The sequence below is a fragment of the Pseudomonas sp. GW821-FHT07F05 genome (assembly GCF_059418765.1).
Window position 1 is genome coordinate 1 of the sequence record NZ_JBWKQL010000018.1, and the last position, 96456, is coordinate 96456.

A 96456-nucleotide genomic window follows, 5' to 3' on the forward strand; every position below is an offset into this window, starting at 1 on the left:
CTCCCTGATGAAAAACCAAAGCGAATATCAACCGAAAGGGGGGATTTTGGCTTGATGACAACCATAGAATCTCCCACGGGTTCTTCGTCGGCGGGGAGATCGGTGTCGCCATGTGCTCTAAGCGCGGGTCTGTGTTCTGACACCGCGCTGTCGAGCAGCAAACACAGGACTTGTGGGAGTGAGCTTGCTCACGAAGACTGCATTTCAAACGCCGGATATTTAGCGGATGTATCGGCCACTTCGCGAGCAAGCTCGCTCCCCACAGGTTTTGCGTCTGCGGGGAAATCGGCGTCACGATGTTCGGTGAGCGTTGGTCTGCGTTCTGAAACCGCGCTGTCGAGCAGCAAACACAGGACTTGTGGGAGTGAGCTTGCTCACGAAGACTGCATTTCAAGCGCCGGATATTTAGCGGATGTATCGGCCCCTTCGCGAGCAAGCTCGCTCCCCACAGGTTTTGCGTCTGCGGGGATACGGGTGTCCCCATGTTCGATGTGCGCGGGCCCTAGAACAATCGGGCGAGCAGTGCGGTGACGGCGGTTTCTACGCGCAGGATCCGCGCGCCCAGCTGGACTGGAGTCAGGCCCGAGGCCTGCAGCAAATCAACTTCGTAGGGAATCCAGCCACCTTCAGGCCCGATAGCCAGGGTGACAGGCTGCTCAACCGCACGCGGGCAGTCGGGGAAGTCACCCGGATGACCGACCAACCCCAACGTCCCGTCCGCAATGGCGGGCAGTCGGTCTTCAACGAAAGGTTTGAAACGCTTCTCGATGACGATTTCCGGCAGCACGCTGTCCCGGGCCTGTTCCAGCCCGAGAATCAACTGTTCGCGGATGGCCGCAGGCTCCAGAAAAGGCGTCTGCCAGAAGCTTTTTTCGACGCGGTAGCTGTTGACCAGGATGACTCGGGGCACACCCATCGTCGCTACGGTCTGAAACACCCGGCGCAGCATCTTCGGGCGGGGCAGTGCCAGGATCAGCGTCAGGGGGAGTTTGGCCGGCGGGGCGTGCTCGAAGCTCACCGACAGCTCGGCTTCCCGCGCTTCCAGCCGCAGCAGTTGCGCACTGCCCAGCAGTCCGCCCACACGGCCGACCCGCAGGCTGTCGCCCACTTCGCTGCGATGCACTTCCTGCATGTGCTTGAGGCGCCGATCACGCAGCACAACCCGGTCCGCCGCGATAAAGTCGGCGTCCTCCAGCAACAGCAGGTTCACGGCTGGGTCGCTGGCGGTTGGCTCTGCTCGTCTTCGGCTTTTTCGTCGTCTTCATGATCGCCGCGCTTGGTGATCATCGAACTGCACAACACGCCGATTTCAAACAGCAGCCACATCGGCACAGCCAGCAGGGTCTGCGAAAAGATGTCCGGCGGGGTGAGGATCATGCCCACCACGAAGCAGCCGATCACCACGTACGGGCGAATCTTCTTCAGGTATTTGACGTCGACGATGCCGATCCACACCAGCAGCACAACCGCCACCGGGATCTCGAACGCCACACCAAACGCCAGGAACAGCGTCATGACGAAGTCCAGGTAGCTGGCAATGTCCGTCATCATCGACACGCCTTCCGGGGTAACGCTGGCGAAAAAGTGGAAAATCAGCGGGAAGACCAGAAAGTAGGCAAATGCCATCCCGGCATAGAACAGGATGATGCTGGAGATCAACAGCGGCACTGCCACGCGTTTTTCATGTTTGTACAGCCCCGGCGCGATGAAGCCCCAGATCTGATACAGAATCACCGGCATCGCCAGGAACAGCGCCACCATCATCGTCAGCTTGAACGGCGTAATGAACGGCGAGGCCACATCGGTCGCGATCATCGTGGCGCCATCAGGCAGAAACTTGCGCAGCGGGGCAGAGACGAAGGTGTAGATCTTCTGGGTGAAGTAGAACAGCGCGCCGAAGATCACGAAGATCGCCAGCACGCAGCGCAGCAGTCGCGAGCGCAGTTCTGTCAGGTGCGAGACCAGCGGCATTTGCTGGTCATTTTCCGGAATTTCGCTCATGGGGCTCGTGGTGGCAGTGACGAATCGTTGGCAGAAGGCGCACTTTGCACCCCGGTCGCAGGGGTGATGACCGGCGCAGGTGCGGGTGCAGATTCTGGTGCAGCAGGCGCGGCAGGCCCAACGTGAGCAGGCGGCGGTGTGACCGACGCACTTTCAGCCGGAGCGGCCGGGCCAATGTCCGCGCTCTGTACCGGAGATGCGGCACCTATAACCGGCGCTGTAGAGGCCGGAGCCGGTGAAACCGGCGTCTCGGCAGCAGGCTCGGCCGGCGCTGGCGCAACAGTCGCCGCCGGGGCGACCGGCGCAGCAGGCGGTTGCTGCGGCTGCATGATTTTGCGGGCTTCTTCTTCCAGCGAAAGAATGTGCTCGTTGTGCAGCTGACGCCGAATTTCGTCAGCGCCGATTTCGCGCTCAACTTCCTGTTTGATCGCATTGAAGCTGCGTTTCAGGCGGCCGATCCAGAGCCCGGCCGTCCGTGCTGCGCCCGGCAGACGCTCGGGGCCCAGCACCAGCAGGGCAACGAGGCCGACCAATAGCAGTTCAGAAAAGCTGATACCAAACATGCGTCACGACCTAGTCTTTGCGGAGGGGGTCTTCGACTCGTTGCGCTTGCGCGTCGATGGTGTGCGGCTGGTGCAGCGGCTGAGTCGGAGGCACAGGCTGCGCGGTCGGCTGTGGTTGAACCGGCGGCTGCACCGTTGGCTCTTCCGGATGCTTGTCATCGTCATTCATGGCCTTGCGAAAGCCCTTGATCGACTCACCCACGTCAGTCCCCAGGTTCTTGAGTTTCTTGGTGCCGAACACCAGCACCACAACCACAAGAATGACGATCCAGTGTTTCCAGTCAAAAATGCCCATGACGCGTTCCTCACAAGAAATTTCGGGCCGCAGCCCAAGCGTTTATTCCGCCGAGCGAGACGCTTTCTCGGCGTGTCCGGACAGGCCGAAGCGGCGGTCCAGCTCATCGAGCACGGCTTGCGGGTGCTGGCCCAGTTGGGCAAGCATCACCATGCTGTGGAACCACAAGTCGGCGGTTTCGTAGACGACATCACTGCAGTCACCGCTGATGGCAGCGTCCTTGGCAGCGATTATGGTTTCGACCGACTCCTCGCCGACCTTCTCCAGAATCTTGTTCAGTCCCTTGTGATAAAGGCTGGCGACGTAAGAAGAGTCGGCAGCCGCGCCCTTGCGTGCTTCAAGCACCTCGGCAAGGCGTGACAAGGTATCAGTCATGTTCAGTGTCCTGCTTGGTAAATGGCATCCGGGTCTTTGAGCACCGGGTCCACGGTCTTCCAGCCGGCGTCGTCGTAGACGCGGTAGAAGCAGCTCTCGCGGCCAGTATGGCAAGCGATGCCGCCGATTTGCTCGACCATCAGGATAATGACGTCGGCATCACAGTCCAGGCGCAGTTCATGAAGCTTCTGCACGTGGCCCGATTCTTCGCCCTTTCGCCACAACTTGCCACGTGAACGTGACCAATAGATAGCGCGCTGTTCGCTGGCAGTCAGGCTCAAGGCTTCGCGGTTCATCCAGGCCATCATCAGCACGCGACCGGTCATGTGGTCCTGCGCGATTGCTGGAACCAGACCGTCCTTGTCCCACTTAATCTCGTCCAGCCAGTCTTTCATCATCGGCTCCGGCCGTTCCAGGGGAGGGTTAGTGTGCCAGCGGCTCGCGCCGATGGCTATCGGCGAACGACCAGATAGACGCCTGCCGCCAGCATCAGCAAGGCAGGCCAGGCGCTCAGGGTGTTCAGCGCTTCGCCGGTCTGGGTATGGGTGATCGCCAACAGAACGCCACCGGCCAGCAGGCCAGCGCCGAGCAAGCGAAGGGCCCAATGATCGCCGTCGCGCCGATAGGGCGGGGGCGGATCGTGGCGATGGGGCTGCGACAAACGCTCGAGCAAATCTCGGGTCATGTTGGCCAGATGCGGAATCTGTTCGACCTGGGACTGTAGATTGCCGAGCAGGGTTTTCGGGCTGACCCGTTCGCGCATCCAGCGTTCGAGGAACGGCTGCGCAGTCGCCCAGAGATCCAGCTCCGGATACAGCTGACGGCCCAGGCCTTCGATGTTGAGCAGCGTCTTTTGCAGCAGCACCAGTTGCGGCTGCACTTCCATGTTGAACCGCCGAGCGGTCTGGAACAGGCGCATCAGCACCTGGCCAAAGGAAATGTCCTTCAGCGGTTTTTCGAAGATCGGCTCGCACACCGTCCGGATGGCCGCTTCGAATTCATTCAGCTTGGTCTCGGCCGGCACCCAGCCCGAGTCAATGTGCAGCTGAGCCACACGGCGATAATCACGCTTGAAGAACGCAAACAGGTTGCGCGCCAGATAGTCCTGATCCTCAGGGGTCAGGCTGCCGACAATGCCGCAGTCGATGGCAATGTACTGCGGATCCCACGGCGTGACCGTGCTGACGAAAATGTTGCCGGGATGCATGTCGGCGTGGAAAAAGCTGTCACGGAAGACTTGGGTGAAGAACAGCTCGACGCCGCGCTCGGCCAGCTTTTTCATGTCGGTGCGCTGATCGGCGAGGGTTGCCAGATCGGTCACTTGCACGCCGTAGATGCGCTCCATGACCAACACCTTCGGCCGGCACCAGTCCCAATAGACCTGCGGCACGTAAAGCATGGTCGAGCCTTCGAAGTTACGGCGCAGCTGGCTGGAGTTGGCCGCCTCGCGCAACAGGTCGAGTTCGTCGTAGATGGTTTTTTCGTAATCGGCGACCACGTCCACCGGGTGCAGCAGACGCGCATCAGCCGAAACCCGCTCGGCAATCTTCGCCAGGATGAATAGCCACGCCAGGTCAGAGCCGATGATCGGCTTCAGGCCTGGCCGCACGACCTTCACCACCACTTCTTCGCCTGTTTTCAGGCGCGCGGCGTGGACTTGAGCGACAGACGCCGAAGCCAGCGGGGCCACGTCGAAACGACTGAAGACCTCGCTGATCTTCGCGCCCAGCTGTGATTCGATCAGCGCAACGGCTTTGGCGGAGTCGAACGGCGGCACGCGGTCCTGCAGCATCATCAGCTCGTCGGCGACGTCTTCAGGCAGCAGGTCACGGCGGGTGGACAGCAGCTGCCCGAACTTGATGAAAATCGGCCCCAGGTCCTGCAACGCCAGCCGCAGACGCGCGCCACGGCTCAGTTCGTTCTTGCGCCGCGGCAGCCAGCGCCATGGCAGTACAAAGCGCACGGCCAGCAGCCACCACGGCAGGGGCAGGGCGAACAACAGATCATCAAGGCGGTAACGGATTACGACACGCTGGATGCGAAACAGGCGGCGGACGGCAAGCAGGCTCATGCGTTATCGCTGGATTTGAGGGAGTGGGCCAGACGCTCGAAGCGGGCTTCGAGGCGTTCCAGGTCTTGTTTGGTCTGATCCAGTTCGGCGAAGCGGGCTTCCGCCTCGCGTTTGCCGACCAGCGTGCGGGATTCTTCGGCCAGGTATTCGGCCAGGTTGTGGCTGAGGCTGGCTGCGCTGTCGCGGGTCCAGCGCGCGCTGTTGCGCAGGTGCCCGCCGATCAGGGGCGCCGCGACGGGACCGAGCCAGCGTTGCAGCTCGTATTCCCAGTCGAGGTCCAGGTCCTGCAGCACGCCCACCAGCTCAAGCAGCACGGCGCTTTCGCCATCCAGCTCGACTTCCGGGCTGTGCAGCACGGCATTTTTGTCATTGCTCATCGCCAGGCGCATCAGGCTCGCAGCGGGGGCGCGCAGGGTTACGTCGGCACCGCCTTCCCAGTTCGCCGCCAGCATCAGGCCGTCGTCGCTGGGCAGTACGTGAAGATGAAACGCCGGGCTGGTGCACTCGATCGCGATGACCTTGCCGCTCAGCCGGTCAAGGCGTGGCAAGGCAGTGCTGTCCATGCGCAGCACGCGGTTGATGCCGTGCTCGGCACTGGCGAGCAAGCCGTTGATCAGCATCAGGGCTTGATGCCCCGGTGCAGCGCGACGATGCCGGACGTCATGTTGTGGTAGGTCACGCGGTCGAAACCGGCCTGGACCATCATCGACTTCAGTGTTTCCTGATCAGGGTGCATGCGGATCGACTCCGCCAGATAGCGATAGCTTTCCGAATCGTTGGTGATCAGCTTGCCGGCCAGCGGCATGAAGGCGAACGAGTAGGCGTCGTAGATCTTGGACATGACTTTGCTGGTGGGCTTGGAGAATTCCAGCACCAGCAAACGACCGCCCGGCTTGAGCACGCGCAGCATGGAGCGGATGGCGTCCTCCTTGTGCGTCACGTTGCGCAGGCCGAAGGCGATGGTCACGCAGTCGAAGTAGTTGTCAGGGAACGGCAGCTTTTCAGCGTCGGCCTGGACGAACTTGATGTTGCCGGCCACGCCGCGATCCAGCAGGCGGTCACGACCGACCTTGAGCATCGAAGCGTTAATGTCGGCCAGTACGACTTCGCCGGTCGGGCCCACGAGATGGGAAAACTTCTTCGCCAGGTCGCCAGTGCCGCCCGCGATGTCGAGCACGCGGTTGCCGCTGCGAACGCCTGACAGTTCGATGGTGAAGCGCTTCCAGAGGCGATGCATGCCGCCTGACAGGACGTCGTTCATCAGGTCATATTTGGCCGCGACGGAGTGAAATACCTCGGCGACTTTCTCGGCCTTCTGGCTTTCCGGTACGTTTTTGTAACCGAAGTGGGTGATGGGTTCGGCATCGCTGCCTTTGCGCGGATCATTCATATCGCTGTCACCGGAATAAAGTGGCGCCATTCTAATCGTCGGGGCTGGCTTTGTCTTGACAAGGCTCACGGCCAACAGTTTCTTCGGTCCGGGCCGCTGGTATAGTGCGCCGACGATTTAAGCCGAAGCAGGAGCCCGTCAGTGGCCAGAATTACCGTGGAACGCCAGCACACGCTGGGAAAGGAAAAGGCCCGCGAGAAGGCTGAGATCATGCTGCAGAAACTGTCCGACAAGTACGGCATCGAGCACGAGTGGACAGGCGATACCGTCGCCCTGGAAGGCAAGGGCGCCAAGGGCACTGTCGCGGTCGAGGATGAGTGGGTACGGGTGAATATCGACCTCAACTTCTTCCTTTCGGCCATGAGCGGTTCGATTCAGACCGAAGTTGAACGGCAGCTGGATAAAGTCTTGATGGCCTGAAGTCCCGAGAGAGGGGCTAGAGCATCAGCTTGATGACTTGCTCGGAAGGGTCGCGGGATTTGCCGGCGGCCTTGAGCTCAGCCAGATACTCATCCCACAGTTGCGTCTGGCGTTGCGCCAGTTGCTCCAGGTATTCCCAAGTAAACAGCCCGCTGTCATGACCGTCGTCGAAGGTCAGCTTCAGCGCGTACTGGCCGGCGGGCTCGACCTTGGTGAGCCCGACGCCCAGCTTGCCGAACTGCAGAATCGGATTGCCATGGCCCTGCACCTCCGCCGACGGCGAGTGCACCCGCAGGAACTCCGCCGGCAAGCGGTACTCCTCATCCGGCCCGTATTTCAGGCTGAGGACTTTCGAGGCTTTGTGCAGCTGGATAGCGGTGGGGATGCGGGTCATAGAGGTAATCTCAGCTACAAGCTACAAGCTACAAGCTACAAGCTCCAAGCGAAGCAGATTCGTGCAGCCAGTGAAATCTGCTTGCCGCTTGAAGCTAACCGCTTGCAGCTGCTTTAAAGGATATAGCGCGACAGATCTTCGTCTTCCGCCAGCTCACCCAGGTGACTGTTCACGTATTCAGCGTCGATCTGGATCGTCCCGCCATCCTGCGCGCCTGCCAGGTCGCCGGCACTGAAAGAAACCTCTTCCAGCAACCGCTCAAGCAGCGTGTGCAAGCGACGCGCACCGATGTTCTCGGTTTTCTCGTTGACCTGCCAGGCAATCTCGGCCAGGCGCTTGATGCCATCCGGCAGGAACGCAATGTTCAGGCCTTCGGTCTTCAGCAGCTCCCGGTATTGCTCGGTCAGCGACGCATGGGGTTCGGTCAGGATGCGTTCGAAATCCTGCGGGCTCAGCGCTTTCAGCTCGACACGAATCGGCAGACGACCCTGCAGCTCAGGCACCAGATCGCTTGGCTTGCTCAGGTGGAATGCACCAGATGCAATGAACAGAATGTGGTCGGTCTTGACCATGCCCAGCTTGGTGTTAACGGTGCAGCCTTCGATCAGTGGCAGCAAGTCGCGCTGCACGCCTTCGCGGGACACATCGGCGCCGCCAACATTGCCGCGCTTGGCCACTTTGTCGATCTCGTCGATGAACACGATGCCATGCTGCTCAACCGCTTCCAGCGCCTTGGCTTTCAGTTCTTCATCGTTGACCAGACGGCCCGCTTCTTCATCGCGAACCATCTTCAGCGCGTCTTTGACTTTCAGCTTGCGGCTCTTCTTCTTGCCCTTGCCCATATTGGCAAACAGGCTCTGCAGCTGGTTGGTCATCTCTTCCATGCCCGGCGGCGCGGAAATATCAACGCCGCCCATTTCAGCGACCTCGATCTCGATTTCCTTGTCGTCCAGTTGGCCTTCGCGCAGGCGCTTGCGGAACAGCTGACGGGTATTGGAATCGCTGCCTGACGACGCGTCCTCGTTGAAGCCCGCGCGTGCCGGTGGCAGCAGGGCATCGAGAATGCGGTCTTCGGCGGCGTCTTCGGCGCGGTGGCGAACCTTGGTGATTTCCTGTTCACGCAGCAGCTTCATTGCAGCGTCGGCGAGATCACGGATGATCGACTCGACGTCGCGGCCTACGTAGCCAACTTCAGTGAACTTGGTCGCTTCGACCTTGATGAACGGCGCGTTCGCGAGTTTCGCCAAACGACGGGCGATTTCGGTTTTACCGACGCCGGTCGGGCCGATCATCAGGATGTTCTTCGGGGTGACTTCGACGCGCAGCTCTTCGGGTAACTGCATCCGGCGCCAGCGATTACGCAGCGCGATGGCGACGGCGCGTTTGGCATCGTCCTGGCCGATGATATGGCGATTGAGTTCGTGGACGATTTCACGGGGAGTCATGGACATGGTTTTCAACGGTCCTCGGCAGAGCGGGAGTCGGGCAGGCCGCGATGAATGGCGGCCAGCGCGCGCGACTTACTCGGCGAGGTCCTGCTCCTCAATGGTGATGTTGTGGTTGGTGAAGACGCAGATGTCGCCGGCAATGTGCAGGGCGGTTTCGGCGATTTCACGGGCAGAGAGTTCGGTCTTCAGCAGCAATGCGCGGGCAGCGGCCTGGGCGAAGGCGCCGCCGGAACCCATGGCGATCAGGCCGTCTTCGGGCTCAACGACGTCACCGTTACCGGTAATGATCAGCGAAGCGTCCTTGTTGGCAACGGCCAGCATGGCTTCAAGGCGACTCAGGGAGCGGTCGGTGCGCCATTCTTTCGCCAGCTCTACGGCGGCGCGAATGAGGTGACCCTGGTGTTTTTCCAGTTGGGCTTCGAAACGCTCGAACAGGGTGAAGGCGTCAGCGGTGGCGCCTGCGAAACCGGCGATGACCTGGCCGTGGTAAAGGCGCCGGACTTTCTTGGCGTTGCCTTTCATGACGGTATTGCCCAGGGAAACCTGGCCGTCACCGGCCATGACGACTTTGCCTTGGCGGCGCACTGAAACGATGGTGGTCAAGGGGAGAGTCTCCACGCTGCGGGGCGAAAATGCCCTGATGGAAACTCATATGGGGGTGGGGGCGGGTATTTCAACCGTTGAGTGGGTTGAGGGATGAATGGCGGTGCCGATCACTGCGTGATCGTCCGCTAAATCTTCAGCGGCTGAAATACCGTCTTCGCGAGCAAGCTCGCTCCCACAGGTGCGGTGTTTGATGCGCTATGGCGTTGCATCAGGACCAAGAGCAGCTACCACATTCTATGAAGTGCCCTAGCGAGCCTGGCGCTGTTGCAGCAGCAGGTTGCTGAAACCGCCACCTGCCAACTGCTTCTGCGCTGTGGTCAGCTGTTCGCGGTTGCTGAACGGGCCGACCAGCACGCGGTACCAGGTTTCATCCTTCACCGTGCCTGACTCCACGGTCGACGTTTGCCCCAGCAGAATGATCTGCGCGCGCACCTTCTCGGCGTCGGCCTGTTTGCGGAACGAGCCCGCTTGCAGGAAGAACGTCGTCACCGCCGCCGGCTTGGTCACCGGAGGCGCTGGCGGTGGCGTCAGACCGCTGAGCGCCGCCTGGGCGCGAGCGGTGTCGATCTTCGCGGCCACTTCAGGCGTAACCGGCGTGCTTGGCGCAACGACCGGTGGCGTCTTCTCCGGCACCGCTTCGTTCGGCACGATGACTTCCGACTCAGGCAACAGCGTGTAGAAGTCGTATTTCGGCTTCACAGGCGCGGTCGGGCTGGGCGGCGTCTTGTTTGCTTCGGCAATCTTCGCGGCCTTGGCTTCAGCCTTGACGCGCTTGATGTCGTCGCCGCTGCCGGGTTCGAGCTTCATCAGGAAAACAACGAACGCGCCGACGGTCAGGCCGATCGCCATCCACACCCAGCCCGGAATCGGCTTCTTGGCGGGTGCCTGATACCGGCTGGCGCCGCGCTTGGGAGCAGGTTTCTTTTTAACGGCCAACTTACATACGCTCCAGAGTGTCCAGACCCAGCAACTGCAGGCCTTGCTTGAGGGTGCGACCGGTCAGGGCGGCGAGGCGCAGACGGCTTTGCTGTTGTTCAGGGTTTTCCGCCGCCAGGATCGGGCAGTTCTCGTAGAAACTGGAGAACAGGCCGGCGAGGTCATACAGATACGCGCAGAGCACGTGAGGTGTGCCCTTGTCAGCAACGGTGTTCACGGTCTCGCCGAACTGCGCCAGGCGCGCGGCCAGGTCTTGCTCCTGGGCGGCGTCCAGGATGATTCGGCCCTCGCTCGCGTTGAAGCTTTCGCCCTTTTCTTCGAGCTTGCGGAATACGCCGGCCACACGGGTGTAGGCGTACAGCAGATAAGGCGCGGTGTTGCCTTCGAAGCTGAGCATCTGGTCGAAGTTGAAGCTGTAGTCGCTGGCGCGATGCTTGGACAGGTCCGCGTATTTCACCGCGCTGATGCCCACGGCCTTGGCGATCGAGCGCAACTCGTCTTCGGCGACGTCCGGGTTTTTCTCTTTGACCAGCGTATAGGCGCGCTCTTCGGCTTCATCGAGCAGGTCGACCAGCTTGACCGTGCCGCCATCGCGGGTCTTGAACGGACGGCCATCGGCGCCGTTCATGGTGCCGAAGCCCATGTGCTCCATCTGCATGCCGTTGGTGACGAAGCCTGCGCGGCGCGCCACTTCGAAGACCTGCTGGAAGTGCAGCGCCTGACGCTGATCGACGAAATACAGCGCGCGATCGGCTTTCAGCACGTTGCTGCGGTAGCGAATGGCGGCGAGGTCGGTTGTGGCATAGAGATAACCGCCACCGGCCTTTTGTACGATCACCGGCAGCGGCGTGCCTTCAGCGGTTTTGAATTCTTCAAGAAACACACACTGCGCGCCGTTGCTCTCGACCAGCAGTCCGGCCTTCTTCAGGTCGGCGACGACATTGGCGAGGTCGTCGTTGTAGGCGCTTTCGCCCATGACGTCCTTCGGCGTGAGTTTGACGTTCAGGCGTTCGTACACTTCCTGGCAGTGGGACAGCGAGATGTCCTTGAATCGCGTCCACAGGCTCAGGCACTCGGCGTCCCCGGCTTGCAGCTTGACCACCAGCCCACGTGCGCGCTCGGCGAACTCTTCGGACTCGTCGAAACGGCCCTTGGCGGCGCGATAGAAGTTTTCGAGGTCAGCCAGCTCATCGCTGGTCGCCGGGGTTTCCTGCAGATAGGCCAGCAGCATGCCGAACTGAGTGCCCCAATCGCCGACGTGGTTCTGACGGATCACGGTGTCGCCAAGAAACTCAAGGACGCTGGCCACGCCGTCGCCAATGATGGTCGAGCGCAAGTGGCCGACGTGCATCTCTTTGGCCAGATTCGGCGCAGACAGGTCGACCACAACGCGTTGAGCAGGGCCGTTCTTGCGCACGGACAGGGTCGCGTCGGCCAGAGCTTCGTCGAGTCGCGAAGCCAGGGCCTGGGTGTTCTGGAAGAAATTGAGGAAACCGGGGCCGGCGATGTCGACCTGGGTGATCTGCTCGTCCGCGGGCAACGCGGCGACGATTTTCTCGGCCAGGTCACGCGGCTTCATGCCCGCAGGCTTGGCCAGCATCATGGCGATATTGCTGGCGAAGTCGCCGTTTTTCTTGTCCTTGGCGTTCTCCACCTGAATCGCCGGCGTCAGCCCTTCCGGCAAGACGCCATCGGTGACGAGTTGGCTCAGAGCTTGTTGAATCAGCTGGCGAATGGTGTCTTTCATGGTGCTCTCTTTCGACCGCAAGCGCGGCCGCGCCTGGATGCGCGGGTGGAAAAACTGGGCATTATCCGTGGCCGGGGCCACCTTGCCAACCGCGCTGGATGCGCGGTCAACCGATGCGAATCAATAAAGGTCCACCGGATCCACGTCCAGCGACCATCTGACCTGGCGCCCGCTGGGCATGTTTTCCAGTGTCAGCAGCCAGGTCGCGAGCAGCTTGTGCAGCGGCGCGCGGGCGTTGGCCTGAACCAGCAACTGAGCGCGATAGCGTCCGGCGCGTCGTTCCATCGGTGCCGGAACCGGGCCCAGCAGCTCAATGCCGCCCAGCGCCATGTCTTTCAGCAAGCGCTCGGCTTCGGTGCAGGCTTCGTCGAGAAACCCCTCGGCCTGACCCGGCTTGTGCGCTTCGGCGCGCAGCAGCGCCAGGTGCGAAAACGGCGGCAGCCCGGCGGCGCGACGTTCGCTCAAGGCCTGCTCGGCAAACGCGAAATAGCCCTGTTCGGTCAGTTGAATCAATAAAGGATGGTCGGCCAGGTGAGTCTGGATGATCACCTTGCCCGGCTCTTCGGCGCGCCCGGCTCTGCCTGCGACCTGCACAATCAATTGCGCCATGCGCTCGCTGGCGCGGAAGTCGCCGGAGAACAGCCCGCCATCGGCATCGAGAATCGACACCAGCGTCACGCGCGGGAAGTGATGCCCTTTGGCGAGCATTTGCGTGCCCACCAGAATGCACGGCTGGCCTTTCTGGATGGTCGCGAACAGCTGATTCATCGCGTCCTTGCGCGAGGTGCTGTCCCGATCAACGCGCAGCACCGGGTAGTCGGGGAACAGAATTGCCAGCCGCTCCTCGGCACGCTCGGTCCCCGCACCCACCGGGCGCAGATCGACCTTGCCGCACGCCGGGCAATTGCGTGGCACCCGTTCGACATGGCCGCAATGGTGACAACGCAGCTCACCCGAGCGCTGGTGCACGGTCATGCGCGCGTCACAGCGAGGGCATTCCGACAGCCAGCCACAGTCGTGACACAGCAGCGTCGGGGCAAAGCCGCGTCGGTTGAGGAACACCAGCACTTGCTGGCCCGCCGCCAGGGTCTGACCGATGGCTTGCTGCATAGGGCCCGAGATGCCGCTGTCGAGGGGGCGGCTTTTGACATCCAGGCGCAGGAAGCGGGGTTGCTGGGCCCCGCCCGCGCGCTGATTCAGACGCAGGAGCGCGTATCGACCGGTGTGGGCGTTGTGCAGACTTTCCAGCGAAGGCGTCGCCGAGCCGAGGACGATCGGGATGTCTTCCTGATGCGCCCTCACCAGCGCCAGATCCCGGGCGTGATAGCGCAGGCCTTCCTGCTGTTTATAGGAGCCGTCGTGCTCCTCGTCGATGATGATCAACCCGGGGTTTTTCATCGGGGTGAACAGCGCCGAGCGGGTGCCGATGATGATGTCGGCTTCGCCATCGCGCGCCGCCAGCCAGGCGTCCAGCCGGTCGCGATCATTGACTGCCGAATGCAGCAGCGCGATGCGCGCGTTGAAACGCTGCTCGAAGCGCGCCAGGGTCTGCGGACCCAGGTTGATTTCCGGAATCAGCACCAGCGCCTGCTTGCCCGCTTCCAGCGTTTCGCGGATGAGCTGCAGGTACACCTCGGTCTTGCCGCTGCCGGTGACGCCCGCCAGCAGTGAGGCATGAAAGCTGCCGAAACCCGAGCGGATGGCTTCATAGGCGGCCCGCTGCTCAGTGTTGAGCGGCAGTTCCGGCTGCGCCAGCCAGTGCTCGTGCCGCTCGACCGGCCCATGACCGCGCACCTCGACGGTCACCAGTCCCTTGGCGAGCAGCAGATTCAGGCTGTCCCGGTTGAGCATCAGCTTGCTCAGCAACTGATGAGCCACGCCATGGGGGTGCTGGGCCAGGGTGCGCAGCGCCTCCTTTTGTTTCGGCGCCCGGGCGATGCGCGGGTCATCGACGCTGGCATCTGGTGCGGCGTGCCAGAAACGCTCCTGCCGCGCTTCCGCCGGCTCGCCCTGACGCAGCAACACTGGCAACGCCCAACTGAGCGTGTCGCCCAGGCTGTGCTGGTAATACTGGGCCGTCCACAGGCACAACTTGAACAGTGCGGGCGGCAACGGCGGTTCGGCATCCAGCACAGCAATGGCCGGCTTGAGCTTGTCGGCCGGCACGTCGCTGTGATCGACGACTTCCACCAGCACGCCGATCATTTCCCGACGGCCAAATGGCACGCGCAGGCGCATCCCCGGCTGCAACGTACTGCGCGCCACACCTGCGGGGGCAAGGTAGTCGAACAGGCGACGCAGCGGCGAGGGCAGGGCGAGGCGCAAGATGGCGTCGGGCACGCGGGGGATATCCTGTTACGGAGTATGACGAAGGGCGCGATCTTAGCAGACGACCGGCGTGAACGTTCCCTTGCGTGATTGGCGTTGTCTGTTAATATGCGCGGCCTAATTCCGTGCGGTATTCAACAATAGTGTTGGGTGGCGGCACGATAGCCTGAGGAAATACCCATGAAAGCTGATATCCATCCAGTTTACGAAGCCATTGACGCAACCTGCAGCTGCGGCAATGTCATCAAAACCCGTTCCACACTGGCCAAGCCTCTGAGCCTGGACGTGTGCAACGAGTGCCACCCGTTCTACACCGGCAAGCAAAAAACTCTGGACGTCGGCGGTCGTGTCGACAAGTTCAAGTCGCGTTTCGGTGCATTCGGTCCTACCAAAGCTCCTGCTGCTGCAGAGTAAGGTTGGCCGCTCTGGAGTCGCCGATGCGTTTCTCCAGGCTGCTTAAGAAGGCGTCCCTCGCGGGCGCCTTTTTTATGTCCGCGATTTGGCTTTCGACGGCCCAGGCCTTGTGCCCGGCGCCGCCGTCGCTGCCTGTGGCTCAGGTGCAGCGAGTGGTCGATGGCGACACGGTGCGCCTGAGCGATGGTCGCAGCGTTCGCATGATTGGCCTCAATACGCCGGAAACCGGCAAAAAGGGTCAGTCAGCCCAGCCGTTTGCAGATGTGGCGAAGCGTCGTTTGCAGGCGTTGATCGATGCCAGTGATGGGCAGGTCAGGCTGCGCGTGGGTGAAGAGCCGACCGATCATTACGGCCGCACTCTCGCTAACGTCTATGGCCGTGATGGCGCCAACCTTGAGGCGCAACTCCTTGCCGAGGGCCTTGGCTATCTCGTCGCGGTTTCCCCGAACGTTGCGCTGGTCAGCTGCCAGCAGGTCGCAGAGCAGTCAGCTCGACGGGCCGGCCTGGGTCTGTGGCGCAATTCGCCGGTTCAACCGGCCGAGCAGATCAGTACCGGCGGGTTCGCGCTGGTCAGCGGGCGCGTGACCAGCGTGCAGCGCAATGGCGGCGGCCTGTGGATCGAATTCGGCGATTCGTTGGTGCTGCGCATTGCGCCCAAGCTGCTCGGCCAGTTCGACACTGCCGCGCTGCAGCGATTGAAGGGGCAGCGAATCGAAGCCCGTGGCTGGGTGTTCGATCGTTCGCGTCGGGGCGGTCTGAAATCAGGTCAACCGCGCTGGATGATGTCGATCACTCACCCTGCAATGTTGGATACAGTTAATAAATAAATTGTAGATATTTTTGCTGAGGATTGTTGCCGATCCAGGCCTTATGTTCTGCGGCTCTACGCTGAAAGTCGTAGATGCGGCCTCTTGACACAGGTGACCCGCCAGTCTTGTTAGGACTTTATGACTTGCGTATGCTCGGCGGTCCGTCTGTCCAACAGCAAAAAAGCGGAATGCCCCCATGTCAGATTTGAAAACTGCCGCTCTCGAATATCACGCTCATCCCCGTCCGGGGAAACTCAGCGTCGAGCTCACCAAAGCCACTGCTACCGCTCGCGATCTGTCGCTGGCCTACAGCCCGGGTGTGGCTGAGCCGGTCCGCGAAATCGGTCGCGATCCGGAACTTGCCTACAAGTACACCGGCAAGGGCAACCTGGTAGCGGTCATCTCTGATGGCACCGCGATTCTGGGTCTGGGTAACCTCGGGCCTCTCGCGTCCAAGCCGGTCATGGAAGGCAAAGGCGTGCTGTTCAAGCGCTTTGCCGGTATCGATGTGTTCGATATCGAAGTCGATTCTGAAAGCCCGCAGGCCTTCATCGACACCGTGCGACGCATCTCCATCACCTTCGGCGGCATCAACCTGGAAGACATCAAGGCACCTGAGTGCTTCGAGATCGAAAAGGCGCTGATCGAGCAGTGCGACATCCCTGTTTTCCACGATGACCAGCACGGCACCGCGATCGTTACCGCAGCCGGCATGATCAACGCGCTGGAAATTGCTGGCAAAACCCTGGAAGCGGCGAAGATCGTCTGCCTGGGTGCTGGCGCTGCGGCCATCTCCTGCATGAAGTTGCTGGTGAGCATGGGCGCGAAGATCGAAAACATCTTCATGATCGACCGCAACGGCGTGGTTCACGACGGGCGTACCGATCTGAACCAGTACAAGGCGCAGTTCGCTCACTCCACCGAAAAGCGCACGCTGGCCGATGCACTGGAAGGCGCCGACGTGTTCGTCGGTCTGTCCGGTCCGAACCTGCTGAGCGCTGAAGGCCTGAAGTCGATGGCGGCCAACCCGATCGTGTTCGCCTGCTCGAACCCGGATCCGGAGATCTCGCCAGAACTGGCTCACGCCACCCGCAGCGACGTGATCATGGCCACCGGCCGTTCGGATTACCCGAACCAGGTCAACAACGTGCTGGGCTTCCCGTTCATCTTCCGTGGCGCACTCGACGTTCGCGCCAAGCGCATCAACGAAGAGATGAAAATCGCAGCGGCCAACGCTTTGCGCGAATTGGCCAAGCTGCCAGTGCCCCAGGAAGTCTGCGACGCCTACGGCGGCATCGCCCTGGAATTCGGTCGTGAGTACATCATCCCGAAACCACTGGACGTGCGCCTGCTGACTATCGTTTCCGATGCCGTGGCTAAGGCCGCCATCGAGAGCGGTGTCGCAACCCTGCCGTATCCAAAGCACTACCCGCTGAAAAGCGTGGATGACGTGTTTAACGGCTGATAGCAACGCCCACAAAAAACCCAGCCAAGTGCTGGGTTTTTTGTTGGCTGAAAGCAACAAGTAGCGCAACCGGTCGCCGCTCTTTGCCTTCACTTGCCGCTTCAAACTCGCGGCTTCCCTAGGTTTTGTACGAAAAGTATTGCCGCATACGACGCAGGCTGCAGCCCAGCGTGGCCATGGCTGCAAAGCTCCTGGCAAGCTTGTCGTAGCGGGTCCCTATTCTGCGGTTCTCCTTAGCCAGCCAAACATCCGCTCAGTGATGTTCCGCTGCTCGAGCGTGCCGTCATCGCGCCAGTCACGAAAGCGCTGATACACCGTTGACGCGGGTCCAAAGCGTTCCGGCAGGTCACGCCAGGCTGCGCCCAAGCACAGGATCCACAGGATTCCATGGAGTACCAGACGATCACGACTCCGTGGGCGACCCATTTTCTGCTCTGGAGGAACCAGATCCCTGATCAATGCTCTGCGCTCCAAGAGAGTAGATCCATCAACTCTGAAAACATTCGTTGGCAGATGATCAGCTACGAAGCCATCTATGTGACGATCTTTCATGCGATGGAAGATCGTTTTTCGCTGCTTGGTGCCAAGAGGGCGCAGTATGCATGCGCTGGGTACGCGATTCAGTAAATGCGCCTGATGTGCAATTTTGAGTGAGTTTCGCAAGGTAGCGGCTGCGACTCAGCCGCTATCTGTCATACGGAGTCATGGTTGCACACGTGCTGGCGAGATAGAAAAGTTGCAGGCAGCACACTCTCGATCCCTCAATCCTGATGAGCGCGCCAGTAACCAACCACTTCATTGAAGGCATCCCGGTAAAACGTTTCTTCATTGTCGAAATCGATACCGCAACGACGAGCCATCGTGAAAAAGCCAGCGCCCGGTGACATGTCTCTTTTATGGACAACCAGAGCGGTCAGGAAGCCTCGACCCTCGGTGTATTCCTCAGTCGAGATTTCATCGAGTAGGAAGCTCAGGCGATGATCGTCATGTGAAATTGGCAGCGGAAGTTGGGTTACCAACTCACTGTACGTAACCAATTCACGATTTCTGAGGCGAGCGCGTCTGATCAGCATTTCGCGCGCCGCAGTTTTCGCTCGCGCCCAATCAGAGTCTGGAAAACCATAGGTATGGCCGATCATGGCTGCTTACTTTTATCGAGCTTCAGGTACAGATTCTTCGCGTCCATGACCATGATTTGCGGGTTGAGGTTCTCCAACGGGTGCCGTTTGGCGTGATCGGCCAGGATCGTCGTGACGGCATGGAGCACCTGCTCACTCGTTGCATCCCTGGTCTGGGCGCGAAGGTAGAACATGGCGTTGGGGAGGTCGCGTTTGACGCCGTCCTGGGTAATGACGGTGCGGGAAAGACTACTGTCTTCCATCAATTTGTGGAGGCCGTCGTAATGGTGCTCATGGCTGAGCTGGACGCGAATGATGAATTCTTTTTGAAGGTGGTTCGGTGGAAGGGTAAATGCCTTACGTGCTTGCGCCTCGGCATCTGCGGTTTTGAGCCTGTCTAACTTGGCCACGAATTCTCGGAAATCGAAGGTCATCAGAATCTTCCTTAGAGTTGATGCGGAGTCATCATTAGGTCCCTACTGATGCAGCAAGTGGGGAGGTATATATCTGTTCGACTCTATCTAAATCAAGCGTTTGCAGGCGTGCCCGCTGAAAATCTTCTAGAGGTGAAGACATCTGAAAGTGGTGCAAGAGTCACTTTCATAGACATGCGCCGTATGGTTCGAGTAGTGTTTTCTGCGGGCCTATGCCTTCACCTAGCCTGCAAAATTCAGGTGCTCATCAATGGTGTCTGCCCAACTTGATCTTGTCGTTGGAGGACTGAAATCCTCAGTCCAGATAGGTCTGACGAGAAGGTTAACACTGCTATCCGTCACAGCTGTTCAAGAATTCGCACCAACTGGTATTCATTTGAATTAGGCCATATATGTACGCCATTGACCCACACGATTCCCTTGTCCCCATATTTATCGAACACCTACGCACTGGAAAACTTGAGCAGGTTGGAACCGGTATTTTCACTGAATTCCAAGGAATGCCTTTTCTTTTCACAGCAGCGCATGTTACCGACATAGCTGAGCACGGTAGCTTGATGGTTCCCACAAAAAACGGCATATCCGAAATTAATGGCTATATGGCCTATGTAGATCTATTGCCTGAAAGCAGGAGGGATGATGATACGGTAGATGTGGCCTATTTCAGGCTGGACAGCGGATTCGCTAGAAGCCTGACCGCGTATTTCAAGCCTTTACATCAGTCTAGATTCGATATTATTCACGACGTGGCTGAGCCGGGTATTTATTCAGTTTGCGGCTATCCTGTAAGTAAAGCGAGCCAGAAGAATGGTGTTTTTAGCTCTGAGTTTGCGTCCTATCGTGGGCTTTCGGCATCGCCTGAGATATACAGTGAGCTGGAGTTAAGCAACGAATCAAGCATCATCATAACGTTTCGTAAGAAAAATGCTATTTCCCCATTGGATGGCAAAAAGATGAATCCGCTTAGTCCGCGAGGGGTCAGTGGTGGCGGTATATTTTCTTGGCCTGCCGGACATGAGCTCTCTAACGATTGGTCGCTCACTCGCCTGGTAGGGATATTTCACACCTACAAAGAGAGGAAGAGCTTGATGATCGGCACTAGCCTAATGTCGGTAGTGATGGCTGTCCAACTGGGCGCTATGAAAGGTTACGGCGGTATAGAGTAATAGGGCTATCTGGGCAGCGTAAGGATCACGTCGCTTTATTCACATAGCGCTCACGCCAGTGTCCTAAGCATCAGCGCTCAGGAGCGTGCTCAGATAACGCTGAGTTCGCGTCACGATGACGTAGTTGATGAAGTCGGTTGTCAGAAATCTTGCGACCAGCGAGAAAGCCCATACATCAGCAGTCCCAGGAGCCACATAAGAGGCGTTCCTGTGAGCACCGGCTTGGTCAGCGACCCCAAGTGCCAGTGTGCAGAATGTGCTGATCGCGCTTACCTAAGCGCTGACTCGATCAAGAAAGGTGACCGACAACGCCGGGATATTCTTCCCCAGCTCTGACGTCAGAAACTTTGAGAGAGCTTCGAAGCTGAAGAGGGCTCCAGCGGCCTGATTGGTTGAGCTGCAGCAGATAATTCATCTTAGACCGGCTAGCGCTTACGCCGGATGCAGTCCGGAGCGTTTCAGGCTCGATGGCACTGTCTAGATAGCGGATGAGTTCTGGGCTGGTGGATCCTGAACGGATGTCCTTGAGACGGGAGAGGCGTTTGCGCACGAAGTGCTTGTCGTGCCAGTCCATGGCTTTGCTGAAAGGTTGAAATCAGCGATCGACCTACAGGCTTCACTACGGATTTGCTTGGCGTCTCTCAAGCGAATTAGGTTCTTATGACGATAGTCGACCATTTTCACGAGATGGAGTGGATGAATGGATAACTACTACGTGAGCCCGACTGCAGACGGTTGGGAGCTAAAGAAAGCCGGTGCGCAGCGCGCTTCTAAACGTGCCGCTACCAAGAAGAAACTCGTGAGCACGCTTTCAGATTTCTTTGAAGGTAAAACTGCCTCCGTCAAAATTAAAAAGGCAGATGGCACGTTTGAAGAGGAGCGTACCTACCCACGGTCAGCCGACCCGCGTAGCAGCAAAGGCTGAGCAGTGCTTGGGGAGTGGGGTAGGTGGAGCGAACCGAGATGATCTGATCGCAGACATCTTCCGGATCAATCCGCACCTTGATTCCGTGGGGCATGGAGCGTGTGGTGACTGTTCACGGCGGCCCCATGACCTCAGGGACGCCTGTAAGGTTTAAAAGGCCGGCGTTGCTTCAATCAGCTTGGCACTTGGACCCCACGAAGGACGTCCGCCGTCGCGCTTTCCATTGCTTCCTTGACGCTACCTGCGTCTCTCACGAATCCTAAAGCAAGACGGCCAGATTACCCGATCCCACCACTGCATCGTCACAACCCTCTTCTGCCGGTCGCTCAATGAGCGCATCTGTGTCGACGGCTTGTGACTGATATCTAGAACAAATCGATCGGCGCCGATTCGTCCGCCGGCAGCGGGCTGCCTGGAGGCGGGCTGCCGCCGAGTTCGTTCACGCTAGGCGGTGTGTCCTCGCTCTTGAACAGTTCGAAGAACGCGCCCGGCGTGCTCGGTGTGGCGGAGCGGCCGCTGACGGGATCGATGCGCAGGCTGAGGATGCCGTCCGGTTCGGCTTGAACATGGGGCGGTTTGTCCTTCAGCGCGGCGCTCATGTACTTCATCCAGATCGGCAGCGCGACCGTGCCGCCGAACTCATGGCGACCCAGGCTTTCCGGCTGATCGAAACCGGTCCAGACCGTCGTCACGTAATCCGCGTTATAGCCAGTGAACCACGCGTCTTTCGAATCGTTGGTGGTCCCGGTTTTACCGGCGATGTCCGGACGGTTCATCGCCAGGGCACGGCGGCCAGTACCGCGTTTGATCACGTCCTGCAGCATGCTGTTGAGGATGTAGACCGTGCGACCGTCAACAATCCGTTCCGCCACGACAGGTGCTGGCGCTGCACCCGACGCGTCGAGTGCGTTCGGTACGACGTTGGCCGTCAGTGGCGGGGTCTCTGGCGCTGCATAGGTTGATGCGCTGCTGATGGCCGCCTCGCTGACCGCTTTCGGGTTCGGGTCGTTGGCAGGCACCGTCGGCGGGTTGGCTACGAACAGGGTTTTGCCTTCACGGTCCTCGATCTTCTGAATGAGGTACGGGCTGATCTTGTAGCCGCCGTTGGCGAACGCACTCCAGCCGCCGACGATTTCCATCGGCGTCAGGGTTGCAGTGCCCAGTGCGAGGGACAGGTTGGGCGGCAAGTCCTGTTTGTTGAAGCCAAAGCGGGTGATGTAGTTGATCGCGGTGTTCACGCCCAGGCTTTGCAGCAGGCGGATCGACACCAGGTTACGTGACTTGTACAGCGCCTCGCGCAGCCGAATCGGACCGAGGAAGGTGCCGGTGTCGTTCTTTGGCCGCCATACTTTGTCGATGGCCTCGTCGACGAATACGATCGGCGCGTCGTTGACCAGGCTGGCGGCGGTGTAGCCGTTGTCCAGCGCCGCCGAATACAGGAACGGCTTGAAGCTGGAGCCCGGCTGACGCTTGGCCTGCATCGCGCGGTTGTAGTTGCTTTGCTCGAACGCGAAGCCGCCGACCAGCGCACGAATCGCGCCGTTCTGCGGATCCAGCGAAACCAGCGCGCTCTGCGCCACCGGAAGCTGGCTGAACTTGAGCGAGTTGTCCGCCTGGCGCTGCAGGCGCACCAGGTCGCCGACATGGGCGACATCGCCGGGCTGCTTGGGATTGGCGCCGACGCTATTGGTGTTCAGGAACGCCTTGGCCCACTTCATGCTGTCCCAGGTGACGGTTTCTTCGTTCTCGCCGTTGCGGGTCAGGACGCGGATTCCGGTCTTGTCGACCTGAGTGACGATGGCCGGCTCCAGACCGCTGATCGGACGCTGTTTGCTCAGCTCCTGCACCCAGCCCTCGCGGGTCAGGCCTGCGAATCGGCTCTCAGGCCCGCGATAGCCATGGCGCTGGTCGTATTCGATCAGGCCGTCCTGCACCGCCTTGTTGGCGTCTTCCTGCAGGCCGCTCGGGACAGTAGTGGTGACGCGGAAGCCTTCTGTATAGGCTGCGCTGCCATAACGACCCACCATCTCGGCGCGCGCCATTTCAGCGATATACGGCGCGTTCACTTCAGGGCTCTGAACGTGATAGCTGGCGTTGATCGGCTCGGCAAGGGCAGTCTGGTAGGTGTTCTGGTCGATTTTCCCCAGCTTGAACATGCGGCCAAGAATCCAGTCGCGGCGCTCTTTGGCGCGCACCGGATTGGCCAGTGGGTTGAATCGTGACGGAGCCTTGGGCAGGCCGGCAATCATTGCCATCTGCGCAACGCTCAGGTCGCGGATGGATTTGCCGTAGTAAACCTGCGCTGCGGCCTCGATGCCGTAAGCGCGGTTACCCAGATAGATCTTGTTGACGTACAGCTCGAGAATCTCGTCCTTAGTAAGTTGGCGCTCGATTTGCAAGGCCAAGAGAATCTCGGTGGTTTTGCGCGAAAAACTGCGCTCGCTGGTCAGGAAATAGTTTTTCGCGACCTGCATGGTGATGGTCGAGCCGCCAGACTGAATGTGACCGCTCTTGACCAGTTGGCTGGCCGCGCGCATCAGGCTGCTCGGGTCCACGCCATAGTGGTTCTCGAAGTTGTCGTCTTCGGCGGACAGCAGGGCATGGATGAAATTGGGCGGAATGTCGGCGAAACGGATGGGAGAGCGGCGCATTTCGCCAAACTCTGCAATCAGCTTGCCGTCGCTGCTGAAGACGCGCAGCGGGATCTGCAGCTGGATATTGCGCAGCGCATCGACCGATGGGAGGTTCGGGGCCAGGTAGAGAAAGGCGCCGCTCAGGCCGAGGAGCAGCCCGCAGACGACCGCGACGATGGACCACCAGACAAACTTCAGCAGGCGTATCAAGGCTTTTGGATTTCCAGAAAAAAGAATGAGTTAGACGCAGGCATTTACAAATGAACACGCCTTGAAGCTTTGGTACACGAAAAAAACGCTGGGCATTATAAGCATTTTTCGTCGTCGAGCGTTATTTGCGCTACTGTCAAGTCAGCCGACAGTGGCACTGGACTAGAAATCATCCGTAAGTGACGGAAACGCATAGGGAATCGGTTGTGTTCGAACTCTTCAGTAAGAAGGCCAACACCCTTCTGGGGATCGATATTAGCTCCACCTCGGTCAAGCTCCTGGAGCTAAGTCGTTCCGGCAACCGTTACAAGGTCGAGTCTTATGCGGTCGAGCCACTGCCAGCCAACGCAGTGGTCGAAAAGAACATCGCGGAGCTCGAAGGCGTCGGCAGTGCTTTGACGCGTTTGCTGGTAAAAGCCAAGAGTAACGTCAAAATCGCGGCGGTTGCTGTCGCGGGTTCGGCTGTTATTACCAAGACCATCGAGATGGATGCGGGGCTTTCCGACGACGAGATGGAAAACCAGCTGAAGATCGAGGCCGATCAGTACATTCCCTATCCGCTGGAAGAAGTCGCCATCGATTTCGAAGTCCAGGGCTATTCAGCCCGTAATCCAGAACGCGTCGAAGTGTTGCTCGCCGCCTGCCGCAAGGAAAACGTCGAGGTGCGCGAAGCTGCTCTGGCACTGGCCGGGCTGACCGCCCGCGTGGTCGACGTCGAAGCCTACGCGCTGGAGCGCTCGTTCGGTCTGTTGTCTGCGCAGTTGGGCCAGGACCACGAACAGCTGACGGTCGCCGTCATCGACATCGGCGCGACGATGACCACCCTCAGCGTGCTGCACAACGGCCGCATCATTTATACCCGCGAACAATTATTTGGCGGTCGCCAGTTAACCGAAGAAATCCAGCGCCGCTATGGTTTGTCCGTCAGCGAGGCCGGGCTTGCGAAAAAGCAGGGCGGGCTCCCCGACGACTACGTCATGGAAGTCCTGCAGCCGTTCAAAGACGCCGTGGTGCAGCAGGTGTCCCGTTCGCTGCAGTTTTTCTTTGCGGCCGGCCAGTACAACCGCGTCGACTACATCATGCTGGCCGGCGGGACCGCCTCTATTTCCGGTCTTGATCGGCTGATCCAGGAGCGCCTCGGCACGCCAACGCTGGTGGCTAACCCCTTTGCTGACATGGCACTGAGCGTCAAGGTCAACGCCGGCGCGCTCGCCAGCGATGCTCCCGCACTGATGATCGCTTGCGGTCTGGCCCTGAGGAGCTTTGACTAATGGCACGGATCAACTTACTTCCCTGGCGCGAACAGCAACGCGAGGAGCGCAAGAAGCGCTTCATCCTGGCGCTGGCGGGTGTGCTGGTGCTGGGCATCGGCGCCATTCTTTTGGCTGATCAATATTTGAGCAGTGCCATTGCCCACCAAAACGCCCGCAATCAATTCATCAGAACCGAAATCGTCCAGCTCGACGCGCGCATCAAAGAGATCAGCGAGCTCAAGGCACGTCGCAAGCAACTGCTGGAGCGGATGAAGATCATTCAGGACCTGCAAGGCAACCGGCCGATCATCGGGCGCATCTTCGATCAGATGGCCCGTACCCTTCCCGATGGTGTCTATTTCAACGACGTGAAGATGACCGGGCAGATGATCAGCATCTCCGGGGCTGCCGAATCCAATAACCGGGTTTCGGATCTGCTGCGTAATCTGGATGCGTCTGACTGGCTTGAGTCGCCGAGTCTGACCGAGGTCAAGGCAAACACTGCGGCGGGCGGCGTGGATCAGACCAACACTTTCCAGTTGACGGTGCGCCAGACGCAGCCAGCGGTTGAGGGGGGCAGGCCATGAACATGAATGATTGGCTCGACAGCCTGAAAAAGATCGACATCAACGACCTGGACATCAATAACCTGGGTTCCTGGCCCGCCGCGGTGAAGACCATTGCCGGCGCGTTGTTGCTGGCGCTGGTGTTGGCCGGTGGGTATTTCTTCTATATCCAGGACATGCAGACTCAGCTCGATCAGGCCCGTGGCGAAGAGACCGCACTGAAAGAGCAGTTCGCGACCAAGGCGTATCAGGCTGCCAACCTCGCGGCTTACAAGAGCCAGATGGTGGAGATGGAAAACACCTTCGGCGCCTTGCTGCGGCAGTTGCCAAGCGACACTGAAGTCCCCGGCTTGCTGGAGGACATCACCCGCACCGGTCTGGGCAGCGGCCTGGAGTTCGAGGAGATCAAGCTGCTCCCCGAAGAGGCCCAGCAGTTTTATATCGAATTGCCGATCCAGATTACCGTGACGGGCAGTTATCACGACCTCGCGACCTTCGCCAGCGGCGTCGCCAGCCTGCCGCGAATCGTGACCCTGCATGACTTCGAGATCAAACCGCTGGACGCCAAGTCCCCCGGGAAGCTGCGCATGAGCATCCTTGCCAAGACCTACCGCTATAACGACAAAGGTCTTCAGAACGTCGACACGAAAGGGCCAGCGAAATGAGGGCGATGCGTTGGTTGTGCGTCGGTGTCACGCTGATGGGGCTCGCGGGTTGCGACAGCTCGAACGAATTTGACGATCTCAAGCAGTTCATGGCCGAGGTGCGCGCGCGGCCGGTGGGCACCATCGAGCCGATGCCCAAATTTCGGCCGTACGAAGCCTTTACCTATGCGGCGGCCAGTTTGCGCAGTCCGTTTCAGCCGCCGATCAAGATTGATCTGGTCAACCGTCCAAAGGGCTCGCACCTGGTGCAGCCTGATCCGACGCGGGTGAAGCAGTTCCTCGAAGGCTTCAACATCGACTCCTTTGAAATGGTCGGCACGTTGAGCAATGAAACCGGCACGTTCGCGCTGCTTCGCGGGGCGGGTGGCGTACATCGGGTGAAAGTGGGCGATTACCTGGGACGTAACGATGGCCGGATCACGGCGATCACCGACTCGGCGGTGCAAGTGATGGAAATCGTTCCGGATGGAGAGGGGGCGTGGCTGGAGCGCCCGCTCAGTATTTCCCTCAAGGAGCGCTCATGAAGACGGCAAGCAAGCGAAGCACCTTCGGATCGGCACAGTGGTGGAATGTGAACATGAACAGGATTCTCTCGATTATCGGCCTGTCGCTAGGGATGGCGATGCTTTCACCGGTTGTCCAGGCGGCTAACCTCAAGACGCTGGATGTGGCTGCATTGCCGGGGGATCGAGTCGAACTGAAACTGTCCTTCGACGGTCCGGTGGCGGCGCCGCGCGGCTACACCACCGAGCAACCGGCGCGCATTGCGCTGGACCTGCCGGGGGTCACCAGCCAACTGGCGATCAAGAGCCGTGACCTGGGTTCAGGCAACGCCCACAGCGTTGTGGTCGTCGAAGCCAAGGACCGCACGCGGGTGATCATCAACCTCACCACGCTTGCGCCCTACAGCTCGCGTGTCGATGGCAACAACCTGTTCGTGGTCGTGGGCCAGGGCGCTGCTGCGGCCCAGGGCTCGCAGCCGAGCACCGCCATGGGCGCGGCGCGGGTGAGTGTGCCAAGTGGGCCTGCCGCTCAATCGAAACCTGTTGCTCGCTCGTATGCGCCAGGCCCGCGTTCGGTGAAAAACGTCGACTTCCAGCGCGGCGAGTTGGGTGAAGGCAACGTCATCATCGAGCTGAGCGACACCGGCATTGCCCCGGACATTCAGGAGCAGGGCGGCAAGATCCGCGTCGACTTCGCCAAAACGCAATTGCCTGAACCGCTGCGCGTGCGTCTGGACGTGAAGGATTTCGCCACCCCGGTGCAGTTCGTCAATTCCAGCGCCACGGGTGACAAGGCGAGTATCTCCATCGAACCGTCCGGTGCGTTCGATTACTCCGCCTACCAGACCGACAACAAGCTGACCATCAGCGTGCGTCCCTTGACCAACGAAGATCAGGAGCGCCGCAACTCGGAAAAACTGGTCTACACCGGCGAGAAGCTGTCGCTGAATTTCCAGGACATCGACGTGCGTTCGGTGCTGCAACTGATCGCTGACTTCACCAACCTCAATCTGGTGGCGAGCGACACCGTTCAGGGCGGCATCACCTTGCGCCTGCAGAACGTGCCGTGGGATCAGGCGCTGGATCTGGTGCTCAAGACCAAAGGCCTGGACAAGCGCAAGATCGGCAACGTTTTGCTGGTCGGTCCGGCTGACGAGATCGCCGCGCGTGAGCGCCAGGAGCTGGAATCCCTCAAGCAGATTTCCGAGCTGGCCCCGCTGCGCCGCGAGTTGCTGCAGGTGAACTACGCCAAGGCCGCCGACATTGCCAAGCTGTTTCAGTCGGTGACCAGCGCTGAATCTAAGACCGACGAGCGTGGTTCGATCACCGTCGATGAGCGCACCAACAACATCATTGCCTACCAGACCCAGGATCGTCTGGACGAGCTGCGCCGCATCGTGTCGCAACTGGACATCCCGGTGCGTCAGGTGATGATCGAAGCGCGCATCGTTGAAGCCAACGTCGATTACGACAAGGCCCTGGGCGTGCGCTGGGGTGGTTCGAGCAACAAAGGCAATTTCACCACCGGCGGTAATGGCACGGTCTCGGGCGCATCAGCGACCAATGGTCCTTACGTGGACATGGGTGTGACCGATGCCACCTCCTCGATCGGCCTGGGCTTCCTGACCAACAACACGATTCTCGACCTTGAGCTGACGGCCATGGAGAAAAGCGGCAACGGCGAAGTGGTCTCGCAGCCGAAGGTCGTTACGTCGGACAAGGAAACGGCGAAAATTCTGAAAGGTACGGAAGTGCCTTATCAGGAAGCCAGTTCCAGTGGCGCGACCTCGGTGTCGTTCAAAGAGGCGTCGCTGTCGCTGGAGGTGACCCCGCAGATCACCCCTGACAACCGCATCATCATGGAGGTCAAGGTCACGAAAGATGAGCCGGACTACGTGAATACGGTGCTGGGTGTGCCGCCGATCAAGAAAAACGAAGTGAACGCCAAGGTGCTGGTGGCCGACGGCGAGACCATCGTAATTGGTGGCGTATTCTCGAATACGCAGAGTAAAGTCGTCGACAAGGTGCCATTTTTAGGCGATGTGCCGTATGTTGGCCGCCTTTTCCGGCGCGATGTGGTTTCGGAGTCAAAATCCGAGCTGTTGGTGTTTCTCACTCCGCGTATCATGAATAACCAGGCGATTGCTGTGAGTCGTTGATTCTGTGCGAAATTTAATTCTTGTGGGGCCGATGGGGGCTGGCAAAAGCACCATCGGTCGCTTGCTGGCCAAAGAGCTTCGACTGCCGTTCAAGGATTCCGACAAGGAAATCGAGCTGCGAACGGGTGCCAATATTCCCTGGATCTTCGACAAGGAAGGTGAAGCGGGCTTTCGCGATCGTGAGCAAGCGATGATCGCCGAACTCTGCGCGCTGGATGGCGTGGTCGTGGCCACCGGCGGTGGCGCGGTCATGCGCGAAGAAAACCGTCGCGCCCTGCACGCCGGCGGTCGGGTGGTGTATTTGCACGCGTCGGTTGAGCAGCAGGTGGGCCGTACCTCACGAGATCGTAATCGCCCCTTGCTGCGTACGGCTGACCCGGCGCGCGTGCTACGTGAGCTGCTGGAGATCCGCGATCCGCTGTACCGCGAGATCGCCGATGTCATCATCGAAACCGATGAGCGGCCCCCGCGAATGGTGGTTATCGACATCCTCGCCTTGCTGGCCGAGCTTCCTCCCCGTTAAAGCGCAGACGGAAATGCGCTATCCTCGGCGACCATAAAAAGTGGGGTCGCTACATGGCCTTGCGCCATAGCCGGTGTCGGCGTTTTTCAAGACCCGCACAGGCAACCAATTGTTAACAGCGTGGGGACACATGCAGACACTCAAGGTCGAGCTTGGCGAACGCAGCTACCCGATCCATATCGGCGAAGGCTTGCTGGATCAGCCCGAGTTGCTCAAGCCGTACATAGCCGGAAAACAGGTGGCGATCGTTTCCAACGCCACCGTCGCGCCGTTGTACATGGACCGCCTCACCCGCTCCCTCGCCGGTTACAGCGTCTTGCCGATCGTGCTTCCCGACGGAGAAGCCTTCAAGAACTGGGAAACCCTGCAAACCATCTTCGACGCGCTGCTCACCGCACGCCATGATCGCCGAACCACCGTGATTGCGTTGGGCGGCGGCGTCATCGGTGACATGGCCGGCTTTGCCGCTGCCTGTTACCAGCGCGGCGTCGAATTCATTCAAGTGCCGACCACGTTGCTGTCCCAGGTCGATTCCTCGGTCGGTGGCAAAACCGGCATCAATCACCCGCTGGGCAAAAACATGGTGGGCGCCTTCTACCAGCCCAACGCGGTGCTGATCGACACCTTGTCGCTGAACACCCTGCCTGAGCGCGAGCTGTCCGCCGGTCTTGCCGAGGTCATCAAATACGGTTTGATCTGTGACGAACCGTTCCTGACGTGGCTCGAAGAGAATGTCGACAAGCTGCGCGGGCTGGATCAGGCCGCGCTGACCACGGCGATCGAGCGTTCCTGCGCCGCCAAGGCTGCGGTGGTTGGCGCCGATGAGCGAGAGTCGGGCGTGCGTGCCACGCTGAACCTCGGTCATACCTTTGGCCATGCCATCGAAACTCACATGGGCTACGGCGTATGGCTGCACGGCGAGGCGGTGGCCGCGGGCACGGTGATGGCGCTGGAAATGTCGGCGCGTCTGGGCTGGATCAGCGAGCAGGAACGTGACCGCGGCATCCGTATTTTCCAGCGCGCCGGCTTGCCGGTGGTTCCGCCGGAAGACATGACGCCCGAGCACTTCCTCGAGCACATGGCGGTGGACAAAAAGGTCATTGACGGTCGTCTGCGCCTGGTGCTGTTGCGTCGCATCGGTGAAGCAGTGGTAACGGACGAATATCCACAAGAAGTACTACAGGCCACACTGGTCGCGGACTACCGCGCCTTGGTGGATCAGCTTAGAGGTTAATGAGAAATCCATGACTAGTTTGCACGCCGATGAGGCCTTCCTCGGTCATTACCAGTTGAGTCATGACCCCTTTGCAACGCGGGTTCCCGGCTTCAAATTTTTCCCGGCACAGCGCAAGCCCGTGCTAGGTCAGCTGCATCACCTCGCGCGCTACAGCCAGTTGCTGTTGGTCGTCACCGGGCCTCAGGGCAGCGGCAAGACGCTGCTGCGTCAGGCACTGGTGGCGAGCACCAACAAGCAATCGGTGCAGAGCGTTGTGGTGTCGGCGCGTGGCGCCGGTGATGCGACGGGCGTGTTGCGTCAGGTCGCTCAGGCGCTGAACGTCGCTCAAGCGGAAATGCGCCCGATCCTGGCGCAGGTCGTGCAGTTGGCGCTGACCGGTCAGGAAGTCTACATCCTGGTCGACGATGCCGAACAACTGGGCGAATCCGCACTCGAAGCGTTGTTGGGATTGGCAGCAGGCACCCCGGAAGGGCGTCCGCATGTCTTCCTGTTCGGCGAGGCTTCGATCATTGATCGCCTGGATCAGCTGTGCGCCGAGAGCGGTACCGAGGAAGAACGCTTCCACGTTATCGAGCTCGCGCCGTATACCGAAGAAGAAACCCGTGAGTATCTGGCTCAGCGCCTCGAGGGCGCAGGGCAGGGCGTTGAGTTGTTCAGCGCCGCGCAGATCACTGATATCCACGAGCAGTCCGGTGGATGGCCAGGCGCGATCAACCAGGTCGCGCGCGACTCGATGATCGAAGCCATGATTGCCAGCCGCTCTGCGGTCAAGCGTCCAAGTATGGGGTTAAAAATGCCTAAGAAACACGTGTTGGCTTTGGGTGGGGTTGTTGTCGCAGCCGTTCTCGCGGCGTGGCTGATTCCAGGCCGCAGCAACGCACCTGCCACCGCGCCAGCCAACTCTCAGGCTCAACTGCCTCTGGGTCAGGGCCAGGCGCCGGCGCAACAATCGAACAACGGTGGCCCGGCCATCGAATTCGCCGGAAATTCGCAGCCGATGCCGCTGCCGATGAACGGCTCGCAACCGGCGACCCGCGCGCCACTGGCTGAAGCTGCGGGCTCGGGCGAAGGTGATGGGGAAGATGGCGGCCCGGCAGCCAACCAATCGCTGCAGCCACCGACGGTGACCACCACTGCGCCACCGGCGGGCGCGACGGCAAGTCCTGCACCGACCATGGCGCAGCAGCCGGTTCCGGCACCGCGTCCGGCCCCGGCTGCCAAACCAACGCCTGCTCCGGCGGCGGCTGCGAAACCTGCGCCAGCGCCGACGCAAGTGGCCACCGCCAAACCTGCCCCGGCACCAGCGGCCAAGCCAGCAGCGGCGGCCGCAGCGTCCGGCGCTGCGGGCAGCGGCTGGTACGCAGGTCAGGCTCCGACCCATTACGTGGTGCAGATCCTCGGCACCAGCTCTGAAGCCACCGCTCAGAGCTACGTGAAAGAGCAGGGCGCCGAGTACCGTTACTTCAAGAAAACCCTGCAGGGCAAGCCCCTGTTCGTGGTGACTTACGGCAGCTTTGCTGACCGCAATGCGGCACTGACCGCTATCAAGGCCTTGCCAGAGAAGGTTCAGGCTGGTAAACCTTGGCCTCGTACTGTCGGCAGTATCCAACAGGAACTCGCCGCCGCCCGCTGATGACGCAGGGACCTTATCCAGGTCCCTCGCTTGGCCCTCCCGATATCACGCATGAGCGTGCTGCCAACGAGCAGCGCGCCTTGCGGTGTCTGCGTCTCAGACACGCATTGATCTTCGGGCTCTCATTGGTCAGACTCGCAAAAAAGCCCTGGCTAGCACGAGAATCGATATAAAACCTTTCATGAATGCGACATAAATTTGCGACACTTCGTCGTCAAATTTGTGAGGACTTGTGTCGCTGTGTACAATGACCTCCCTTTTGCTCCCGCAAAGCCGGCATACGTTCGGCGTGGATGGTAAATGGTTGAATTGAAAAGAAATTTGTCTCGTTAAGAGGCAGCCTGGTGAGAATGTGTCTATGAAAGCAGGTCTGTACCATCCAGAAGAATTCAAGGATAACTGTGGTTTCGGCCTGATCGCCCACATGCAAGGCGAGCCAAGTCATCACCTGTTGCAGACGGCTATCGAAGCCCTGACCTGCATGACCCACCGGGGTGGGATCAACGCCGACGGCAAGACCGGTGACGGTTGCGGGCTGTTGATGCAAAAACCTGACACCTTCCTGCGTGCGGTGGCCACCGAGCACTTCGGCGTCGAGCTTCCGCGCCAGTATTGCGCAGGCATGGTCTTCCTCAATCAGGACGACACCAAGGCTGAAGCCGCCCGCGAAAACATGAACCGTGAAATCCTCGCGGCCGGCCTGACCCTGATCGGCTGGCGCCAGGTGCCGATCGACACCAGCGTTCTGGGTCGTCTTGCCCTCGAGCGTCTGCCGAAGATCGAGCAGGTGTTCATCGGCGGTGAAGGCCTGAGCGATCAGGAATTCGCGATCAAGCTGTTCTGCGCACGTCGTCGCTCCTCGGTGGCCAACGCCGCTGACACCGACCACTACATCTGCAGCTTTTCCCACAAGACCATCATCTACAAAGGCCTGATGATGCCGCGTGACCTCACGGCATTCTTCCCGGACCTCAACGACGAGCGCCTGCAAACCGCGATCTGCGTGTTCCACCAGCGTTTCTCGACCAACACCCTGCCGAAATGGCCACTGGCTCAGCCATTCCGCTTCCTCGCCCACAACGGCGAGATCAACACCATCACCGGTAACCGCAACTGGGCTCAGGCCCGTCGCACCAAGTTCACTAACGACCTGATGGACCTCGACGAGCTCGGCCCGCTGGTCAACCGCGTGGGTTCCGACTCTTCGAGCATGGACAACATGCTCGAGCTGATGGTGACCGGCGGCATCGACCTGTTCCGTGGCGTGCGCATGCTCGTGCCGCCGGCGTGGCAGAACGTCGAGACCATGGACCCGGATCTGCGCGCGTTCTACGAATTCAACTCCATGCACATGGAGCCGTGGGACGGCCCGGCCGGCATCGTCATGACCGAAGGTCGTCACGCCGTCTGCCTGCTTGACCGCAACGGCCTGCGTCCTGCGCGCTGGGTCACCACCAAGAACGGTTACATCACCCTCGCCTCGGAAATCGGCGTGTGGAACTACAAGCCGGAAGACGTGATTGCCAAGGGCCGTGTCGGTCCGGGTCAGATCTTCGCCGTGGACACCGAAACCGGCCAGATCCTCGACACCGATGCCATCGACAGCCGCTTGAAGTCGCGCCATCCGTACAAGCAGTGGCTGCGCAAGAACGCCCTGCGTATTCAGGCGACGCTGGAAGACCATGACCACGGTTCGGCCTTCTACAACCCGGATCAGCTCAAGCAGTACATGAAGATGTTCCAGGTCACGTTCGAAGAGCGTGATCAGATCCTGCGCCCGCTGGGTGAGCAGGGCCAGGAAGCGGTCGGCTCCATGGGCGATGACACGCCGATGGCGGTATTGTCCCGTCGTGTCCGCACGCCGTACGACTATTTCCGTCAGCAGTTCGCGCAGGTCACCAACCCGCCGATCGATCCGCTGCGTGAAGCCATCGTCATGTCGCTGGAAGTCTGCCTCGGTGCCGAGCGCAACATTTTCCAGGAATCGCCGGAGCACGCTTCCCGCGTGATCCTCAGTTCGCCGGTCATTTCCCCGGCCAAGTGGCGCTCGCTGATGACCCTGGATCGTCCGGGCTTTGATCGTCAGATCATCGACCTGAACTATGACGAAGCCACGGGCCTGGAAGCGGCCGTGCGCAATATCGCCGATCAGGCTGAAGAAGCCGTGCGTTCGGGCAAGACCCAGATTGTCCTGAGCGACCGTCATATCGCACCCGGCAAACTGCCGATTCACGCATCGCTGGCCACCGGTGCGGTGCACCACCGCCTGACCGAAAAAGGCCTGCGCTGCGACAGCAACATTCTTGTCGAGACAGCAACGGCTCGCGACCCGCACCATTTCGCGGTGCTGATCGGCTTCGGCGCGTCGGCGGTCTATCCGTTCCTGGCGTACGAAGTGCTGGGCGACCTGATCCGTACCGGCGAAGTGCTGGGCGATCTGTACGAAGTCTTCAAGAACTACCGCAAGGGCATCACCAAAGGCCTGCTCAAGATTCTGTCGAAGATGGGCATTTCGACCGTCGCTTCGTACCGCGGCGCGCAGCTTTTCGAAGCCATCGGCCTGTCGGAAGAAGTCTGCGATTTGAGCTTCCGTGGCGTGCCGAGCCGCATCAAGGGCGCACGTTTCGTTGACATCGAAGCCGAGCAGAAAGCCCTCGCTTTTGAAGCCTGGAGCGCGCGCAAGCCGATCCAGCAGGGCGGGTTGCTGAAGTTTGTCTACGGCGGCGAATACCACGCGTACAACCCTGATGTGGTGGCGACGCTGCAAGCCGCCGTTCAGCAGGGTGATTACAGCAAATTCAAGGAATACACAGCGCTGGTGGACAACCGTCCGGTGTCGATGATCCGCGACCTGTTGAAGGTCAAAGAGCTCGACACGCCGTTGGGCATCGATGAAATCGAGCCGCTGGAAGGTATTCTCAAGCGCTTCGACTCGGCGGGCATCTCGCTGGGTGCGTTGTCGCCGGAAGCCCACGAAGCGCTGGCCGAGGCGATGAACCGCTTGGGCGCGCGCTCCAACTCCGGTGAGGGCGGCGAAGATCCGGCGCGCTACGGCACCATCCGCAGCTCCAAGATCAAGCAGATCGCGACCGGCCGTTTTGGCGTGACGCCTGAGTATCTGGTCAACGCCGACGTGCTGCAGATCAAGGTCGCCCAGGGCGCCAAGCCGGGTGAAGGCGGGCAACTGCCAGGCGGCAAGGTCAACGGCCTGATCGCCAAGCTGCGTTACGCAGTGCCGGGCGTGACGCTGATCTCGCCGCCACCGCACCACGACATCTACTCGATTGAAGACTTGTCGCAGCTGATCTTTGACCTCAAGCAGGTCAACCCGGCCGCACTGGTTTCGGTCAAGCTGGTGGCTGAAGCAGGCGTGGGCACGATTGCGGCCGGTGTGGCCAAGGCCTATGCCGACCTGATCACCATTTCCGGCTATGACGGCGGCACCGGTGCATCGCCGCTGTCGTCGATCAAATACGCGGGCTCGCCGTGGGAAATCGGCTTGGCCGAGACCCACCAGACCCTGCGCGGCAACGACCTGCGCGGCAAGGTTCGGGTGCAGACCGACGGCGGCCTGAAAACCGGCCTGGACGTTATCAAGGCGGCCATCCTCGGCGCCGAAAGCTTCGGCTTCGGCACCGCGCCGATGATCGCGCTGGGCTGCAAATACCTGCGCATTTGCCACCTGAACAACTGCGCCACCGGCGTCGCGACTCAGAACGACAAGCTGCGCAAGGACCACTACATCGGCACCGTCGACATGGTGATCAACTTCTTCACCTACGTGGCTGAAGAAACCCGCGAATGGCTGGCGAAGCTGGGCGTACGTTCGCTGGAAGAGCTGATCGGGCGTACCGATCTGCTGGAGATCCTGCCGGGTGAAACCGCCAAGCAGCAGCATCTGGACCTGACGCCGCTGCTGGGCAGCGACCACATTCCGGTCGACAAACCGCAGTTCAGCCAGGTGGACCGCAACCCGCCGTTCGACAAGGGCCTGCTGGCCGAGAAGATGGTGGAACTGGCGATCTCCGCCATTCAGACCAAGAGCGGCGGCGACTACGAACTGGACATCTGCAACTGCGACCGCTCCATCGGCGCGCGGATTTCCGGCGAAATCGCCAAGCTCCACGGCAACCAGGGCATGAACGATGCGCCAGTGACCTTCCGCTTCAAGGGCACGGCCGGGCAGAGCTTTGGTGTGTGGAACGCCGGCGGCCTGAACATGTACCTGGAAGGCGACGCCAACGACTACGTCGGCAAAGGCATGACCGCCGGCAAGCTGGTCATCGTGCCGCCAAAAGGCAGCCCGTTCAAAACCCAGGACAGCGCCATCATCGGCAACACCTGCCTGTACGGCGCGACCGGCGGCAAGCTGTTCGCGGCGGGTACGGCGGGTGAGCGTTTCGCGGTGCGCAACTCCGGCGCCCACACGGTTGTGGAAGGCACGGGCGACCACTGCTGCGAATACATGACCGGCGGTTTCGTCTGCGTGCTGGGCAAGACCGGCTACAACTTCGGCTCAGGCATGACGGGCGGGTTTGCTTACGTGCTCGATCAGGACAACACCTTCGTTGACCGGGTCAACCACGAGCTGGTCGAGATTCAGCGCATCAGCGGTGAAGCGATGGAAGCCTATCGCAGCCACCTGGAGCGCGTGCTGGCCGAGTACGTGACCGAAACCGACAGCGAATGGGGCCGCAATCTCTGGGAAAACCTGGACGACTACCTGCGCCGCTTCTGGCTGGTGAAGCCGAAGGCCGCAAGCTTGAAGTCGCTGTTGTCCAGCACCCGCGCGAATCCGCAGTAAAGCAGCTGCGAGCGGCACGCTTCAAGCCGCACGCTAACGGCAGCGCGCGAGTGCCTGCGAACATGATTTTCTTGCAGCTTCAAGCTTGGCGCTTGAGGCTGTAGTCAGGAGTTTTAACACCATGGCTGAACGTCTCAGTAACGACTTCCAGTTCATCGAAGTCGGGCGTAAAGATCCGAAGAAGAAACTGCTGCGTCAGCGCAAGAAAGAGTTCGTGGAAATCTACGAACCTTTCAAGCCTCAGCAGTCGGCCGATCAGGCGCACCGTTGCCTGGGTTGCGGCAACCCGTACTGTGAATGGAAATGCCCTGTGCATAACTTCATTCCCAACTGGCTGAAGCTGGTGGCCGAGGGCAACATCCTCGCGGCCGCCGAGCTGTCGCACCAGACCAACACCCTGCCGGAAGTCTGCGGCCGCGTGTGCCCGCAGGACCGTCTGTGTGAGGGCGCGTGCACCCTCAACGACGGCTTCGGCGCGGTGACCATCGGTTCGGTCGAGAAGTACATCACCGACACGGCCTTCGCAATGGGCTGGCGTCCGGACATGTCCCGCGTCGTGCCAAACGGCAAGCGCGTGGCGATCATCGGCGCAGGCCCGGCCGGCCTGGGCTGCGCTGACGTTCTGGTGCGTGGCGGCGTGAAGCCGGTGGTGTTCGACAAGAACCCGGAAATCGGCGGTCTGCTGACCTTCGGGATCCCCGAGTTCAAGCTCGAGAAGAGCGTGCTGAGCAATCGCCGCGAAGTCTTCACCGGCATGGGCATCGAGTTCCGCCTCAACACCGAGATCGGCAAGGACATCACCGTCGAGCAGTTGCTGGAAGAGTACGACGCTGTGTTCATGGGCATGGGCACGTACACCTACATGAAGGGCGGCTTCCCCGGTGAAGACCTGCCTGGCGTGCACGATGCGCTGGATTTCCTGATCGCCAACGTCAATCGCAACCTGGGCTTTGAAAAGTCGCCGGAAGATTTCGTCGACATGAAGGGCAAGAAGGTCGTGGTCCTGGGCGGTGGTGACACGGCGATGGACTGCAACCGCACGTCGATTCGCCAGGGTGCCAAGTCAGTAACCTGCGCCTATCGCCGCGACGAAGAAAACATGCCCGGCTCGCGCAAGGAAGTGAAGAACGCCAAGGAAGAAGGCGTGAAGTTCCTCTACAACCGTCAGCCCATCGCCATCGTTGGTGAGGATCGGGTCGAAGGCGTGAAAGTCGTCGAAACGCGTTTGGGCGAGCCGGATGCGCGCGGCCGTCGCAGCCCCGAGCCGATTCCGGGTTCCGAAGAGATCATCCCGGCGGACGCCGTGGTCATCGCGTTCGGTTTCCGTCCAAGCCCGGCGTCGTGGTTCGATCTGCAGGGCATCCAGATGGACAGCCAGGGCCGCGTCGTGGCACCGGAGCAGGGCCAGTTCAAACATCAGACCAGCAACCCGAAGATCTTCGCCGGCGGCGACATGGTGCGCGGTTCTGATCTGGTGGTGACGGCGATCTTTGAAGGCCGGAATGCGGCTGAAGGGATTCTGGATTATCTGGGCGTCTGATGACGCCTGCGGCAAGCTGCTAGCGGTAAGCTACAAGCTACAAGCTACAAGCTACAAGCTACAAGCAGACGCGATCTGCTTCTACTTGAAGCTTGCAGCTGCTCCATGCTGGCAGCTGCTTCCACATCTTTTTCGTTTCCTTCCTCGGCTCTCCCGTTCGTGAAAACGTCAGGCACCGCTACGAGTGTCATTTCTGACAGTTCCCAACACGATTCAATAAGTTTCTAATTCGGCAAGGTCTCGGACGCTAGCGAGCCTTTCTGAAATTGAATGGAAGCACGGGCCGGTGTCTGGCGGCCTGTTGGATCACGGAGCGAAAAATGAACAAGTTAGTTTGCTGTCTTGGCCTTGCGGCTTTTTTGACCGGTTGTGGTGAATGGGCCGGTGTGAATGAAAGCAAAAAAATCGTCGGAGGAGAGCCAGCCCCGAGAGGGCAGTACCCGTTCTTTGCAGCGATTGTCAAAGAGGATGGGTCGCACCTCTGTGGCGCTGCATTGATTGCGCCGCGGTGGGTACTGACGGCTGAACACTGCATCGACGGCCAGGCTCCTCACTCCGTGAGCATTGGCCTGGAACAATACCGGCCGACTGTCGTCGAGAAGGACCGGGTCAGGATCCAGGCCACCTACGGGCATCCGCAGTTTGATCACAGCGGGCGATACGATATTGCATTGATCAAGCTGGAGCGCGCGGCCAACAGTACCGATTTCCTTGAGTTCGACGGGGCCGAGTCTGTGATGGAGCCGGGGGTTGGCTACCCCGTGACGCTGATCGGGTTCGGGAGAACCGAGACGGGATACGGGCCAGATGTGCTGTATCAAGGCCTTGGCGAGACGCTGGAGGACAAGGCGTGTATCGAAGTGCCTCCCGGCTACCCGGCCACCCACTTCGATCCATTGGTCAACCTCTGCGCCGGATACAATCAGGCGTCTGGCGATTCCGGGGGGCCTCTGCTCTACAAGTCAGGCAGCCACTACCTTGAAATCGGACTGGTCAGTCGTTCGTTGTGGATGAATGCCGGTCAGTACACCAGAGTCGCTCACTTCGCAGGCTGGATTACAAAGACGATGGAGGACAACCAATAGGTCGCCGACGTCAGCAAAGCCGGCAGGGCATTGATGCGACAAATCGCCCCGATAAATAAATGGCACGGCACCGACCGTGCCTTTTGCGTTGGTGTCTGAGAAAATGCCCGCACTTTTTTTCCGGATGCCGACATGACTGCCCTGAAGAACGACCGTTTCCTTCGCGCCCTGCTCAAGCAGCCTGTTGACGTCACGCCTGTATGGATGATGCGCCAGGCCGGCCGCTATCTCCCGGAGTACCGCGCCAGCCGCGCCAAGGCCGGAGACTTCATGAGCTTGTGCATGAACCCGGCGTTCGCCTGTGAAGTCACCCTGCAGCCCCTTGAGCGCTATCCACTCGACGCCGCCATTCTGTTTTCCGATATCCTCACCGTTCCCGACGCCATGGGCCTGGGCCTGTACTTCGAAACCGGCGAAGGCCCGCGCTTCCGCAAAACCGTCACCACCCTGGCTGATATCGAAGCGCTGCCAATCCCTGACGCCCAGAAAGATCTCGGCTATGTCATGGACGCAGTCAGCACCATCCGCCGCGAGCTCAACGGACGCGTTCCGCTGATCGGGTTCGCCGGTAGCCCGTGGACCCTGGCGACCTACATGGTCGAAGGCGGCTCGTCCAAGGACTTCCGCAAATCCAAGGCCATGCTCTACGACAACCCGCACGCCATGCACCTGCTGCTCGACAAGCTGGCGCAATCGGTGACGGCGTACCTGAACGGCCAGATTCTCGCAGGCGCTCAGGCGGTGCAGATTTTTGACAGCTGGGGCGGCAGCCTGTCGGCCGCGGCGTACCAGGAGTTCTCACTGGCCTATATGCGCAAGATCGTCAACGGCCTGATCCGTGAGCACGACGGGCGCAAAGTGCCGGTCATTCTGTTCACCAAGGGCGGCGGTATGTGGCTTGAAAGCATTGCCGACGCCGGCGCCGACGCACTGGGCCTGGACTGGACCTGCGACATCGGCGAAGCCCGCCGTCGTGTCGGCAGCAAAGTCGCGCTGCAAGGCAACATGGACCCGACCGTGCTTTACGCCAACCCAAACGCCATCCGCCAGGAAGTCTCGAACATCCTCGCCAGCTACGGCAGCGGCACCGGCCACGTCTTCAACCTCGGCCACGGCATCACCCCCGAAGTCGACCCGGCCAACGCCGGCGCCTTCATCGAAGCAGTGCACGAAATGTCGGCCAAGTACCACCAATAAGCAGTTCGCAGACCTGAAAACGCCCGGCACATGCCGGGCGTTTTTGTGTGGGGTTTAGGCTGCATGAGCTTTGATCGCGAACAGATAGCGCGTGCAGCCAGTGAGAGTGGCTGTAACGCAAATGTAGGACTGGCTTTAGCCGGGAAGACGTCAGGCGTCACGCTGCAAAATTCAGGGCGCACATAAGGTTGTCTTCCCGGCTGAAGCCGGTCCCACTAAAACAGCGGCGAATGCCCGATGTGACCCTTGCCTCAAACCTGCACATTCACCGCCAACGGCTTCACTTTCGCCAGTTTCAGCGCCACAGCGAGGGCGATCAGCAGGAGGGTGCCGATGAAGGCGCCGATGCCGTTCCAGCCGGCGTAGTGCCAGAACACGCCGCCGCCGGTGCCGGCGACGCTGGAGCCTACGTAGTAGCTGAACAGGTACAGCGACGAGGCCTGGCCTTTGGCTTTGATGGCGCGGCGGCCGATCCAGCTGCTGGCGACGGAGTGGGCGCCGAAGAAGCCGAAGGTGAACATCAGCACGCCAACGATCACCACCAGCAGCGGGGTGAACATGGTCAGCGCGACACCGACGAGCATCAGCACGATCACGGCCCACAGGACGTTACGACGGCCCAGTTGGTCGGCCAGTGCGCCGATCTTCGCCGAGCTGTAGATGCCGGACAGGTACACCACCGAAAACAGGCCGACCACGGCCTGGCTCAGGTTGTACGGGTCGGCCAGCAGGCGGTAGCCGATGTAGTTGAACAGCGTTACGAACGCGCCCATCAGCAGGAAGCCTTCAAGAAACAACCACGGCAACCCGGCGTCACGGAACTGCAGGACAAAGCCTTCCAGCAGGCTGCGGCCATTGAGCGGGCGGGCGCGGAAGTTACGCGACGGCGGCAGGATTTTCCAGAACACCCCCGCCGCGCCCAGCGCAATGATGCCCATGATGAACAGCGCCGTGTGCCAACTCACGTAATCGCTCAAGACCCCGGTGATCACCCGGCCGCTCATGCCACCGATGGCGTTGCCGCCGATGTACAGGCCCATTGCCAGGCCGATGTGCTGTGGGTGGATTTCTTCGCTGAGGTAGGTCATCGCGACAGCGGCCAACCCGCTCAGCGACAAGCCCACGAACGCCCGCGTGATCAGCACGCCCTCCCAAGTGGGCATCAGTGCGCTGGCGATGGTGAAAAGGGCGGCCGAGAACAGCGAGAACACCATCACCGACTTGCGCCCGAGACGGTCGGAGATAGGGCCGGTGATGAGCAATCCGATCGCCAGCATCGCGGTGGACACCGACAGAATCATGCTGCTCTGGGCAGCGTTGATGGAGAAGTCCCGCGACAGCACCGGCATCATCGGTTGCACGCAGTACAGCAGCGCAAACGTCGCGAAACCGCCGGAGAACAGCGCCAGCACCGTGCGGATGAAAGCGGGCGTGTCCTTCTCGATGTAGGAATCGCCCAACGGGATGGCCGCTGTGGCGAACTCGGCACACGCGGCGGGGGATGCAGCAGTATTCACGGGTGACCTCAGACGGAAGAGCGGACGCAGTGGCAAAAGAATATAGCCGGCTAACGATCGCTTCCAATATATTGTTCGACCTGTTTGATAGGTTTGACGACCTAATGGAATGACTGTGGAATTACGACACCTGCGTTACTTCATCGCTGTCGCTGAAGAGCTGCATTTTGGACGCGCTGCTCAGGCGCTCGGCATCTCTCAACCACCGTTGAGCCAGCAGATTCAGGCGCTGGAGCAAGAGCTCGGCGCGCGTCTGTTTGAGCGAACCAATCGAAGGGTCGAACTGAGCGAGGCGGGCCGGTTGTTCCTCGATGAAGCCCGTCTGGTGCTGGCGCAGGTCGAGAAGGCCTCGGACGTCGCTCGGCGTGCGCAATTGGGAGAGCTGGGTGAACTGAAAATCGGCTTCACGGCATCCGCGCCGTTCACCTCAAGCATCCCGCAGGCCATCTTCGCGTTTCGCCAGCGCTATCCGGCGGTGCACCTGGCACTTCAGGAAATGAGCAGTCGGGAAGTCGCCGAGCGGCTCGAGAACGAGTCGATGCAAGTGGGCATCATGCGGCCGCTGCCGTTGCCGGATTCACTGGTCGCCGTGGAGCTGCTGCACGAACCCTTGGTGGCGATATTTCGCTCGGACCATCCACTGGCCGAAGGCTCGGAACGCGGCATTCATCTGCGGGAACTGGCCAGTGAGCCGTTTGTGTTCTTCCCGCGCAGTTACGGCAGCGGGCTCTACGCACAGTTGCTGGATCTGGCGCGGGAGGCGGGCTTTAGCCCATTGTTTACTCAGGAGGCGGGCGAGGCGATGACCATCATTGGTCTGGTGGCGGCGGGACTGGGCGTGACGGTGCTGCCGGCGTCCTATCAACGCATGCGCATTGATGGGGTGGTGTACCGGACGCTGCTGGATGAGCAGGCTACGTCAGCGGTGTGGCTGGTGCAGCGCAAGGATCAGAAATCGCCCATGGCCAAGGCGTTTGTCGAACTGGTGACGCGCAAGGCGGGGTAACTGACCCAGAGCAAAGCAGATGGGGTTGTGGGAGTGAGCTTGCTCACGAAGGCTCAGGTGGGTTCGCCGATGATTTGTCGGTTGAACGACCATTTCGCAACCTCCCTCCCATAGCGCAGCCATCCAAGCCAGTGAGCGAGGCAAGACGCCTCAACTCACTGGCAAAAACTTACTGCACCTTCGCCAGATCACCCTTCAACGCAACGCCTGCCATGATGGCGCCGGCGTGGCATTCATACGTAGCCGGGTCTTTGCGTTCGATCTTTTTGTAGTAGCTGGCAATGTTGACCACCGCGTTGGCGCCTGCGCTTTTCGCGGCCTCGTTCAACTGCAGGATGGCGGACTGCAAGACCCACTCGCAGGCCTCGTTGTCGCTCTTGTTGAAGGCGTTGGTTTTCTTGTTGGTCACCGCATTGGCTGACAGTACCGACACCTTGCCTTTTGGCTGCACGCCAGCGAGGTAGAACTTGACGCTGCCGTCGAGCTTCTTCTCTTGGGTCATCTGTGCGACCACCTTGTCGAACGGCAGATACAGGGCCGTGTCCCGAGCCTGGCTGATGCCCGGCAGTGTGCACAAAACGACGGCGGCCGTTGCTGCCCAGACTTTCAATTTCATGGTTTCGCTCCTTGAGGTGGTTAACGGGTGTGGAAGATCAGTGATGTGCCCCGCCGGGAGCGTCTTCCGTTGCGCCGGCGGGTTGAACGAATTACGGGGTCAAGACCAACGCCGGAAGATCAGCGACGTGTTGACCCCGCCGAACGCAAAATTGTTGTTCATCACAAACTCGTGACTCATGTGGCGGGGCTCGCCGCGCAGGTAGTCCAGTTCGCCGCAGCGACTGTCGACCTCGTCGAGGTTGAGCGTGTGGATGTAGCGGTCGCGGTTCATCATCTCGATGCTGAACCAGGATTCCAGCGCACCGCAGGCGCCGAGGGTGTGTCCCAAAAAGCTCTTCTGCGAACTGATCGGCATGCGCGAGCCGAACAGGCTTTGCGTGGCAAGCGTCTCGGCGATGTCGCCCTGTTCCGTCGCCGTGCCGTGGCCGTTGACGTAACCGATGGCCTCGGGCGGCAGGCCCGCGTCTTCCAGCGCCAGTTCCATGGCACGACGCATGGTCACTTGTTCAGGGCGGGTGGTGTGGACGCCGTCGGCATTGCTGCCGAAGCCGACCACCTCGGCGTGAATCTTCGCCCCACGCGCCAGCGCGTGTTCCAGCTCCTCGAGCACCAGCATGCCGCCGCCTTCGCCGATCACCAGGCCGTCACGCCCATTGTCGTAGGGACGCGGGCTGGTGTGGGGCGCATCGTTCTTCAGGCTGGTCGCGTACAGCGCGTCGAACACCATGGCTTCGGTGGGGCACAACTCTTCGGCGCCACCGGCCAGCATCAACGGCAGACGCCCGAACTTGATCGCTTCATAGGCATAGCCCACGCCCTGGCTGCCGCTGGTGCAGGCGCTGGAGGTCGGGATCAGGCGGCCGGTGAGGTTGAAGAAGATGCTGATATTCGCCGCCGTGGTGTGCGGCATCATGCGCACGTACGAGTTGGCATTGAGGCCTTCGGCGACGGAATTCAGCAACATGTTGCCGAACGCCTTGATCTCGTCGGTGCTGCCGGTGGACGAACCGCAGGCCACGCCCATGCGCCCGTCGCGAATGATCGGGTCGCCCAGCAAGCCCGCGTCACGCAGCGCCTGTTCTGCGGCGCCGACCGCCAATCGCGACACCCGGCCCATGCTGCGCAGCTGCTTGCGCGTCCAGTACGACGGCACCGCGAAATCATCTATCGGGCCGGCCAGACGGGTGTTGAGTTCGGTGAAGCGATCCCATTCGTCCATGCGCCGGATGCCGCTGCGATTGCCGCTGAAATTGGCCTCGATACTGGCCCAGTCGCTGCCCAGTGAGGTGATGCCGGCCATGCCGGTGACGACAACGCGTTTCATCAGCACAGGCCTCCATTGACGGCCAGCACCTGGCGCGTGATGTAGGAAGCTTCCGCCGACATCAGGAAATTCACGGCGCCGGCGACTTCTTCCGGCGTGCCCATGCGTTGCGCGGGAATCATCTTCATCAGTTCATCGACCGGCACGTTTTCGTCGAGCATGGCCGTGTCGATCAGCCCGGGCGCGACGCAGTTGACGGTGATCTTGCGTTTGCCCAGTTCTATTGCCAGCGCCTTGGCCGCGCCGATGACGCCCGCTTTCGATGCGCTGTAGTTGACCTGGCCACGATTGCCGATCAGCCCGGACACGGACGTGATGCAGACGATGCGCCCGGCAGCCCTGCGACGGATCATCGGCATGATCACCGGATGCAGCACGTTGTAGAAACCGTCGAGATTGGTGCGGATGACCATGTCCCAGTCGTCATCGGTGAGCGCCGGAAAAGCGCCGTCACGGGTCAGGCCGGCGTTGCAGACCACGCCGTAATAGGCACCATGGGTTTCGACGTCGGCTTCAAGGATGACCTTGCACGCAGCACGGTCGGCGACGTCGAATTGCAGCACGCGCGCCTGACGCCCGAGCGCCTCGACTTCACGCTGTACAGCGTCGGCTTCAGCGCGGCCACTGCGGCAGTGCAGCACGATGTCGTAGCCGGCCTGGGCCAGGCGCAGCGCAATGGCGCGCCCGATACCGCGGCTTGAGCCTGTGACCAGAATTGAGTCAGTCATTTACGGCTCCTTCGGCCAGATAGCTCGCCGATTGCGGCGGGCAATAAACATTGAGTCGGGCGCTGACCTGAATGCCGGCACCGCTCAGAGAGCACTCGAACACGCCCATACCGCTGTCATCCTGCAACGACCGCCGCGCATGGATGATCAGCTCGCTGCCGACCGGGAAGTGCTCGACATTGCATTCGAATTTGCGCGTGCCCAGCAGGAAACCCAGCTCGACCGGGTCACCCTTCACCCGTGCCTGACAGCCGGCAAACGCCGCAACGCTTTGGGCCATCAGCTCGACGCCGACCCAGGCCGGCATGCTCCCGTCGGGGCGATTGAACAGCCCGCCGGGTCGAACGATGACGCGGGTGTGAATCTGCTCTTCGTCGAAGGACAGCACTTCGTCGATGAGCACCATGTCGCCGGCGTGAGGCAGTAAATCAGCCGGCGGCCACGGGCATGAAGGTACAGCGGTCATGGGTGCTCCCCGATGATCAGGCTGACGTTGTTGCCACCGAAGGCAAATGAATTGCTCATCATCCGGCGTGGTGAATCACGCAGCTGGGTGTCGTTTGCCTTGACCCAGTTCAGCGCGGGCAGGCTTGTATCGGCTTCGCCATCCCACACATGAGGCGGCAGCTGATCCTCGTTATTTTCAGGGGCCAGCGCCAGCCAGCAGAACGCGGCTTCCAGTGCCCCGGCGGCGCCAAGGGTGTGGCCGCTCATGGGTTTGGTGGACGAGCACGCTACGCCGTGGGGGAATATGGCGCTGACCGCCAGACTTTCCATTGCGTCGTTGTGCTGGGTTGCGGTGCCGTGCAGGTTCACGTAGGCGATGTCGCTGGCGGTCAGTCTGGCGCTCGTCAGCGCCTTGCTCATGGCTTCTTGCGCGCCGTGCCCGGTGGGTTCGGGAGCGGAAATGTGGTGGGCGTCCGAACTGGCACCGGCGCCCAGCAAGGCGATGCGATGATCGTCCGCTGGCTCGCGCGTCATCAGAAACAGCACGGCCGCTTCGCCGATATTGATGCCGTTGCGATTGCGCGAGAACGGGTTGCAGCGCTCGTTCGATACCGCTTCAAGGGACGAGAAGCCGTTGATGGTCAGCTTGCACAGGCTGTCGACGCCGCCGCACAACACCGCGTCGCACAGGTTCATGTCGAGCAGCCGACGCGCGCTGAGCAGCGCGCGGGCGCTGGAGGTGCAGGCGGTGGAAATCACGTAGGCCGGGCCGCTGAGGTCCAGCCACGCCGCGAGGAAGTTGGCCGGAGCGCTGAGTTCCTGCTGGCGATAGTCGTAGCTGTCCGGAAAAGTCTGATCGGCCAGGTAACTGGCGATCCCGCGGCTCGCTTCGTCGATGCCCGACGTGCTGGTGCCCAGAATCACGCCGATGCGGCCGCGACCATAACGCGCGATCGCCTGCTGAATGTCAGGTTCGATCTGCAGGGCGGCGGCAAGCAACAGCTGGTTGTTGCGGCTGCTTTGCTGGCCGAGCGCCGCTGGGATCGTCGGCAACAGGCTTTTCACGCCGGCCACGGGCAGCGAGCGATCAGGTATCCAGCCGCTTTCCGTGCGCATGCATGAGGCGTCCCCGGCGAACAGCGTCCGGGCCACGCTCTGGCGGTCGTCGCCCAGTGCGCAGATCAGCCCCAGGGCATTGAGGTATGCCGTCATTGACTCGCCTTGCCTTCGAGCGGGCTGACGACGTATTTCAGTTCGCCGCTTTCCATGTTGATCTTGAAGACGCCCTCGGAGGCGTAATCGACGATCCAGCGATCATCCAGACTGCGGCCGTAGGGACGCAGCTCGACGCCAGGGTATTCAAAGCGCACTTCTTTCAGTGACGTCAGGGCAAACAGCACGGCCGCGAACAACTCGCGCGCTTCAGGATTGGGCGGCAGCAGACCATCGGCCTTCCAGCGATCTTCGCGAAGCTGCTGGCGCGCCACCGGAATACCGAGGGGGTCCATCAACGAGAACCGCAGGCCGTGGCGTTCCTTCTGGATCACCATCACCCAGTCCTGGCGCTGACCCGCCTGTTCGCGCTGCACGTGCAGCTGCACGGGGAATTTGATGTGGGGCGTTTGCGCAGGCAGCGGCGCGTGGCTGGCGCAGCCACTCACCAACAGGACGCAGAGCAACAGAAAGGCGCGAATCATAAGGCTTTACCTTCTAGGGTGGCCGAGAGAGGTTTGCGTGCGACGACATTGATCAGCGTCTCTTCACGTTCCCCAAAGGCCTTGGGTTTGACCAGTTTCAAACGTTCCAGCAGACCGAAATCTTTGGCCCGGCTCCACCAGAGATAGGGGTATGAAACGTTGTGCGCAGTGAAATGAAAACCTTCATCGCTCAGCATGTCCAGGTATTGCGCGGCGCTTTTCTGGACGTGCATCGGATGACGGAAGAGCCAGCGAATCACCCACGTGTCGATGTAGGCCTCGGTGGACTCGGCGAACAGCAGGTAACCGCCGGGCTTGAGCACCCGATAGAACTCGGCGAGGGATTTTTCCTGCTCGACCAGATGATGGAACGTCTGATGGCAGAAGACCATGTCGACACTCGCGTCCGCCAGTGGCAAGGCTGCGCAATCACTGCCGATCAGCTCAACGTTCAAACCGCGACGCTGGGCTTCTTCAGCGCTGAATTGCAGGCTGAGGGGGTCGGCGTCGATGCCTAAAATCTTCGCCGGATTGAACGCGCTATGCAGGTACTGAAACGACTTGCCCTGCCCGCAGCCGGCGTCCAGCACCACCGGGTTCTCTGGCAGGGGCTCACTGAACAGGCTGCGCAGGTCGTCGATGGCCACTCGCAAAACGCGGTGCTGCCACGTGTGACTGCGCAGAAACAGAAAGCCCAGGCGCGTTTCTTCAACGTAACTGTCGCTGAAATACTGGCCGCTCATGGGCGAGGGCTCGCACAGATTTCGGCGAGCATGCGCAGGCGCCGCTTGGGCTCGGCGACGAACGGGTTGCGCTCGTCCCACGCGTAACCGGCCAGGATCGAGCTGATCATGCGGCGTATGTCGGGGCGGCTGTCCGGATAGAAAATCACATCCTGAAAACTGCCCTCGTACCAGCCTTCGACGTAGGCGCGGAAGGTGTCCACACCGCGTTTCAGCGGCGCGGCGAACTCGCTTTCCCAGTCAACGCTTTCGCCTTGCAGCTGACGATGCAAAACACCGGCCGCCATGCTCGCCGAGCGCATGGCGATGGTGACGCCTGACGAAAACACCGGGTCGAGGAATTCCGCCGCGTTGCCGAGCAAGGCAAAGCCTTCGCCGTGCAGGGTTTTGACGTTGGCCGAATACCCGCCGATGCTGCGCGCCGGGGTGTCCCAGACAGCGTTTTGCAACACGCGGCTCAAGCTCGGGGTCTCGTCGATGAACGCGCGCAGGCAGGCGTCGAGGTCATCGGGCTTGCCCGCGAAACGCTCGGCAGACGCCACGACGCCGACCGAACAACGGCCGTTACTGAACGGAATCGACCAGAACCACACGTCCTTCACGGTTGGGTGAACCGTCACCAGAATCTTTTCGCGATCAAAGCGTGGGTCGTCGATGCGGTCTTCGACGTGGGTGAACACCGCCTGACGCAGAGGGAAGTTCGAGGGTGCTTCCAGGCCCAGCAAGCGTGGCAGCACGCGGCCATAACCACTGGCGTCGAGCACGAACGTCGCTTGCACGCGGTAGCCTGTGCCGTCTTCGCGCTGCACGTCGAGGGTCGGCTGCTCGCCGGAGAAGTCTGCGGCGGTGATGGTCTCCCGGTAGCGAACTTCAGCTCCCTGGCGCTCGGCTTCGTCGGCCAGCAGTTTGTCGAAGTCGGCGCGCTGCACCTGGAAGGTCGCGGGCTTGCCGTCGCTGAAAGTGTCGCCGAAGTCGAAGGCGCTGTACTGCTCACCGCAGGCGAAGGCCGCGCCGTTTTTCATCTGGAACCCGGCGGCATTGACCGCGTCCAGCATGCCCGCTTCTTCGACGAAATCCAGGCAATGGGACAGCAGGCTCTCGCCGATGGAGAAGCGCGGGAATTCCTGGCGCTCGATGATCAGCACATCGTGGCCCTGACGTTTGAGCAACGCAGCAGCGATGGCTCCGGCTGGACCGGCGCCGATCACGACCACCTGACGACATTCCATTTCAGCTATTGGCACAAGGTTTCCTTTTCGAGTGTTCGACGACATCGACGTCATGCAAATCAAGAGGGCGGTTCATGCCCAGGAGGGCTGGCAACAGGGTGGCGATCAGGCTCATGAGCATCAGCGCGAAATACAGCGACGGGCTGATCAGCCCCTGTTGCAACAGCAGGTTGAGAAAGACGATTTCGCTGAGGCCACGGATGTTAAGCAGCAGGGCTTCTTTCCAGAGCACGGCGCCCGCAAACGACGGCGCCGCCCAGCGCACGCCGATCCAGTTGCCCAGCAGTTTGCTGGCGATCGGCAGCACGAGCAGCCCCAGCAGAGTCAGCCAGCCCAGTTCGCCGATGGCGCTGTGAATATTGATCTGGGCGATGCCGAACGTGAGGATCAGCGGGATCGCCACGTAGTGCTGCAGCGCCTTGAACCAGGCGGCTTTCAGCGGCAGCGCAAAGGGTTGCTTGAGCGCGTTCATGTACAGCAGATAGCCGATGCCGACGATGAGCGCGTTGAGGCGGTAGTGCTCGGCGACCATCAGCAGCAGAAAGAAAACAGCCCCGTAAACCTGTGGCTGGCGAACCCGCAGCAGCCGTAACAGCAGCGGCACGCCGGCGAGCAGCAGCGGGATAATCAGACTGGTCAGGTGCAGGCTGCCCTGGGCCAGCCCGAACAGCCCCCAGCAGGCCAGATCGATGAGGATCGCGGTTTGCACCAGACGTCTCGTGGCGTGGGTTGGGTAGCCGATATGGTTGAGATAGAGATAGAGCACCGGAATGGCAGTGATGGCGAACACCAACCCCAACGCCAGGCTGCTCAGCCAGCTCAACGCCGGTAGAAGCCACACGGCACAGGCGACGCCACAGAGAAACGGGACGCAGAAGCTGGGCAGCGCGACTTTCAGGCTCTGCGGGTCCAGGCGCACATCGATCACGTCGCTGAGGATATGCCCGAGCACGACCGCGAAACTCACGCCGTACAGGGTTTTCAGCCAGACCGGCGCGACCAGTTGCGCGCCGGTGAGCTGCCACTGCGGTTCGACGAGGAACAGCATCAGCAGCGGGATGGCAAACGTCGCCAGCAGCAATTGGCTGACGATGGGGATCAGGTTCAGTCGGGCGCCGAGCCGGCTGGCCAGCGCAAACAGCCCGAGCACCATCGCCCAGAACGCGACGATTATCACGAGCGTTTCTCGTGCTGGTTGTTCGCGGCGCTCTCATCCTGACGCGCCGCATTCTCATGCTGACGCCCTGCCCAGGGTGCCAGAATGAAGCTGAAGGCCAGACCGAGGCTCACCGACAGCCCGAAATTGCTCACTGCCGGGGTGCTGGAGATCGCCAGCAGACCGAACGACAGCCACGTGGTCGCCGCCGCCAACAGCGTGCCCAGCAGGCTCACGGCCGCGCCGCCAATCTGCTCGCGCATGAGGATCGCGTAATCGACGCTGATCGCAGTGACCAGCAGCAGACCGAACAGGCTGAACAGCGTCAGCGGCTGACCCAGCCAGCCGAGGCTTGCCAGACTGCACACGGCCGCGAGCAGTGGCAGGGCGATCACCCTCAGTGCCCCGCGCAGACCGAATGGCAAAATCAACAGCAGAACGATCAGCACGCAGGACGCCAGCTTGAGTTCCGCGGCGCTGATCTGGGTGGCGGCGAACACCTTGTTCAGGTCGCCAAGGCGGTCCACCAACTGGACGCCCGGAAGGTCCTGCGCCTGCACGCGGAGCAGCGCCGCATCGTTCAGGCCCTGCAGGCTGACGATTCCGGCCACGCCTTGATCGTTGCTGCCCAGCCACAGCAGGCGCCAGGGTTCGCCCAAAGGTCCGGCCAGTACATCGTCAATGCCTTGGACGGGAAGGGTGCGCAGGTTCGCCAATTCATTATCAAGCACCTCCGGTGGCACACCCAGTGCGAGCAGCGGCTGCCAGTGCGCAGGCAGCGTGTCGAGGGCGGCGCGCGCAGCCTGTTGTTCGGCGGGCGTCGCCACCAATTGGTTGAGGGACAGATAGCCCTGCAGTTTGCCCTGGGTGGCCAGTTGATCGAGTCGCTGGCTCAGCGCGGTCTGACGTTCCAGTAATTGTTGCTGATCGGCGCCGCGCACCAGGAAGAACTGGCTGGTGGGTTGGTAGCCGGTGATGCGCGCCACGGAGCGCGCTTCGTCGGTCAGGCTTTGCGGCGCGGCGATCCATTGGCGGATGTCATTCTTGGTGGTCAATTGCAGCAGGCCGGCTGCGCAAAAAATGAGCAACGCCCCCAACAGCACCGGCGTGCCCACTCGAGTGAGCAGTTTGGCGCGTGCGTTCATCAAGGCTTCAGCGATCTTCAGCGGCCATTGCGCAGGCCGCAACTCGACACCGTTGAGCAGCGCCGGGAGCAGGCACACCGCCGTCAGATAAGCGCCGACCAGACCGGCCGCCGAGAACACGGCGATCTGGGTCAGGGCCGGGAAGGGTGTCCAGGCGAGGGCCAGATAGCCAATGCAACTGGTGGCCAGACTCAGGCTCAGGCCCGATAGCGTCAGGCGCAACGCCGGCCAGCTGCGCCAGGGTTTCAGGCTCCAGCTTTTGGAGAGGTAGTGCAGCGGATAGTCCACCGCCACGCCGATCAGGCTCGAGCCCAGCACCAGCGTCATAACGTGCATCTTGCCGAACAGCGCGACGCAGGCCGTGGCGCCGAACAGCATGCCGACCATTACCGGAATGAACGCCAGCAACACACGCCAGCGTTTGAACGCGAGCAACAGCAATAACAGAATGCCCAGCGTGGCACCGCCGCCGACCCAGGTAATTTCTCGCGTGGCCTGTTGCTGGCCGTGGGCGGCGTACAAGAGTCCGCTGGCCGCCAGCAATTGTGCATCGCTCGCGCTGGCCTGTTGGCGCGCTTCGTCCATCAGCGCGGAGACATGCAGCGGCAAGCGCATGTCGAACGCATCGGCGCGGGTGCGGGCGCGGAGCAGGACCCAGCTTTTGCCATCGGCCTTGGCGATCAGCGCGCCGCTGCCGATGTCCAGTTGCACCGAGCCGTGCATGGGCTGGCCGTTCTGGATGCGCCCCGTCATGCCGAGCCAATCCTCCTGGCTGGGCACCAGACTGAAACCGCCGAACGGATCGAACAGGCTTTGCACGCGCTGTTGAATAAAAGCTTCCGGATGCTCGATGAGTTCGGTACGGTCCTTGGGCGGCAGCATCGCCAGGCGACCGCGCAGCAGTTGTTCACGCAGGGCCGGAAGATCGGCCTGAACGTTCCACTGGACCTTTTCGAAGAGCCCGCTGGCCTGCCATTTCTCGCTCAGTTGCCGCGCCAGCTCGACGGCCTTTTCGGCATCGGCGTGACCCACCAGCACCAGCATCTCGCGGTTCATCGGCTCCTGAATGCGTTGTTCGGCGCGCAGCTCTAAGGCATCCGGCGTGCTGCCGGGGACCAGTTCCATGAGGTTGGCCGACAGCGGCGCGCCATGACGCCATTGCCAGCCGGCGAGTGCGAGCACGGCCAGCAAGGCAATCAGGAAAAGGCGCGGCAGCAGGCGTTCAATCGGCAAAGTCAGCGCGCTCCGAATCGCTCAGCGGTTGGGCGCTGGAGCTGTCGATCATCTTCAGCAGCGTGCTGTCGCCCTGGGTTTCAAGCAGCTCGATACGTTGCACCAGTGCGCCGCCATTGATGTTGATCTGGTTGAACACCTGTTTCAGCAACATCGAGCGCGGCACCAGGGTCAGTTGCCAGGCCTGGGCGTCGCCGCTCAACTGCACGTCGAAATCACGCTGCAGGCCGCTGCTGTCACCTTGTAAAACGGCGAGAAACAGCCGGTTCTGCTCGGCGCCTGCGCTTTTGCCCGGCAGCATCTGCCAGCTGCCATCGGCATCGCGGCGGGCGATGCCGGCGGCGGTGATGCGGTAATCCTGTTTCAGCGGCGTATCGAGCAGCCACAGCAGACCTGAATCTTTCGCCAGTACGAAGTCGCCCTTGCTGGTCAGCGGCTGGGGCAGGGCGCGCAGGTGTTTTTCCTGCACGAAGGCGCCATGAATGACGGCAGGTTTGGCCAGTTGATCGCTCAGTTGCTGCAGATCGAAGGCGTGGGCCAGCGAGGTCAGCGTGAGCAGCATCAAGCTGAGGAGGCCTTTAAAGGCACTCATTTCAAAGCCCTCTCGACCGCTTCCACAAACACCGTGGGGCAGGCCAGTTGCATTTCGCGGGTGTTAACGTCGACGGCCACTTGCACGGTGCTGGCGCGGGTCAGGCGCTCGCCGGTCGCGATGTCGGTGATCAGATAATCGATCTTCAAGCGGTTCTCCCACTCCACGAGACTGGCGCGCACGTTGATGCGCTGACCGAACACCGCGCCGCGCACATAGCGCAGTTGCAGATCGATCACCGGCCAGGCGTAACCCGAATCGAGCATGTGCGTGTAGTTGTGGCCGAGCTTGTCGAGGAGCGCGCAGCGCGCCACTTCCAGATACTTCACGTAGTGCCCGTGCCAGACGACGTGCATGGTGTCGACGTCGAAAAACGGCACCAGGATTTCGGTGTCTTCGTGGATCACGCCTTTGCTACGCATGCAGCCTCCAATGTTGTTCGGCGATGCGCTTCAGGCACAGCCGTAGTTCGCCTTCCAGCGCGCGGTCTTCGATCACCGGCGGGAAGTCCTCGCGCAGTTGTTCGTGCATGTCCGCAAGGGCCGGTGGAAGCGGGCGCGCATCGGCATCGCGGCTGCGCATCCAGACGCCCTGATTGGCGGCGATCAGCGTGGCGGCGGCGACCTGCTCGGTCAGCTCCAGCACGCGAATGGCGTCGCGGGCGGCGATGGTGCCCATGCTCACCTTGTCCTGGTTATGGCATTCGGTGGAGCGGGAAAACACGCTGGCCGGCATGGTGTTTTTCAGCGCTTCGGCGGTCCAGGCGCTGGTGCCGATCTGCACGGCCTTGAAGCCATGGTTGATCATCGCGCGGTCCGCCGGGGCGCCGGACAGGTTGCTCGGCAGGCCGTGGTTGTAACGCTCGTCCACCAGCAACGCGAGCTGGCGGTCCAGCAGGTCGGCGACGTTGGCGACGAGATTCTTCAGGCTGTCCATGGCGAAGGCGATGTGGCCGCCATAGAAGTGGCCGCCGTGGAGCACGCGTTCGGCTTCGGCGTCGATGATCGGGTTGTCATTGGCGCTGTTCAGTTCGATTTCGATGAAGCTGCGCAGCCAGTTCAGGCTGTCCGCCAGCACGCCGAGCACATGGGGAGCACAGCGCAGGGAGTAGCGGTCTTGCAGGCGATGCAGCGGGGCGGTCGGCGCGTCGATGGCCAGATCCTTGCGCAGCCAGGCGGCCACTTGCATCTGCCCCGGATGCGGTTTTGCAGCAAACAGACGCTCGTCGAAGTGCTCGGGATTACCTTGCAGCGCCACGACGTTCATCGCGGTAATGCGGGTTGCCAGTTGCAGCAGATAATCGGCACGGGCGAAAGCCAGGCACGCCAGGCCGGTCATGACTGCGGTGCCGTTCATCAAGGCCAGCGCTTCTTTAGGCCGCAGCACCAGCGGGTCCCAGCCCAGTTGACGATGCACATCGGCGGACTGCCGACGCTCGCCGTTGAACAGCACCTCGCGCTCGCCGGACAGTGTCGCCGCGACATACGAGAGCGGCGTCAGATCACCACTGGCGCCCACCGAGCCTTCTTCCGGAATCAGCGGCAGGATGTCGTGGTCAAGAAACGCCTGAAGCCGCTCAAGCAACTCGACCCGAACGCCGGACACGCCGTGGCACAGTGAGCGCAGACGTGCGGCCAGTACCGCGCGGGTGGCCTGGGCATCAAGCAACTTGCCGAGCCCGCAGCCATGAAAGGTGTACAGATGACGAGGCAGCGCTTCGACGTGTTGCAGCGGTACCGCCACCACGCACGAATCGCCGTAGCCGGTGGTCACGCCGTAGATCACGCCTTCCTTGTCCAGCAGCGAATCAAGAAACTGCGCGCCCTTGGCGATGCGCTGGCGGTAGGCAGTGTCGTTCTGCAACGCCGTCGGCCGCTGGCGGTTGGACAGCGCCAGTACGTCTTCGATGCGCAGGTGGCCTTCGCCGAAAATAATGGGCTCAGGTGCTTGGTTCGTCATCGGATTTCCAGAACGGGTAGAAGTTGAACCACTGCTGCGGCGCTTGCACGCAGTAGTGCGCCAGACGGTCGGCGTAGCGTTGGGTCCATTGGGTGATTACTTGCTGGCGATCGCTGCGCCGCCATTCGATGGCAGTGGCGAACGGTTCGAGGATCACCCGGTAGCCGGTCGCGCCCTTGAGGCAGAAAATCAGGTTGATCGGGCATTTCAGCAACCCGGCCAGCAGCCACGGGCCCTGGGGGAACGCCGCCTGATGGCCGAGAAAATCGACCCGTGCGTTGCGTCCGCCGTGCAGCGGAACCCGGTCACCGGCGATGGCCAGCCATTCGCCGCGATCCAGGCGCTGACTCAACTGCAGCATGATCGCCGGGTCCAGTTCGCTGACCTGAATCAGCCGCAGATTGGTCGCGCCGGCTTCGCCCAGCAGGCGGTTGAAACGCTCGGCATGCTTGGTGTGCACCAGCACGTTCATGGTGACTTTTTCGCCCAGTTCGGCCAGCGCCCGACAGACTTCAAGGTTGCCCAGGTGCGCGCCGACCAGCATCTGCCCGCGCTCGCCGCGCAACTGATCGCGCAAGTGCGCGTCGTCGATGATTTCAATCTGCTCCAGACCGAGCTTGCCGTTCCACACGTCCAGCTTGTCGAGCAGGGCGTCGGCGAAGGCCATGAACTGCCTGAACACGCGCCAGTGCGTGGGTCGCAGCTCCGGTTGCTGGGTCCAGTCGGCCAAGTGCTGTTGGTACTGCCAGGCGCTGCGGCGAGCGCGGCGGCCGAACAGGAAAAAGTACAGCACGATGCCGTGCAGGATCGGGCTGAGCACCCGACGCCCCAGGACTTTGACGCCCCAGGCCGTGAGCTTCATCAGCAGAAAGCTGCCGCGTTCTTCGTGCGCCGCCCAGTGCTGCTTTTGATCGGCGTCACTCATGGCAACCACCGCCGCCAGAGGATCAGCGGAAAGCGCCCGAGCATGCCGAAGAACAGCTTGGCGTGCATCTTCGAGATGAGGGCGTTGTCGTGAAACAGCCGAAAATGCGAGAGGCCGTCCTGGGGGTAGTGAACCTTGGTCGGCAGCCAGCGCATCGGCTGATTGCGCCACGAAAGGCGCACGAGGATTTCCGGGTCGAAGTCCATGCGCTTGCCCAGATTCACGGTGTCAATCAGGTGCAGCACCGGTTTGAGCGGGTAAACCCGAAAGCCGCACATGGAATCGGGAATCTGCAACGACAGGCTGTTGATCCAGACCCAGACGTGGGTCAGGTATCGCGCGTACAAGCGGCCTTTGGGCACGCTGGCGTCGTACTGCGGATAACCGCAGATCAGCGACGTCGGGTGCTCGCGGGAATGATCGAGAAACACCGCGATGTCGTTCAGATCGTGTTGGCCGTCGGCGTCGACTTGCAGGGCATGGCTGAAACCCAATTTCGACGCCTCGCGCAGGCCGGCCATGACCGCGCCGCCCTTGCCTTGATTGACCGGTAGCTTCACCAGAAAGACATTGGCCTGTTGGGCTAGGGATTCAAGCACGGCGGCGCAGGCCGGGCTGCTGGCGTCGTCGACCAGCACGCAGGGTAAGCCGGCGTGCAGCAACTCCTGAACGACAGCCGGTACGGCGAGTTCGTGGTTGTAAACCGGAATCACGGCGCAGGGGTTATGCATAAGCGACCTCTTCCTTGAATGTGCAGAGCTCATGCATCCGCGTTCACCAGTAAAATCCGCCCGCTGGAGCAGGCCGCTTCGCCATTGCGGTAGGCGAAATGCAGCTTGCTGCGCTCAGGGTCGAAACGCAGGGTCAGGCTGATGCGATCGCCGGGGCGCACCAGTTGTTGAAACTTCAGCACTTCCATGCCGGCAAACCGCGGCGGCAGGTCCATCAGACGCTGTGCCAGGTTCATCGCCCAATCGACCTGAACCACGCCGGGTAAAATCGGCGTGCCCGGGAAGTGGCCGGGGAAATGGGCGAGGTCCAAGGGGACGATCAACTCCAGTCGCAACTCATCGTCGCGCTGCTCCTGGGCGACCAGATCAGGGGCTTGAGTGCGCGGCGACACCAGCAGGGTCTCAATCAGCGCTTGTGGCAGTTTCCCTTGGGCGTTGAGGGGCAGATGGCCCAGCAGTCGCCAGCGACGGGGCAATGCCAGCGCCTCGCAGTGCGGCACCAGATGCTGACGCAGCGCCTGGGTCAGCGCGCGCCGCCCCTGATTGCGCAACGCGTGCACGCCGCTGGCGCTCAACACCACCAATGCGCCGAGCGACGCGCGGTTTTCCCGGACCACGCCGAGGCGTGCTTCGCTGACCCACTCATGGGTCGCGAGCGCTTGCTCCAGAAGCGGCAGGGAGATGCGCTTTTCTTCCAGTTTGACGATGCGGTCCAGTCGGCCCAGCAGCTCGAAACGACCGTCTTCCAGAAAGCGCACCGCGTCGGCTGTCTGTTCGACATGGTCGCTCGGCAGGTACGGCGACTCGATCCGCAGGGCGCCGTCGGCATCCTGGCTCAAGGTAACGTCGTCGAAAGCGCGCCATAGCGGATCGCCCTGGCGCCAGGCGATGCCGCCGGTTTCGGAGCTGCCGAGTATCTCGCTCGGCCACTGCCCGAGTCGCTGATGGAGGCTGGCTGCGGCGTGGGCCGGCAGCGCACCGCCGGAAGAGAACACCCGGCGCACGACGCTCAGGTGGCTCCAGTCGAGATTGTCGCCCATGCGCTTGAGCAGTGCAGGGCTCGCCACCCAGGCGAAGGATTCATGCTCGCGGCTGGCGCGTTGCAAGTCTTCGGGAAACGGCAGTTGCTGGCGCACAAAGCTGCGTCCGGCGCACAACGGCCACAACACCCGGAACAGCAGGCCATAAATGTGCTGCGCCGCCACGCTGCCGATGATGCAGGCATCGCCCAGTTCTGCGCCCCACAAGCGTTCGAGTGCACTGACTTCGTTGGCCAACTGGCGCAGGCGTTTCTCGATCAGCTTGGGCTCGCCGCTGGAGCCGGACGTGCACAGGCTCAAGCTGCACTGATCCAGATCGAGCGCGGCAGGGGGCAGCGGATCGGCGTTCAGTTGATCGAGGCGGGTGTCGTCCGGCAGATCCGTCAGCCACAGGTCGACATGACTGGCCCAGCGCTGTCTCGTCTGCGCCTGCAGATCGGACGGCAGCAGAACCGCCACGCCGGCGCGCCAGGCCGCAAACAGCGCGATGGCCAATTCAGCGGCGTCTTCGAGGTGGACCGCCAGGCGTGTCACGCCACGCTGCTGCAATGCCGCGGCGACACACAGCGCGCGTTCCTGCAACGCGGCATGGCTGAACGCCGGAGCATGGGCAACGACGCGCTGTGGATGAGCGTCAAGCAACAAGTGTTCGAGATCGATCCAGCTCATGCCCGACCCCGGACGCGCTGACGAATGATCCATTCACCCGCAAACAGAAGACCCATCAAACCGTAGGCAATGAGCCCTGTGTATAACGTCCACCAGCTCAGCGGCGCCCAAAGGGTCAGCGCGGCGGCGACAAGGCCATTGAACAGGAAAAACAGGCACCAGACGCGGGTGACCTGGAGGGTGTAGCGAACCACAACGGGCGGCAGGTCGGGTTCCGTCAGGCGTGCCATTCGCTCGATCAGCGGCATGCCGCGCATCAGGCTCAGGCCGAATAGGGTCAGCATGAAACCGCTGATCAGCACGGGGTACCAGCGTAGCAATTGCGGGCTGTTGAACAGCCCGAGCAGCAGGCAAAAGCCCATCGCCGTCAGCGCCATCGACACGCCGCCCGGACGTCGCTCGCTGGTCAGCGCACGCACCGCCCACAGCGCGCCGAGCAGCAGCGCGAATTGCCAGGGGGCGAAGTGGCCCATGCCGAAGTAGACGGCAAACGGATACAGCACGCCTGCAAGCAGCAGGACCAGGCCAATCAGTCGACTCATGCGGCGCTGTGGACCAGGCGATAGACCGCGTCGACGACATCGCCCACGGTGCGCACTGACTTGAATTCTTCGGCGGCGATCTTCTTGCCGGTCTTGCGCTTGATGTGGTCGATCAGGTCCACGGCATCAATGCTGTCGATTTCCAGGTCCTGATACAGGTTGGCTTCGAGGGTAACGCGCTCGGGTTCGAGCTCGAACAGCTCAACCATCGACGAGCGCAGGGTGTCGAAGATGTCTTCACGGGATTGCATGTTCTGTCCTCAGGCCACTTGGCGCGCGCTGACGAATGCCGCGAGGCTGTCGACGCTGGTGAAGTGATTGCGAGTGTCTTTGGCGTCGGCGTCGATCTTGATGCCGTAGCGTTTCTGGATGGCCAGGCCCAACTCCAGCGCGTCGACCGAATCCAGTCCCAGGCCTTCACCGAACAGCGTCTGGTCGTTGCCGATGTCGTGGGTGCTGATGTCTTCGAGGCCCAGGGCATCGATGATCAGCTGTTTAATGTCCTGGTGCAGATCGCTCATCTGTGGCGAGCTCCTTGGTGAAGTGTTGATGCAGATAGTCGTTGAGCTTGCGCGACGCCACAGGGGCCGGGCCAAGCGCGGCGAATGCCGCTGGATCGATATCGTTGCCCACGCGCAGGTGAAAATGCGGGCGGCGCAGGGGAATGCGGTACCACGGCTCGGCCTTGGTCAGCGTGGTCGGCGACACGTGGATGGTCACCGGCGTAATGACGTGGGCGCCACGCAGGGCAATGGCCGCAGCGCCGCGATGGAAGGCGGGCGCATGGCCTGGCTGGGTCCGCGTGCCCTCAGGGAAGATGATCAGGGTTTGCCCGGTCCGCAGCAGATGCGCGGCTTGCTCCAGCATGTCGGCGCTGCCGTCGTTGCTGACGTAGCCGGTGGCCCTGACCGGGCTTCGGGTGAATACGTTTTGCCACAGGCTCTGCTTGACCACGCAATTGGCGTCACGCACCAGCCCGATGAGAAACACCACGTCGATCAGCGACGGATGGTTGGCAATGATCATCTGCCCCGGGCGGCCCAGACGCTCGGCGCCCTGGATTTCGTAGGTCAGCACCCCAGCGTTGCTCATGATGCGGATAAATGCCCAGAACAGGCGGCTGATGGTCCGCCGGGCGCGGCGTTGATGGCTGCAGGTATCGCCGGGCAGCAGCGCCAGCAGGGGAAAGACGAACACACGCAGGCACAGCCCGCCCACACCGAACAGGGCAAAGCTCAGGGCCGTGGCCAGCAGGCGCCAGTAATAGGCGTCGCGGCTTTTGCTCAGCGGTTGTGTTGCCAATTCCATAGCCGATTTTTCCAGGGATGTTGCAGAGCGCTCTGTTGTGTCGACAGCGCACGTAAAAGGTTGAGCGCGTGGGGCCATTGGCTGCGCTCGGAATCCGTCTCGATCGGTTCGCGGGTCGTCAGCGAAAGCTGCCACTCATCCCCCGGCGTCAGCAGCAGGCCGAGCGCATAGGGAAACGGCACATCGTCGATCCACGGCGCGTACGCGGCAGGCGGCTGCTCTTCGGTGATCACCAGCAATACCGCCGGCGCACCTTCTTCAAGCAGGGAGGCCGCCTCGATGACGCCATGTTCAAGCCCGTCGCCCGCACAGGCCAGGGCCGTCATCTCGCTGGTCTCGCCGCGCAGGATCGACCACAGGCCAATAACGGCGTTGTGCACGGACAGGCTGAACTGGGTGGGCGACAGCGGCTCGTCTTTGGCCAGATCGCTGAGGATGTCGAAGGTCCGGGGCGTTTCGCCGTGGCGCGACACGAACACCAGCGGCAATCGCTCCAGACCCTCCGCCAGCGGCCAGCCTACGCCGAAGGCCATGCGGGCCAGACGGCTCAACCGGCGGCGCTGCATGGCCGGCAAAAATGAAACGTCCGGCGCTGCGTCCGTCGGGGCGGGGATCACGGGTTCGTGGCTCCATTGGCGCCACTCTTCGACCGACGTCAGCCCCGGCGCCCACGCGCGCCACTGTGCAATGTTGAACTTGATCACAAAATTATCCTGCCCTGACACGGGCATACTTCCGGGCTTCGAGTCTCCGAAGTGGCACCAACCATGGCGCGGCGCTATCACCGAGTGGCGGGCATTATCCCGATGCCCAGGCACCGAGGCAAACGTTGGAACAAAAGGTTTGTTTACTGGCGATTATTCTTACTGGTAGGGCAGCGGCGTCTGACACTGTTTTGTAGGATCAATAGGACTGTATGCGTTGCAGGCTTCGCCTTTGCAGTCAGATTTTTCCGAGAGACTCGCCCTACTCATCGCGATTGCCTAGACTCGGGACCATTCATCGGGTCGCTGGCGATCCTTTACGGCTAGACAGCAACAGGGAGTCTTACATGCGGCGTGTGGTGTTCAATCAGAAGGGCGGCGTTGGCAAGTCCAGCATCGCCTGCAATCTGGCGGCTGTCAGTGCTCATGAGGGTTATCGGACGCTATTGATCGATCTTGATGCCCAGGCCAACTCGACGCAGTACCTCACCGGTCTGACCGGGGACGAGATTCCCATGGGGATCGCCGATTTCTTCAAGCAAACCTTGTCTTCCGGGCCTGGCGCCAAGAAGAATCAGGTCGACATCTACGAAACGCCCTTCGACAACCTTCATGTCGTGACCGCCACGGCGGAGCTGGCGGATCTGCAGCCCAAGCTGGAAGCCAAGCACAAGATCAACAAGCTCCGCAAACTGCTGGATGAGCTGAGCGAAGACTACGATCGCATCTACCTGGACACGCCCCCGGCGCTGAATTTCTACGCGGTATCGGCATTGATCGCAGCGGATCGTGTGCTGATTCCGTTCGACTGCGACAGTTTCTCCCGCCAGGCGCTGTACGGGTTGCTCAAGGAAATCGAAGAGCTCAAGGAAGATCACAACGAGGATCTGGAGGTGGAAGGCATTATCGTCAACCAGTTCCAGGCGCGGGCGAGCCTGCCCCAGCAGATCCTTGATGAGCTCATCGCTGAAGGGCTGCCGGTGCTGCCGGTCTACCTCACCAGCTCGATCAAGATGCGTGAATCTCATCAAGCCAATATGCCGCTTATCCATCTGGAGCCGCGGCATAAGCTGACCCAGCAATTTGTCGAGCTGCATCACTTGCTGGAAACGGGTGCGGGTAATCGGTAGCTGCTAGGCGAGGGGTTCGGGGCTCTCTCGACGGGCTCGCGTCATCTGCTTGGCTCGCTTGCGCGCCTTTTCGGCCATGTCCTTGGGAATGTCGATGGTCGCGTCCATGTCTGCCTGAAGCTGAGTCTGGCTGGCGATCAAACGATGGGTGCCTTCCTCGCAGCCGCAGCGCACTGCCTGGCCGTGCGTCGCCACGGCCACGAGTTCGTCGATGAAGGTCGGATTGCCTTGGGCAATGAAGCCGATCTGCGCGCACAGCTCGCACCAGACCGGATCGCCCATGCGCGCCAGGCGCCGGTCCTCCCATGTGTGCGAGCCTGAGGCCCGCAAAACCACGCCGCCGGTTGTTGTTGAATCGCCCTCTCTGACCACGTATGTCATTGCTAACCACTCCAGGGTGCCGATAGGAGTGGCGAAGCCTAGACGCAGAATTCGACGAATTCGGGGCAAAAGAGCGCTTTCAGAACATGCCTACAGCGCTGGCTGTCACGCACTTCGATCGCTGAAGAAACGCCCCTCATATTCCCTGACTGGTCAGCCAGGCCATCAACTGTTGCAACGGCATCGCGCCACTCTGCCGGGCGATTTCACGGCCGTCCTTGAACAGGATAAGACTCGGGATCGAGCGAATTCCAAGCTGTGCTGAAAGCTGCTGATTGGCCTCGCTGTCCAGCTTCGCCAGCCGAACGCGCCCGCTCAGCTGAGTTGCCGCTTGCTCGAACGTCGGCGCGAACGATTTGCAGGGGCCGCACCATTCCGCCCACACGTCCACCAGCAACGGCAGATCGCCCTTGATCTGGCTGGCGTAATCGCCCTGCGTCAGGTTGAACGGCTTGCTCAGCAAAACCGGCTGCTTGCAACGCCCGCATTTCGGCTGGTCGGACAGCCGCCCGGCAGGAATGCGATTGAGCCCGTTGCAGTGCGGGCAGGGGATCAGCAGTGATTCGGACATGGGAGAGACCTGAGTAGGATTGATGACTGTTACGTGGAGTCTGGGGGATGGGTTATCAAGCTTTACGGCTGCACCTGTAGCGACGGGATGTCATCAATGGCGGTCGGCATTCACTGATCACCGGAAATGCCAGGTGTGAACTACCCCAGATTTCACCGCTCGTTTAAATACCCACGCCCAATAAAAGCTCAAACCTGAAGACGCAACGAATTCCCCTTTGACCCTTCGTACCAGCCCCTGACTGCGCGGGTCAAGCCAAATCCCCGAGCGCTGATTACCCGAAAGCATCCCCCGTTCGCCCAACTGTTCGCCCTGCCTGGCCGTCGCTAGTGTCGACGCGAGGGGCTGACTGACGAACATGCGCATTGGCCCCTGCCATCTCATCGCCAGGGAGTCACCCATGATCAGCCAGATCCAGGCCGCGGTTGCAGCGGTTGTCGCGAACAAAAAGCCAGTCGTTGACGCCGCTCCAAACAGCGATCCCCAACTCGTCGATAAACCTGCAGGGACCGTGACCGACAAGGCGACGTTTTCGACACTGGCGGCTCAGCTTAACGAGAGCGCTGCGCGAGCGCAGAAGAGGGACGCGGTGATGACCCACACCGAGTTGGGGCAGTACGGGCGTAATCGCATCAATGAGTTTTTGATCGAAGGCCGCACAGTCAACAGCGGCACCCGGGCCATGGAAGTGCCCGAGACGAACGACCCTGAATTGCTGGACCGCGCGCGCGAGGCCAGTGCGTTTGTGACCCGGACACTGGCAGGCGACAAGAACGCCAAGAGCCCGTTCGAAAACCTCTCCCGCGAGCAACTGAACCTGATTGCCTTTGACGACAGCGCAAGCTTCACGCTCAACGAGCGGCGCGCGGCCTGGCAGGGCGTGCAGAAGATGGACGAGGACTGGCGCAACGTTGCGATAAACGAGGGCGTGATCGAGCAAGCCCGGACGGGCAAGGCCACCCGGTTCTACAACGACGCCCTGAGCTACCTCAAGTCGCTGCCGGCGATTGAGAGGGCGGTGAGCTATCCCAAAGGAGCGGAAGCCATTCTGGAAGCGCGGATCAAGAGCGACCTGACGCTGCCCAGCCTGCCGGGCGCTTTTGGACGCCAGGCGCCAGACCGCAAACTGACCCTTTACGACATCCTCGCCGGCATCGTCGACACCACCAAAGACAAGAAAACCGATCCGAACAACATCGTCCACACGAAGAAATTCTCGCCCCGCACTTCTCCGGTGCCGACTACCGCGGCTCAGGAGGTTGAGAAGCCAACGGCTGCGAATGCCAATGCGCAAGTTAAGCAAGCTGGTACCACGTCCAAGAATGAGAAGGCAGCAGGATAAAAGATGCTCCGGCTATTGCGGTTGGTGATGGTCGGATGGGTAGCTAGGCTGGATATTGCACGCACAACGGTAGGGAAATGCACGTCATCACTGAAAAGCGAATATGGGAGGCAAAAAAGAAATGGCCACAATCGGCAACTGCTCTTGACGCTTGGTACCGCTTAGTCAAAGCATCCAGGCTGAACGATTTTAGTGCGATGAGAGCGATGTTGCCCTCGACAGATAAAGTGGGAAGATTTCATGTTTTTGATATCGGCGGGAACAAGATCCGGCTGATTGCGTCGGTTAACTACTCAGCACAGCGGCTGTACATAAAGCATGTGTTCGACCATCGTGAATACGACAAAGGTAAATGGAGGGATGAGCAATGAGCGCGCTCATTAAACAGGCTGCGGAGCACTGGCATCACTTGGCGCCATTACTGACTCGGCCTGAAACGGAAGCTGAATATGATCTGCTTGTCAGCGGGCTCGACGAACTGTTGGAGATCATCGGAGAGGATGAGCAGCACCCTCTGAATCGTCTCGCCATATTGGTCAGCGAAATGATTGAAGCCTATGACCATGAGCATCGGCCCATGCCTATGGCCTCAAGCGCCGAGACGCTGCGTTACCTGATGCACGAGCACAACCTCGGCCAAGGCGACATGCCTGAAGTAGGGACGCAGTCCGTCATTTCCGAAATACTCTCAGGCGAGCGCCAGTTGAGCCTCAAGCAGATCCGCAAGATTTCGGAACGTTTCGGCGTGCCGGTAGAGGTCTTTATCTGACCTCAACTCACCCCCACTCACGACGAACAGCTGATCTCCAGATGCTTCCCCCAATCCGGCGGACGCTGTGCATAACTTTCCATTCCGGGCTGTTCGTCGAACGGCTTGCACAGCACCTGATGCAGGCGGCGGACTTCGCTGTCGTCGCCCTGTTCGGCCGCTTCGATGGCGCGTTGGGCCAGGTAGTTACGCAGGATGTACAGCGGGTTAACCGCGTGCATGCGCGTGCGGCGATCCTCTTGGCTGGACTCGGGCTCGCGGGCGATGCGGGCTGTGTAGGCGTCGGCCCAGGCGTCGAAGCCGAGCATGTCGACGAAGTCGTCGCGCAACTTTCCTGCCGCGACGTCGGCTGACTCCTCCCCCAGACGGCGGAAAAACAGGGTGTAGTCGACGCCGCTGTTTTGCATCAGCTGGAGCAACCGCGCGATTAAGTCAGCGTCATCGTCTTCAGCCGTTGTCAGCCCCAGCCGTCGGCGCATCAGGTCCAGGTAATGCGCCTGATACAGCGGCAGGAACAGGTCCAGCGCCTCACGCAGAGCCTCGACGCTGACGAAGGGTGTCAGCGCCTGGGCAAGCGCGCTGAGGTTCCACTGGCCAATCGGCACCTGGTTGCTGAAGGAATAGCGGCCTTCGTGATCGGAATGGTTGCAGATGAAATGCTGGTCGAAGTCATCCAGAAACGCGAAAGGACCGAAGTCGAAGGTGATGCCGAGAATCGACATGTTGTCGGTGTTCATCACGCCATGACAGAAACCATAGGCCTGCCATTTGGCGATCAATTCGGCCTGACGCTCGACGATCACGCGAAACATCGCCAAGTACGGCTCGGGCTGTTCCAGGCATTCGGGGTAGTGCAGGGACAGCACGTGATCGGCCAGTTGCTTCAGCTGTTCAGGCTGTTTGGTGTAGAAGAAATACTCCAGGCTGCCGAAGCGCACGTGGCTTTGCGCCAGTCGCAGCACCATCGCCGCGCGCTCCTGGGTTTCACGCCACACCGGGGTGCTGGAGCCGATCACGCAGGCCGCGCGACTGGTCGGGATGCCCAAGGCATCTAGGGCTTCTGAGGCGAGAAACTCGCGGATCGACGAGCGCAAGACAGCGCGACCATCGCCCATGCGCGAATACGGCGTCTGCCCGGCGCCCTTCAGGTGCAGGTCCCAGTGTTCGCCGGCGTCGTTGTACACCTCACCGAGCAGCAAACCGCGGCCATCACCCAGGCGCGGGTTGTACGAACCGAACTGATGACCGGAGTAAACCATCGCCCGCGGATCGGCTTCGGCCCACAGTTTGTGGCCGCTGAAAATTTCAGCAAAAAGAGGTTGTTCTGCCTGAGCGAGGTCCAGATCGAGCAACGCGAGGGCGGCTTCGCTGGCAACCACCAACCGCGGGTCGGCGATGGGCTCGGGCAGCACGGTGGTGGAAAACGCATCGCCCAGACGGGCAAAGCGATTATCGAAGGTCAGCTCGTCGAGGGCTTTCAAGGGATGCCTCCAGCAGAATGTCCGACCATTCTGCTGGGTTTTTACCGGTCAGTCGAGTTTGGCTTCGGGCGGCTCCGGTGCATCTTTTGGCGCCGGGGGCACGGCAGCGGGCGGTGTGATGGTTTTCTGCTCGGACTCGATGGGCACCATCTTGTACTCCTGTCCCTGCATGTTCTTGAGGTAAACCTCCATCTGCCGGAACGAGATATTGATGTGCTGCTTCTTGAATTCCTTGTTGATGAACCGGTTGATTTCGTCGAGCACCGGGTTGCGGTCGCCCAGGTCACGCACGTGCATGCGCAGCTCGTGGTCGAGGGTGCTTTCACCAAAATTGAGGAAGTAGACAATCGGCTCGGGCTCTTTCAAGACCCGTGGATTGTCACGGGCGGCCTTGAGCAGCAGGTTGCGCACCAGATCCAGATCCGAACCGTAATCCACGCCCAGCTTCAGCGTCACGCGGGTGATCGTGTCGGTCAGCGACCAGTTGATCAGTTGCCCGGTGATGAACGTCTTGTTCGGGACAATGATGTCCTTGCGGTCGAAGTCGGTGATGGTGGTCGCGCGGATGCGGATCTTGCTCACCGTACCCGACAGGGCGCCAATGGTGATCGTGTCGCCGATCCGCACCGGGCGTTCGAACAGGATCATGATCCCGGAGATGAAGTTGGCGAAGATCTCCTGCATGCCGAAACCCAGGCCCAGAGATAGCGCCGCCACCAGCCATTGCAGCTTGTCCCAGCTCACCCCGAGGGCCGATAGCGTGGAGACAAAACCCACGCCGACGATGGTGTACGACAGCAACGTGGTGGTCGCGTACGAACTACCTTGTTTGAGGTTGAGCTTCGACAGCACCAGCACTTCCAGCAGGCCCGGCAAGTTGCCGGCCAGCACGAAGGTAATGCCGATGATCACCAGGGCGCCGATCAGGTCGCCGAGGCTGATCGGCACCATGCTGATATTGGCGCCGGTACCGCTGGTGTACTCGTACAGCGTGATGTTATCGAGGTACGAAAACACCGAAATCAGGTCGGCCCAGACGAAGTAGAGCGCGCCGATGAAGCCGGCAATCAGCGCCAGACGAATCAGCCGCAACGACTGCTGGTTGACCTGCTCGATGTCCAGCGTCGGCTCCTCGATCAGCGTCTCGCCTTCGCCGGCTTCTTTCGCGGCCTGACGTTTGCTCAGTGCGCGCTGGTACGCCAGACGGCGCGCGGCGACGCTCAGCCCGCGTACGAAAGCGGCTTCGATGACCAGCCACAGCATCAGCAGATACAGCGTGTCGATCAGGCGATCACTGAGTTTCAGCGCCGTGTAGTAGTAGCCAAAGCAAACGGCGACGAACAGCGCGACGGGCAGGGCAGTGAAGGCCAGACCGACGGCGCGGCGAAACAGCGAAGCGCTGCGGTGGGTCGGGCTGGTGAGCAACAGGCGCGCGAGCAGCCAGGTCATGAGCGCGTAGCAGGTCAGCACCACCGCGATGCCGATCACGTCGTCGGCCAGTGCTGAGGGTTCGTGCTCGGCTACCGCAACCACCGTCACCAGCGCCAGCACCACCAGACCCAAGCGCCGGATCCAGCCGCGCAGGAATTCAACCTGCGGCTTTTCCCAGCGGAAGTGCAGTTGCGCCACGCCGCCCGGCGCGAGAATCCGGTAAGCGGTGTAGAACACCAGCCAGGCCAGCGCCACTTGCAGCAGTGCCGAACCCAGATTGACGTTCTGCCCGCGGGCGTCGATCTGCAACGCGAACGCGCATACCGCGAGGGTCAGCGACAACGGCATCGCCAGCAGCACGTTGATGAAAATCGCCAGCGGCGTCTGCCATTGCCGGTCACGCTTGAAGTGGCCGATGTCGGCGTGCAGGCGATTGAGCTTGTCGTACAGCGCCTTGCGTTTCCACATCAGCGCGCCGATCACCAGGAACAGCGGCAGGAAAATCAGTGGGCGCTGGGTCAGCCCGTCATACAGTTCGCTGACACTGGACGTCCAGGGCAGGGTGGTGACCTGTTTGACGAGTCGTGGCTGGATGCGCTCGAACCACTCCAGGTCCAGCGGCTTGTTGCTCGGAATCCAGAACATCTGCTCATCAAGGGTGGCCCGCAGGCTGTTGGCCGTGCTGACCAGCTGTTTCTGATTGAGCTGCAGGGTGATGGATTCGTTGAGCAGCGCACTCAGCTCGCGGTTCAGCCGCTCCAGCAGGTCGCTCCGCGTGGTGGCCAGATCAAGCAGCGTCTTGCGCAGCGCGGGTGTGACGTCTTCGGGCTTCTGCGTCGCCAGCAACGTGTCCACGTAAGCGCTCGGGCTGCTCATCTGCTCGCGCTGCTGATTGACCTCGAATTGATACAGTCGAATGTCGGCGATTTCGTCGGCCAGGCCGCTGTCGAGCTTGAGCTTGGGTAAGGATTGCTTCTGTTTGTAGAGGATTTTCGACAGCAGCAGACTGCCGCTCAACACGTTTATCTGCTCGTCCAGCGCCTGATCGGTCTGCGTGATGGCATCCAGCTGGGTCTTGGTCTTGAGATTCTGCTGGGTCAGCTCGTTGAGGCGGTCAGTGCCGCGCAGCAGGTAGTCGGAGAGTTTAAGGTTGGCCGCGCTTTCACTCGCCAGCAGGCTGCTGCCGCCGGCTTTCTGCGCTTCAAGGGACAACTGCGTCACGGTTTCCTGGGACTGGGCGCGACGCTTCTCGTTGATCAGCGTCTGCAGGTCCTGGATTTCCTGATCTTGTCGATTGACCTTTTCCGTGAGCAGGTCGCGCTGGCTGCCGCCCAGGTCCTGCAACTGGCTGTTGCCGGCGAGCTCCTGACGACGCAACGCAATCAACGCGTTCAATGAGGCCTGTTCAGCGTTCAACGCATTGCGCTGGTCGGCGTTGATGGTTTTGCCGCCGTCTTTGCCCGACTTTAGGATGCCATTGATGGCCTGAATGCGCGTCTGGCTGCTGCTGATCTCGGCCTGGGCGCGCTCGGGCCGGGTTTGCGCGGTGATGGTCAGGCTGTTGGCGTCGTTGAGGGATTTTTGCAGATCAGCCTGCTGGGCGCTGCGTTGGCTCAGCACTTGCTCAAGCTGCGGCACGTCCAGATTGGCGTAGCGCTGGGCGACCGGAATGACCTTGCTGGCCTTGAGCTTGGCCAGCTCGCGCTGGTTTTCGGCGGTCTGGCGGGGCGCGTCGGCAAGCTGCTTTTTCAGATCCTCCAGCTTCTGCTGGTTGTCCTTCTGGCTGGACAGGAACGTCAGCGTCTGTTCCAGCACCTGCTGCAGCGCTTTCTGGTCGTCAGGGGTCAGTTTGCGGTCGGCGATCTTGTCCAGACTGCGCTGGACGGCCTCGCTGGACAGGGGAGGCGTATCGGCGGCAAGCGCCGGTACGGACGACAGGCAAAGCCCTAGCAGGGCCGAGGCAAAAAAGTTACGCAGCGTGAACATAGACACCGGGTCGAACAAGCAGAAATGAGGGGCAGTTTAAAGGAACAGCGCGGGCCCCGGGCTGCTTCCTTCGGGGAATCTGACGCCCACTTTGAGGATCTTGTTCCCGTCCATAACCGCGACGGTCCAAATAGTTCCATTCCATTCGATCTGGTCGCCCACGATTGGCGCACCGCGATTCTTCTGAATGATGAACTGACTCAGCGGCATGCCCGGATCCAGCCCGTCGAGTTTCAGACCGTAAAGTGCCGCGACAGCCCCCAGCTCAGCGTCTCCCTCGAGCACGAAGTCACCGAAGAAGCGCAGATCCAGACCGCGCTGCGGCGCCTGGCTGAACAGCTTGCCGAGGGCGGGAAGGTCATGTTCGTGACCAATGACGCACAGCAGATCGCCGACTTCCAGCACCGTACTACCCGACGGGTGGAGCAGTTGCTGGCCACGAAAAAGGGCTGCGATCCGCGTGCCTTCGGGCATTTTCAGCTCACGCAACGCGGCGCCGATGCACCACTTTTCGGCGCCCAGGCGATACACGAACAGCTCCCACTCGCTGGTGACATGCACTTCCAGCGCTGCGCGGGAAATCGGCGCCGGATCAGGCGGCACCGTCACTTTCAGCCATTTCGCCACCCACGGCAGGCTGGTGCCCTGAACCAACAGCGACACCAGCACGATGAAGAACGCGAGATTGAAATACAGCTGCGCATGGGGCAGACCGGCCATCAGCGGGAACACCGCCAGAATGATCGGTACCGCGCCGCGCAAGCCCACCCAGGCAATAAAGGCTTTTTCGCGGCCATGGAACACCCGGAAAGGCAGCAGGCCCGCCAGCACAGACAACGGCCGCGCCACCAGAATCATCCACAGCGCCAGGCCCAGGGCTGGCAGCGCGATCGGCAGCAAATCGTGGGGCGTGACCAGCAGGCCCAGCACCAGGAACATGCCGATCTGTGCCAGCCAGGCCATGCCGTCGAGCATGTGCAGGATGCCGTGGCGGCTGCGAATAGGCTTGTTGCCCAACACCAGACCGCACAGATACACCGCGAGGAAGCCGCTGCCGTGAATGGCGTTGGTCAGTGCGAAGACCACCAGACCGCCGGCGACCACCAGAATCGGGTACAGGCCGTTGGCCAGATTAATCCGGTTGACCAGCTGTAGCATGATCCAGCCGCCGCCCAGCCCGATGATCCCGCCGATGCCGAACTCCTGAACCAGATGGCCCAGCAGGCTCCAGTGCAGGCCGGTCTGGCCGCTGGACAGCATGTCGATCAGCGTGACCGTGAGAAATACCGCCATCGGGTCGTTGCTGCCGGATTCGATCTCGAGACTGGCGGTCACCCGTTCGTTAAGGCCTTTGCCGCCCAGCAGCGAGAAGACCGCAGCGGCGTCTGTGGAACCGACGATGGCGCCGATCAGCAGGCCCTGAATAATATTGAGGTCGAACAACCAGGCGGCGACCATGCCGGTCAGCCCCGTGGTGATCAGCACCCCGACTGTCGCCAGGGACAAGGCCGGCCAGAGTGCGACCCGGAAACTCGCCACCCGCGTGCGCAGGCCGCCGTCGAGGAGAATGACCGCCAGCGCCAGATTGCCGACCAGATAGGCCGTCGGGTAGTTATCGAAGATGATGCCGCCGCCATCGACGCCGGCCACCATGCCGACGGCGAGGATGATCACCAGAATGGGAATGCCAAGGCGGGAGGACAGCGAGCTGACCAGAATACTTGCACCCACCAGCAACGCGCCGATCAGGAACAGGCTGTTGATGGTCGTGGCATCCAAGGGCGGTACTCCAGAAAACGAATTCGAACAAACGAGGGCGCGAACTGACCATGCAGTCCGCGTGCCAAGGGATTTAACCTGTTGAATTGCTTGGCTGTCAAAGCGTAATTCCAGATGGGCAGGCTAATGGCCGTGCAACGGGCCTGTTACTCGCAGGCCGCTGATCACATCCGTTCCCGGATGACAGCAGCAATACATATTTATGCCAGCCCGCGCTGCCAACTCTGATCACCTCTGGCTCCTATTTCAGGAGAAGTGAGCATCATGAACGTACAAGCCCACCCATTACCCGAATCGGATGAACGTCAGCTCAAACTGATAGCCAGCCGTTACGTCACCGACTATCCCGATCTCAATGCACTGGCGAGATCCGCTGCACAGAGCATTATTTTCAGGCACACGGGTAAGCATCTGGACCCCGATCGGGTGTATTGGCATCGGTTCTCCAGCGCCAGCAGCAGTTCGCGCTCCTTTACCGGATGGAAGCACGCTGGCGCTACGATGGAATCCATGACGATGACCGAACTGGTGGTTCGTCGTTTCAACGCAAGCGAGCAGCAAGCCCCCGACGAGCTTGCGGTGTATGGCGGTTTCTACACCGACGGTCCGCAGCATGGCTTTTATGACGAACGGAATGAAGTGCGCATGCTCCCGGCAGAGGTGCTCAACGATTTCTGGGCCCTTGATTTCAGTGCGGGCTACCGCCGCAGGATGGACAGGTTCTGGGCGCAGCACGGCGACAACTTCTGCGTGCTTGCCAAGGTTCGCTACCTGGCGTCTGCAGGAGGAGGCCTGAGCAGAAACCAGCTGTCAGCCACGGATTTCGAGATGCTGCGCAGCGTCCTGGCGACCGGGCCGGGGCCTGTAACCCTCGCGCAGTTGCGTGAGCCAATGCCTGTGACGTCAGCGGTGTCGGTGTTTCATCTGGAACTGGGCGCGTTCAAGGCTCGGGACATTCTGCGTATCGTCGATGAAAACGGACGTCAGATCCTGTATGTCTGCGGTGCGCAAAGGCCGTTCTACTGCTTCGATACCCACCACCAAATGTACGAGTGGTTGAAGGCGCAGTTCCTGTCCATCAGAACTCGGGCGGTCTTTTGCGCCCGATTTCTGCATTCGGCGAGTGACTGGGAGACGCACCGCGCTGCATTCCAGCGCGATGTGGCTCGGCTGCTGAGCAATGATCACGACGACGCTGGAGCCAATCGCCTCCTCAATCGCGGAACAGAGCCGATCTCGGGTGATCCGTTCGTCTACCTGCGAGATGTCGCCCGTCATGACATGACCGCTGACGCCACCACCCTGCTTACCGATAACAGCGACCTTCGCAAGCAGATCTGGCTCGGCTACTTGAACGCCTTTCTGTCCGTGCTCGGCAATCTGGCGCCGCTGGGCTGGCCGCTGGCATTGGCTGTGGTGGGCGCGAGCCTGATCAGCACGGGGTTGAATATCGATCAGGCGGTCAACGGTAAAAGCGCCCAACAACGCAGGCGAGGTATTTTGGGCGCCATCGCCAGCGCTATTTATCTGTTCTTGAACCTGCCGCTGTTGACGCGCATGGGGGCTGACGTGCGGGAGACCATGAAGGCATCAAGCCCTTTGGGGCTGGATGCCGGCACCGATGCAATGCCTGCTCTCCTGACGACCGATCCGTTGTCGGGCATGAGCGACAACGTCGTCCTCGAATCGCTTGCGCCTGTGTTGGAGGAAGGGCCCTATCAAGGGTCATACCGGCTGAGCAGTGGAGAAGCATGGGCGGTCATCGAAGGGCGAGCGCATCGTTTGAACTTCGATCAAAGCCTGGGCAGTTGGGTCATCATCGATCCCCAGAACCCGTTTGCGTTCCATGGCAGATGCCCGGTCCGCTTCAGTGTGCAAGGCGGCTGGGAACGGCTTCCGATCCCGGGCTTGTCTGGCGGTGCACCCATGGACGCCGGCGCCGTGACGATCAGTCCGCCGCCCACGACGGCCATTGCCAATGTGCAATCGGCGTTCTGGGACCGCTTCATGCAGCTCAACCTTTTCGATGAGCAGCTTTATTCGGAGGCGGCGCTGGCCCGGCAAAAGGCAGTGGTCGAGGTGTTCTGCATGGAGCCCGAAGAAGTTATCGCCACTGATTCCGAGGGTGAAGAGGTGCATTTTGATGAGTGGGGGGCCAAACATCGCGTGTTCAAGACCGCGGACGGTGAATATGTCGGTGCTTCCATCAAGCATTACACCCATGAGGACGATGCGTATAACCGGTACTTGCGAACCGGCGTGGCGACCTATTCCGATCAAGTCGCGATGGTGCAAAGGCTTGCCGAGGACGTCAGCACGCTGGGGTACAACAATGACGTCGCGCTGTATCGAGGCGGCAGTGGGGCGCGTGGTACGTCGGGCGCCTTTTTCCGTAACGGCGACGTCAGCGTGGGCGATGTGCTGGTCAACACCGATATCACCTCATTCAGCGAAAACCCCTATCAGGCGCGCACCTTTGCCAGCAGTCAGGGCGGCGCCCATGCCAGTGCCACGAGTGCGCCGATCCGCTTTGACGACACCAGCGTGGTGTTCGTACTGCCGGAAAAACAGTACTTGAGCGCAACCCCGATCGCACCGTTCTCTGCGAGTCCGGAAGAGGCCGAGGCTATTTTTTTACCCGGCCACTACTTTCAGATCGACAGCATCGAACACGTCATCGGGACGTTCTACCGGTTCATGAAAGTCCAGCTGCGTGAAGTCACCGGGCCAGTGCCGGGCCGAAAATTGCTCGACATGCGGACCGCTGAGCCTTTCAGTCGCCAGGGTTATGTGGCGCGATTGGGAAGTGCCGGGCGGGTGCTGGTCGATCGTTTCTTTCCGATTCAACAACCCTGAACAGCCTGCACATTTCGTAAGCAATAATTATCTATGGCGGCCCTGCGTGTCTGTCGGTGGACTCTACGGACTCACTCACTGACAGGATGTCGGGTTATGAAAGACAGAAAGGATACGACCGCTCTGGAGCGCAGGGCTGAGGAGCTTCGGCGCAGTCGCGACATGTCGCGAGTCTCGGGCTGGCGTGACCAGAGAGGCGAGGACTGGGAAGACAGTGGCTGGAATGAGCCACGTGTGCCGCGCGACGAAAACGGGTGGCCCATCGAGCCGGCGCCCGGGAACGAAGTCGACCCTGACGCCATGCTGCTGAGCGACTGGCTCGATCAGCAGCACGTCAGCTACGAATCGCCGCGTGAGTATGCACGCACCCAAGCGCAAGCCTATCTGTTCCAGCATGTGTTCGAAGAGACGGATCCGGACGAACTGCTGATGACCACGCTGTACATCAATCAATGGGAGAAGGAACCGGGCCGGGCAAAGGTTGCTTATTCCATGACCCTGACCGAGGCCTTCATGCGGGACTGGCAGCAAAACGGCAACGGACAGTTCTTCAATCATCTCGGGCACTTGAGTCCTTACAAGGAAGGCGGATATCCGGCGCGCGTCGTTGAGGGACGCCTGGAACTCGGACCGTGCCGGGCCTATGAGGCGATTTATCGCAAGACCGGCCCCCAGCGCTATGACAGATCGACCCATATGGCGATCAATCCACAGGACTTCAAACGATATGTGTGGGACTTCGATTTGCAGTCCAACTATCAGGAGGCGCTCAAGCGCTTCTGGCATTGCCATGGTGATGACTACAACCTGTTGATCAAAGCTGCGCTGTTGAAATCCGCTTTCGTACAGCATCAGGAGGATTCCCTGAGCGCTGAGGATAAAGAGCTGGTCTTGCGAGCGCTTGGCCTGACGCCGGATCAGACCTGGGACGCCTTGACGTTCAGAGCATTCGCCGACGCGCCTTTGCCCCACGACGTGACGATTCGGGAATTGATTCTGTATCGGTACGTCGCCACTGACATCATCGTCATCAGAGACGAACACACCGACAGGCTGGTGATGTACATCCCTGGCAACTCGTCGCCCCTTCACGCCTTCCAGCATCTTTCCGAATTACGAAGCTGGATTGCGCTGCAGTGCCAGGGGCCACGTCGAAGGAAGGCCCTTGAAGGGCATTTCAAGGTGGAAGACGTCGCCGACGGTTTCACCTACACCGGACTTCACCAGACCCTGGCAGGACTCGCAGCGTTTCCGCACAAACTTGATGTGAAAACGGGGCATTGGGACCCGACGAAGATCATCCATCTCGGCGATGCCCTTTCGCCCTGGCCTTTTTCCCACTTCAAATACAACGTGCAGAGCCGACTTGAATCCGACGGCAATCAACTGATCCGTAGCCAGGCGGATTACAACAAAGAGATATCGGCTGAGGTGTTGTACTGGGCCGTAACAGTGACCGGTGTTGTCGCGATGGCGGTGCCGGCGCTCTGGATTCCACTGGCCGCAATGTCCGTGGCGCTGGTCGGGCTTGGCATCGATGAGGCCATTGAAGGCAGGACCCTTGAAGAGCGGCAAGACGGCGTGGACCGCATTGTGTTCGGCGTTCTGAATGCGGTACCCGCTGTCATCGGCGGAGCAGCGGCTTCGAGCAGGCTGGCGGCGGCTGCCACCCGTGTGGCGGAAGAGACGGCCTCTGATGCTGTGGATGAAATCGGGCAAATGATTGCTGATCGAAGTCCCGAGGAAAAGGCGGTGGCTGTTCAGCAGCAACAACGAGCGCAGGCTGAAAGTATTGAAGAGGAACTGGCGCAGGCGAGCGAGTCGGCGAGTGATCGCCAGGCACGGCTGAGTCAGGAAGAGCAGGATCGCATCGCGCTCAAAGCCCATCGCATCAATACGTACGACAGCATCAAAGCGTTTGGCGTGGAGCCGGAGGGTTTGCGTTCGCTGCAGCCGGCCCTGAGAGCGTCACTGGCACGCTTCGAATACGGGGCCGCGCTGGGTGACATTCCTGGCGCCTGGCAAGTGGACGACCTTGGAGCCGTCTATAAAGTCGAGCATCCCGCCCCCGGCGAGACAGCTTACTTCGCCCGTGTGCACGCGAAGGTGTATCCAGTGGAGCCCGTCGAGAAGGTCGGGCAGTACCGCATCTTCTCGGCGGAGGATCCGCAGGTGAAGGGGCCCTACGTTAAACCCGCGAGCGGTTTCTATTCCGACATTGACCTGCGTCCCGGCCTGCGCGGCGGCGCCAGTTTCATTGAGGAATCGCCCCAGACGGCACTGCCGGGCGAACGGGGTAAAATCACACTCACGCGCGCCCAGCCACCCGTGACGGTCGAGATCCCCATGGACGGCATCGAAATGAGGTGGGTAGAGAACGAAGAAGGAAAGCAGGTACTTCGATATTTCGCCAACAACGTTCCTGAGGGGACCAAGGTCGCTTACAACGCTGAGGTAGCCTGCTGGGAATCGAGTAACGAGCGGTTTCTCTGGCTGGACAATAAGGGCCGCTGGCGTACAGGGACCGAGACGGATTATCTGAGGGTCAGGGATAACTTGAGGGCAGGGGTGCGTGACATGTTCTACACCTTCCGGCGCCTGCCGGGTGTTCCTGCCAATGCAGAGCCGGTCGAGCAGATGGTGCACCAGGTCTGGCTGGGCCGGCGGTTGCCGAGTGAATCGCTCATCGAAAACATCAAATCCAACATGCGAATCAGTCCCGAGCTTAAGTTCACGATGCATGTGGATATTGACGACACGGCAGAGGTAGAGGGTCTGTCCCCTCAAGCGCAGTTGCAGGGGGCGTTCGCTGAATTTCCCAATATGACCATTTCCAGGCTGCAGGATGAGCCCTTCTTCGAGGGCTTCATGAACGACCCGCACACCTCGACAGCGTTTTCCTGCTTTCGCCGAGGAGAATTGGAAAACTTTGCCGCAGCCTCGGATATCTTGAGGTATCGATTGATCAGGGATTACGGCGGCATCTACATGGACTGCGACGACGTCATCGGTCGCTCATTCTCGGGAGCCGAGATGCTGGCGGGACCCCATGACGTGCTGGTGGGCGGCACACTGGAAAGCCCGACGTTGTCGTTCAAAGGTCCCGGGAACAGTCATTTCGCCAGCCGCCCCGGCAATCCCGTGTTCAGGGAAATGGAGCGGGAAATTCATACCCGGTTCACCAGACAATACGCCGCCCTTGAAGCGTTGACGTCTTCCCGACATCAATCCAAGGCGGCGATGACCGCCTACATGACGCAGATCTCGGAAGTCACGGGGCCCAGGTTGTTTCTGGATGTACTCAAGGAAACCCGGCCGGATTATGCCGACCTGCTCGACGACGGGTTCAAAATGGATACCAATGTCTACGCGTCCGAATACTACAAACGCTTGAATCGGGTAAAAGAGTTTTATCGCCCGTTTGCTTCACGGTTCAGAATCTTTCCGGGCGCCGAAAACTCCTGGAAGGCACCAGGGGCTTGAATCAACGCTTAGCGCGAGCGAGTCGCTGCGGCTGTCATGTGGCGGGCTTAAAACCAGCCCGCCTGCATCGACAGACAAGCGTCATCCCGGCGCTCAAGAATCGCCAGCTCATGATGGCAACCCGGTACTTCCCACGTCAGGAAGTACCGGGCGGCCTGCAACTTGCCCTTGTAGAAGTCAGTGTCGGCTTCGTTGTTCTTCTCCAACCCCTCCTGCGCACGAATCGCCTGTTCCAGCCAGCGCCAGCCAATCACCGCGTGCCCGAACGCTCTCATGTACAGCGCCGAGTTGGCCAGCGTCCCGTTGACCTTGCCCTGGCTCAGATCGGTCAGTAGGCCGAGGGTCACCGCTTGCAGGCGAGCGACCAGTTGCTCCAGCGGTTGGCGCAATACCGTCAGCGATTCATGGGCCTGCGCGCGCTCACAGGTGTCAGCGATCAGACGAATCAGTTGCTTGAGCCCCGCGCCTCCGTTCTGCGCCAGTTTGCGTCCCAGCAGGTCCAGGGACTGAATGCCGTGGGTGCCTTCATGAATCGGGTTCAGGCGGTTGTCGCGGTAGTACTGCTCCACCGGGTACTCACGGGTGTAGCCATGGCCGCCGAGAATCTGGATCGCCAGTTCGTTGGCCTTCAGGCAGAACTCCGAAGGCCAGGACTTGACGATGGGCGTCAGCAGGTCAAGCAGCTCGTGGGCGTGTTTGCGCACGTCCTCGCTGTCGCCCGTCTGCGTGTCGTCGAACAGCCGAGCGGCGTAAAGGCCCAGGTCGAACGAACCCTCGACGTAGGCTTTTTGCGTCAGCAGCATGCGTTTCACGTCGGCGTGCTGAATGATCGAAACCGGCGCGCCGTCCGGTGACTTGCTGTCAGGCAGTCGGCCTTGCGGACGTTCGCGGGCGTATTCCAGCGAGTACAGGTAACCGGCATAACCCAGCATCACCGCGCCCATGCCGACGCCGATGCGTGCCTCGTTCATCATCTGGAACATGCAGCTCAAGCCCTGATGCGGCTTGCCCACGAGATAGCCAACGCAGTTGCCGTTGTCGCCGAAGTTCAGTGCCGTGGAGGTGGTGCCGCGCCAGCCCATCTTGTGAAACAGCCCGGCCAGAATGACGTCGTTGCGCTCACCGAGACTGCCGTCGTCGTTGACCAGAAACTTCGGGACGATGAACAGGGAAATGCCTTTCACCCCCGGGGGTGCGTCGGGCAGTTTGGCGAGGACCAGATGGATGATGTTTTCGGACAGTGGGTGATCGCCGCCCGAGATAAAAATCTTGTTGCCGCGCAGGCGATAGCTGCCGTCTTCCGCAGGCTCGGCGCGTGTGCGGATGTCCGAAAGCGACGATCCGGCGTGGGGTTCGGTCAGGGCCATGGTGCCGAAAAAGCGGCCGTCGATCATCGGTTGCAGAAAGCGCCGCCTTTGCGCGTCGGTGCCAAAGTTTTCAATGAGATTCGCCGCGCCCATGGTCAGGAAGGGGTACGACGCCGTCGCGGCATTGGCGGACTGGAAATGGGCAAAGCAGGCCTGAGACAGCAGGGTCGGCAATTGCATGCCACCGGCGTCGAAGTCCCGGGCGGCGTTCAGAAACCCGGCCTCGAGAAAGGCGTCCACGGCGGGTTTCACTTCCGGAATCAGCACCGCTGCACCGTTCTCGTAGCGCGGCTCGTTCTCGTCGTTTTTGCGGTTGTGGGGCGCGAAGTATTTCTCCGCGATGTTGCGCGCCGTGATGATCGCTGCATCGAAGGTTTCCCGGCTGTGCTCGGCAAAACGCTCGCGCCGAGTCAGCGCCTCTGCGTCCAGCACTTCATACAGCTCGAAAGCCAGATTGCGGGAACTGAGCAGCGTCTCGGACATGGCGGCGTACCTTTCTTGGGAATGCCGTCGAGTCTAGGGGCGAGGAGAAGGGGTGAACAGGATGATTGATGCGGGTGATGGGGCGCTCAAACGGCCACCAAACGGCAAGAATGCATCGGCGCCATCGCAAAACGGATGGCGCCCGCACTGGCTTCTTCCCGGCTGAAGCCGATTCCACTGAATAGCGCGTGCACTGAGTGGGACCGGCTTTGGCCGCGAAGGCCTCTAGCCGATTGTCATGAGGCTCGCATTACCGCCCGCTGCCGCGGTGTTGACGCTCAGTGCACGCTCGATCACCAGACGCTCCAGCGCAATGTTGGTTTCGCCTTTGGAAAGCCCGTGAACGCCGATGATCGCGCCGCTGCGTTGAGCGACCTGTTCGCAGATGGCGCGCAGTTGATCGGAATCGCCATGGTGCAATACCGCGTCAATGGCGACCGCGTCCTTGTTCCAGTCGGCAACCAGCTTGATGCGGGACTGCACATCCTTCGGCAGACGATTGCGCAGCGACTTGGCCGGTTCAACGTCCGGCACGATTGCCATACTGCCCACCGCCATCACTGCGGCCAGTTGCGCCAGCAGATCTGTCTCATCTTCGGCCAGACACAGCACGTGCTCACGCGGCAGGATGCTGTAACTGTTGCGCTCGCCGGTCGGGCCCATGAGCGTGCGGGTCACGCCGCTTTGGGATTGCTCGGCGAACTGGCTGCACAGCGCCTCCAGATCGCTGAGTTGTTGGCTGCTTGCCCAGGCCCTGAGCGCATTCAGCGGCTTGAGCATCGCCTCCTGCATGCGGATGTCCGGCGCCTGAAGCGCATCGCGGGCGGCGAAGGATTTATGCACGGCATCGGCGGGACGCGTCGACAGCAAACGGTAGAGATACAGCGGGCCACCGGCTTTCGGGCCGGTGCCCGACAAACCTTCGCCACCAAACGGTTGCACACCCACTACGGCGCCGACGATGTTGCGGTTGACGTACATGTTCCCGGCGTTGACGTTGTCGATCACCTTGGCGATGGTCTCGTCGATGCGCGTGTGTACGCCCAATGTCAGGCCATAACCGGAGGCGTTGATCTGCGCGATCAGTTGATCCAGCTCACGACGCTTGTAGCGCACGACGTGCAGGACCGGGCCGAAGATTTCCCGTTGCAGTTCGTCGAAGCTGTCCAGTTCAATCAGCGTCGGCATCACGTAGGTGCCGCGTTTGATCTCGTCGCTGTCGGCAATGGCGACCTGATACACGTTGCGGCCTTTGTCGCGCATGGCCTGGATGTGTTTCTCGATACCGGCCTTGGCTTCCTGATCGATCACCGGGCCGATGTCCACCGACAGGCGCTCCGGGTTGCCGAGGCGGCTTTCGGCCATTGCGCCTTTGAGCATCTCGATGACGCGGTCCGCTGAATCTTCCTGCAAGCACAGCACACGCAGCGCGGAGCAGCGTTGGCCGGCGCTGTCGAACGCCGAGGACACCACGTCGATGACCACTTGTTCGGTCAGCGCCGAGGAGTCGACGATCATCGCGTTCTGGCCACCGGTTTCAGCGATCAGGGGAATCGGCCGGCCCTGAGCATCGAGACGGCCAGCGACGTTGCGTTGCAGCAAGCGAGCGACTTCAGTGGAACCGGTGAACATGACACCCTTGACGCGATCATCGCCCACCAGCCGCGCGCCGACGGTTTCACCGCGGCCCGGCAGCAGTTGCACCACGCCTTCGGGAATACCGGCTTCGAGCAAAATGCGGACGGCCTGCGCGGCGATCAGCGGTGTCTGTTCCGCAGGTTTGGCGAGGACCGGGTTACCGGCCGCCAGGGCTGCCGCCACCTGACCGCTGAAAATCGCCAGCGGGAAGTTCCACGGGCTGATGCACACCACAGGGCCCAACGGGCGGTGAGCGTCGTTGCTGAAATCGTTGCGTGCCTGCACCGCGTAGTAGCGCAGGAAATCCACAGCCTCGCGCACTTCGGCGATGGCGTTGGCGAACGTCTTGCCGGCTTCGCGAGCCAGCAAGCCCATCAGCGGTTGTATTTCGGCTTCCATCAGGTCCGCGGCGCGCTCAAGGATTGCGGCACGTTCGGCCGGCGGCGTCGCCTGCCAGATCGGTCCGGCGCTGAGTGCGCTGAGCAGGGCGTTATCGACGTCTTCCAGGCTGGCTTCCTGTACGTGGCCAACGACGTCGCGCAAATCGGACGGGTTCAGGACCGGCGTTTCAGTGCCAGCGCTGACCGGGCTGCCCAGCATCGGGCCCGCCTTCCAGTCGTTGTGCGCCGTGGCGAGCAGGGCAGAAGACAGCGATGCCAAACGATGTTCGTTGGCCATGTCGATGCCGGCGGAGTTGGCGCGCTCGCTGCCGTACAGGTCGCGCGGCAGCGGAATGCGTGGATGCGGCAGGCCGAACCCGCCTTCCTGGGTGGCCATGCGCTCGATGCTGGACACGGGATCGGCAACCAGTTCCTGAATGGATATCGATTGGTCTGCAATGCGGTTGACGAAGGAGGTGTTGGCGCCGTTTTCCAGCAGTCGACGCACCAGATACGCCAGCAGCGTTTCATGGGTGCCGACCGGTGCGTACACGCGGCACGGTCGGTTCAGCTTGCCATCGGCGACTTTGCCGACGACCTGTTCATACAAGGGTTCGCCCATGCCGTGCAGGCACTGGAACTCGTACTGACCGGGGTAATAGTTCTGACCGGCGATGTGGTAGATGGCCGACAGCGTATGGGCGTTGTGGGTCGCGAACTGCGGGTAGATGACTTCCGGCACCGAGAGCAGTTTGCGTGCGCAGGCGATGTAGGAAACGTCGGTGTAAACCTTGCGCGTGTAGACCGGGTAGCCTTCCAGGCCCTCGACCTGGGCGCGCTTGATTTCACTGTCCCAGTACGCGCCTTTCACCAGACGGATCATCAGGCGATGGCGGCTGCGGCGGGCCAGGTCGATGACGTAGTCGATCACATAAGGGCAGCGCTTCTGATACGCCTGGATCACGAAACCGATGCCGTTCCAGCCGGTCAGTTGCGGTTCGAAGCACAGGCGTTCAAGCAGGTCCAGCGACAGCTCCAGGCGATCGGCTTCTTCGGCGTCGATGTTCAGGCCGATGTCGTATTGCTTGGCCAGCAAGGTCAGCGACAGCAGGCGTGGGTACAACTCATCCATCACGCGCTCGTACTGCGTCCGGCTGTAACGCGGGTGCAGCGCGGACAATTTGATGGAGATGCCAGGGCCTTCATAGATGCCGCGACCGTGGGAGGCTTTGCCGATCGAGTGGATGGCCTGCTCGTAGGACGCCAGGTATTTCTGCGCGTCGTGCTCGGTCAGGGCCGCTTCGCCGAGCATGTCGTAGGAGTAACGGAAGCCTTTAGCCTCGAACTTGCTGGCGTTGGCCAGAGCTTCGGCGATGGTCTCGCCGGTGACGAACTGCTCGCCCATCAGGCGCATGGCCATGTCGACGCCCTTGCGGATCATCGGCTCGCCGGACTTACCGATGATGCGGCTCAGCGAGGAGGTCAGGCCCGCCTCGTTGTGGGTGCTGACCAGTTTGCCGGTCAGTAACAGGCCCCAGGTGGCGGCGTTGACGAACAGCGACGGGCTGTTGCCGAGATGCGGGTGCCAGTTGCCGGTGCTGATCTTGTCGCGGATCAATGCGTCGCGGGTGCCTTTGTCAGGAATGCGCAGCAGGGCTTCGGCCAGGCACATCAGCGCCACGCCTTCCTGCGATGACAGCGAGAATTCCTGCAGCAGGCCTTGGACGATACCGGCGCGGCCACCGGCGCTCTTCTGGTTGCGCAGCTTTTCAGCGATCGAGGCCGCCAGCTTGTGGGTTGCATCGGCCATTGGCGCAGGCAGGCGCGCCTGCTCGATGAGCATCGGCACCACTTCAGGCTCGGGACGGCGGTAGGCGGAGGTGATGGCGGCGCGCAAAACAGACTGGGGAAGGATGCTTTCGGCGAATTCGAGGAACGCCTGATGGGTGTTGTCGGCGGGCAGATCACCCTGATCATCGGCGTCTTTGCCACCCTGACCACTGAGTTCATTCAGGGTCGCACCGCCCTCGAGCTTCTCCAGATAATTGAAGATCGCCTGCTTGATCAGCCAGTGGGGCGTCCGGTCGATGGACTGCGCCGCCGCTTTCAGTCGCTCACGGGTAGGGTCGTCGAGTTTGACACCGAGGGTGGTGGTGGCCATTTCTTATCCTCATGACAGCCACGGTCATGTGGCTTAGCTGCGGCAAGATTAGCCGCGGGATCGAAAGGGTGCAACCGGGTGCAACCGCTTTTTTCGAAGTGTTTCCAAAGTGCCCTGTATTGAGTCGAGCTGGCCTTGCGTCGCCCGGTTCGGGTGCCTGCCTGGCCAAGGCTCTAGCTGGCTGCTGCCCTGCAAATACGGGGTATATGGCACTTTGATCTAAATTGTAAAAAAGCCATGGAATGGCGTTTTTCGGGTTGCACCTGCGTCAGAGTGTCCTCTAGGATGCGCCGCTTTGGTGCATTCAAGCGGTGTGCAGCGGCGAGGTTCTCGCCAGCCCGCAACACACGCGAGCGGCCAATCGCGAACCTGATGCCTCAGGAAGACTTCGCTCTGCTCGCGCCTATAAAAACAACGCCGGAACCTAACCGATGAGTGTCAGCAACCCTACCTTGATCACTTTCGTGATCTACATCGCCGCGATGGTCCTCATAGGACTCATGGCCTACCGCTCCACCAATAATCTCTCGGACTATATCCTCGGCGGGCGCAGCCTCGGCAGTGTGGTCACGGCCCTTTCGGCCGGTGCATCGGACATGAGCGGCTGGTTGCTCATGGGGCTGCCGGGCGCGATCTACATGTCCGGTCTCTCGGAAGGCTGGATCGCCATCGGGCTGATCGTCGGCGCCTACCTGAACTGGCTGTTCGTTGCCGGTCGCCTGCGGGTACAGACCGAGCACAACGGCGATGCGCTGACCCTGCCGGATTACTTCTCCAGCCGCTTTGAAGACAACAGCGGTCTGCTGCGGGTGATTTCCGCCATCGTGATTCTGGTGTTCTTCACGATCTACTGCGCTTCCGGCATCGTCGCTGGCGCGCGGCTGTTCGAGAGCACCTTCGGCATGTCCTACGAAACCGCGTTGTGGGCAGGCGCTGCGGCGACGATTGCCTACACCTTCGTCGGCGGCTTCCTGGCAGTCAGCTGGACAGACACCGTACAAGCGACCCTGATGATCTTCGCGCTGATCCTTACGCCCATCATCGTGCTGCTGGCGACCGGTGGCATCGACACCACGTTCATGGCCAAGATCCTGTTCAATCCGTGGATTGCTGGCGTTCTGCTTTCGGCCATTCTTGCGGCGGTGATGAGCACGCTGAGCTGCCAGTTGCTGGTCTGTTCAAGTGCGCTGACCGAAGACTTCTACAAAGCGTTTTTGCGCAAAAGCGCGTCCCAGGTTGAGCTGGTGTGGGTCGGCCGGGCCATGGTGCTGTTGGTGGCGCTGATTGCGATCGCCTTGGCGGCGAACCCGGAAAACCGCGTGCTGGGTCTGGTCAGCTATGCCTGGGCAGGCTTTGGCGCCGCGTTCGGGCCGGTGGTGCTGATCTCGGTGATCTGGAAGGGCATGACCCGCAACGGCGCACTGGCGGGGATTCTGGTCGGCGCGATCACGGTCGTGGTGTGGAAGCATTTCGAACTGCTGGGCCTGTACGAGATCATCCCCGGCTTCATCTTCGCCAGCATCGCCATCGTGCTGTTCAGCGTAATCGGCAAAGGCCCTACGCCGGGCATGCTGACGCGCTTTGAAGCAGCGGAAAAAGAATACAGGGCGGCATAAGGGCGGCCTGCTCAAGAGCCCGAGCGACACTGGCGCTCGGGCTCCCTTGCGAGCGCATCAGCTCTTGTTGTGGTCGGCGTCCAGGTTGAAGAACATGGTCTTGCCGCCTTCGCTGGTGTAGCCCGTGTTGTCCTGGGTGTAGACACCGGCCTTGAAGTACAGCTGCTGTTTGCTCCAGGTGGCGCTGATCCGGTCGTTCCAGGCCATGCCGTGGGCGGTCACGCTGAGCAACCCGGCTTTATTGAGGTGGATGACGTAATTGAACGTCTCGTTCAGGCTCACGTTTTCCGCCACCGTGATCACGCGCGCTTTCTTATCGGTGGGGTGGTAGCGGACCTTGGCGACGATGTTGCCCATGTGCGTCGCTTCCAGGTACTGATATTCGAGCTTCAACAGCGGCTGCGTGCTGTCGTAGACGTGGATCTGACCGATGACGACCCTGCCTGAAGATGGCACCTGGAGAACCTTGAGCTTGGCATTCAGATAATTGTCGGCGTCCTGGTAGTACCAGTTGTGCAGCGTGCCGTTGGACCAGGTCTCGCGCAACTCGGTACGCGGGTAGATCGCGTTGGCGGTCTTGCTTCCGGTAACCGGAGCCCAGAATGTGATGTTCGATGAGCCGGACTTGAAGTATTTGCCGTCGTAACCTTGAAGCAGTTGTTGTGTCTCGATGGTGGCGGGGGGCGAGCCCACTGGAATGCTCAGATTCCACGTTCCCAAATCAATCATGTCTAGTCGTCCGATATGTCTCATTGCCAGCAAAGTTGCGGGCGAAAGGGGGTTGGGGGCGGCTTTTTATACGGTTCCACGGCGCATTTGTTAACGCGAATCTGTCGGATGGTTGACGTCAAAGTGCCGCTATCTTTGCTGCAGCTCAGGGTGTTCCTGACATTGAGCGCCGTTACCGTTAGTCGGTTGGATGGCACTTTTCGAATCGCACTGCTATGGCTGCCTTCTTTTTTCTCCAATCGAAGCTAGAGTAATGGCCAATCAGTCCATCAGCGGGGGCATTCCCCGGGCAGTAAAGTGAATGATAAGTAGCAGCATGGAATGCGCGCAGTCCCTGCCACCCAGTGGCAAATCAGTATTGTTGGTTGTTGACGATTACCCGGAAAATCTGGTGACCATGTGCGCGGTACTGCAGCGCCAGGACCGGGAAATCATCACCGCCGCCTCAGGCATGGAAGCGTTGGGTATTTTGCTGGACCGAGATGTCGATCTGGTGCTGCTGGATGTGCAGATGCCGGACATGGATGGCTTCGAAGTTGCCCGCCTCATGCGTGGCAGTCTGCGAACGCGATTGACGCCGATCATCTTCCTCACCGCCAACGAACAATCCCGCGACTCGGTGCACAAGGGTTACGCCAGCGGCGCAGTCGATTACCTGTTCAAACCCTTCGATCCCAATATTCTCAGGCCCAAGGTTCAGGCGCTTCTGGAGCAGCAGCACAATCGGCGTGCCCTGCAGAAGCTGAGCCGCGAGCTGGAATCGGCGCGGGCGTTCAACGCCTCGGTGCTGGCCAACGTGGCCGAAGGCATCCTTGTCGTCACTGAAGACGGCGTCATCAGCTTCGCCAATCCGGCGATCTGCCGGTTGCTGGGCATGACCGACGGCGAGCTGCGCGGCACCGGGTTGTGCACTTACCTGCACGAGCCCAGCGTTGGCGAATGGGCAGATTCCGGCTTTTATCATCACTATCGCCGTGCCGATACCTATCGCGTCCATGACGCCGTGCTGCGAACGCCCGAGGGGCGTCAGGTCCCGGTCGCGTTGTCCTGCGCGCCGCTGCCCGCCGAGCAGCGCGCGATGGTGCTGAGCGTGCTCGACATGTCAGTGGTGCGTGACCTCTATCGTCAGCTCGAACATCAGGCCGTGACGGACTCCCTCACCGGGCTGCTCAACCGCCGCGGCTTTTATCAGACCGTCGAAGGGATGCTGTTGCGCAACGAGCATGCGGGCAAATACCTGGTCGTGTTGTACCTGGACCTCGACGGCTTCAAGGATGTGAATGATTCCCTGGGCCACGATGCGGGCGATCAGGTGTTGCAGTGGGTCGGCGCGCAATTGAAAGACTGCCTGCGCCCTTACGATGTGCTCGCGCGCATGGGCGGCGACGAGTTCGTGGTGGTCATCGACGGACTGGATTTCCCCGAACATGCCGCGAAGGTCGCCGAAAAGCTGATCGAGAGGGTGTCTGCACGGCGCATGATTGACGGGGTCGAAGCCACACTCGGCGCGAGTATCGGCATCGCGGTCTACCCGGACTGCGGCACCAATCTGGATGGCCTGCTGCGCGCGGCGGATATTGCGATGTACGAAGCCAAGCGCGCAGGGCGTCAGCAATACCGCTTCTTCGATCAGTACATGAATGGCCGCGCACGCTCCCGTCTGATGCTCGAAGAGAGTGTGCGCACGGCGATCGATGGCAAAGACTTTTCCATGGTCTACCAGCCGCAGGTCAACGTGGTCACCGGCAAGACGCGGGGTTTTGAAGCGCTACTGCGCTGGCATCATCCGGACGCGGGCGATGTGCCGTCAGGCGTGTTCATTCCGCTGCTGGAGGAGACGCGGCTGATCAACAAGCTCGGCGGCTGGATTTTCGAGCAGGGTGCGGCGCAGCGCCAACGCTGGAGCGACGTCTTCCCGGACGATCTGGTCATGAGCGTCAGCGTGAGCCCTGCGCAATTCAGCCTGCCGAATCTGGCGGCCGAGTTGCAGCGCGCGATGCAGATACACGGCCTGAAACCCCGGCAACTGGAAGTCGAGATCACCGAGCCGTCGCTGGTCCACAACCTGGTTCACAGCCGCAAGCAACTGCAGGACCTGCATGACATCGGCGTGCGTGTGTCGCTGGACGATTTCGGCGCAGGCGACAGCTCCCTTGCCCATCTGCGCAACCTCGATCTGGACACCTTGAAGCTCGACCGGCACTTCATTGGCGGCATGCTGGGATCGTCCCGGGATCTGGCCGTCGCACGCAGCATCATTGACCTGTGTCGAATGCTCGATATTGAGGTAATTGCCGAAGGCGTCGAAACCTACGAGCAGTATGAGTGGCTGGTCGACAACGGCTGTCAGATCATTCAGGGCTTCCTGATTGCTCATCCGATGCCGCCATTGGAGGCAGAGCGTTTTGTCGAGCCGGTCGATCTGCCGGTCGCGTTACAGCTGCTCGGGCAGGACTGACGCGGTAGACTCGCGTTTTTCCCGCGACCCGATCCGACCATGACTGTCACTACCCCCATGCCGCTCAAATACCTGCAGGCTTATCCCGAAGGCCTGCAGGATCAGGTTCGGCAGCTGATCTCGCAGGACCGGCTGACGGATTATCTGCAGCAGCGCTACCCGGATCGTCACGAAATCCAGAGCGACAAGGCGCTGTACGCCTATGCGCTGGCGCTCAAGCAGGAATACCTGCGCAACGCGCCGAACATCGACAAAGTGCTGTTCGATAACCGCCTGGACCTGACCCACCGCGCGCTGGGCCTGCACACCACCGTGTCGCGGGTGCAGGGCGGCAAGCTTAAATCCAAGAAGGAAATCCGCGTGGCTGCGCTGTTCAAGGAGGCCGCGCCGCAGTTTCTGAAGATGATCGTGGTCCACGAACTGGCGCACTTCAAGGAGTCGGACCACAACAAGGCGTTCTATCAGTTGTGCGAACACATGCAACCGGGCTATCACCAGCTGGAATTCGACCTGCGCATCTACCTGACCTGGCGGGACATGCAGACGGCCGTGCGCTGATCAGCCGCTAGCGCTTTTCAAGGAAGTTTTAATGGACGTCAGCAAGACCAAGAGCAGTTTCTACCGCCGCCTGTATGTGGCGTATCTGATCGACAGCGGCATCGCCAGCAGCGTACCGGCACTGACCGACGTCACCGGCATGCCCCGTCGCACGGCCCAGGACACCATCGCGGCGCTGGCTGATCTGGACATCGTCTGCGAATTCGAACAACTGGATGGCGGCCGCAATCATGCCGGCGGTTACCGGATTCATGACTGGGGCGCAATTGACCGCCGCTGGATCGAGGACAATCTGCAGGCCATCAAGACGGTGCTCGGGTATCCGTGACGTCGTGTCGGGGGCGTTGATTCTAGAGCTTCCCGGCTAAAGCCGGTCCTGCGAGGGACATCGGGGTCCCCGCGCCGGATCAGTCCAGATCGCGACGCATGCTGATGTGCGGGATGCCGTCCTCGACGTACACCTCGCCCACCGGATTAAAGCCGTAGCGGCTGTAATAACCCTGCAAATGCGCCTGGGCCGAGAGAAATATCGGCTGGTCCGGCCACTGAAGTTCGGCGTGTTTCAGCGCCTGAACCATCAATTCATGACCCATGCCCTTGTTGCGCATCGATGGTGCAGTCACCACGCGGCCAATGGTCACGTCACCGTTCTGCTGAATCGGGTCCAGCAGGCGCAGGTAGGCGACCAGTTGATCATCCTGCCAAGCCATGAGATGGCAGGTATCGCCCAGCAAATCCTGGCCATCGACGTCCAGATACCAGCATTTCTGCTCCACCACGAACACCTGCGCCCTCAGTTGCAGAATGGCGTACAGCTGCTCTTTTCCAAGGTCGGTATGGTGTTTGCAAATCCAGTTGATAGACATGACGCCGGCCTGCGAGAAGAAGTGGATGCCGGATACTAAACGCATATCGGCGCAAGCCCAAATTCGCGGCGAGCAGGGCTCGGCACTGATTCAATCAACGGCGCGTCATTTTGTTGAACTGCAGCACAAACATCGCAGTGTTATGAGTTGTGCAATGCGCAAAATGCGTCTTCACTGAAGGCCAGTTGCCACAAGGAAGCTGAGCATGTCGCGTTTGCTGTGCGCCGCAGGGCTGTTGGGAATGATGCTGATAGCCCAAGGCGCGGTCGCGCAGACATTGCGTCTCGCTGGCGATGCGTGGGCGCCTTATGCCGACGTGTCATTGCTGCACGACGGGCTTTCCACTGATCTGATTCGCACGGCCCTGGGCCGCGCCGGTTATGACACCGAATACGAGCAGGTCCCCTGGGCGCGGGCGATTCACGGGCTGAGCGAAGGGCGGTATGACATCGTCATCAACGCCTGGTACAGCGAAGACCGCACGCGCATTGGGGTTTTCTCTGCACCATACCTGATTAACCGCCTGCGTTTCCTGAAACGCAAAGAAGCCGCCATCGACTTTCAGAGCCTGTCGCAGCTGCACGGCTATTCCATTGCCGTCGTGCGCGGCTACGCCTATTCGCCCGAATTCGACGCCGATGCCGAGCTGAAGAAGGTGCCGGTTGCGAATTTCTCGACCGCTGTCAGGATGCTCGCGGCGGGCAGGGTCGACTTAACGGTGGAAGACGAGTACGCGGCGCGCTTTGCCCTCAATCGCGAGCCTGCGGACGTGCAGGCCAGCGTTGAATTTCTGCCCAAGTCACTGAGCGAAAACAGTTTGCACATGCTGGTCAGCATCAAGCGGGCGGATCATCAGCAGATCGTTCTGGATTTCGACAAGGCTATCGCCGACATGAGAGCCGACGGCACGTACGACAAGCTCATCAAGCTGCACGGTCTGTGAGGTCGGGTTCTTTGACGGGATCTTTGATCAAGTGCGCTGCGAGGGTGCGCAACGGCCCCAACTGACGGCAGATCAGCGCGAGTTGGGTTTGCACCAGCCGTTGGCCTTCGTCGATTTCTTCCGGCATCTGTTCCAGGCTCGTCGCCAGCGCCTCCTCAGCGTCGCTTTGCACCGCCACCGGCTCACGCATCGCCAGGCTCTGGGCGATTTCATCGATGCTCGCGGCAAGGCTGGCCCCGGCGCCCTCGATCAGCTGCTCGCGCACTTCGGGCGGCAGCGGTGCGTCCCGATGGGCCCCCAGGCCCGACAGATAACTGAGCAGCGTGTGTGACAGCACCAGGAAGCGGAAACCCACGTCGGCCTCTTTGCGGAAATGCCCGGGCTCCATGAGCATGTTGGCCAGCGTGGTGGACAGTGCCGCGTCGGCGTTATGGGCGTTGCGTCGGGCCAGTCGATAGGCCAGATCGTCGCTCTTGCCGTTCGCGTACTGCTGCATGATCTGGCGCAGGTAAATGCTGTTGCACGACAGCGTGTTGGCCAGCACCTTGTTCAGCCGGCGACCTTGCCAGTCCGGCAGGAACAGGAACACCGCCAGGCCGGCGATCAGGCTGCCCAGCAGCGTGTCCAGCAGGCGCGGCAGGAACACGCCGTAACCGTCGCCGACCTGATTGAAGCAGAACAGGATCATCACTGTGATTGCCGCCGTCGACAGCGTGTAGCGCGTGGTGCGGTTGACGAAGAACACCACGCCGGCCAGCACCGCGCACATCGATTGCAGGACTGGCGTTGTGATCAGGTCGAACAGAATCCAGCCCGCCGTCAGGCCAATGGCGGTGCCGATGATGCGCTGCCCGAGTTTGCGCCGCGTGGCGCCGTAGCTTGGCTGGCAGACAAACACCGTGGTGAGGATGATCCAGTAACCCTGGGACGGGTGAATCAGGTGAACCATGATGTAGCCGATGACCAGCGCCAATGGCAGGCGCAGGGCGTGACGGAACAACAGCGAGGTCGGCGTCAGTTGCAGGCGCAAGCGCGTCCAGACGTCCTTGAGGTTGCGCGGCGAGCGGTCCAGCAGACTGCTGTCGGTGGCGTCCGCCAGGGCGTCGGGGTTGCTCGCATCGCTGAGCAGCCGGTCAAGGGTGCCAAGGTTATTGGCCAGCGCCCGCAACGAACGCAGCAGCCCGCGCCACGCCGGATTGCTCTGAATGCGCAGGTGTTCGAGGGAGGCGCGCAGATCATTGAGCGCGTGGGCGAAGCTGTCGTCATAGATGAACGGCTGGCGCAGCTGGATCGACGCCGACAGGTCACGGCAGGCTCGCCCTTGCTGGCGCAGCAGGCGCTGGCAGCGAAACAGCACGTCACTGTGGAAGAACGCCTCGGCCAGGGAGTTGTACGGATAGTGCGACGAACTGGCACGTTCGTGGATGTCCTGGGCCAGGAAGTACAGCTTCAGGTAGCGGCTGACCTTCGAGCCGGGGCGGCCACTGCCCACACGGTTGAGGATGATTTCCTTGGTCACGTTGAGTGCGCCGACGACCTTGCCGTTCTGCTTGGCAAGCTCCAGGCGCTTGGCTTCGATATCCAGGGTGCGAATCGGCTCGAACAGCTCTGATTTGAGCTTCAGGTACAGGCCCAGCTCGCGAAACAGTCGGGCCAGGGCCTGCTGCACCGGCTGATTGGAAAACAGCATCTGCCACAGCACCGACAGCAGGCCGTACCACGCCGCGCCCGCGACCAGCAGCATGGGTTCGTGCCAGAAATCGGTGACTTCGCCGCCGCGCTGGTCGACGCCGATCATGGTGTAGACCGAGAGAATCAGCGTTGCGTAGGCAATGGCGCCATAGCGCTCGCCCAGCGCGCCGAGCATCGTCAGGCAAAACGCCGCGAAGGCAAACGCGCAGATAAACACCACGGGGTAGGGGAACAGCAGCTCCACGGACAGCGCCGCGATGCTGAAGCACACCAGCGTCACGGCCAGCGCATTGAGGCGGCCCTGCCAGCTGTCGTCGGTTTCCGACAGGGCGCTGGCGATAATCCCAAGGAACAGCGGGATCAACTGAGACATCTCGTTCTGGTACCAGCACAGAGCCATGCTGCCGGTCAGCGCGATGAAAACCCGCACGCTGTAGGAAAACTTGTCCAGCGCCCAGAGACGGCGGAATGTATTGCGCAACGATGTCGATGCCATGAACGCTGACGGCCTTGTTCGCGATTGATTTTGCTGAGGGATATGTACAGCGCCGAATGCGCGCTGTACATCCGGTTAGCAAAATTTATTCCGGGGCGGATGCCAATACCTCAAAACGCACCTTGACCCCAATGGTGCCGCTCTCATTTGCGACACGCACTTGTAGGAGCAATCGGAGGTAACAACGGTCGCGAAGGCGCAAGGTCAGGCACTGAATGTGTATTGCCTGACCCGGCCTCTTCGCGACCGTCGTAAACTCCGATTGCTCCTACAGAGATCGCGTGCGTGTGTGACGTTGTAGGCTTGCTCGCAACGACTGCTCAGACGAACTGCGCCGCCGCATACGCCGAGGCCCAGGCCCACTGGAAGTTGAAGCCGCCCAGATGCCCGCTGACATCCAGTACCTCACCGACAAAATACAGCCCCGGTGATTTCAGGGATTCCATGGTCTTGGACGACACCTCGCGGGTGTCGATGCCGCCCAGTGTCACTTCTGCCGTGCGATACCCTTCGGTGCCCGCCGGTACCACTTGCCAGCTCGCCAGTCTGGTGGCGATGTCGGCCAGTTCAGCGTGGGTGTACTGCTTCATCGGCTTGGACACAAACCATTGCTCGGCAATCAGGTTGGCCATTTTCTTGGTGAAAATCTCGCCGAGCAGCGTCTTCAATTCGCTGTTCGGGCGTTCGGCCTGTTGCTCGGTCAGCCAGTTGTGGGCGTCGTGGTCGGGCATCAGGTTGATTTCGACCGTGTCGCCCGGCTGCCAGAATGACGAAATCTGCAGAATGGCCGGCCCGCTCAAACCGCGGTGGGTGAACAGGATGTTCTCGCGAAAGCTGACGTCGTTGCAGCTCACCAGGCAATCGACCGACGTGCCGGTCAGCTCGGTGCACAGCTCTTTCAATTGATCGGTGATGGTGAACGGCACCAGGCCCGCCCGGGTAGGCAATAGCGTGTGGCCGAACTGCTTGCCGACCTGATAACCGAAACCGGTGGCGCCCAGCGTCGGAATCGACAGCCCGCCTGTGGCGATCACCAGCGACTCGCAACGGAGCTCGCCCAGGGTGGTTTTCAGCAGGTAACCGCTTTCGGTTTTCTCGATGCTCTGCGCCGAAGTGTCCATATGCAGGCTCACGCCGGCGGTGTGGCATTCGGCGAGCAGCAGATCGAGGATGTCGCTGGACTTGTTGTCGCAGAACAGTTGGCCGAGTTTCTTTTCGTGGTACGGCACGCCGTGCTTGCCCACCAGCTCGATGAAATCCCACTGGGTGTAGCGGGCCAGCGCCGATTTGCAGAAATGCGGATTCTGCGAGAGGAAGTTGGCGGGCTCGGTGTACAGGTTGGTGAAGTTGCAGCGACCGCCGCCCGACATGAGGATTTTCTTGCCCGGCTTGTTGGCGTGATCGATCAACATGACCTTGCGCCCACGCTGGGCCGCCGTGAATGCACACATCAAACCTGCGGCGCCGGCGCCGATGATCACAACGTCAGTAACGGGCAAAGCGGTGTCCTCGGAATATCGGGAAGAAGATCGTGGAATCTTTCAGCGATCAATGTTGATTCTGCTGACGCTTTCGCGAGCAAGGTGGAGCGCCACCCCGGTCGCTCCTACAAGGCCGCGCAACCCCTGTGGGAG

Annotated in this window: 81 protein-coding genes and 1 pseudogene; 30 read left to right on the forward strand and 52 right to left on the reverse strand. The window is 61.0% G+C overall.

Annotated elements, in window-relative coordinates; all coding sequences use genetic code 11:
- Positions 1 to 502 precede the first annotated feature (502 nt).
- Genes AC07RO_RS24750 through ubiE form a run of 9 tightly spaced genes read right to left on the reverse strand, consistent with a single transcriptional unit; the run spans position 503 to position 6695 of the window.
- Positions 503 to 1210, reverse strand: coding sequence for a 16S rRNA (uracil(1498)-N(3))-methyltransferase (locus AC07RO_RS24750; RefSeq protein WP_495087313.1), 708 nt, complete (start codon positions 1208 to 1210; stop codon positions 503 to 505).
- Positions 1207 to 2001, reverse strand: coding sequence for a twin-arginine translocase subunit TatC (gene tatC, locus AC07RO_RS24755; RefSeq protein WP_065986665.1), 795 nt, complete (start codon positions 1999 to 2001; stop codon positions 1207 to 1209). The genes AC07RO_RS24750 and tatC overlap by 4 nt, the downstream gene beginning before the upstream one ends.
- Positions 1998 to 2564: a Sec-independent protein translocase protein TatB gene (gene tatB, locus AC07RO_RS24760; protein ID WP_495087314.1), complete on the reverse strand. Its 567-nt coding sequence runs from the start codon at positions 2562 to 2564 to the stop codon at positions 1998 to 2000. The genes tatC and tatB overlap by 4 nt, the downstream gene beginning before the upstream one ends.
- A 10-nt stretch (positions 2565 to 2574) precedes the next feature.
- Positions 2575 to 2859: a twin-arginine translocase TatA/TatE family subunit gene (locus tag AC07RO_RS24765; RefSeq protein ID WP_065986662.1), complete on the reverse strand. Its 285-nt coding sequence runs from the start codon at positions 2857 to 2859 to the stop codon at positions 2575 to 2577.
- Positions 2860 to 2901: 42 nt separating this feature from the next.
- Positions 2902 to 3234 carry a phosphoribosyl-ATP diphosphatase gene (locus AC07RO_RS24770; protein ID WP_192171226.1) on the reverse strand — a complete coding sequence of 111 codons (333 nt, stop codon included), beginning with the start codon at positions 3232 to 3234 and terminating at the stop codon, positions 2902 to 2904.
- Between the two features lie 2 nt (positions 3235 to 3236).
- Positions 3237 to 3629, reverse strand: coding sequence for a phosphoribosyl-AMP cyclohydrolase (hisI, locus tag AC07RO_RS24775; protein ID WP_495087315.1), 393 nt, complete (start codon positions 3627 to 3629; stop codon positions 3237 to 3239).
- A 56-nt stretch (positions 3630 to 3685) separates the two neighbouring features.
- The gene (ubiB, locus tag AC07RO_RS24780; protein ID WP_282373361.1) at positions 3686 to 5305 is read right to left on the reverse strand and encodes a ubiquinone biosynthesis regulatory protein kinase UbiB; all 1620 of its coding nucleotides are present in this window, start codon (positions 5303 to 5305) and stop codon (positions 3686 to 3688) included.
- Positions 5302 to 5925: a ubiquinone biosynthesis accessory factor UbiJ gene (locus AC07RO_RS24785; protein WP_192171223.1), complete on the reverse strand. Its 624-nt coding sequence runs from the start codon at positions 5923 to 5925 to the stop codon at positions 5302 to 5304. The genes ubiB and AC07RO_RS24785 overlap by 4 nt, the downstream gene beginning before the upstream one ends.
- Positions 5925 to 6695, reverse strand: a complete 771-nt coding sequence (ubiE, locus tag AC07RO_RS24790; protein WP_122534362.1) for a bifunctional demethylmenaquinone methyltransferase/2-methoxy-6-polyprenyl-1,4-benzoquinol methylase UbiE — start codon at positions 6693 to 6695, stop codon at positions 5925 to 5927. The genes AC07RO_RS24785 and ubiE overlap by 1 nt, the downstream gene beginning before the upstream one ends.
- A gap of 141 nt (positions 6696 to 6836) precedes the next feature.
- Here ubiE and AC07RO_RS24795 point away from each other — a divergent pair, with 141 nt between their 5' ends.
- Positions 6837 to 7115 carry a polyhydroxyalkanoic acid system family protein gene (locus AC07RO_RS24795; protein ID WP_282373359.1) on the forward strand — a complete coding sequence of 93 codons (279 nt, stop codon included), beginning with the start codon at positions 6837 to 6839 and terminating at the stop codon, positions 7113 to 7115.
- A gap of 16 nt (positions 7116 to 7131) precedes the next feature.
- Here AC07RO_RS24795 and AC07RO_RS24800 read toward each other — a convergent pair whose 3' ends face one another.
- The 6 genes from AC07RO_RS24800 to AC07RO_RS24825 form a co-directional block, all read right to left on the reverse strand.
- The gene (locus AC07RO_RS24800; protein ID WP_346626922.1) at positions 7132 to 7509 is read right to left on the reverse strand and encodes a gamma-butyrobetaine hydroxylase family protein; all 378 of its coding nucleotides are present in this window, start codon (positions 7507 to 7509) and stop codon (positions 7132 to 7134) included.
- Between the two features lie 113 nt (positions 7510 to 7622).
- Complete coding sequence (hslU, locus tag AC07RO_RS24805) at positions 7623 to 8960, reverse strand: ATP-dependent protease ATPase subunit HslU (RefSeq protein ID WP_192171220.1); 1338 nt, start codon at positions 8958 to 8960, stop codon at positions 7623 to 7625.
- 69 nt (positions 8961 to 9029) lie between these two features.
- Positions 9030 to 9560, reverse strand: a complete 531-nt coding sequence (hslV, locus tag AC07RO_RS24810; protein WP_065986638.1) for an ATP-dependent protease subunit HslV — start codon at positions 9558 to 9560, stop codon at positions 9030 to 9032.
- Between the two features lie 249 nt (positions 9561 to 9809).
- Positions 9810 to 10499: an SPOR domain-containing protein gene (locus tag AC07RO_RS24815; protein WP_192171219.1), complete on the reverse strand. Its 690-nt coding sequence runs from the start codon at positions 10497 to 10499 to the stop codon at positions 9810 to 9812.
- 1 nt (position 10500) lies between these two features.
- Positions 10501 to 12246, reverse strand: a complete 1746-nt coding sequence (gene argS / locus AC07RO_RS24820; RefSeq protein ID WP_495087316.1) for an arginine--tRNA ligase — start codon at positions 12244 to 12246, stop codon at positions 10501 to 10503.
- 120 nt (positions 12247 to 12366) lie between these two features.
- Positions 12367 to 14586: a primosomal protein N' gene (locus tag AC07RO_RS24825; RefSeq protein ID WP_495087317.1), complete on the reverse strand. Its 2220-nt coding sequence runs from the start codon at positions 14584 to 14586 to the stop codon at positions 12367 to 12369.
- Positions 14587 to 14754: 168 nt separating this feature from the next.
- Between AC07RO_RS24825 and rpmE the strand changes: the two genes are divergently transcribed.
- The 3 genes from rpmE to AC07RO_RS24840 all read left to right on the forward strand — a co-directional run bounded on the left by rpmE (position 14755) and on the right by AC07RO_RS24840 (position 17262).
- On the forward strand, positions 14755 to 14988 hold the full coding sequence (rpmE, locus tag AC07RO_RS24830; RefSeq protein WP_065986634.1) for a 50S ribosomal protein L31: 234 nt from the start codon (positions 14755 to 14757) through the stop codon (positions 14986 to 14988).
- Between the two features lie 23 nt (positions 14989 to 15011).
- Positions 15012 to 15815: a thermonuclease family protein gene (locus AC07RO_RS24835; protein WP_495087318.1), complete on the forward strand. Its 804-nt coding sequence runs from the start codon at positions 15012 to 15014 to the stop codon at positions 15813 to 15815.
- A 178-nt stretch (positions 15816 to 15993) separates the two neighbouring features.
- Positions 15994 to 17262, forward strand: coding sequence for a malic enzyme-like NAD(P)-binding protein (locus AC07RO_RS24840; protein ID WP_282368788.1), 1269 nt, complete (start codon positions 15994 to 15996; stop codon positions 17260 to 17262).
- 118 nt (positions 17263 to 17380) lie between these two features.
- On the opposite strand, the pseudogene AC07RO_RS24845 reads toward AC07RO_RS24840, so the two are convergent.
- The 3 genes and pseudogenes from AC07RO_RS24845 to AC07RO_RS24855 all read right to left on the reverse strand — a co-directional run bounded on the left by AC07RO_RS24845 (position 17381) and on the right by AC07RO_RS24855 (position 18814).
- Positions 17381 to 17736: pseudogene (locus AC07RO_RS24845) on the reverse strand (transposase).
- Between the two features lie 287 nt (positions 17737 to 18023).
- Positions 18024 to 18401: a hypothetical protein gene (locus AC07RO_RS24850; RefSeq protein ID WP_495087319.1), complete on the reverse strand. Its 378-nt coding sequence runs from the start codon at positions 18399 to 18401 to the stop codon at positions 18024 to 18026.
- Entirely contained in the window at positions 18398 to 18814 is a 417-nt protein-coding gene (locus AC07RO_RS24855; protein WP_495087320.1) for a hypothetical protein, read from the reverse strand. The genes AC07RO_RS24850 and AC07RO_RS24855 overlap by 4 nt, the downstream gene beginning before the upstream one ends.
- A 392-nt stretch (positions 18815 to 19206) precedes the next feature.
- Here AC07RO_RS24855 and AC07RO_RS24860 point away from each other — a divergent pair, with 392 nt between their 5' ends.
- Entirely contained in the window at positions 19207 to 19980 is a 774-nt protein-coding gene (locus AC07RO_RS24860) for a hypothetical protein (protein WP_495087321.1), read from the forward strand.
- Positions 19981 to 20680: 700 nt separating this feature from the next.
- Positions 20681 to 20905 carry a DUF2188 domain-containing protein gene (locus tag AC07RO_RS24865; RefSeq protein ID WP_495087322.1) on the forward strand — a complete coding sequence of 75 codons (225 nt, stop codon included), beginning with the start codon at positions 20681 to 20683 and terminating at the stop codon, positions 20903 to 20905.
- Positions 20906 to 21270: 365 nt separating this feature from the next.
- On the opposite strand, the gene AC07RO_RS24870 is transcribed toward AC07RO_RS24865, so the two are convergent.
- Positions 21271 to 23745, reverse strand: a complete 2475-nt coding sequence (locus tag AC07RO_RS24870; RefSeq protein WP_495087344.1) for a penicillin-binding protein 1A — start codon at positions 23743 to 23745, stop codon at positions 21271 to 21273.
- A gap of 209 nt (positions 23746 to 23954) precedes the next feature.
- Between AC07RO_RS24870 and AC07RO_RS24875 the strand changes: the two genes are divergently transcribed.
- The 12 genes from AC07RO_RS24875 (at position 23955) to hemE (ending at position 40913) form a co-directional block, all read left to right on the forward strand.
- Positions 23955 to 25019, forward strand: a complete 1065-nt coding sequence (locus AC07RO_RS24875; RefSeq protein ID WP_074890782.1) for a pilus assembly protein PilM — start codon at positions 23955 to 23957, stop codon at positions 25017 to 25019.
- On the forward strand, positions 25019 to 25588 hold the full coding sequence (locus AC07RO_RS24880; RefSeq protein WP_495087323.1) for a PilN domain-containing protein: 570 nt from the start codon (positions 25019 to 25021) through the stop codon (positions 25586 to 25588). Before AC07RO_RS24875 ends, AC07RO_RS24880 begins: the two co-directional genes overlap by 1 nt.
- Positions 25585 to 26232 carry a type 4a pilus biogenesis protein PilO gene (gene pilO / locus AC07RO_RS24885; protein WP_192171213.1) on the forward strand — a complete coding sequence of 216 codons (648 nt, stop codon included), beginning with the start codon at positions 25585 to 25587 and terminating at the stop codon, positions 26230 to 26232. Before AC07RO_RS24880 ends, pilO begins: the two co-directional genes overlap by 4 nt.
- Entirely contained in the window at positions 26229 to 26756 is a 528-nt protein-coding gene (locus tag AC07RO_RS24890; RefSeq protein ID WP_065986622.1) for a pilus assembly protein PilP, read from the forward strand. Before pilO ends, AC07RO_RS24890 begins: the two co-directional genes overlap by 4 nt.
- A 53-nt stretch (positions 26757 to 26809) precedes the next feature.
- Positions 26810 to 28894: a type IV pilus secretin PilQ gene (locus tag AC07RO_RS24895; protein WP_282368776.1), complete on the forward strand. Its 2085-nt coding sequence runs from the start codon at positions 26810 to 26812 to the stop codon at positions 28892 to 28894.
- Between the two features lie 4 nt (positions 28895 to 28898).
- Complete coding sequence (aroK, locus tag AC07RO_RS24900; RefSeq protein WP_192171211.1) at positions 28899 to 29417, forward strand: shikimate kinase AroK; 519 nt, start codon at positions 28899 to 28901, stop codon at positions 29415 to 29417.
- 130 nt (positions 29418 to 29547) lie between these two features.
- The gene (aroB, locus tag AC07RO_RS24905; RefSeq protein ID WP_122625541.1) at positions 29548 to 30651 is read left to right on the forward strand and encodes a 3-dehydroquinate synthase; all 1104 of its coding nucleotides are present in this window, start codon (positions 29548 to 29550) and stop codon (positions 30649 to 30651) included.
- Between the two features lie 10 nt (positions 30652 to 30661).
- On the forward strand, positions 30662 to 32287 hold the full coding sequence (locus AC07RO_RS24910; RefSeq protein WP_495087324.1) for an SPOR domain-containing protein: 1626 nt from the start codon (positions 30662 to 30664) through the stop codon (positions 32285 to 32287).
- A 358-nt stretch (positions 32288 to 32645) separates the two neighbouring features.
- The gene (gltB, locus tag AC07RO_RS24915; RefSeq protein ID WP_423570981.1) at positions 32646 to 37091 is read left to right on the forward strand and encodes a glutamate synthase large subunit; all 4446 of its coding nucleotides are present in this window, start codon (positions 32646 to 32648) and stop codon (positions 37089 to 37091) included.
- Positions 37092 to 37212: 121 nt separating this feature from the next.
- Positions 37213 to 38631: an FAD-dependent oxidoreductase gene (locus tag AC07RO_RS24920; protein WP_346626913.1), complete on the forward strand. Its 1419-nt coding sequence runs from the start codon at positions 37213 to 37215 to the stop codon at positions 38629 to 38631.
- A gap of 320 nt (positions 38632 to 38951) precedes the next feature.
- Complete coding sequence (locus tag AC07RO_RS24925; protein ID WP_346629397.1) at positions 38952 to 39716, forward strand: S1 family peptidase; 765 nt, start codon at positions 38952 to 38954, stop codon at positions 39714 to 39716.
- A gap of 132 nt (positions 39717 to 39848) precedes the next feature.
- A complete protein-coding gene (gene hemE / locus AC07RO_RS24930; protein ID WP_346629396.1) occupies positions 39849 to 40913 on the forward strand; it encodes a uroporphyrinogen decarboxylase in 1065 nt (354 codons plus the stop codon).
- A gap of 251 nt (positions 40914 to 41164) precedes the next feature.
- Here the strand turns inward: hemE and AC07RO_RS24935 are convergent, their stop codons facing one another.
- A complete protein-coding gene (locus AC07RO_RS24935; protein ID WP_495087325.1) occupies positions 41165 to 42430 on the reverse strand; it encodes an MFS transporter in 1266 nt (421 codons plus the stop codon).
- Between the two features lie 115 nt (positions 42431 to 42545).
- Here AC07RO_RS24935 and AC07RO_RS24940 point away from each other — a divergent pair, with 115 nt between their 5' ends.
- Complete coding sequence (locus tag AC07RO_RS24940) at positions 42546 to 43436, forward strand: LysR family transcriptional regulator (RefSeq protein WP_495087326.1); 891 nt, start codon at positions 42546 to 42548, stop codon at positions 43434 to 43436.
- 169 nt (positions 43437 to 43605) lie between these two features.
- On the opposite strand, the gene AC07RO_RS24945 is transcribed toward AC07RO_RS24940, so the two are convergent.
- From AC07RO_RS24945 to AC07RO_RS25045, 21 genes are all read right to left on the reverse strand, one after another.
- On the reverse strand, positions 43606 to 44052 hold the full coding sequence (locus AC07RO_RS24945; protein WP_192171201.1) for an excinuclease: 447 nt from the start codon (positions 44050 to 44052) through the stop codon (positions 43606 to 43608).
- 99 nt (positions 44053 to 44151) lie between these two features.
- A complete protein-coding gene (locus AC07RO_RS24950; protein WP_282368744.1) occupies positions 44152 to 45378 on the reverse strand; it encodes a beta-ketoacyl-ACP synthase in 1227 nt (408 codons plus the stop codon).
- Positions 45378 to 46106, reverse strand: a complete 729-nt coding sequence (gene fabG / locus AC07RO_RS24955) for a 3-oxoacyl-ACP reductase FabG (RefSeq protein ID WP_495087327.1) — start codon at positions 46104 to 46106, stop codon at positions 45378 to 45380. The genes AC07RO_RS24950 and fabG overlap by 1 nt, the downstream gene beginning before the upstream one ends.
- A complete protein-coding gene (locus tag AC07RO_RS24960; protein ID WP_423570972.1) occupies positions 46099 to 46572 on the reverse strand; it encodes a hotdog family protein in 474 nt (157 codons plus the stop codon). The genes fabG and AC07RO_RS24960 overlap by 8 nt, the downstream gene beginning before the upstream one ends.
- Positions 46569 to 47765, reverse strand: coding sequence for a beta-ketoacyl-[acyl-carrier-protein] synthase family protein (locus tag AC07RO_RS24965; RefSeq protein ID WP_495087328.1), 1197 nt, complete (start codon positions 47763 to 47765; stop codon positions 46569 to 46571). The genes AC07RO_RS24960 and AC07RO_RS24965 overlap by 4 nt, the downstream gene beginning before the upstream one ends.
- Positions 47762 to 48250 (reverse strand): DUF3261 domain-containing protein, encoded by a 489-nt coding sequence (locus tag AC07RO_RS24970; RefSeq protein ID WP_495087329.1) that lies wholly within the window; start codon positions 48248 to 48250, stop codon positions 47762 to 47764. Before AC07RO_RS24970 ends, AC07RO_RS24965 begins: the two co-directional genes overlap by 4 nt.
- Positions 48247 to 48993: a class I SAM-dependent methyltransferase gene (locus tag AC07RO_RS24975; protein ID WP_346626905.1), complete on the reverse strand. Its 747-nt coding sequence runs from the start codon at positions 48991 to 48993 to the stop codon at positions 48247 to 48249. The genes AC07RO_RS24970 and AC07RO_RS24975 overlap by 4 nt, the downstream gene beginning before the upstream one ends.
- A complete protein-coding gene (locus AC07RO_RS24980) occupies positions 48990 to 50237 on the reverse strand; it encodes an NAD(P)/FAD-dependent oxidoreductase (RefSeq protein ID WP_495087330.1) in 1248 nt (415 codons plus the stop codon). The genes AC07RO_RS24975 and AC07RO_RS24980 overlap by 4 nt, the downstream gene beginning before the upstream one ends.
- A complete protein-coding gene (locus AC07RO_RS24985; RefSeq protein WP_495087331.1) occupies positions 50224 to 51399 on the reverse strand; it encodes a cation:proton antiporter in 1176 nt (391 codons plus the stop codon). The genes AC07RO_RS24980 and AC07RO_RS24985 overlap by 14 nt, the downstream gene beginning before the upstream one ends.
- Positions 51396 to 53756: an MMPL family transporter gene (locus AC07RO_RS24990; RefSeq protein WP_495087332.1), complete on the reverse strand. Its 2361-nt coding sequence runs from the start codon at positions 53754 to 53756 to the stop codon at positions 51396 to 51398. The genes AC07RO_RS24985 and AC07RO_RS24990 overlap by 4 nt, the downstream gene beginning before the upstream one ends.
- A complete protein-coding gene (locus AC07RO_RS24995) occupies positions 53746 to 54348 on the reverse strand; it encodes an outer membrane lipoprotein carrier protein LolA (RefSeq protein WP_192171191.1) in 603 nt (200 codons plus the stop codon). The genes AC07RO_RS24990 and AC07RO_RS24995 overlap by 11 nt, the downstream gene beginning before the upstream one ends.
- Positions 54345 to 54770, reverse strand: coding sequence for an acyl-CoA thioesterase (locus AC07RO_RS25000; RefSeq protein WP_485619655.1), 426 nt, complete (start codon positions 54768 to 54770; stop codon positions 54345 to 54347). Before AC07RO_RS25000 ends, AC07RO_RS24995 begins: the two co-directional genes overlap by 4 nt.
- Complete coding sequence (locus AC07RO_RS25005) at positions 54763 to 56307, reverse strand: HAL/PAL/TAL family ammonia-lyase (RefSeq protein ID WP_495087333.1); 1545 nt, start codon at positions 56305 to 56307, stop codon at positions 54763 to 54765. The genes AC07RO_RS25000 and AC07RO_RS25005 overlap by 8 nt, the downstream gene beginning before the upstream one ends.
- Complete coding sequence (locus AC07RO_RS25010; protein WP_495087334.1) at positions 56288 to 57232, reverse strand: lysophospholipid acyltransferase family protein; 945 nt, start codon at positions 57230 to 57232, stop codon at positions 56288 to 56290. Before AC07RO_RS25010 ends, AC07RO_RS25005 begins: the two co-directional genes overlap by 20 nt.
- Positions 57229 to 57963 (reverse strand): glycosyltransferase family 2 protein, encoded by a 735-nt coding sequence (locus AC07RO_RS25015; RefSeq protein WP_192171187.1) that lies wholly within the window; start codon positions 57961 to 57963, stop codon positions 57229 to 57231. The genes AC07RO_RS25010 and AC07RO_RS25015 overlap by 4 nt, the downstream gene beginning before the upstream one ends.
- Before the next feature lie 29 nt (positions 57964 to 57992).
- Complete coding sequence (locus tag AC07RO_RS25020) at positions 57993 to 59672, reverse strand: ApeI family dehydratase (RefSeq protein ID WP_495087335.1); 1680 nt, start codon at positions 59670 to 59672, stop codon at positions 57993 to 57995.
- The gene (locus AC07RO_RS25025) at positions 59669 to 60214 is read right to left on the reverse strand and encodes a COG4648 family protein (RefSeq protein WP_423570956.1); all 546 of its coding nucleotides are present in this window, start codon (positions 60212 to 60214) and stop codon (positions 59669 to 59671) included. Before AC07RO_RS25025 ends, AC07RO_RS25020 begins: the two co-directional genes overlap by 4 nt.
- Positions 60211 to 60465 carry an acyl carrier protein gene (locus tag AC07RO_RS25030; RefSeq protein WP_192171184.1) on the reverse strand — a complete coding sequence of 85 codons (255 nt, stop codon included), beginning with the start codon at positions 60463 to 60465 and terminating at the stop codon, positions 60211 to 60213. Before AC07RO_RS25030 ends, AC07RO_RS25025 begins: the two co-directional genes overlap by 4 nt.
- Before the next feature lie 9 nt (positions 60466 to 60474).
- On the reverse strand, positions 60475 to 60735 hold the full coding sequence (locus tag AC07RO_RS25035) for a phosphopantetheine-binding protein (RefSeq protein WP_192171183.1): 261 nt from the start codon (positions 60733 to 60735) through the stop codon (positions 60475 to 60477).
- Positions 60710 to 61522, reverse strand: coding sequence for a lysophospholipid acyltransferase family protein (locus tag AC07RO_RS25040; protein WP_423570954.1), 813 nt, complete (start codon positions 61520 to 61522; stop codon positions 60710 to 60712). Before AC07RO_RS25040 ends, AC07RO_RS25035 begins: the two co-directional genes overlap by 26 nt.
- Positions 61498 to 62253: a beta-ketoacyl synthase chain length factor gene (locus AC07RO_RS25045; RefSeq protein WP_192171181.1), complete on the reverse strand. Its 756-nt coding sequence runs from the start codon at positions 62251 to 62253 to the stop codon at positions 61498 to 61500. The genes AC07RO_RS25040 and AC07RO_RS25045 overlap by 25 nt, the downstream gene beginning before the upstream one ends.
- A 320-nt stretch (positions 62254 to 62573) precedes the next feature.
- Here AC07RO_RS25045 and AC07RO_RS25050 point away from each other — a divergent pair, with 320 nt between their 5' ends.
- Positions 62574 to 63356, forward strand: a complete 783-nt coding sequence (locus AC07RO_RS25050) for a ParA family protein (protein WP_172610465.1) — start codon at positions 62574 to 62576, stop codon at positions 63354 to 63356.
- 3 nt (positions 63357 to 63359) lie between these two features.
- On the opposite strand, the gene AC07RO_RS25055 is transcribed toward AC07RO_RS25050, so the two are convergent.
- Both AC07RO_RS25055 and trxC read right to left on the reverse strand, forming a co-directional pair.
- Positions 63360 to 63737, reverse strand: coding sequence for a PAAR domain-containing protein (locus AC07RO_RS25055; protein ID WP_192171179.1), 378 nt, complete (start codon positions 63735 to 63737; stop codon positions 63360 to 63362).
- A 136-nt stretch (positions 63738 to 63873) separates the two neighbouring features.
- Positions 63874 to 64308: a thioredoxin TrxC gene (gene trxC, locus AC07RO_RS25060; RefSeq protein ID WP_423570950.1), complete on the reverse strand. Its 435-nt coding sequence runs from the start codon at positions 64306 to 64308 to the stop codon at positions 63874 to 63876.
- Positions 64309 to 64708: 400 nt separating this feature from the next.
- Here trxC and AC07RO_RS25065 point away from each other — a divergent pair, with 400 nt between their 5' ends.
- The 3 genes from AC07RO_RS25065 (at position 64709) to AC07RO_RS25075 (ending at position 66419) form a co-directional block, all read left to right on the forward strand.
- A complete protein-coding gene (locus AC07RO_RS25065; RefSeq protein WP_495087336.1) occupies positions 64709 to 65650 on the forward strand; it encodes a hypothetical protein in 942 nt (313 codons plus the stop codon).
- Positions 65651 to 65727: 77 nt separating this feature from the next.
- Positions 65728 to 66021, forward strand: a complete 294-nt coding sequence (locus AC07RO_RS25070) for a type II toxin-antitoxin system HigB family toxin (RefSeq protein ID WP_192171176.1) — start codon at positions 65728 to 65730, stop codon at positions 66019 to 66021.
- A complete protein-coding gene (locus AC07RO_RS25075; protein WP_192171175.1) occupies positions 66018 to 66419 on the forward strand; it encodes a helix-turn-helix domain-containing protein in 402 nt (133 codons plus the stop codon). Before AC07RO_RS25070 ends, AC07RO_RS25075 begins: the two co-directional genes overlap by 4 nt.
- A 17-nt stretch (positions 66420 to 66436) precedes the next feature.
- On the opposite strand, the gene selO is transcribed toward AC07RO_RS25075, so the two are convergent.
- Genes selO through AC07RO_RS25090 form a run of 3 tightly spaced genes read right to left on the reverse strand, consistent with a single transcriptional unit; the run spans position 66437 to position 73096 of the window.
- Positions 66437 to 67900: a protein adenylyltransferase SelO gene (gene selO / locus AC07RO_RS25080; protein WP_495087337.1), complete on the reverse strand. Its 1464-nt coding sequence runs from the start codon at positions 67898 to 67900 to the stop codon at positions 66437 to 66439.
- Positions 67901 to 67948: 48 nt separating this feature from the next.
- Positions 67949 to 71317: a mechanosensitive channel MscK gene (gene mscK, locus AC07RO_RS25085; protein ID WP_346626889.1), complete on the reverse strand. Its 3369-nt coding sequence runs from the start codon at positions 71315 to 71317 to the stop codon at positions 67949 to 67951.
- A gap of 36 nt (positions 71318 to 71353) precedes the next feature.
- Positions 71354 to 73096 carry a potassium/proton antiporter gene (locus AC07RO_RS25090; protein ID WP_192171172.1) on the reverse strand — a complete coding sequence of 581 codons (1743 nt, stop codon included), beginning with the start codon at positions 73094 to 73096 and terminating at the stop codon, positions 71354 to 71356.
- A gap of 264 nt (positions 73097 to 73360) precedes the next feature.
- Here AC07RO_RS25090 and AC07RO_RS25095 point away from each other — a divergent pair, with 264 nt between their 5' ends.
- Together AC07RO_RS25095 and AC07RO_RS25100 are read left to right on the forward strand one after the other, a co-directional pair.
- On the forward strand, positions 73361 to 75952 hold the full coding sequence (locus AC07RO_RS25095; RefSeq protein ID WP_495087338.1) for a dermonecrotic toxin domain-containing protein: 2592 nt from the start codon (positions 73361 to 73363) through the stop codon (positions 75950 to 75952).
- A 96-nt stretch (positions 75953 to 76048) separates the two neighbouring features.
- Positions 76049 to 79435 carry a dermonecrotic toxin domain-containing protein gene (locus tag AC07RO_RS25100; protein ID WP_495087339.1) on the forward strand — a complete coding sequence of 1129 codons (3387 nt, stop codon included), beginning with the start codon at positions 76049 to 76051 and terminating at the stop codon, positions 79433 to 79435.
- A gap of 47 nt (positions 79436 to 79482) precedes the next feature.
- On the opposite strand, the gene AC07RO_RS25105 is transcribed toward AC07RO_RS25100, so the two are convergent.
- Together AC07RO_RS25105 and putA are read right to left on the reverse strand one after the other, a co-directional pair.
- Positions 79483 to 81285, reverse strand: a complete 1803-nt coding sequence (locus AC07RO_RS25105) for an acyl-CoA dehydrogenase (RefSeq protein ID WP_495087340.1) — start codon at positions 81283 to 81285, stop codon at positions 79483 to 79485.
- Between the two features lie 225 nt (positions 81286 to 81510).
- Positions 81511 to 85464, reverse strand: a complete 3954-nt coding sequence (gene putA, locus AC07RO_RS25110) for a trifunctional transcriptional regulator/proline dehydrogenase/L-glutamate gamma-semialdehyde dehydrogenase (RefSeq protein ID WP_495087341.1) — start codon at positions 85462 to 85464, stop codon at positions 81511 to 81513.
- A 431-nt stretch (positions 85465 to 85895) separates the two neighbouring features.
- Between putA and AC07RO_RS25115 the strand changes: the two genes are divergently transcribed.
- A complete protein-coding gene (locus AC07RO_RS25115; protein ID WP_495087342.1) occupies positions 85896 to 87080 on the forward strand; it encodes a sodium:solute symporter family transporter in 1185 nt (394 codons plus the stop codon).
- 57 nt (positions 87081 to 87137) lie between these two features.
- Here AC07RO_RS25115 and AC07RO_RS25120 read toward each other — a convergent pair whose 3' ends face one another.
- Positions 87138 to 87809: a polysaccharide lyase family 7 protein gene (locus AC07RO_RS25120; protein WP_192171166.1), complete on the reverse strand. Its 672-nt coding sequence runs from the start codon at positions 87807 to 87809 to the stop codon at positions 87138 to 87140.
- 301 nt (positions 87810 to 88110) lie between these two features.
- Between AC07RO_RS25120 and AC07RO_RS25125 the strand changes: the two genes are divergently transcribed.
- Genes AC07RO_RS25125 through AC07RO_RS25135 form a run of 3 tightly spaced genes read left to right on the forward strand, consistent with a single transcriptional unit; the run spans position 88111 to position 91153 of the window.
- Positions 88111 to 90267, forward strand: coding sequence for a putative bifunctional diguanylate cyclase/phosphodiesterase (locus AC07RO_RS25125; RefSeq protein WP_192171165.1), 2157 nt, complete (start codon positions 88111 to 88113; stop codon positions 90265 to 90267).
- Positions 90268 to 90306: 39 nt separating this feature from the next.
- Positions 90307 to 90825: a YgjP-like metallopeptidase domain-containing protein gene (locus AC07RO_RS25130; protein WP_495008563.1), complete on the forward strand. Its 519-nt coding sequence runs from the start codon at positions 90307 to 90309 to the stop codon at positions 90823 to 90825.
- A 31-nt stretch (positions 90826 to 90856) separates the two neighbouring features.
- Complete coding sequence (locus AC07RO_RS25135) at positions 90857 to 91153, forward strand: winged helix-turn-helix domain-containing protein (protein ID WP_346629374.1); 297 nt, start codon at positions 90857 to 90859, stop codon at positions 91151 to 91153.
- A 79-nt stretch (positions 91154 to 91232) separates the two neighbouring features.
- On the opposite strand, the gene AC07RO_RS25140 is transcribed toward AC07RO_RS25135, so the two are convergent.
- Positions 91233 to 91691, reverse strand: coding sequence for a GNAT family N-acetyltransferase (locus AC07RO_RS25140; protein WP_192130954.1), 459 nt, complete (start codon positions 91689 to 91691; stop codon positions 91233 to 91235).
- 205 nt (positions 91692 to 91896) lie between these two features.
- On the opposite strand from AC07RO_RS25140, the gene AC07RO_RS25145 reads away from it, so the two are divergent.
- Positions 91897 to 92634, forward strand: coding sequence for a substrate-binding periplasmic protein (locus AC07RO_RS25145; protein ID WP_495087343.1), 738 nt, complete (start codon positions 91897 to 91899; stop codon positions 92632 to 92634).
- On the opposite strand, the gene yccS is transcribed toward AC07RO_RS25145, so the two are convergent.
- Together yccS and AC07RO_RS25155 are read right to left on the reverse strand one after the other, a co-directional pair.
- On the reverse strand, positions 92615 to 94822 hold the full coding sequence (gene yccS / locus AC07RO_RS25150; protein WP_192171161.1) for a YccS family putative transporter: 2208 nt from the start codon (positions 94820 to 94822) through the stop codon (positions 92615 to 92617). The two genes, AC07RO_RS25145 and yccS, sit on opposite strands and share 20 nt — an antisense overlap.
- Positions 94823 to 95142: 320 nt before the next feature.
- On the reverse strand, positions 95143 to 96321 hold the full coding sequence (locus tag AC07RO_RS25155) for a BaiN/RdsA family NAD(P)/FAD-dependent oxidoreductase (RefSeq protein WP_346626880.1): 1179 nt from the start codon (positions 96319 to 96321) through the stop codon (positions 95143 to 95145).
- Between the last annotated feature and the right edge of the window lie 135 nt (positions 96322 to 96456).

Excerpts from the sequence above, each read along its gene's own strand:
- AC07RO_RS24995 (WP_192171191.1), bottom strand. The coding sequence starts at position 54,348 with ATGAGTGCCTTTAAAGGCCTCCTCAGCTTGATGCTGCTCACGCTGACC.
- pilO (WP_192171213.1), top strand. The coding sequence starts at position 25,585 with ATGAACATGAATGATTGGCTCGACAGCCTGAAAAAGATCGACATCAAC.
- AC07RO_RS25025 (WP_423570956.1), bottom strand. The coding sequence starts at position 60,214 with ATGAGTCGACTGATTGGCCTGGTCCTGCTGCTTGCAGGCGTGCTGTAT.
- AC07RO_RS24975 (WP_346626905.1), bottom strand. The coding sequence starts at position 48,993 with ATGAGCGGCCAGTATTTCAGCGACAGTTACGTTGAAGAAACGCGCCTG.
- AC07RO_RS25030 (WP_192171184.1), bottom strand. The coding sequence starts at position 60,465 with ATGCAATCCCGTGAAGACATCTTCGACACCCTGCGCTCGTCGATGGTT.
- AC07RO_RS25010 (WP_495087334.1), bottom strand. The coding sequence starts at position 57,232 with ATGAGTGACGCCGATCAAAAGCAGCACTGGGCGGCGCACGAAGAACGC.
- AC07RO_RS25015 (WP_192171187.1), bottom strand. The coding sequence starts at position 57,963 with ATGCATAACCCCTGCGCCGTGATTCCGGTTTACAACCACGAACTCGCC.
- AC07RO_RS25045 (WP_192171181.1), bottom strand. The coding sequence starts at position 62,253 with ATGCCCGTGTCAGGGCAGGATAATTTTGTGATCAAGTTCAACATTGCA.
- AC07RO_RS24960 (WP_423570972.1), bottom strand. The coding sequence starts at position 46,572 with ATGACCGCTGTACCTTCATGCCCGTGGCCGCCGGCTGATTTACTGCCT.
- AC07RO_RS24800 (WP_346626922.1), bottom strand. The coding sequence starts at position 7,509 with ATGACCCGCATCCCCACCGCTATCCAGCTGCACAAAGCCTCGAAAGTC.
- AC07RO_RS24840 (WP_282368788.1), top strand. The coding sequence starts at position 15,994 with ATGTCAGATTTGAAAACTGCCGCTCTCGAATATCACGCTCATCCCCGT.
- AC07RO_RS24880 (WP_495087323.1), top strand. The coding sequence starts at position 25,019 with ATGGCACGGATCAACTTACTTCCCTGGCGCGAACAGCAACGCGAGGAG.
- AC07RO_RS24855 (WP_495087320.1), bottom strand. The coding sequence starts at position 18,814 with ATGACCTTCGATTTCCGAGAATTCGTGGCCAAGTTAGACAGGCTCAAA.
- AC07RO_RS25050 (WP_172610465.1), top strand. The coding sequence starts at position 62,574 with ATGCGGCGTGTGGTGTTCAATCAGAAGGGCGGCGTTGGCAAGTCCAGC.
- AC07RO_RS24770 (WP_192171226.1), bottom strand. The coding sequence starts at position 3,234 with ATGACTGATACCTTGTCACGCCTTGCCGAGGTGCTTGAAGCACGCAAG.
- AC07RO_RS25095 (WP_495087338.1), top strand. The coding sequence starts at position 73,361 with ATGAACGTACAAGCCCACCCATTACCCGAATCGGATGAACGTCAGCTC.
- ubiE (WP_122534362.1), bottom strand. The coding sequence starts at position 6,695 with ATGAATGATCCGCGCAAAGGCAGCGATGCCGAACCCATCACCCACTTC.
- AC07RO_RS25040 (WP_423570954.1), bottom strand. The coding sequence starts at position 61,522 with ATGGAATTGGCAACACAACCGCTGAGCAAAAGCCGCGACGCCTATTAC.
- gltB (WP_423570981.1), top strand. The coding sequence starts at position 32,646 with ATGAAAGCAGGTCTGTACCATCCAGAAGAATTCAAGGATAACTGTGGT.
- AC07RO_RS25020 (WP_495087335.1), bottom strand. The coding sequence starts at position 59,672 with ATGAGCTGGATCGATCTCGAACACTTGTTGCTTGACGCTCATCCACAG.
- AC07RO_RS25145 (WP_495087343.1), top strand. The coding sequence starts at position 91,897 with ATGTCGCGTTTGCTGTGCGCCGCAGGGCTGTTGGGAATGATGCTGATA.
- AC07RO_RS24785 (WP_192171223.1), bottom strand. The coding sequence starts at position 5,925 with ATGCTGATCAACGGCTTGCTCGCCAGTGCCGAGCACGGCATCAACCGC.
- AC07RO_RS24945 (WP_192171201.1), bottom strand. The coding sequence starts at position 44,052 with ATGAAATTGAAAGTCTGGGCAGCAACGGCCGCCGTCGTTTTGTGCACA.
- AC07RO_RS24835 (WP_495087318.1), top strand. The coding sequence starts at position 15,012 with ATGCGTTTCTCCAGGCTGCTTAAGAAGGCGTCCCTCGCGGGCGCCTTT.
- AC07RO_RS25065 (WP_495087336.1), top strand. The coding sequence starts at position 64,709 with ATGATCAGCCAGATCCAGGCCGCGGTTGCAGCGGTTGTCGCGAACAAA.
- rpmE (WP_065986634.1), top strand. The coding sequence starts at position 14,755 with ATGAAAGCTGATATCCATCCAGTTTACGAAGCCATTGACGCAACCTGC.
- AC07RO_RS24765 (WP_065986662.1), bottom strand. The coding sequence starts at position 2,859 with ATGGGCATTTTTGACTGGAAACACTGGATCGTCATTCTTGTGGTTGTG.
- yccS (WP_192171161.1), bottom strand. The coding sequence starts at position 94,822 with ATGGCATCGACATCGTTGCGCAATACATTCCGCCGTCTCTGGGCGCTG.
- AC07RO_RS25035 (WP_192171183.1), bottom strand. The coding sequence starts at position 60,735 with ATGAGCGATCTGCACCAGGACATTAAACAGCTGATCATCGATGCCCTG.
- hisI (WP_495087315.1), bottom strand. The coding sequence starts at position 3,629 with ATGAAAGACTGGCTGGACGAGATTAAGTGGGACAAGGACGGTCTGGTT.
- AC07RO_RS25005 (WP_495087333.1), bottom strand. The coding sequence starts at position 56,307 with ATGACGAACCAAGCACCTGAGCCCATTATTTTCGGCGAAGGCCACCTG.
- AC07RO_RS25055 (WP_192171179.1), bottom strand. The coding sequence starts at position 63,737 with ATGACATACGTGGTCAGAGAGGGCGATTCAACAACAACCGGCGGCGTG.
- AC07RO_RS25125 (WP_192171165.1), top strand. The coding sequence starts at position 88,111 with ATGATAAGTAGCAGCATGGAATGCGCGCAGTCCCTGCCACCCAGTGGC.
- AC07RO_RS25000 (WP_485619655.1), bottom strand. The coding sequence starts at position 54,770 with ATGCGTAGCAAAGGCGTGATCCACGAAGACACCGAAATCCTGGTGCCG.
- AC07RO_RS25120 (WP_192171166.1), bottom strand. The coding sequence starts at position 87,809 with ATGATTGATTTGGGAACGTGGAATCTGAGCATTCCAGTGGGCTCGCCC.
- putA (WP_495087341.1), bottom strand. The coding sequence starts at position 85,464 with ATGGCCACCACCACCCTCGGTGTCAAACTCGACGACCCTACCCGTGAG.
- argS (WP_495087316.1), bottom strand. The coding sequence starts at position 12,246 with ATGAAAGACACCATTCGCCAGCTGATTCAACAAGCTCTGAGCCAACTC.
- AC07RO_RS24865 (WP_495087322.1), top strand. The coding sequence starts at position 20,681 with ATGGATAACTACTACGTGAGCCCGACTGCAGACGGTTGGGAGCTAAAG.
- hemE (WP_346629396.1), top strand. The coding sequence starts at position 39,849 with ATGACTGCCCTGAAGAACGACCGTTTCCTTCGCGCCCTGCTCAAGCAG.
- AC07RO_RS25100 (WP_495087339.1), top strand. The coding sequence starts at position 76,049 with ATGAAAGACAGAAAGGATACGACCGCTCTGGAGCGCAGGGCTGAGGAG.
- aroB (WP_122625541.1), top strand. The coding sequence starts at position 29,548 with ATGCAGACACTCAAGGTCGAGCTTGGCGAACGCAGCTACCCGATCCAT.
- AC07RO_RS24850 (WP_495087319.1), bottom strand. The coding sequence starts at position 18,401 with ATGATCGGCCATACCTATGGTTTTCCAGACTCTGATTGGGCGCGAGCG.
- AC07RO_RS24920 (WP_346626913.1), top strand. The coding sequence starts at position 37,213 with ATGGCTGAACGTCTCAGTAACGACTTCCAGTTCATCGAAGTCGGGCGT.
- hslU (WP_192171220.1), bottom strand. The coding sequence starts at position 8,960 with ATGTCCATGACTCCCCGTGAAATCGTCCACGAACTCAATCGCCATATC.
- AC07RO_RS24970 (WP_495087329.1), bottom strand. The coding sequence starts at position 48,250 with ATGATTCGCGCCTTTCTGTTGCTCTGCGTCCTGTTGGTGAGTGGCTGC.
- ubiB (WP_282373361.1), bottom strand. The coding sequence starts at position 5,305 with ATGAGCCTGCTTGCCGTCCGCCGCCTGTTTCGCATCCAGCGTGTCGTA.
- AC07RO_RS25075 (WP_192171175.1), top strand. The coding sequence starts at position 66,018 with ATGAGCGCGCTCATTAAACAGGCTGCGGAGCACTGGCATCACTTGGCG.
- trxC (WP_423570950.1), bottom strand. The coding sequence starts at position 64,308 with ATGTCCGAATCACTGCTGATCCCCTGCCCGCACTGCAACGGGCTCAAT.
- AC07RO_RS25070 (WP_192171176.1), top strand. The coding sequence starts at position 65,728 with ATGCACGTCATCACTGAAAAGCGAATATGGGAGGCAAAAAAGAAATGG.
- fabG (WP_495087327.1), bottom strand. The coding sequence starts at position 46,106 with ATGACTGACTCAATTCTGGTCACAGGCTCAAGCCGCGGTATCGGGCGC.
- AC07RO_RS24910 (WP_495087324.1), top strand. The coding sequence starts at position 30,662 with ATGACTAGTTTGCACGCCGATGAGGCCTTCCTCGGTCATTACCAGTTG.
- AC07RO_RS24965 (WP_495087328.1), bottom strand. The coding sequence starts at position 47,765 with ATGACGGCATACCTCAATGCCCTGGGGCTGATCTGCGCACTGGGCGAC.
- AC07RO_RS24890 (WP_065986622.1), top strand. The coding sequence starts at position 26,229 with ATGAGGGCGATGCGTTGGTTGTGCGTCGGTGTCACGCTGATGGGGCTC.
- AC07RO_RS24925 (WP_346629397.1), top strand. The coding sequence starts at position 38,952 with ATGAACAAGTTAGTTTGCTGTCTTGGCCTTGCGGCTTTTTTGACCGGT.
- AC07RO_RS25135 (WP_346629374.1), top strand. The coding sequence starts at position 90,857 with ATGGACGTCAGCAAGACCAAGAGCAGTTTCTACCGCCGCCTGTATGTG.
- AC07RO_RS24860 (WP_495087321.1), top strand. The coding sequence starts at position 19,207 with ATGTACGCCATTGACCCACACGATTCCCTTGTCCCCATATTTATCGAA.
- AC07RO_RS25140 (WP_192130954.1), bottom strand. The coding sequence starts at position 91,691 with ATGTCTATCAACTGGATTTGCAAACACCATACCGACCTTGGAAAAGAG.
- AC07RO_RS25130 (WP_495008563.1), top strand. The coding sequence starts at position 90,307 with ATGACTGTCACTACCCCCATGCCGCTCAAATACCTGCAGGCTTATCCC.
- AC07RO_RS24950 (WP_282368744.1), bottom strand. The coding sequence starts at position 45,378 with ATGAAACGCGTTGTCGTCACCGGCATGGCCGGCATCACCTCACTGGGC.
- tatC (WP_065986665.1), bottom strand. The coding sequence starts at position 2,001 with ATGAGCGAAATTCCGGAAAATGACCAGCAAATGCCGCTGGTCTCGCAC.
- AC07RO_RS25105 (WP_495087340.1), bottom strand. The coding sequence starts at position 81,285 with ATGTCCGAGACGCTGCTCAGTTCCCGCAATCTGGCTTTCGAGCTGTAT.
- AC07RO_RS24895 (WP_282368776.1), top strand. The coding sequence starts at position 26,810 with ATGAACAGGATTCTCTCGATTATCGGCCTGTCGCTAGGGATGGCGATG.
- mscK (WP_346626889.1), bottom strand. The coding sequence starts at position 71,317 with ATGTTCACGCTGCGTAACTTTTTTGCCTCGGCCCTGCTAGGGCTTTGC.
- AC07RO_RS25115 (WP_495087342.1), top strand. The coding sequence starts at position 85,896 with ATGAGTGTCAGCAACCCTACCTTGATCACTTTCGTGATCTACATCGCC.
- tatB (WP_495087314.1), bottom strand. The coding sequence starts at position 2,564 with ATGTTTGGTATCAGCTTTTCTGAACTGCTATTGGTCGGCCTCGTTGCC.